Source organism: Bifidobacterium psychraerophilum (assembly GCF_000741705.1).
Taxonomy (GTDB): Bacteria; Actinomycetota; Actinomycetes; order Actinomycetales; family Bifidobacteriaceae; genus Bombiscardovia; species Bombiscardovia psychraerophila.
Map to the genome: position 1 here is coordinate 1 of NZ_JGZI01000008.1, position 115,343 is coordinate 115,343.

Consider the following 115,343-nt stretch of genomic DNA (forward strand, 5'->3'; position numbering starts at 1 on the left):
CAAGCTTTCCAACTCCCTCAGGAAGAAGTCCGCCGTGCTGAGCAGCGAATAAAGAATTTACCCCGATGGGGCCTGATATGCAAACCGAAGGGCGCGCTTGAGCTTGGAAACCTTGGTATTCCAAGCTTCCATCGGCGTGTCGGTTTTCATCAACAAAACTCGATAACACCAGATTAGCGCCCGTTCCCAAGGAAAAATGGATTATCGAATACCTTCATACGGCGTGTCGCGAGCCTGCCGGTACTTCGGCCGGGAAATACGGCGGTGTGGGATGGGTGTGAGGGGTATTTCGGAGACGGAGGATGAGGTGCGACAGGTGGGAGGGGTATGCGGCATCGGGACATTCCTCCGCGTCATGTGGAAGAGACGGTAGTGCGATCGCCGGGCTGGTGGTAATACGGCACTATGAGCAAGAAGATAGCGATACTCACCGGCGCAGGCATTTCGACTTCAGCGGGAATCCCGGATTTTCGCGGACCTGACGGTGTCTGGACCAAGCATCCGGAACAGATGAGCGTCTACGACATCGACGCCTTCATGAGCGATCAGGAGGAACGCGAGTACTCCTGGCGCTGGCAGAAGGAGTCACCGGTGTGGAACGCACAACCCGGTGTCGCGCATAAGGCCTTGGTCAAGCTGGAGCAGGCCGGTCTGCTCAGCTTGCTCGCGACGCAGAACTTCGATGCGCTGCACGAAAAGGCCGGCAATTCATCCGACGTGATCGTCAATCTTCATGGTTCCATCGGCACATCCCACTGCCTGCGATGTGGAGCGGAATACGACACCGCGGCGATTATGGGGCGTCTCGACGAAGAACCCGACCCGCATTGCCACCGCAGACTCCCCTATAAGTCGAATATGACCTGCGGCGGCATACTGAAAACGGATGTGGTGTATTTCGGCGAGGCCCTGCCTGAAGGCGCGATGGAGAAAAGCATGAGATTGGCCTCCTCCGCCGATGAGTTCTGGGTTATCGGCAGCACGCTGGAAGTCTATCCGGCCGCTTCGCTGGTACCGGTCGCCGCTCAGGCCGGCGTACCGATCACGATTATGAACATGGGACGCACCCAATACGATTCCCTGGCCAGGACTCTTATCACAGAACCGATCCAGGATGCCCTGCCACGCCTGGTGGAGAACACGATCGCATCAGCCTGAGCGGCCTGGGCGTCAGCTGCGGCTGGGCTGTCATGACGGCCGTATCCCTCGATATGACGCTGTCGTCATGACAGCCCGGTAGGTCATGGATCCCGGACCTATTGCCACAAGCGGGAATGCCTCCCACACCGGGTTTCCCCGATGCCGTCAACTACTAGTAGACCTGCTCCACACGGAAACCCTCGCCACGCAGGGTGTCAAGGACATGGGCGATGTGATCCGGCCCATTGGTCTCCACGGTGACCTCGAGGAGCACGCCGTTGCGGTAGTGCCCGGAGGCCTTGAACTGGTCGTGGTTGAGTTCGATCACGTTGGCTCGCAGATCCGCCAACAGCGTCGCTATTTTCGCTAGTTGACCCGGAACATCAGGTAATTCGACACCGAATTGCATGATGCGGCCACGCGAGATCATGCCGCGCTGGATGACGGCGCCGATGGTGACGGTATCTATATTGCCGCCCGAGACGATCGGCACGATCACATGGGGGCCCGTTTCCGATTGGAAGACCTTCGATTGGAGATCCAGCTGCGACAGCGCGGCAAGCGGCACGGCTCCGGCGGCTTCGACGACAAGCTTGTGCTTTTCCAGCATCAACAGGATCATTTCGGATATATCGCGCTCGGTCACCTGCACTATATCGTCGAGATCCTGCTGCAGCAGGGCGAAAGTGAGGTCACCGGGACGTTTGACGGCCACGCCTTCGGCGGCCGTGTTGACCTGAGCGGCCTCGACGACATGCCCTGCGGCGAATGACTCCCTCCAGGCGGGCGAGCCGACGGGAGTCGCACCTATGACATTGACCTCGGGCCGGAAGGTCTTGACGGCCAGCGCGATGCCAGCGGCAAGACCACCGCCACCCATGGGGACCACGATATCCGTCACGTCGGGTACATCCTGGAGTATCTCCATCGCAATGGTGCCTTGGCCGCACAGCACCTCGTAATCATCAAAGGGATGCACGAAGGTCATATGCCGTTCCTGGGCGAGTTGCTGCGCATAGGCGAAGCTTTCATCGAACACGTTGCCTTGGAGAACGACTTCGGCCCCGTACGCACGTGTGGCATCCACCTTGAGAGGAGGGGTGATCTGCGGCATGACGATGGTCGCCTGGGCTTCGCGTTCGCGTGCTGCGAAGGCGACGCCTTGGGCGTGGTTGCCTGCCGAGGCCGTGACGATGCCCCTGTCCAGATCGGCCTGCGACAGGGAGGCGATCTTGTTGTATGCGCCGCGTAGTTTGAATGATCCCGTCAGCTGAAGGTTCTCCGGTTTCAGCAGCACACGATGCCCGCTGCGTTCACTGAGGATGCCTGATTCCTCGATTCGGGTATGCCGCACGGTTCCGCGTAGTCGATCCGCGGCAGCCTGGAGTTCAGCTTTGTGGTCATATGAGAGATACTTCTGGACTTCATCGCTTTGCATGACATCATTATCACGCCCATGCATGACGAAGCGCCCCGCTGCGCCGTGCCATGTTCACCACGTGGACGTAGGAGCTTCGTTGTACGCCACATGAGTGCCGGTATTACCCGCAAGATAATCAAAAGTCAAGACCTGTTCATACAGCTGTCATTCTGTTAGATTGGGGGCGCCCACTGCCATATGCGGCAGCACTCTTGGGCCGAAGCATCCATGAACGAGGAGAATCCGATATGACTATGAACGCGCGTACACGACGGGGCTCAATCATGGGCAAGCGCCTGGCCGCCGCCGCGCTGGCCGGGATAAGCGTCATCGCCTTGACGGCGTGCTCCGGGGCGTCACAGTCCTCCGCTTCCACAGACGCTTCCTCCTCTTCGAACGGGGCCTTCCCGGTCAGCATCAGCCACGCATACGGCACCACGACGATAGAAAGCCAGCCAACACGTGTTTCCACCATCGGCTGGACGAACCAGGACGCGGTTATCGCCTTGGGTGTCGTTCCTGTCGATATGCCGAAAATAACGGATGGCGCGGCAGGGGACAGCGGCATACTCCCCTGGACCGAAGCCGCCTTGAAAAAACTCGGTGCGACCGGCGACAAGGCACCGAAGCTCCACGATGAAAGCGACGATATAGATACTGAGGCCATCGCGGCCACCAGCCCTGACGTCATCATCGGCGTGCAGTCGGGAATCAGCAAATCGCAATACCAGACCATGAGCAAGATCGCACCCACCATCGCATACCCGGGAGAGGCCTGGGCGGCGCAATGGCGTCAGGTGGTCGAGTTGAGCGCCAAGGCGCTGGGCAAGGAAAGCAAAGGCAAGCAGGTGATCGCCGATGATGAGGCAGCGATCAGCAAAGCCGTGGCGGCTCATCCCGATCTCAAGGGCAAGAACGCGTCGGTGATGTATTTCGACACCACCAAGCTCTCCACCATCAGCGTCTACACCACGGCGGATACCCGACCCGCCTTCCTTGAGGACCTTGGCCTGAGTACACCGAAATCGGTCGAGAAGATCTCGAAGTCCACGGATTCCTTCTACAAGGACATCGCGGCGGAGAATGTCGATCAGTTCGATGATGTGGACATCATCGTGACGTATGGAGATGACACCACACTCAGCACATTGCAGAAAGATCCTTTGATATCCCAGATCCCGGCAATCAAACGTGGATCCGTCGTGGTCATCGATCTCAATTCCAAGCTTGGCAGTGCCATCGCTCCTTCCGCCCTGTCAATTCCTTCAACGGTCGGCGACTACGCGGACAAGCTCGCCGAAGCAGCGGCCAAGGTCGACTGACCCCACACAACGCACCATGAGCGATTCCAAGACGTCACGACCACCCCGGCAATACAAGATCGACTAGCATGCACGCACACACATCGCGCTCAGGCACGAAGAATCCGAGAACCCGACTCGGCGTCATATGCTTCGTCGTCTCCTTGGTGCTGCTCGTGGTGCTGGCCCTTTGCTCGATCGCCATCGGGTCGCGTCCCGTCCCACTGTCCGAAGTGATCGCCGTACTCGGCGACCCCGGTGCCTCGGGAGTGGCCGCCGAAGCCGTCAGGCTGCGCATACCACGTATGGTGCTGGGCGTCCTTGCCGGGATGGCTCTTGCGAGCGCGGGCACATTGATGCAGGGCATGACGCGCAATCCTCTGGCGGACCCATCCATTCTCGGTCTTAACGGCGGTGCGGCATTCGCCATCGTTCTCTCCATGGCGACGGTGGGGTTGAGCGCACCGATCCAATACGTTTGGGTCGGCATGCTCGGCTCATGCATCGCCGCCCTCGGGGTCTGGGCTCTGGGCTCCCTCGGGGCGAAGGGTCCCTCCCCGTTGAAGATGACACTTGCCGGTGCGGTGGTCGCCGCAATGCTCTCATCGCTCACCTCGGCGGTGCTGCTCCCGAGAATCGACGTTATCTCCTCCTTCCGTTTCTGGCAGGTCGGTGGTCTTTCGGGCGCGCGATTCTCGTTGATCGTCCCACTGCTGCCGCTGTTCGTGATTGGAGAGGTGATGGCCGTGTGGTGCCTTCCCGGCCTGAATGCGCTTGCGATGGGTGACGATCTGGCACGTGGTCTGGGCAGCCGGGTCCGTCTGGTGCGGATGGGCGCATGGGGGGCATCCGTTATCCTCTCCGCAACCACCACGGCGCTTGCGGGCCCGATCGGATTCGTCGGTCTGGTGGTCCCCCACGCGGCGAGGTTGATCGTGGGATCGAACTATAAGCGCATATTCACCTTATCCCTGGTATTCGGCCCGATTCTTCTGCTCGCCTCGGATCTCATCGGACGTGTGCTCACACGCCCCACCGATGTGGAGGTCGGCATTGTCACCGCACTCATCGGGGCTCCCTGCTTCATCGTCCTGGCCCGTCGTCGGAATCTGCAACAGATATGAAGGGGGCTTCCGTATTGCCGGCATCGTATGAGCACCAAACGCCCTCGGCGCAATTCAGGACACGTCGTTTGCGGCGTAAGACCTTGGTCTGTTCAATACTCGTCGCGTTGGCGGCCGTGCTGCTCTACACCGATATCACCTTCGGGACGGTCATCTACAGCTTCAACGATCTCCTTCGCGTCGTTTCGGGCGAACAGATCCCCGGTATCTCCTTCGCGCTCGGGGAGCTGCGGATTCCGCGATCACTGACCGCGCTGGCCTGCGGTGCCGCCTTCGGCATCGCGGGTTCATGTTTCCAGCATCTGCTGCGTAATCCTCTGGCCAGCCCGGATATCATCGGCATCACCTCGGGTGCGAATGCCGCTGCGGTGTTCGGCATCGTCGTGCTTGGGGCATCCGGTCTGGAGCTCAGCGCCATTTCGGTTGCCGGTGGGCTGCTCACGACGGCGGTGATCGCAGCATTCACCTGGAAACGCGGCCTCTCCCTGGGACGGCTCATCCTGGTCGGCATCGCTTTCGGGGCCATGCTTGACGCAGCGAGTTCGTGGATACTGGTTCATGCGGATCAGTGGGATATCCAGTCGGCCTCACGATGGCTTACCGGCAGCCTTGCCGATACCCAATGGAGCGACGTCTTGCTTTCCGGCATCGCCTTGTCAATCGGATGCATAGCAATCGCCCCTCTTTCCAAAAGGCTGGATATGCTCCGTCTGGGCGACGAGATCGCGGCCAGTCTGGGCGTGCGGGTTGGCGCTTCGCAGATTGCGATCATATGCGTATCCGTGACGATGCTTTCGATAGCCACATCCGCGGTGGGCCCGATCGCCTTCGTGTCCTTCCTGTCCGGTCCGATCGCCCGCAGAATCAGTGGCTATGGATCTTCGGCACTTGCCGAATCCACACTGGTCGGTGCATGCCTGGTGCTGGGATCGGATATCATCGCCCAGCATCTGCTGACCGAACAGATGCCCGTCGGTGTGGTCACCAGCGTCATCGGCGGCCCTGTGCTGATGCTGCTGATGTACATCTCAACACGAAAGGGGCATCTGGAATGATGAAGACACAGGACAGCAAGGGCCCGGATTCCACTCCGGCTGCGACTGGGCGCCCCGGGCCGACGTCCTCGATCACACGGGACCCGCATCTTGAGACCACGGGCCTGAGTGTTGGCTACGGGGAGCATCTGGTCATCAACAATATCGACCTGGATATTCCAGTCGGCACCATCGGTGCCATAATCGGCCCGAACGGATGCGGCAAATCCACTTTCCTGCGCGCCCTGGCACGCTTGCTCAAACCGGTAAACGGTACCGTGCTGCTCAACGGCGCCGACATCGCGTCAATGCCCACCAAACGTGTCGCCACCCAAGTCGGGCTGCTGCCGCAGTCCTCCATCGCTCCCGAGGGCATCACGGTCAGCGATCTGGTGTCACGAGGACGGTACCCCTATCACCGCTTCGGCTCCGCATGGAATGCCGAGGACCAGACGGCGGTGGACCATGCCCTTCGGGCGACAGGCATGGAGGGCTTCGCCGACAGACCCGTGGATGAACTCTCGGGAGGGCAGCGGCAACGTGCATGGATCGCACTGACCTTGGCCCAGCAGACCGGCATTGTGCTCCTCGATGAGCCGACCACCTTTCTTGACGTGTCGTACCAGCTCGAGGTGCTCGATCTGCTCAGTGACCTGAACGCGACCGAGGGGACCACCATTGTGATGGTTCTTCATGATGTGAATCTGGCGGCCCGCTATGCGGATTGGATGCTCGCATTATGCGACGGCCATCAGGAGGCTTTGGGGACTCCCGACGAAATCCTCACCGAAGAACTGGTGCACCGGGTCTTCGGAGTGGAGGCGACGATCGTCGATGACCCCGCGAGCGGTATGCCGATGATGATCGCCGATCGTAGGCACTCCTTGCGTGCACGGCGCGCACTGCACGAAACAACAGTCGGCGGCAACTCCGGTGCCCGAACGGCGCCGAAGACGGAAAGGGATGCACACCATGAGCACAAGTGAGCGGCAAGGAGCACGGGAATCCGAGCACAGCGGCGAGCAGTACCCCGCATTTCGCCCATACCGGGTGCGGGTGCTGCGCACTACCCGAATCTCCCCTAGTTTCCAGCGCATCATATTCACCGGCGATGACCTGCGATACATCGGGACGGATGGATACGACCAGCGCATCAAGGTCCTGCTCCCGCTTGACGGGAACAGGTGGGGGGACCCGAAGCTCTTCGACGAGGAGTCCTTGTCACGGGGAGCATGGTGGGAACAGTGGCGCGCACTGGCACCGCAGGACCGCAATCCCATCCGGACATACACGATCCGTGCGGCGGACCCCGTGCAACGCAATCTGACCATTGATTTCGTACTGCATGACAATCCCGGCCCGGCAGGGGCGTTCGCCCAGCATGCCGTACCGGGTGATGAGGCGGTTATCGTGGGGCCGGACCGCCGTTCGAAGGATTCCGCCATCGGCATCGACTTTCATCCGGGATACACCCGCAACATGCTGCTGGTGGGTGATGAAACCGCGGTGCCTGCGATCGGCGCCATACTGGACGGTCTTGCCGCATCGGGCTGGGAGGGTGAGGGACTTGCGGTTCTGGAAGTACCCGATGCAGCGGATACAACCCTGGCACTCCCCCGGATACCCGGATTCGGCATCGACTGGGTCAGCCGGTCCTCGGCCGAGGACGGCCCTTCATCAGAGCATGGCGCGTCACTGATTGCGCGCGTGGAGCGCTATGCGGCGCAGCACGCCGATATGCTCATGGATGGCGGGTCTCATCCGCATGGAAGGTCGGGCTCGGAGTTCACCGATATCAATGTCGATAGGGATCTGCTCTGGGAGGTTCCCGAAGAGCAGAAACCTCGCGCCTTCTATGCCTGGATGGCCGGCGAGGCCGCGACGATGCGGGCCCTGCGCAGGATCCTCGTCCGCGACCACGGCGTCGACCGAAGCAACGTCGCTTTCATGGGGTATTGGCGTGCGGGCAAATCGGAGATGTGAAGCGCATCAGGGTTGGTAGACGAAAGCCTCCCAAGGGGACAGCCTCCCCGTGAACAAGGCGCTGAGCGTCTGTGATCTGGGATAGTTGCTGATCAGCACATTGTCCTCATCGATTGTCATGCCTGAATCCACCGGGAACGCGACCGGATCCAGACCGAGGGCGGCCGCCGCCTCAGGTGGTATTTGGGCGCTTCGCCCGGTGAGGTTCGCCACGACCACCACCTGCTGATGTTCGATGGTGTCCGACAGGTCGAAGCCCTCCAGGGAACGCACAAAGGCGTATACACGCTTGTCTTCGCCGTCGAGCAAGGACCATCTTCCGGCGGCGATCACCGGATTGCTGTGACGCAGGTGGATCAGCTCCCTATAGAAGGCCAGAACGGAGTTGGGGTCGTGTTCCTCATCCGAAGCATTGATCATCTCTTTGTTGGGATTCACAGGAAGCCACGGCTCGGTCGGAGAATCCGCATCGGTGAACCCGGCGAATGCACTCGAATCCCATTGCATCGGGGTCCTTGCGTTGTCACGGCTGCGCCGGCCCAACGCCTCAAGCATCTGGTCGTGGGTGGAGAGCTTCATCGCCAACACGCGCAGGCGATACAGATCGAGGGATTCAATGTCGCGGTATTGGTCAAGCGCCGTGAAACCGGCGTTCGTCATGCCGAGTTCCTCACCCTGATAGATGTATGGCGTGCCTCGGTGCATGTGCAACACCAGACCCAGGGCCTTGGCCGATAAGGTGCGCGACTCCTCGCTCGTCGTATCTCCCCAGCGTGAGACCACACGGGGTTGGTCATGATTATTGAAGAACAGGCTGGCCCAACCCGAGTCCTCCACGGCCTCCTGCTCGCTCGCCATGATTCGTTTCAGCGGCACGATGTCGAGGGGCAGAGGATTCCACTTGCTCCCACGCGCATCGAATTCAACATGATGGAACAGGAACAACATATCCAGCTCATGGTTCGACGGGTCGGTGATCTCCCTGTTGCGGTCGGGTGTGATGCCCGGCGCTTCGCCCACCGTGAGGAAACCCTCCCGGCCTTCGAAAACCGCATGCCTCATCTCCGAAAGGAATTCGTCCAGACGAGGCCCGTCCGCCATGACGATCTGGGCGTTGGCGTAACCGTCTTCACCCGGAACACCGTCGGGCAGGTCACCATCGGCCGTCAGCGGTTTTGAGATCAAGGTGATGACGTCCATGCGGAAACCGTCGATACCGCGGTCCATCCACCAGTTCATCATGTCGTACACCGCCTGCCTGACGGCCGGATTCTCCCAATTCAGATCAGGTTGCTTGGGTGAGAAGGAATGCAGGTAATACTCGCCGCGATCCGGTGAATACTCCCAGGCCGAGCCCCCGAAATCGGAGCCCCAGTTATTCGGCTCCGACCCCGGCGCCCCAGGTGTGTGCCCCTCCTTCGTGGGCCTCCACCAATACCAATCCGCGTATTGCGCGGATCCCTCACGGGAGGCCTCGAACCACGCGTGTTCGTCGGAGGTATGGTTGACCACCAGATCGATGATGATGCGCATGCCCCGCTCGTGCACGGCTGCGATCAGATCATCCATGTCATACAAGGTGCCGAACATCGGATCGATATCCTGATAATCCGAAATGTCATAGCCGTTGTCATCCTGGGGGGACTTGTAGACCGGGCTGAGCCAGATCACATCCACGCCAAGATTCGCCAGATAGTCCAAACGACTGATGATCCCCCGCAGATCGCCGATGCCGTCGTTGTTCGAATCCTGGAAACTGCGCGGGTAGATCTGATAGACCACCGCATTCGCCCACCAGGGATTCACCGTGGCACCGTTCGTACGGATCGAATCCGGCAAAAGCTCACGCTGCTGTACTGTCATGCCCTCTCATCTCACTCACACTTGACACTGCATTTGGGTATACGCCATGTGCTGTGCCTTCACCTACGGCAGTAGCGCAGTGTCTCCCTGCTGAGATGATAGGTCATTCACAACGGAAAAAACGACAATAGCCGCGGCCGCCGACCATGCCTGCGGATGACACGCCGCAGGATACGGTACCGGGGCTTCGGGGGCGGCGTCGCCGGAGTACAGCTCGGGCATCTGGTACCCGAAGGATGCAGCGGCTTCGATAAGCCCATTGGCGATTTCCTTCGCCTCGTTGACGAAACCTTCATGACTGAGGCCGAGCATCGCTATGGCGCTGTCATGGGCCCAGACCGAGCCGCAGTGGTAACTCAGCGGCCAGTATCCGCCCGAATCACGGCTCAGGGTACGAATGCCGTACCCTGAGTTCAGCTGGGGGGACATCAGTCGGTGTGCCACATCCCTGGCCCCATCCTCATCAAGAATGCCAGTTCCCAGGAGATGACCGATATTGCTGGTGACCGAATCCACCTGTCGTTTTTGTCCATCGAGCGCGATCACCGGATACCTGCCCATCTCATCATGGGCCCAGAAGCACTGGTTGAACCTGCTTTTCAGACCAGCGGCCCAGGTGCGCAAAGCCGGGGCGCCGGGACGACCGAAATCATCAAGAATACGTGCGCCCTCGATGGCCGCCTGATAGGCATAGGCCTGCACCTCGCACAGGGCTATCGGACCCTCCGCGATGCTGCCGTCGCGCCAACGCACGGAATCCCCGGAATCCTTCCAGCCCTGGTTGCTCAGACCGTGCCCTGATCGGTCAATGTATTCCAGGAACCCATCACCATCGGCATCCCCCCATTCGACGATCCATGCCAGGGCGCGTTCAAGATTGGGGATCAGCTCCTCGACCACCGAAGGCGATACCCCGCCCCGGGCAAGTTCACCGAGCAGGATCACCCATAGTGCCGTTGCGTCCACGGTCCCGTAATACAGGGGAGGCAGACGCATATGGCTTGATGAGAACACTCCTGAGGACTCCAAGGTCTCGGATCGCAGTTCGTGGGGAATCTTGCCGGGTTCCGCATTGGTGTGGGGATCGTGCGTGCTCGCCTGGAAGCGCGCCAGGATGCGCAAGGTGCCGATGGTGGGCTTGTCCGTAAGGGGGAGGAGGAAGCGTGCCGCCCACAGTGAGTCCCTGCCGAAGAGTGTGAAGAACCAGGGTGCGCCTGCCGCAAGGAATTCATCCTCTGGCATGCCGGGAACGGACATGCGCAAACCCGCCAGATCCTGCAAGGAGCGTTTCACCCATGCATCAAGCCGAGGATCACCCGAATCCAGGTGCACACCGCTCCACGGCGCCTCGCCCTTGGCCGCGACGACCACGTTCTGCGGGGCTTCGACGGAGCATACGAAACCAACATCACAGTTACCGTGCGCGGGCACAGTCATCTCCCATGCAAAGGAGCACCGCGTGCCATGCCGGGTGATTGCGGCACCGGCATGTGGCGTGACGACCGTGCGGCCTGATCTCGAGTGCGCCTCGACACCACTCCGCCCAAGGGATATCCGCAGCCCGCCCGGCCTGTTCTGCCCATCACCGGCGGCACCGCCCTTGATGCTTTGCATATCCGAGTCATCCAGATATACCGACATCTCGACGGTCATCCGTACGTCACGATCCAATCCGTTGACGACACATGCTTCAAGGGACAAGGAGTCGTGATCCACCACGCGCCGCTCGTTGACGCGGACCATCGGATCAACGGTTGCCCCGGTGATGTTCCTCGCGAGATACACATTCTCCGTGCGATCGGCACCCGAGCGTGTGGATCGCACCAACTCCGGTTCGACACCGTTGATTTTGAGTTGCAGCGCGGAGATCACACGGGTGTCTCCTACATAGAAACCACTCGCTCCGGAGCCGTCCACCCTGCCCCCGGCCGCCGACCAGAGTTGCGCCGGGGCCGAAACGATGACCTGCTGTTGATAAATCCATGGCTGACCCATCTGTTCGGAAGCCGGGATCGTAGTCGTCATATTCAATATATCCATCCTCTTGGGCGTTATTCCTTGACCGAGCCTTCGCTGGTGTTCATGATCCGTTTCTGGAAGGCGAAGAACAGCACGGCCACCGGAATGGTCATCACCGCGGCCGCGGCGAGTTTGATCGGGTATTGGCTGCCTGCGCTGAGCTGTCCGCTCGCCAGCGATGCGACACCCTTCGTCAGGGTGGTGAGAGCAGGCGATTGCGTGGAGACGATGAAGTGGGAGAGTTCGTTCCAGGATCCCTGAAAAGAGAGGATCGTGATGGTGACCAGCGCCGGACGGGCCATCGGCAGCACAATGGACCAGAAGATGCGGAAGGTACCGGCGCGGTCGATCATCGCCTGTTCCTCGACGCTGCGTGGTATCGATTCGAAGAAGTTCTTCATGATGAACACGCCACTCGCATCGATGAGCAATGGGAGAATCATGCCCAGATAGCTGTCATAGATACCAAGAGTCTTGATGATCAGGAACTTCGGGATCAACAGCACCACCATGGGCACGCTCATCACGGCCACCAGCAGCGTGAATATCAGGTTCCTTCCCGGGAACCTCAGTCTCGACAGTGCGTAGCCGGCCATCGAGTCGAAGAAGACGCGCCCCGCCGTGACCACAAGCGTGACGATCACGGAATTCTTGAACCAGACCGGGAAATCGGAGTTGAGGAACAGGCGCCGGTAAGCCGCCGTCGTCCAAACCTCGGGGATCAAGGACACGGGGTTCGCGGCGGCATCGGCATCGCTTTTGAACGAGGTGGCGATCTGTATGACAAAGGGCAGAATGTATATCAGCGCGATCACAGCGAGCGCCAGGTACAGCAGCACCCGCCCGTGAATCAGGGAATGCAGGGCCCTCCGGAATCTGCCCTCGTCCGTCTGGCGAAGGGTCACCGGCGTAAGGCTTGTATGTGTCTCAGACATGTTCGGCATCTCCTGTGCTTGTGCTGCGCGCCGACCCCTGGCCAGTGCCGAGTCCGGAAGCGGATTGCGCAGACGCCAAGGTCTCCGCTTTCATCGCCGCGTAGTAGGCGGTCTTACGCCGAGACATCTTCCTGTCCTTCATCAGCTGGCGCTGTATCCAGGTCATCACGATGATGATGACGAACAGCACGAAGGAGATCGCCGCACCTTGTCCCCATTCCTGATTGTCGAATGCGGCGCTGTAGGACAGGTAGGCGGGCGTGAGCGTGGTCTTGGAGGGCCCTCCTTTGGTACCTGTGTATATCTGGTCGAAGACCTGCCAGGTGCCTATGATGCCAAGCGTCACCACGGTAAAGATGGTCGGCTTCAACTGCGGGACGGTGATGTGCCATAGACGCTGCCAGGCGTTCGTACCATCCATGATGGCCGCCTCCTCCGTGCCCTCGCCGATGCTCTGCAATGCTGCGATGAACATCAGCATGAAGGTTCCAGAGGTCGTGAAGATCACCATCAGCATGATTGCGAACATCGCCACCGAAGGACCTGCAAGCCATTCCCACCAACTCAAGCCCAGCAGCCCGTGCTGCGTCAGCACGCTTGGGCCTTTACTGATTCCGATGCTTCCAAGAAGGATCTGTATCAAACCCCTGGGGTCGTTGAACCAGTTCGGACCGTTGATCCCGACCCATGACAGCATCGCGTTGATCGACCCGCTGGCGCCGAACAGGAACATCCAGAGCACCGTAATCGCCACCGAACTCGTCACCGAGGGGAAGTAGAAAGCGGTTCTGAAGAATCCCCTGGCTTTGAGGATTCTTCGGTTCAGCATCACCGCAAGCAGCAGGCTCAGCAGGGTCTGCAGAGGAACCACCAGCAGCGTGTACCACGCATTGTTTCTGATCGCCGTGCCGAAATCGCTCTGTGCCAGGCCCGGTTTGGTCAACACGGCGGCGTAGTTGCTGAAGCCCGCGAAATTGACATGTGATGAGAAGGGGCTCCCCCGCCCCGACCAATCCGAAAAACTCACCCACAACGCCATCGTGATCGGTATCACCAGAAACACACCAAGAATCACCAGCATCGGCATGCAGAACAGCCATCCGGAAAGCCGCTCGTTGCCGTGTTTGATTCTTGTTGCGCCGTGCGATTGCGTGCCTGTGACATCCATACCGCGTTCACTCCTACTCACACCGGCCCCCTTCCTCCGCCTGATCGGCGGCTGCGGCCACTGGCGCGCAAGGCGTCTGTGGCCGCAACCCAGTCGCGCGGATGGCTACTTGATGATGGCTTCCAGATTCGTCTGCGTCTTATCGAGAATCGTCTTGGGCTCGGTCGTCTTGAGTTGCGCGAGCTGGGAGTTGAAATCGGATACGACCGTGCTGGCACCCTTCGCTGTCGGCACACCGATTGCATACTTCAATCCGTCCATGAAGGGAGACAGTGCGGGGTAGTCATCCTTCCACTGCGTGGCGAGTGTCTTGTTGCCCGGCATGATGCCGAAGGCCTTCGCGAAGCCCATCACCACGTCGTTGCTCGCGAGATAGTTCACCAGGCTGACCGCACCCTGCTGATCGGCGCTGTCGGCTGCGATGCCCCAACCGTTGGTGAATTGCATCGTTCCTTTTCCTGCAGGCCCTTCAGGAAGGTCGATAACCTTGTATTTGAGATCGGGGTAGTCGGCGGAGAATGATCCTGAGATCCAGTTCCCCTCTATCGTCATGGCCGCCTTGCCGGTTCCGAGGGCCTCTCCGCCCCATCCGGCACCCAGATCTGATGCGTATGCGGCGCTTCCCGACGTCAGCAGTTTCTTCACCTCGGTCAGTCCCTTGACGCTCGCCGCGGAATTGGCGGTGGCTTTGTTCCCATCCTTGTTGACCAAACCACCGCCGGCTTGGGCCATGAATGCGCCCACCCGTGCATATTCGGGCGAGAAGCTGAGCCCTACATGTCCGGCCGATGTCAGTTTCGCGGTGACCGACTCCAAATCGGACCAGGTCTTGGGATAATCGGAGGCGCTCAGACCTGCTGCGGACCACATATCGGTGTTGATGACGAGTTGCAAGGTCGAGACGTCCTTCGGGATCGCATAGAGCTTCCCGTCATAGCTGAGACTCTGCAACAAGCTCTGGTAGTAATCGTCCTTATTCGATATCTGATCTCCGTAGGCGAGCAGAGACCCGTTGGCCGCATATCCCGCAAGCTGCTCAGGGGCCAGATAGAACACATCGGCCGGAGAACCCGACGCAAAACCCTGGGACAGCTGTTGATTGATGTCGCTGGCCACGGAGACCGTGGCCTTCCTGTTGTTCTTCTTCGCCCAGGCGGCCACAGCCGCCTTGACCGCCGTGGTCTCAGGATCTCCGGACGAGGCGATGAGCACGTTCAGTTCCTTTGACGAATCCGATGTCAGCGAGCCGGCACTGGCCGAATCCTCGCTGCTGAACCCTCCGCCACCGCACGCCGTCAGCACCATTGCCGCGACCGCGGTGATCGCGGTGGCCATTGCAGTTCTTCCCCTCATCATGAATCCCCCTCTAGTTGCATAGCAAACCTCATTGTTGGTTATTTATTTTAACGTTACAAAAAAACAGCAGACAGAACTAGCTGTCATCTTCGCTTTGCATTGGAATCGCCTTTTCACTCAAGTCTGTTCAACTCTGAACCACATCACGGTAGGAATTGTTACGTTCTAATCAGGACTATACTAAGATACCAATAGCGAAAGTGTCAAGCCGCCGACAGCCGAGCTTTCCACTTGACCACCGGGACGAAAGGCGAGGATGGCCAGCATTAAGGACGTCGCAAAGGATGCGGGCGTATCACCACAGACAGTCTCCAACTATTTCAACAGACCTTCGATCGTCACGGCCAGCACAAGGCTCAAGGTGGAGGAGTCGGTCAGCAGGCTCGGATACACACCCAATGCCTCGGCACGCAGGCTCAGAACGCAACGCAGCAACACCATAGCGATAGGCATAGCGCCTTCGGGGTATTCACAGATCTACGATCCGCTCCTTCATGCTTTGGTCAGCGAGGCCGACGCGCATGGCCTGCGCATCATGCTCTACAAAACGGATTCGAAATCGGAGGAGATTCAACAATTCGCCTCGCTCGTTGCCGGTGGCGACGTCGATTGCTTCATCCTTGCGGACACCGATCACCAGGATCCCCGTGTCTCGTGGCTGATCAAGCATCACCAGGCCTTCGTGCTGTTCGGACGTCCCTGGGGCCATACGAATCTGCACGACCAGGAAGTCGCCTGGGTCGACGTCGACGGCAAACAGGGAATGGCTGACATGACCCGTCATCTCATCGTGACAGGTCATCGCCGCATCGGTTTCCTCGGCTGGCCTGACCCGTCGGGAACCGGATCGGATCGGCGCGCCGGATGGGAGGAGGCCCTGGTCACAGCGAAATTGTGCTCCCAAGAGGAGACCGCCTCACTGCGCGAAGAGTCCGAAGACAATATCCGGGCCGGTCAGATCGCATGCACCCGTCTGCTTCGCAGACACCCCGATCTCGATGCGATCATCTGTGTCAGTGACACCTTGGCGACGGGCGCCCGCACATCGCTGCCGCATGACCATACCCTCGTCATCACAGGATTCGACAACACCTCGTCAGCGGAATCCCTCGGATTCCCCTCATTGGAGCAACCGACCCGGAACATCGCTCGCGAACTGGTGCGCATAGCCATCGAAAGAATCAAATATGCGGAAGACGGGCTGGCACCGGAGGACAAGCAGCATGTGCTGCTCGCCCCTACCGTGATCGCCCGATAGAAAGGGTTTTCCGCACCGCCGACCCCATCGCCTCTACTTGGACCTGTCCAGATCCGACACCTCTGATTCGGCATCCAGATAGGCGAGCAGACGATGCAAGGCAGCGGGATTCTGCAAGCGCGTGTGGGCCTTGGTCAATCCCGGGCCGATCTTGATCGTCCACGAATCCTCGGGCATGACCGCGAACATGGTCTCGTCGGTGGTGTCATCGCCGACGGCAAGCATGAAGTCGTAGGCGTCGCTCGTCACCAAAGGCCTGACCGCCTGGCCCTTGCTCGTGGAGACCGGGCAGATCTCCACGACCTTCGCGTTCTCCATAACCATCAGACCGAGCTTGCCGGTCACCATCCGCAGCTCCTCCAGCAAGGCGGACTTCTCCTCGGCGGCAGCATGCTGGTCGCTCAGACGATAATGCCAGGCGATCGCATCATCCTTATGCTCGATGAAGGATTTCGGCACCTGGGCCACGGCCTTCTCAAGAATCGGCTGTATGACCTGCTTCCATGCCGTCGCATCCGGAAGATTGGAGGCCCGCTGCCATCCGTGCTCCCAGGTTGCCGCGGCATCGACGCCCTCGGGGCTGGCACCGACCTGCGGGTATCTGTAGAACCAGACCCCGTGCTCCGCGATCAGCCCGACGGGCAGGTCCGAGAACCAGTCATTCATCGTTTCATGACTACGTCCGGAGACGATGACCAGATCCACACCCGGATGCGAAGCGATGTTGCGCAGCATCTCCTTCAGGGCACGCGTCGGCTTGGCATGCTCAGGGGTGCGTGCCAATGGAGTCAAGGTGCCGTCGTAATCGCACAGCACCAAACGGCGTCCTGCCTTGCCCCACTGCTCCATCAGCTCATTGCGCTGTTCCATCCGCAGACGCTTGTCCGAGGAGCTCACATCCGCAACCTGTTCCAAAGCGGAAACGAAACCGGCGCACCATGTGGCCGCCGTCCGCGACTTCAACCGTGCCTGCATCGCGATATTGCGTTTCGCGGACTCTTCTGAGCTGGTTTCCAAAGCGTCGTGAAGCGCCTCGCACACCGCTTCGGTGTCATAGGGGTTCACGATGAAGGCTTCCGAAAGCTCTGCGGCCGCGCCGCACATATCCGACAGCACCAAAGAGCCGTCACGACCATCATGACAGGCCAGATACTCTTTGGCCACGAGGTTCATACCGTCACGCAAAGGTGTCACCAAAGCCACATCACCTGCGGCATAGATGCCGCACACCGGCTTGATCGGAAGCGATCGCGTGATGTAATGGATCGGCGACCACGCCAGCAAGGAGTACTTTCCGTTGATCTGGCCGACCAGTTGGTCGACCTGCTCTTTCAGGCGCTTATAGGTGTCAACGTTCTCACGTGAAGGCGTCGCCAGCAGATAATACGTCACGTGGCCAGCCCACTCGGGGTATTTCTCAAGCATGCGCTGATACGCACGCAGGCGTTCCGGGATGCCCTTGGTGTAATCGAGCCTGTCTACGGAAACGATGACCTTGTTCGGCTTCGGCGAACCCTCGGCAGCCGATTTCGCCAGATGCAGCTCGGGAAGCTCCTCATGCGCATAATGGCTCCACCAGTTCCCCTCCTTGGCGGAGGCCTCCGCGGCTGCATTGCTCTCTGCAGTCAGGGAGCTCAGGTAACGGCTGTGCGGACGCTTGCCTGCGGCCTCCTCAATACCCCTGCGCATCATCCTGGCAAGATTCGAGCGCGAAGTACGGCGGTACAGGTTGTAATCGATGCCTATCGGGAAGGCGTCAACAGCCGCCTCATGACCGTCGGGCATCGTGAAGCGCCCTTCGTCATCACTGTGCTTATCCAGCAGCAGTTCGACGGAACCCTCGAAATTCTTCGCGTAATCCACCGTATGGAAACCCACGAGATCCGCACCCAGAATACCTTCGAGTATCTCCCTGCTCCAAGGCAGGGAACGGAAGATCTCGGGACTGGGGAAAGGCACGTGCAGGAACCAGCCGATCGAGGCTTCAGGGAAGCGTTCCCGAAGCATCTGAGGCAGCAGCATCAGGTGATAGTCCTGGATCCAGACCTTATCGCCCTTGCGTAGCAGAGGAACCAGCGTTTCGAGGAAATGCTCGTTGACCTCCTGATAGACCCGCCACGTTTCGGGATCGAAATTCGCCTCGTGCGCGAAGTCATGGAGCAACGGCCACATGGTGTCATTGGAGAAACCGGCATAATATCCGTCGACTTCCTCCTTGCTCAGGAAGATAGGTACGCAACGCCGCGATTCGTATTGTTCACGGATCAGATCTATTTCCTCATCCGAATACTGCCCGGGATCCACACCGCTCCACCCGACCCACACGCTGTCCTTATGGGTCTTGTGATAGGGGCCGATCGCCGTCGCCAAACCACCAACATTCTGCCGCAGGGAATACGATCCGTCGTCACTGACGTCAAGCGACATCGGCAATCTGTTCGATACGATTATCAGTCGTCCCACGTTCCCTCGTTTCTGCAAACAGGGCACCGCCCTGCATCATTTGGGCACTCTCTATCTACTCCAAGCTATAGCACACCCGCTTCACGGACAGACTACGGCAGCCTTCCAGCCGGATGCCCACAGAACGGCGTGCAGCCCTTGTCCGCCAAGGCAGGACAAGGGCTGCACGCCGAGTCTCGATTACGCGATTCGCGCAGGAAAGCCGACCCGGACTCCCCGGTATCGCCGGAGCTTCGGATGAGCGCATCACATGCACGACGACGCGAAGGAGCTCGGCGTTGGATCAGATCACAGCGTGTAGGCGAAGGCCTCCCAGGGGGAGAGCTTGCCTGTCAGCAACGAAGCCGCAGTGTCCTCATCCGGATAATTGCTGATGACCACCTTGCTGGGATCCACCGCCCCCAGCGTCGCGGTCATCATGCCGGCATGGTCGATGCCCAGGAGCTGCGCGGTCTGCTCGGGGATCCTCGCGTGATCGGAGGAGAGGTTGACGATAACCAGCAACCGCTCCTGCGTGGATTCGAGCTCACGGGTGAAGGCGTAGACCTGTCGGTCATCCTTATCAAGCAGGTGCCATGAGCCTGCGGCAACCACCGGGTTCTCGTGACGCAACGCGATCAGCTTGCGATAGAAGGCCAGGACGGAGTCCTGATCCCGTTTCTCCGCCGCGGCGTTAATGGTCGCGTGGTTCGGATTCACCGAGATCCAGGGTTCCTTCGGGGCATAGGACGCCGTGAATCCCGCGTATGTGCTCGAATCCCACTGCATCGGGGTGCGTGCGTTATCGCGGCTCATCACTGCCATACCGTGCAGCATCGAAGCGGCATCCTGCACCTTCGCCTCTTCCACACGCTGATGGTACATATTGATGGATTCGAGGTCGCGATACTGGTCGAGACTGGTGAATCCCGCATTGGTCATCCCCAGTTCCTCACCCTGATAGATATACGGGGTGCCACGATGCATATGCAGCAGCAGGCCGAGCGCCTTGGCGGACAGCGAGCGCAGCTCTTCACTCGAGGTGTCCCCCCAACGCGAAACGATGCGAGGCTGATCATGATTGTCGAAGTACAGGCTCGCCCATCCGGCGTCACGCACGGCCTCCTGCTCGCGGGACATGATGTCCTTCAGCTTGGGTGCCTCGAATGGCAGCACATTCCACTTCGTGCCCTCCTGGTCGATGCTCACGTGATCGAAGAGGAACAGCATGTCGAGCTCATGATTCGCCGGATCGGAAATAACACCCGTGCGCTCCGGTGACAACCCCGGTGCCTCTCCGACGGTGATCACACCTTCACGCCCTTCAAACACGGCTGCGCGCATTTCCTTGAGGAACTCCTCAAGCCTCGGGCCATCGGTGCAGAAGGGTCCCGGATTCGAGTACCCTTCCGGGCCTACCGGGGTATCCTCCAACAGGCAACCCGCCTCACCGGGCAGCAGACCATTCTCGTCCATGACCTTGGAAATCATCACAATGACATCCATGCGGAAACCATCGATGCCACGATCCATCCACCAGTTCATCATCGAGTACACGGCCTGGCGCAGTCCCTTGCTCTCCCAATTCAGTTCGGGCTGCTTCCTGGAGAAGTTGTGCATGAAGTACTCTCCGCGCTTGGGATCGTACTCCCAGGCGGAACCACCGAAGCAGGAGCCCCAACGGTTCGGCTCCGCGCCCGGGGTGCCCGGCTCGAACCCGGGACGTGCCGGACGCCACCAGTACCAGTCGGCGTGCTCATCCTCGGGATCCCGGGATGCTTGGAACCATGCGTGCTCGTCAGAGGTATGGTTCACGACAAGATCCATGACGACCTTGATGCCGCGCGCATGCGCTTGGGCCAGCAACTCGTCCATGTCCTCAAGCGTGCCGAACAGCGGATCGATGTCCTGGTAGTCGGAAATATCATAGCCATTGTCATCCTGCGGGGATTTGTATACAGGGCTCAACCAGATAACATCCACTCCGAGATCGGCCAGATAATCCAGGCGTGATGTGATGCCCTGAAGATCGCCGAAGCCGTCGCCGTTCGAATCCTGGAAGCTTCTTGGGTATATCTGATAGACCACCGCATTCGTCCACCAAGGATTCGGCGTCGCCCCGTTCGTGCGGATGGAGTCCGCGATTGGGACTCGTTGTTGTGTCGTCATTGCTTTGTTCCTCCTTGAGTTCCCACAAGTTTCCTGAACCCTGCCGTTCGCGCCTCACGCTCCGATCAGCACCGACGGGGCCGACCCAAACGATACAAGCGCTTGCTCCAATGCGACGCAAAAGCGATTCGACGCCGCTGTCGTGCACCCGCGAACCCCAAGGTCCTTCGATTTTCGTCTCCCAGTATGACAACGATTGAATAACTTGGGATGCCCCGGCGCGTCCATGCGCCGGGGCAAGTAAATGGCCCAGGAGCCTTCGGATACGAGAGCCGAATCGGCTACGTCCGTGCAACGAGCCCCATCATTGCCGATTGAAGTCGATGAAGAGCGGGGAACCATCGGATTCGACGGTGACCACCACATCGTTGCGTTCGAAAGTGCGATCAGTATTTCCTTGCGTGACACGACTGGTGAGCTGCGATGGGTCAAGATATGCGAATGTCCCCGGCTCCCTCAGTTCCACACAGACCCCTTGCTCGGTCCTCACCACATGCGTGACGAAGGCGGGCGATAGATACTTTTCCACCACCCCGATGGGAATGATCCCGCCATAGCGTGAGGCATCCTTCTGAGCGACGGACAGATACAACGACGCCTCACCATAATCCACAGCGACCGGCATCTGCTCTCCGGGCCCCAATCTCACCGCAGCGCGAGAATCCCAGGAGTACAACCACAAGGCCTCATCCTGGGCCCGAATGGCTGCAAGGCAAGGCTCACTCCCATGACCATGCTCTTGGGAGCCGTCCGCCAATCCGATAACCGCGTGAACACCGACCGAAGCCACGCTGCTGTTGATGATCAGCGCGCCCTGATGCCGTCTGGGATCGTCGATCAGATCACTCACATCAGGCACGCCGGCGGCGTCACACCGAGGAAGGAAGCCATCCTGCGCAAGCAGCGGGCGCAGTTCGTCAGGGCATGTGTGGCCCAGCGCATCGGAGCAATACAAGGGCCCGGCACTCATCATCCTGAGCAGGGCATGGGTACGCGCATGCGGATGCTCAGTCCAGAACATATCCCAATCGCAGTGGTACAACTCCCTCATCATGGCCGATACGTATACATTCTGCATCACATGCTCCGTCAGGGACGACACATCTCTCGGCAGAAAATCGTCACTGGTGCGAACAATGGGGGATGATGGCCGATGCCAATAATCCTCAGGGGCCATCCCCATGCAATTAATAAGGGCACCGTGAAAATGCATGGCCACTGCAGCGTCCAGACCCGTGTGACGACCTGTGGCCGTCGCACCGTAGCTCTCGAGGCTTCTGGACATTACGGACATGGAACTTTGGGAATCGACCTTAACGAAATCAACACCTGCGCCTCTCAGGTAACCGTCCCACGCGTGCCACCAGCCGAAGGACTGCTGTGGTTCACCGCCGGGAACCATGCAACCGTTGGGCATCCTCTGCAGGAAACCCTTTGCCTCCATGGCGATTCCTGACGCCGGGTCCACCCCGTTCCAATAGCCCTGGTAAGCCTGCCACACCCCGACATATTTCACGCCATACCGTTGTTTCAGGATGCGGACCGTGTGCCCGAGCCCCTCTGGGAAGCGCTCACGATCTGCGTGCCATCCCTGCAGCAGCTTCCTTTCACGGTCCACCTGAGACCAGCCGTCATCGATCAACACCCAGGAAAGGGGAATCCCTTGTCTCCTGAACTCATCCATTTTGAGCAGGATGTCCGATTCATTCACCTCCTGTCCCAATGAATCCCAGGTACACCAGCCAAGGCCTTCGCACTGCCGCGGGAAAGGGCGTTGATCGCGCAGCATGATGCCCTGCATCTGCGCACCTTGTTTCACGCATGCCTCAATGCACGCATAAGGTTCAGATGCACTTGCACAGACCAGCACCATGTCCGTCATGGCGGTATGTCCCGGCACGTTGGAGCACACCGATACACGAAACCCGTTTTCGGTACCGCTGATATCCGCCCGCAATGACTGCCCGCAGACTGCGAGCGCCGCATTCCACATATACCCTTCGCCGCAGCCATCAGGGTATCGTCCCGATGAGCGCCACAGCAGCAGCTGTGTCCGTTGCGGAATCTGCCGGTATGACTCCGCCCAGCATGGCCTCATCCACCATTCCTTATGCTGATACAGGCACAGCATCGACCCTTGTGGAGCCCGCACCGCCCCAAGCTCAATCGTGAGGCCACAATCAGCGTCAAAACTCGCTTCCTGCTGGAATCGTTCACCGTCGTATCCAGCCAAAGCAGCATCAATGCCGAACGACCAAACACCGTGAGAGTCCGCATGCTCATCGGAGGCGACGACCTGCAGGGATTCCACCGTCAGAGACCGTTCCTGAATCGCTGAAAGCCTCTCTCCTGACCACGCCGGGTTGTCGGCAGGCCTGACATGGGCGCTAAGGCTGCGTACTTCAACAGGGCAGGTGGGAATCGAACTCTTGTTGTTCATCTACGGCACTCCTCTTTCGGCATAGGACGACGATGTGCGTTGTTAACGACGGTATGGGCTTCGTGCGCTGCTTTCATGCAATCTCCGCTTAGCCCGCAAACGCTTCCCTCAGGTACCAGATCGTCGTGTCAGGCGCGACGGATTCAACGCTTGCGCCCGGCTCCCACCGGGCATCGGAGGAGATCAGAACCCGGGCGTCGCATGGCAAAGGGAGACTTATGGAATCACTAAAATTCACGATCACATACAAGCCGGATGGAAGCCGCCAGTGGAGCGCATGAAGGCTTCCCGCCGCGACTCCCCCCTCATCATGCCCGACGGGCTCAGGAGCGTCCAAGGGCTCGTATGCCAGCGTCGGGTTGTCCGTATTCCACAGAGCTCTGAGCCTCAACGCGACGCGATACATCTGCAAGGTTGATCCCGCTTCCGCGGACTCTCTTTCAACGCTGGACGCCGCAAAATATTCAGGTTGCGTCAACCACGAATGCCCGGAATCGCTGAAGCCGAAACTGCCTCCCGTGCTCCTCCACGGTATTGGGATACGGCAGCCGTCGCGCCCTTTGAAACGGTGCCCGCTTCGTTCCCAGTTCGGATCCTGTATTTCGTCAATGGTGAGTTCCAGATCTTCCGGAAGGCCGAGTTCCTCACCCTGATACAGGAATACCGTTCCCGGAAGCCCCAAAAGCATCAGTGTCGCCGCGCGGGCCCGCCGCAGGGCTTTGAGGCCGTCGATTCTTGGCTCAGTCCCGTTCGACGTAACCCACTGTTCCACATCGGCGTCGCAGGGCAGCCCCAATCGTGATGCATGCCGCGGCACGTCATGGTTCGAAAGCACCCAAGTCGGCGAAGAAGCTGATGCCGCCGCGTTCCGAAGGGTCCTGTCGATGATCCGCGCGTAAGCCTTTGCATCCCAGGGACATTTCAACAGGGAGAAATCAAACACAGCTCCAAGCTCGTCCTGCTGCGAGTATCGGTACACACGTGGGTTGAAAGGCGTCCAGGTCTCACCAATCGCATACTTTGGCGGGTCATAGGAATCGAACAACCGTCGCCACTCGCGATAAATCGCATGAACCTGATCCCGATCCCAGAGAGGATCCGAACCGTCATCGCTCTCCGGAGCCATCAACGACGGATCGATCCGGTCACGCAGAGGTTCGCGCAGATCCTTAGCCAAACCATGTGACACATCGATTCTGAAACCGTCGACTTCCCTGTCGCACCAGAACTTGAGGATTCTGAGAAAATCCGCCCGTACCTGCGGTGCGTCCCAATTCAGATCGGGCTGCTCCTTGGCGAAAAGGTGCAGATAGTACCACCCGTCGGAACAGGGCTCCCAAGCGCTCCCGCCAAAGTTGCTCAGCCAATTGGTGGGTGGCTCACAACCCTCCGGGCCCTTTCCCTTGGCAAATACATAACGTTCGCGTTCCGGCGATCCGGGGGCCGCCTCAAGAGCGCGCCTGAACCAGGGGTGCTGATTTGAGGTATGGTTCGGAACGATGTCGATAACAACTCTGATCCCTCTGTCATGGGCCTGCGTGAGGAGATCATCGAAATCCTCCAATGTCCCGAACCGGCCATCCACATCGCAGTAATCGGAAACATCGTAGCCACCGTCCGCCATTGGCGATGGATAGAACGGCGACAGCCATATGGCGTCCACACCAAGCTCAAGCAGGTAGTCAAGTTTGCCGATGACACCACGAAGATCACCTTCGCCATCACCATTCGCGTCTTTGAAGGAACGCGGATATATCTGATAGATGCATGCGCCTTTCCACCAGTCTTGAGCCGCGTGACCGGATCCCGCGACCTCCGGGAATCCCGCGGGCGCCCGCCGGTCCTGAGTATGTACAACAGTCATGATGTTATCCTTTGACGGAACCAGCCAGCATCGCACGGATGAAGTATCGCTGCAGGATGATGAACAGCAGCATCGTCGGAGCCATGATGAGCAACGCCCCGGCGTTGAGGAGGACCGTGTCCGTCTGGTATTGGCCTACGAAGGCCTGCAATGCTCCCGCCATCGTTCGTTTGTTTGGATCATTCACGAGTACAACCGCCAACAGGAACTGGTTCCAGGTCGCCAGAAAGGTGAGAATGCCTAGCGAAGACACAGCGGGCAGCGCCAGTGGAAGCTGAATGGACCGAAATGTCCGCACATGTCCGGCGCCATCTATGCTCGCAGCCTCAATCAGGTCTCTGGGCATCTGTTCAAAACACGACCTCATCCACACAATGCCGAACGGCAGATTCAGCCCGATGAGCGGCAACATCAAAGCGAGCCGGGTATTCAGCAGTCCCATACCGCTGATTTCGTAATACAACGGCGTCACGAGGGTTTCGAACGGGATCGTGAGCCCCACGATAAACAGCATGTAGAGCAGACGTCCGAAGGGAACCTTCAGTTGCGCGAAGGCATAACCTCCGAGAGCGGAAAAGAGTACCACGAGTGGCACCACGACGATGACCAGCAAAGTACTTGACCACAGCAGGGGAGTGATGTCCGCCATATTCCATGCGTCAACGAAGTTAGACCACTGCGGATGCGCGGTGAATTGGATGCCCTCCGGCATGGATCCCTGAGGCTGCAGCGCAGCGGACAGCATACTCAGGAAGGGCAGCACGGAGAAGATGATGGTGAGCGCCAGCACCACATTGCCGGCGGTACGAACCGATACTGATTGCTTCATGGCGATCAGCCCCTCTTTCCATTAACCAAACGCTGCAACGGTCCTACAACCAACAGCACCAGAATCATCAATGCGACCGCCAAAGCCGACGCGAGACCGACGCTCTGCTCGGTAAATGCAAGCCGGTATACCGCGACACCGGGGACCATGGTCGAACGCCCGGGCCCACCTTGCGTCGACATGTACACCACGTCGAAGCTCGCCAGAGCGGCGACGATGGTCATGGTCAGGCACACTCCGATCTGTCCTCGCAGACCTGGGATGGTGATCGAGAACAACTGCCTCCACCAGCCCGCCCCGTCCAGAGAGGCGGCCTCATACAAGGACTGATCAATCGAACCCATACCCGACAGCAGCAATACGATGCAGAAACCAAGCTGCAACCAGAAACCGATAACGCCGACTGCGGCCAACGCGGTGCTTTGATCTCCGAGCCATACATGGGCGAGATCTCCAAGACCGATCGCACGGAGCATCTGGTTTACAGTGCCTTTGTCCGCCAGCATCCACGTCCAGGCAACAGCAGCCGCGGCCCCCGGAATGACACGAGGCAGAAAGAGACATACCTGTGCAAACGTGCTGGCTGTTTTCGATTTGATCTCCTTGATCAAGGCGGCGATGACCAGACCCAAAGCAATAGGAATCACCGAGAAGAACAGGATAAGGATGAAGGAATGCAGAATGCTGCCATACAGATCAGGATCCGTGAATACTGTGACATAGTTTTGCAATCCGACAAAGGTGCTTGCATCAATGCCGTTCCACTCATACAGCGAGTACCAGATGGTCTGAATGATCGGCCACAGTTCGAATACGCCGTAGAACAGCAGCGCCGGCGTCAGAAACAGCAGACTGACCAGTGCCAGAGAAGCCCTTCCCCCGGCTTGTGTGCGATGCCGCTTTGATGTCGCCTTGGGGTTCAGCCTCCCGGCATCAACCTGTATATTGCTCATGTTCCTGTCTCTTTCGCTGACCGTGACTTGGATTCGCGTCCTGCATCTCACGGAGAGCTGCAGGACGCATGAACATCAATTGTTGAAGGTGAAGCTACTTGACTTCCTTCTCGTACTGGGCCTGTATGGCCTTGGCGAATGCCTCAGGCTTCATGCTGCCGTCGAGAAGCTGTTGGAAGTTCGGAATGATGGCGCTTGCCTGCATACCGGCCGTCGCATTATTGATGAAATCGGTGGTATTGCCTGATTTGACCAAATCCTGGTAAGCCGCCAGTATCTGTGTCAGCAGCGCGTTATCCGTGCTGGGCGCGGTTCCCGAACCGATTGGCGGATAGCCATGATCCACCGCGATCTGTCGCGCCTCGTCAGTGGTCAGGAAGTTCAGGAACGCGGCCGCCGCATTCTTATGCTTGGCATTGGCCGGTATTCCAAATGCCGAAACCGCATTGGCCGCCGCGGAAGCCTCGTCACCACTGGCATTGCCCGGATAAGCGAAGAACCCGACATCCGAACCCAAGGACTCGTTCAATGTCGCCGAATACCAGCTGCCTGAAGGGAAGAAGAGGCCATCACCCTTCGCGAAACGCGATACTGCGGTTGATCCATCCAACGCCAAGGCATCATCCGAGAAGTATCCCTTCTCCTGCCAACTCTGGATGGTCTGCGCCGCCTGCACCGCACCTGCTGTGTCGAATGTGGCGCCCTCCGCCTGGAGTATCCACTTCTGGACGCTGTCCCGGCCTTCGTTGTTGACCAACAATGACTGGTAGATGTACGATGTGCCACCTTCTTTTGCGGGCATCACCATTGGCAGCACACCAGCGCTTTTGGCCTTCGCCATATCCTTCTCAAGCTCGCTTACGGTCTTTGGCGCCTCGGTGATGCCGAGCTTCTTGGCGACTGCCGAGTTCCAATACATACCGGTCATCGAGATACCACTGGGTATTGCGTAGAGGCTACCGGAACCGATTTTGCCGGAATCGTCGACTCTGTACACTTCGGTCTGCGAATCAGGAAGGTTCCAGCCATACGCTTTGCTGTAGTCGTCGAGGTTGGTCAGATGCTTGCCACGCACTGCGGAGTTGATGTCGGTGATCCTGGCGATGTCAGGGGCATCAGCCGATGAGATGATCCTGGGCCCATTCTGCTGGGACACGTTATCGGGGTCATACGTCGCCTTGATGGTGATATTGGGATTCTTCTTCTCAAAAGCCGCGATCAGGGCGTCATCATACGTTTTCAGCCCGGCTCCGTCCCAAAGGGTCAACTCATATTTAGTATCTCCCAAATCGGTACTCACCGCTTCGGCACTTGAGGTGTTCTGACCCGACGACCCCGGACCGCAGGCGGCCAACGAAGCGACGCAGGCGACTCCGAGCATTGCGGCGGTTGCCTTCAAAACGCGTGACGACATATATGTTCCAATCTTCATTGATTTTCCTTCCTTGTGCTCCACTGGTAATCCTCATTAATAATCGCAGTGAAATACTAAGCGCTTATGTATCATAATAATCAAGAGTTGTTTGTTTTGTCAAAGCATCTTGTCGCTTCATTGATTATTGCTATAAAAATTTAATAAGCGCTTATTGTCTTACTTGATACGCTGATATGCGATCCGGCTGCCTCCGGCCCCTCGGAGAGCCAAGGAGGGCAGCTCGACGCAATTTCGAACCGTCACGGATACAATAGGAAACCATTCCCGCATGAATAGACCTCACCATAACGGGAATATGCACAGACATGATGCCGTCCGGCATCACACCACACTCGAAGGAGCCACAATGAAGAAGGCAACCGTCGAGGATGTAGCACGAGCGGCGGGGGTATCCACCTTCACCGTCTCGCGGGCATTACGGGATATGCAGCACGTCGCACCAGCCACCAAGGAAAAAGTGCTGAAAGCGGCCGAGGAACTTCAATACACCGCATCGAAGTCGGCGGCAGCTCTTGCCAGCGGGCAAACCAGCAGGATCGCGTTACTCTGTCGGGAGCGAATCGCGGGCTGGTTCATGGGCGAGCTCATGGACGGCCTGTACGACGTCCTCTCACCACTGAGTTACGACATCACCGTGTATCGGGCAGGAGATACCCGCCAGCGCAAACAGTTCTTCACGCGACTTCCCGCAAACAGCAATGCCGATGCAATCATCCTCACCGGCTTCTCAGTGACCGAACAGGAACAAAGCGCACTGACCGACATGGGCATGCCGATAGTACTGGTCAACTCCAAGGACACCGGTTTCTCACAGGGTTCGGTTGCAGTGGACGATGAGGATGGCGAGGCATCGGCAGTCCGATACCTGGCCGCTTTAGGGCACCACCGCTTCTGCTACGTAGGACGCGTCGATCCTCTCACCAGCAAAACCTGGGGCTTTGACGTCAGGATCCGCGGGTATCAGAATGTCATTGAAGATCTGGGCCTGATCGACTGCGGGGCATTCCATATCGACTCGGACACCCCACGAAGCTCACGGCAGGCAGTTGCGAGCATTCTGTCGCTCCCCCAACGGCCAACGGCAATATGCGTCTGGTCAGATTTTCACGCACTCAGCATCGTCCACGAACTCACCAAAGCGGGAATCAGAATTCCACAGGACATGTCCGTCATCGGCTTCGACGGCTCCGATATCTCCGCTGCCACAGGATTGTCGACCATCGCACAACCCGCACGCGACATAGGCAGAATCGCGGCCAAAAAAGCCCTGCATCTCATAGCAGGTGAAGACCTTGACGAAGCACACACCACAGTGCCGACGACACTCGAGCCCAGAGAAACCACCGGGCCGATCCGGAAAGCCTAACGATTCGACCGACCCCTGGCTGCCGGAAAGCCGATTCGCTGCCTTCGAGCAGCAAGCAAAAAGCCCCGCTCTATTACTGAGCGGGGCTCTGAACTGCGTTACATCACGATATCGAACTGCCTTCGTATCCTTTGCGGCTACCCACCCTATCTATGAGGAGGCGACCCTGGAGTCCTGAATACCGTATGACCTGGTTATTTGACGACGGGATCCTGCAATGTTGGGACGCTCGTTCGAGCGGACCCTGGAACATTTCCTCACGCCCCGTTGGGGGGCGCTCGGCGCCGTCAGCAAACAGCCCACAGGGCTGTTTACTACTTGACGGGATCCTGCAATATCGGACCGCTCTTCCGAGCGGACCTCACAACTCCTCGCGCCCCGTTGGGGGGCGCTCGGCGCCGTCAGCAAACAGCCCACAGGGCTGTTTGCTACTTGACGGCGCCCCTCATTACGCCGGAGATGACCCACTTCTGGGCGAAGATGTAGACGATGAGGATTGGGGCCATGGCCATCAGGTAGCTGGAGAAGGCCATCGGGTAATTCGTGGCGAACTGTGAGCTGAAGACATACTGCGCCAGCGGAATCGTCTGATTCGACTGATCGGTCAGGATGATCAAGGGCAGCAGGAAGTCGTTCCATGCCCATAGCGCGGTAAGAATGGCGATGGTCGCATTGATCGGGCCCATCAGCGGGAAGATGATCTTCCAGAAGATGCGCCAGGTACCGGCACCGTCGATTCGCGCCGCCTCTTCCAAGGAGACAGGAATCGATCGAATGAAGCCCGTTGCGATGAACAGATTCGTTCCAAGGCCGAGCACCATGTACAACAGCACCAGACCAAGCTGGTTGTCCAGATGCCAGCTGCCGAACTGCTTGGCGATCGGCAGCATGATGACCGGGAAGGGAACGAACATCGCGGCGATGAAGAAGTAGTACATGAAGCGGAAGAAGCGCTTATCCATGTTCCTGGCCACAGCATATGCCACGAAGGTGTTCGTCAGCAGGGTCAGCACCACGGCGGCAACGGTGATCAACGCCGAGTTGAGCGCCGCCTTCGGGTAGTCGACCTTATTCCAGGCGTCGGCGAAGTTATGCCATTCCCAGGTGGTCGGCAGACTGAAGGTGCCCGCCTCGGCGGGTGTCTTCAGTGCGGTGATGACCGTGAAGTACAAGGGGATGAGAATCGTCAGCGACAATACTGCGATGACTGCGGTCAGCCACCAGTTGATACGGCGGGAGTGGCCCTTCCTGATCTTCTTGGACCCGGAGTCGTGAGCGTTGGCCCTTTGCAAAGTTGCGGAACTCATTTCAGATCTTCTCCTTGTTCCCAAAGAACTTCAACTGGACAAACGCGATGATTGCCAAAACAATGAAGAACAACACGGCGTTTGCAGTCTGGTAGGCGTATTCGCCACCGGTCAGACCACCCGAATAGATCAGATACGTCACCGTTTCCGTCTTGGAATCAGGACCGCCGTTTGTCAAAGCGACAACCTGATCGAAGGTGCCGAGAGCATTCTTCATGCTCAGCACCAGATTGATGGTGAAGAAGGGCCCGATCAGCGGGAAGGTGATCTTGCTGAAGCGCTGCCATCCGTTCACGCCATCGATCGAAGCGGCCTCATAGATTTCGCCGTCGATGGTCTGAAGACCCGCGAGGTAAATCAATGTGGAGTACGCGATGCCCTGCCATACGGCAAGGAAGACGATGGGGACCCAGGCGTAGTGCTCGCTCGTCAGCAAGGATTCGGATAGCCAACCTATGTTCAGGGCACGTCCCAGGGCCGGTAACGGCGTCATGAAGATGTACTTGAAGACATAGCCGATGACCAGCACACCAAGGGTGTACGGAATGAAGTAGATGGCCCTGAAACCGTTCTTGAACATCAGGTTGCCGTTGAGCGCCACCGCAAGGAACATCGACAGCACGTTGATCAGAATCGTGATGGCGATAGCGATCAGGAAGGTGAACAGGTATGCGTGCCCGACGCGGTCATCCGAGAACAATGCGGCGTAGTTCTTGAAACCGATCCACTTGTAATCGCCGAAACCCTGCGAGTTCGTGAATGAATACGCGACACCCTGGATGAACGGCACATACAGGAACAGTCCGAATATCACGGCCGCCGGAACGACCATCCAGTAATAGGCTCGATCAACCTTGCGGTTGGAGAAGGCACTGCGCTTCTTGGGTCGTTTCACAGCTGCGACCTGCGCGGTTTGTACATGTGACATGATGATCTCTCTATCCTTCCTCGGCCTACTCGAAGGTCCTGGCTTGGATCTTGTCCCACTCGGTCTGCATCGACGAGGTGAAGTTCTCCACATTCCCGCTGGATACCATCGTCTGGAGGTAACCACCGATGTTGATGGATGACGGGATGTAATGATCGCAGAAGTCGGCGAGCCTGTTCTCCTTGAAGAACGGCAGAACGCCCTTCAGCGCATCGTCACCGACGGTGGTGTCCTTCAGCGGGGTGAATGCGGACTGTGCTTTCGCATACGCCTCAAGTTGCGGCTTGCTCATCAGGAATTTGATGAATTTCATCGCTTCCTCGGGATGCTTGGTATCGGCACCCATCGTGAGCATGACATCGTTGCCTGCGGTCAGGATCTGTTCATCGGCGTTGTCCGTGGCGGGCATCTGGGCGAAGCCGAGGTCCACCTTCGCGTTGACCAGCCTGATCTGCGGAATCGCGTAGGTGCCCAGAGGGATGATTGCGGCCTTGCCGTTGGCGAAGTCCTGCGTACCCTGCTGATAGGTCACACCCTGATCGGCCTGCGAGTACTTCATCAATTCGACGACCTTGTTGCCGGCATCGGTCCAGATATCCTTGAAGGTCGTCTCGCCCTTCTTCAAGGCCGTGTACTTGCTTTCCGGCACCAGGGTGCCGTTCAGAGAAGCCAAAGGAGCCTGAAGCGTCCAGGAGTCAGCCGTCGTGGCCTGAACCGGTGTGATGCCTGCCGCCTTGAATTTCTGGAGCATGGCGATGAATTCGGACCAGGTCTGAGGAGGGTTGTCCGGATCCACACCGGCCTGCCTCCACAGGGTCTTGTTGTAGATGTAACCGCTGGCATTGCCTGCGAAGGGCAGACCGTACAGCCTCTTCTTCGCGGTATCCGTCGTTTGCACGAGGTTCTTGGCAATGGTGACCATGCCTGGGTTCAGCGTCTTCACGATCGGGTCATCAGTGAAATCGTGGAACACACCCGAGGCGGCGAACATGCCGAAGCTGATATCACCATTGAAGGTGATGACATCCGGTATGCGGTTCTTCACCAGGCGTGTGCGCAGATCGGTCTGCGCGCTTGCCGAATTGTTGATGTTGATGCGGATGTTCGGATTCTCGGACTCGAACTCCTTGGCCATCGCCTTGAACTGATCCGCCGCTTCCGACTTGAACTGGAAGAAATCAAGTGTCACGACCTGTGCGGTCGTGGAGCTGCAGCCGCTGATCGCCACACCTATGGCAGCGGCCAAAAGAGCAGCGCAAGCGCGGCCCAAAACTGTTTTCATTCGTCCCGACCAACCAGAAAGCATTCCGCTCCCCTTAGGACGAAAAATGGAATCAGACTTCATTTCGACTCCTTATTGTCGTGGCTCGGCGCGTCATCGCGTACAGAGCTTTCCTTCATCCTGCATCATATCCAGCAGCAATTATCATTCCTATCTCTGGCGCGTCAGTTGTAGTTGACAACAAAATCGAGCTAATTTTATAAACTAGGAAAGAAAAAAACTCGATTCCGTCTCTCCACCCTGTGATAGACGTTGCGGCAGACGGAGACCAGAAGCTTGGAGGAAAGGCCCAATGACAACGTCTTCGGATCTGGACCCGCTCAACGGCATCCCGGTCGATTCATCTTCAAGCAAGCAGAAGGCTGAAAGCGCACCAATCCCGCAATGGTTCGACGCATCTCCGTACACCCATCAGGTCGCCGCCGACATCGTCCGTTACGGCCCGATCGCCCGTACGACACTCGCACAGATACTGAAGCTGTCCCAGGGTGCTTTGTCCCGTATCACCGGCGATCTGTTGCACCTCGGCGTGATCGAGGAGCTGCCTGATGCGCGCCTGGCCCAGGATGCGGGACGTCTGCCTTTCGGCTTCTCCCAGAAACAGAGCGAAAGCTCCGAGAAGCGCGGGCGCCCGTTGACCGCCTTGCGCATCAACAAGGACGAACGCTCATTCATCGGTATCAATGTGCGCGGCAACAGCGCCCTGGCGGTCGCCGTCAACGCCTTATGCGAGCCGCTCGGCGAACCGCACACCCTTGCCTTCACCTACCAGTCGCCCGAAGAGCTGGCCGTATCGCTTGCCAAGGTCGTCGCGGAGTGCGTCAAGGATGCGAAACGTGCCGCCTTGCCTGAACCGTCATTGCTGGGGCTGAGTCTGGGCGGGCATATCGTCGATAATGCGACGGTCACCGCGGCGCCATTCCTCCACTGGAACGGCAATGCGAATCTCGCTGAGCTGCTGACCCAGCGCTGTGGCATACCGACGCTGGTCTTCAACGATTTGGAATCGGCGCTGAGGCACGAATGCTGGTTCGGCGTGGGGGTTGGTGTCTCCCGCTTCGCCCTGATCACCATCGGGGCAGGAATCGGCTACTCCATCGCACAGGACGGGGAGCCTCTGAGCGGTTCGGAAACCAGCTACGGCACGGCGACCCATATCATCGTCGATCCGGAAGGTCCACGATGCTATCAGGGGCACATCGGATGCGCCGACAGTCTGACGAATGATTCCATCGCCGAACAATATTCGGAGATGATGTCGAAGACGTGCTCCTTCGAGGATTTCGTCACCGATGCGCGCAAAGGCCTGCGACAGGCGACCCAATTGCTCAATCGCACATGCTTCCGTCTGGGAGTGCTTATCGCCACCATCGCCAACGCCGCCATGCCGCAGAAGGTGCTGATCGGCGGGGAGTCCTCCTTCCTGGCCGAAATGAGCATGGAGTCCCTGCGCAAAGGCGTGGAAACCTACCGGCACAGCCAGGCCGCACCTGTGCCCATCGAAATCCTCGATGACACCTGGATCAATTGGGGCAGATCGGCGGCATCAAGCGCCATCGAACGATACATACTGGGCTGACGCCACCGGAGGCGCGGCGGCGCGGGAATTCCACGACCTCACTGAGGAACGGCAGAGGCGGACGCTGATATTCCAACGTCCGCCTCATCCTGTCTTTGACGATCGCCGCTCAGAGGATACTCATCGTATGAATATCATGATCCGCGATCCCACAGTCCTGTTATACGAGTTCCGCTTCGAACAGCACGGCCTGCGCGGGGTGGAGCGATGGCGTCCGCAGTCCTGACGACATCAGAAGCTCACCAGGGAGCACAACCCCATCGGCATTCCACCATGCCGAATCCGACTGGGCATTGCCTATCTGCGTGATGTCCTCACTGACGGACAATGGTTTCACGCGGTACAGTGCGTCGGCTTTCAGCCCCGGCAGACGTACCGGCGAGCTGGGATAAATCTTGGATGTCGTCAGTTGCGTGAAACGGTATACGCCGTGTGAACGGTCCTCACTCACCACCCCGTCCAGACGTATTCCGGGATCGCTGGAATCACCATGGACCGCGCTTCCGGTGGCGAAGATCCCTCTGCGCTCTTTGAATGCCTTGACCCATCCGGCGAGGGTCTGCAAGGCGTCCTGGGGTTCTTTCAACAGATTCCATTCAATGCCCATATGACCGAAGAACGCCGTGGCCATACGCAACTCCTGGCTGGTCGAACGTCTTGTCGAATGGGCCGGTGAGGCGCCCACATGCTCACCGATCATTTCCGGCGGCACCAGCAGCGATGTGTAGCGCTGGATATCGGCGCGTTCGACGGGATCGACGCAATCGGAAGCCCAGATGCGATCGGCGACCTCGAGGATGCCCAGATCCACACGCCCACCGCCCGAGCTGCAGGACTCGATTTCCAAGCCGCCATGTTTGCTTTTGAGATCCCTGAAGATACGGTATACGGCCTCGGTCTGCCGATGCACGCACGGACGTCCGCTTCTGAGGGACACCGCCTCGGTGACCAGACGGTTATGATCCCATTTGATGTAGTCGATGTTCAATCGCGTGACCAGACCATCCATCGCGGAGAACACATAGTCGTACGCATCGGGATTCGTCAGATCGAGCACCTGTTGACTGCGACCGGTCATCGGCAGTCTGTTCCTGGTCGGTCTCACGATCCAATCCGGATGGGCTCGCGCGATATCGGAATCCTGGTTCACCATCTCCGGCTCGAACCAGAGGCCGAACTCCATACCGAGCTCGTGCACATAATCCGCGAGCGCATCGAGGCTCTTAGGACCGGCAGGCCACACGGCGGGATCGATCTGCCAGTCTCCAAGACCGGCGGTGTCGTCGCGACGGTGCATGAACCATCCATCATCGACCACGAAACGTTCCACACCCGATTCCTTGGCCTTGTCGGCGAGCGCTTTGAGCGTGTCGAAGGAATGATCGAAGTACACGGCCTCCCATGTGTTCAGGATGACCGGGCGGGGGCGTTCGGCGAATTGCGGGTGCAAGGCACGCAGATACTCGTGGAATCGCGAGGCCACCTGGTTCAGCCCGATGCCATAGGAACCGTAGATCCAAGGAGTCGTATAGGTCTGGGACTCATCCAATTCGATTTCACCGCCGGCAAGGGTCTCCGCACCGCCGATCAGCCCCTGGGTGTAGCTCAGACGCTCCGCAGACAACAGTGAGTTGCCGCTCCAGGCGACGTGCACCGAGTAGACCTCACCCTGGGTGAAGCCGAATCCCGGAACACCTGCGGACAGCAGCAGCGAGGCGTCGAAATCGGGACGTCCGACCGTACTCGCCTTCTCAAGACGTCCGAGGTTGAAGGGTTGACGCTGCGGGGAGCGTTCACGCAGGTGATGCCCTGTTGTGGTCAGAATCTCGCTGTCGACCTCCGGCACCGGGAACGCAAGCTCGACCTTGTCGACCGCCAGGTCACCCTGGGCACCCTGCAGGTTGCTTACGACGGCCCTCTGGCGCACCAGTCCGGATGGGGTCAATGCGCACTGCCACTCGATACCCACATGCTGTTCCTCGTCAAGGGCTTGGACCGTCACCGTCTGTGCATCGGCTCCGAAGGAGACGTTGGCGACCACAAAGCTGCAGAACAACTCAATGCCCTTGCGCCTGACGACGAAACGCGAGACGCCGGACCAGGCCTCCGCCTGTGTAGGAAGCACACTGGGCCAGTTCGTGTCGTCAAGCGCACCAGACACCCGTTGGGGGCGCAATGCGTCATAGGCATTGGCCAGCTGCTCTGGATGACTCAGCGGCTTGCCCCAATAGACGATGCGTGGCATCTGGTCGTCCGCGACCACAAAGGCGAAACCGACCCCAGCCTGGGTCCGCTCCCCATAGAATGCCGCGACATGGGCGCCAAGAGAGGATTCTCCCTCGAAACGAGACCATACGGCCTTCTCAGATGTTTGTGTATAGCTCATGATGTTCCTCTTCAACCCTTTCGTCATCGAATCAGGATTCGTGTTATCCGATCGGCTGTGCAGCCCTCCGTCTAAGGAATTATCGTATGAAGACCGCGATTGCTTGTCTTGATTCTGCGTGTCATTCACGTATGGAAAGAAAAAACCCGACACTGTTCCACCGATAGCTGCGGAAGTGCCCAAAAGCGCATCCCGGAGCCTGCGATTCCGGCATCACACACCACCGGCACCGACCGGCCGGATAATTATCTTAATCCACGAAAGAAATTATTGAGTATATCCATGCAAGGTGTTTCCTGCACTCCCCCGATGACCTCCGGCATCGGGCCGGTATGGGGATCTCTCGGCAGATCCCAGACCGAGCCGCATGCACCCATCTTCGGATCCCAGGCCCCGAACACGATCCGGCCGATATGCGTCGCGAGCGCGGCCCCGGCGCACATCGGACAGGGTTCAAGAGTGACGACCAGAGTCATATCCGACAGATTCCAGCCCGAGTCCCTCCCCTGCCCGGCAGCCTGTCTGAGCGCAACGACCTCGGCGTGGGCCAGTGGGTCGCCCAATGCTTCCCTCTGATTGCGTCCGCTGCCGATGATCTCACCGCGGCCATCAAGTACAACCGCACCCACGGGGACATCCCCATCCTCCGCCGCCTGAGTGGCGAGATCCAATGCCGCGCACATGGCATCATCCCAAGGGGTGCCGTGTGCCCGGTCGCCTCGTGGCCCTATACCGTGCGACTGTGTATGCATACAGTCAATTAGTACCATCACATCTGGCGCAAGCCCCGGGTGAAAACGCCCGGGGTGCCCTGCGCCGACAGTCGAAGAGACCGGCCTGTCACCGGCTCGACTTCAGCATGGTGATGATGCCACGGCGGGCCCGGCGTCCCATCGCACGCAGACCTGACTTCGGACCATGCCCGTGCCTGGCGAGCCAGGCCCTGATGATCTTGTCTCCCTCACAGAAGAAGAGGACCGTGATGGACACCAGGAAGCACAGCAGCCATTGATCGGCCGACATCGGGGTCATGCCGAGGACCGATGCGACGGGAGCGATGTACATCGCGGCTATATGGATCAGCAAAGCCACAAGAGATGCGATGAGCAGGAATTTATTGCGCAGGGGGTTCAGCTGCACGATCAGCAGCGTTTCCGATCGCGCCGACATGGACATGAACAGATTGAACAGCACGAGCAACGTCAATGCCATGGTCCTGGCCTCTATCACCGCCGTACCGTTGTCGAGCAGCATGCGGAACATCACCAGAATGCACATGGCCATCCACAGACCGCACACGGCTGTTCTCGCCCACAAGGCGGCCGACAGCAGACCCTCTTTCTTCTCACGCGGTGGGCGCGTCAATTCATCGCCGCTGCCCGGCTCGAAGCCGAGTGCGATGTCCTGAACGCCGTTCGTGACGAAATTGATCCACAGCATCTGCAGAGGTAGGAACAGCAGCGGCATTTCGGCTATGACGTTCACGCCGACGGCGATCATCGCCGCCACCGCGGTGGACAGCAGGAAGAAGGCCGAGCCACGTATCGCTTTGAAGGTCACCCTGCCCTCGCGCACCGCGTCGGTGATGGTGACGAAGTTATCGTCGGTCAGGACGACGTCGCTGGCCTCACGTGCCACGTCGGTCCCCGATTTACCCATCGAGATGCCGACCGATGCCGCTTTGAGCGCGGGCGCATCGTTCACACCGTCACCGGTGACCGCAACGACCTCACCCTCATCCTGAAGCACCTCGACGATGCGAAGCTTGTCCTGGGGGGAGACGCGGGCGGCGATCGAGGTCTCCCGGAGCCTTGCCTTCAGAACCTCATCGCTCATATCAAGCATCTCACTGCCGGTAAGCGCGTCCTCGGTATGCCGCAGGCCCAGACGCTCGCCGATCGCCGCGGCTGTCAGCGGGTGGTCGCCGGTTATCATCTTGACTTCGATACCCGCGTCCGCGCAGCGTTTGATCGCTTCCTTCACTCCGGGACGGGGTGGGTCAAGCATGCCTTCGAGTCCGAGGAACTTCATGCCGTGGGGCTCACGATGCTCGGAAAGATCGACGTCCGCATCCAGATGCTTGCTGGCCACGCCGATGACGCGCAGGCCTTCCCTGCCCATGCTCTCGTATGTCTGGTGCAGGACCTGGGTGTCCATCCGGACCTCCTGGCCGTTGCCGTCATCCATCGTGGCGCTCATCGTGGCGATTTTGTCGGGCGCACCCTTCACATATTGGGTGTAGCTGCCATCGGGGTTGCGGCGGATGGTCATCGAATAGCGCAGATCGGGTTCATAGGGCGTCTCCACCTCGATCGGATACGCCAGTTCCGATGCGCTCACCGCTCCCGCCTCGTCGGCGATTCTCGCCATCGCCACATCCACGGCGTCACCGTTGTATGTCATCGTGCCGTCGTCTTCGGTGTTTCTGTATGCCTCATTGGTGAGGGCAGCGGCTTTGAGCAGTTGTTTCAGGCTCTCCGCCTGCCGGTCCTCAAGCCCGTCACGAGATTCGGCGTCGCACAGTGTGGGCTTGCCGTTGCCGACTGAGAACTGCTCCACCGTCATCCGGTTCTGCGTGAGCGTCCCCGTTTTGTCCGAACCGATCACAGTCGTCGATCCGAGTGTCTCGACTGCCGGCAAGGTGCGGACGATCGCATTGCGCTTCGCCATACGGGAGATGCCGAGTGCCATCGCGACCGTCAGCACGATCGGCAGGGCCTCGGGCATGGATGCCACCACCAGGGAAACCGAGGACAGGAATGCCCCGGTCGCATCCTTGTTGATGAACACGCCACCCATGAATACGAATACGGCAACGATCAGCACCGCGATGGAGATGCCGCGTTCCGTACGCTGCATGATCTGCTGCAGCGGGGTGTTCGCCTTGGCGGAGTTGACGAGGTCGTTGATCTCTCCAAGCTCGGTATCCGAACCGGTGGCCACGACCATGCCGCGGCCTCGTCCACTGGTCACCAGGGTTCCTGAGAATGCGACGCATTTGCGATCTCCCAGCGACGCATCCTCGTCAACGGCTTCGGTGTTCTTCTGCGCGTCAGTGCTTTCACCGGTCAGCATGGATTCGTTGATGCGCAAACGACTCGTTTCGATAAGCCTGAGATCGGCCGGAACACGATCCCCGCTCTCCAGCACCACGATGTCTCCCGGCACCAGATCGGCCGCCTCGATTCGCGTCATCGTCCCATCGCGCAGGACCCGCGAGGTCGGTGACGACAGCGATGCGAGCGCCTCGACGGCCTTATCGGCTTTGGACTCCTGGTAGTAGCCGATTATCGCGTTGAGCAGCAGCACAACAAAAATCGCGATCGCGTCGACGAAATGCTCCAATGCGATGGTGATGATGCCGCATCCAATGAGCACCGCAATAAGCGGACTCTTGAATTGGACGAGGAACATCTTCCACTTCGGCACCGGCGCTTCGGCCGAAAGGGCGTTCGCCCCGAACAGCGCCAGCCGTCGTTCCGCTTCCTTTGGGGACAGTCCTCGAGGCGCGGTCTCAAGCGCATCCAACGCCTGATTCACATCCGTCGAGTGCCATGACGTTTCTTCACGGGCAGGGACAACCGCGTCCGCCCGCTCCGTCGCGTCCTGTGGTGTATTCAATAGCTCGGTCATCACTGGGCCTTTCTCGTGAATGATTCAATCACCGGAGAGGTCGCTGCAAGTCCAGACCGGTTAGCGCGCGAACCCGGACAACCAGGTGGAAAACCTCGATGGCGCACATCAATCAGACCGTTAACAAAAACCTGACTCAACACTAACATGTTACTAACAACCGAATTTGTAATAATTGGAAACATTATGCTTCTGGCGGCATGGAGCAAGCTCATTGCATAACAATGGGAAGCTGGTGGTGTTTGCTTTCCTTGTCCTCGATAATGGAAAGGCAAGAGCGGCGACGACTTTCCCGAGCCCCGTCACAGACAACACACCAAGGGCAGAACCCGGACTGAGAGACCGATCAAGACCGATATGCGGTAACAAGGCATTCGTGCGTGGAAAGAGGGCAGCGTGGAGGTATTCACTCTTATACTGTGCATCGTCGCCGCCGTACTCATATCGTCATTCCTCAGCCGCTTCATACCGAAGATCTCAACCCCCCTGGTCCAGATACTGCTCGGCGTGCTCATCACGCAATTCCCTTTCTTCCCGCAGGTGCATCTGGATCCGGAACTCTTCATGGTGTTGTTCATCGCACCGCTGCTGTACCACGAGGCGCACAGCATCGATAAGTCCTCGCTGCTCAAGAATCTCGGTATCTCCCTCTCACTCGCGATCGGGCTGGCCACCGCGACGATGCTGGTCGTCGGCTATGCGCTCAACGCCGTCTGGGCGACCATACCGCTTGCGGCGGCTTTCGCCTTGGGCGCGGCACTCGGTCCCACCGACGCCGTCGCCGTTTCCTCGCTCGGCAAGGAGGCCAGCCTGAGCATAAGGCAGCGGGCCATACTCAAGGGTGAATCGCTGTTCAACGATGCCACCGGCGTCATAGGTTTTCAGTTCTCCATCCTGGCGGCGGTCACCGGATCATTCTCGGCACCCCAGGCGATCGGCACCTTCGCGTTCTCCTTCATCGGAGGCGTTCTGCTCGGCCTCGTTTCAGGCATGGTGCTCAACTGGCTCTTCGAGACAAGCCGTGAACTCGGCTGGGAGACCACGACGACCCGGATCCTGATGGAGATATTCTTCCCCTTCCTGCTGTATCTTGTCGCCGAGGACATCGCCCACATTTCAGGCATCCTGGCCGTCGTCACGGCAGGACTGCTGATCCGATTCGACCGCAGCGGCATCGGACCGAATGTCTCACGGACGAATATCGTCTCCTCAAGCGTGTGGACCGTACTGTCCTTCAGTCTGAACGGCGCGGTGTTCGTACTGCTCGGCATGCTGCTGCCCGAGGCGATGCAGACCAGTTGGTCCGACCACACCGTGAACAACTGGGCGCTCATCGGCATCATCGCTCTGGTCTCGGCGGTTGTGGTGCTCATACGATTCATCTGGGTATCCGGGATGCTGGCAATCGCCAAGGACGCGGTAACCCGCCAACGCCGTCCTATGACGGCTGAGCGCTGGCGTTCGGCTGCGGTCATGACCTTTGGGGGTCCCAAGGGGACCATCACGCTCTCCTTGGTATTGACGATCCCTTATGTGCTGGCGTCCGGCAAACCTTTCCCGATGCGCGATGAGCTGATATTCGTGGCTGCCGGGGTGATCATCGTGACCCTGGTCATGGCCAATTTCGCACTTCCGCTGCTCGCGCCGGTTAGCACTCACAGCATTCCGACCAGGCATTTCGAAACCGTCATCGACGTGCTTCGCAGAACCGTCGAGGAGCTTTCCTCACGCGTGACCGCCGAGAACCGCCGGGCCGTCCAGATCGTGCTGTCCTCATACAACCAGCGCATCGCCCGTTTGAAAGCCAGGATCGGGCAAAGGGATCCGAAGGAGTTCGAACGCCTGCAAATCGAAGCATTGACCTGGGAGCAGGACTTCATCGAGCAGCGCCTCGCAGGACTTGACGAGCGTAGCGATGCCGAACGCAGCGGCAACACCGACGGCATGGATGCCGACCCCGCGCAGCACAACACCACTCCCGATGAGCTTACCGCCTCACTTGATGAGGATGCCCGTCAGGAGTATGAACGCAGGGCCGCTTCACGCCTGCTCGACCAGATATCCCGCTCGCTCAGCCACATCGACGAATCCAGCGAAATGCGCTGGCGCCTACGCAATATCCGACGCCGTTCCCATGGTCTGGTGAAGCATCTGAGCAGTCGTATCAGGCACTCTTCCCCGCTGGTGAACGGAGACACGCTTTTCGCCGTCACCAGGACCCTGCAAAGCGATGTGAATCGCTACGTCATCGGGAAACTCTACGACGAACTCGGCTCCGACCGGTTCAACACCGAAGACGTGCTATCGCTGATCATCGAGCATCAGCGGGCGGAGAACGCCCTGCGTGCGCGCACGACGATGGGAGACACCACCAAGACCCTGGTGTCCGTTCAGGAGATCAAACGCGAGGGCTACGCCATTGAACTCAGCATCATCCAGGACATGCTTGAAGCCGGTGATATCTCACGGCCCGAGGCCCGACTGCTGCGCCGCAATGTGTACGTGATGCAGGTCGATGCCGATTCAGGCATCTGAGCGCGTCGAATCACGCCCCTGCGCAAGCCCTGTCGTATGGCCGCTCACATCATTCCGGAGGAAATATCATTCTGGATGAGCCACTGGCGGATATCGCTGAATTCCTCCAGGCTCACCGCATGATCCAAGCCGTGGTATTCATGGGAATTCAACCATGTGTGCTCCTCGAGCCATGCGGCGGTGGCATAGAGCTCGTACCTGGGAATCACATTATCGGCACTGCCGTATCCGTAGAACACCGGGATGTCCAAAGAAGCCAGCCGGGAATCCGCGGGCACCGCCTCCTTCACCAGACCGGGGGCCATGAATCCGGAAAGACTCACCGCGGCCCTGTACCGCTCAGGATGCAAGCGCAGGAGATGGATGGCAAGCACACCTCCCTGTGAGAATCCCAGCGGGACGATATCACGGTCTGCAGCGATGTGCTCGGAGACCCAGCGGTCGATGGCTTTGGCCGCCGCATAGGCGTCCCGGTCCAGATCCTCACCGGTGGGGACGCAATCGTGGAACCAGCTGTACCCTTTCGGGCCGCTGGCACCCGCATATGCGGCAGGCATGTCCAGCGGGGCACGCAGGGCTGCATAATCGTTGTAGGGAGCCACATAACGCATCAAATCAGCCAGATCCTGCTCATTCGATCCCCATCCATGAAGCAGGAGGAACATCGGGAGTCTGGTATTCGCCTGAGCCTGGCCTTTCGACAACAGCGCATGGGAGACCGACAGATCCTCGCCGAAACTCCCTGCAATGACTTCGGATCTACGTCCCGTCATGGTGTGCGGCTCGTGTTCTTCGCTCATACTGCAACACCATACCTTCCCACTGCGCGCATCACGTAGCATTCCCACGCCCTTCGGATGCAGACGGCCGTCTATTCGATCGTGCCCACCGTGCCACCCCACTTCTTCTGAAGGGCCTCGATCTGGGATGCCTGCGCCACGGCCATCCATTGCTTGCCGTTGAGTATGCGCCAATCCCCCTGGGTCTGCGAATTATCCTGGTATTGCTCAAGCAGGCTCGCTATCTTCTGTTCGGCTATGCCCCTGCCCAAGGATGCCGCGGAAGCGTTGCTGAAAACGATGAAGGCCATCCTCGGATTTTTACACACCTTGATGCTGCTCACACCGGGATATTCACTGACCCCGATTGCCGTCCAGCCATCCACGCAGGTACCGGCCGTCTGCTCCATGCCCTGCTCCATGCCGCTGACACTTGAGGACGGCGCCTCATCCCTGACTGTCTCCTGAATGATGCCGTTCGGAAAGAGATTCTGCACCACGAGGGTGCAGCCGATCAGCACCAGGGTGGCGAAGAAGCAGACGATGCTCCATGAACCGATCGAGTGGCTTCTGATCTCACGAGGCACCAGCAGACGCGCCGTGATTCCCAGAATCAGGGAGAGGATCGCAAACGCAGCCGCGGCGATACCGCTCCGTTCATCGGCGAAAACAGCCGTGAAGGCCGGCATCTTGGTAGGGGCGACCGCATATGCCAGCCACAGGCCAGCCGTGCCCACCGCAAGAAGCCCTAATACGACCGCCACCCTGCTCAGGGGCGTCGAGCTGCGCACCTGCGGTGCATGCCTGCCACCGCCACGATGATGCCCGGCCTCGCCGCCATCATCATTCCTTGGGTATCCGTACTCATCCAGAAAATCGAGATCGTCTGCCATGCGCCATCCCTCCGGTTCCCGTCCACTTCAGGGATTTCCCTACGGGACAGTCTACGCAATACCGGAAAGGAGCGTGCAATCGGCCGTCTGCCATTGACGCCGAAAAAGAGAAACCCGGCGGGGTTGGCCGCCGGGAGAGAAAGGAGAGAGAAGAAGGATTCAGTTATCGGGAACTGTTTGCATCCCCGATCATCAATCGATGCTGCATCTTGATGACAACATCAAGTAGACCATCGAAACCTTGACAGATATTTGGTGTTTTCTGAAAATATTCTGTGAACCTGAATCCCGCGGCGGCATCCACAGCGAAGATGGAGCCCATCGCCACCCTGCGGGATTCGCACCTCCGCACCGCGCCATCCTCAAGCGGTCGCAGGCCTCGCCCCTCTCCGATCGATATTCCCTGCACGGGGAAGGACCGCCGGTCTTACGGGGGTCGCTAGACTATGCTGAGAAAGCATTATTAAGGAGCGAATCATGCTGTTGAGCGACCGCGACATCATTGCCGCACAAACCCAGGGTGGAATATCCTTGACACCTTGGACACCCGAGATGGTCCAGCCCGCCAGCGTTGACGTGCGCCTGGATCGCTTCTTCCGCCTGTTCAACAATCATGAATACACCTACGTCGATCCCGCCGAGGATCAGGGCGCGCTCACCGAACAATTCGAGGTCGCGGCTGGAGAACCTTGGATCCTGCATCCAGGGGAGTTCGTTCTTGGCTCGACGTGGGAATACGTCAAACTCGATGGCTCGATAGCCGCCCGCCTTGAGGGGAAAAGCTCCCTGGGCCGACTTGGCATACTGACACATTCGACCGCAGGATTCATTGATCCCGGCTTTGAGGGGCATATCACGCTTGAGCTCTCCAATGTGAGCACGCTGCCCGTGAAGCTCTGGCCTGGCATGAAGATCGGACAGATGTGCTTCTTCGAGCTCTCCTCGCCCGCCGAGCATCCATACGGCAGCACCGGAACCGGTTCGCACTATCAGGGTCAGCGAGGACCGACGCCTTCGCGATCATTCGTCAACTTCTACCGTGCCGATGTCTCCGACACTGAGGTTCCCCAGTCCGAGGCCGAGGCGGAGTAGCTCTTGCCGGCCCGTATGCGGACGGAGTACGTAGCCGCCCGTTTCGCCAGCGGTCCCCAAACAAGATGCACGATATGGGGGTGGGCTGCCGATACATTCGGCAACCCACCCCCATATGCATTCATCCCGGGCTGCGCATCACACGGGCTTCATCGCATGATGCGCGGCGGCGGCGATCAGGCGCGTCTCTTTTCGATCGCCCTGAGTACCACCTTGCGTAATTCGGAAGCGACCAGCACGAAGGCGGCCAGTCCGATGCACTCGAACCACGCCAAGGCGCCCAATGGGGTTGTTCCGAATGCCGTGTTCAGGAATGGCACGTAGATAACCAACACCTGCAAGGCGATCGAGATGCCGATGGCCCCCCACAGCCACTTGTTGCTGAACAGTCCAACGAAGGCTGATTGCAGGGCGGAGCGGGACGCCACGGCGTTGAAGAGCTGTGCGAACACCAGAATGGTGAAGCCCATCGTACGTGCCTCGACCATCTGCTCCTCGTGTCCGAGCGCCGCAACGGAACGATCGGTGAACAAACCGCCACTCAGATGCATATCCATGCCGATCAGCGTCACGATGGCCATGATGATGCCGATGAAGATGATGTCGCCCCACATCGATTTGTCGATGACGCGATCGTTCAGCCTGCGCGGGCTCCGTCCCATCACATCATCCGTCTGCGGATCGATACCCATGGCCAACGCCGGAGCGGCATCGGTGAGCAGATTGATCCACAGCAGCTGGGTGGCGAGCAGCGGAAGCGTGACGCCTTGGGATTCGGGCTGCGTGATACCGAGGAAACCTGCAAGCATCACACCACCGAAGACGGTGAAGACCTCGCCCACATTCGAACTCAGCAGGTAGCGCAGGAACTTGCGGATGTTGTCGAAGATCACCCGGCCCTCACGCACCGCAGCGACGATGGTGGAGAAATTGTCGTCCGCGAGAATCATCTTCGCGGATTCCTTCGTCACCTCGGTACCGGTGATGCCCATGGCCACGCCGATATCGGAGGTTTTGACGGCGGGGGCGTCGTTCACGCCGTCACCCGTCATGGCCACGATGTTCTGCTGGCGTTGCAGGGAATCGACGATCTTGAGCTTGTGCTCGGGTGCCACACGGGCATATACCGAGATCTTGCTGGTCGTCTTGTCGAACTCCTCCTGGCTCATCGCATCCAGTTCTTCGCCTGTACGCGCCTCGTCACCGGGCTTGATGATGCCCAGATCACTGGCGATACGGGCCGCGGTCAGCGGGTGGTCGCCGGTGATCATCACCGTGCGGATACCCGCACGATGCGCCTCGGCGACGGAGTCACGAACCTCGGTACGTGGTGGATCGATGATGCCGACCATCCCGGTCCAGATCAGATCCTTCTCGATGACTTCGCTTTGCTCTGCGATGTCACGTACCTGCCCGGCCGCATTCGCCTGCACTCCGGGGACCTCGGACAGCGAGGGGGTGTTCAGAGGACGGTATGCCTGGCCGAGCGTTCTGTATGCCTGAGAGGACAGCTCCTCGACACTCTGCAGGATGGTCTGGCGGTCGCCTTCGGTAAGCGGGCGAACCTGGCCGTTGACACTGATCCGCGAGCAGTATCCCAGGAGCACATCGGGCGCGCCTTTGGCGAAAACGCTCAATCTGCGCGCATCGGAGCGGTCCTCGGCGATGATCGACATGCGCTTGCGTTCGGAGGTGAAGGGCAGCTCGGCGACCCGCTGGAAATTCTCGTAGGCCTTGTTGGCGCGAATCTTCCTCGCGGCAACCACCAAGGACACCTCGGTCGGGTCGCCCACGATCTCCCACTTGTCGCCGGCATCCGATTTACGCAACTCGCCGTCGTTCGCCAGGGAGCCCACCGCAAGAGTGAGCATGGCTTCGGCGCGTGCAGGGTTATCGCCCTGAAGATCGCCACCGTTGATGCCCGTCATCTGACCGACCGGTGCGTATCCCGTGCCGGTGATCTCCACCTGGCCACTCGGGGTCAGCACACGTTCGACCGTCATCTCGTTGCGGGTCAGCGTACCTGTCTTGTCGGAGCAGATCACCGAAGCGGATCCCAGTGTCTCGACGGAACTCAGCTTCTTGACGATTGCGTGATGTTGGGCCATACGCTGCACGCCGAGAGCCAAAACAACGGTGAGGATTGCGGCAAGGCCCTCGGGAACCGCGGCTACGGCGAGGGAGACGGCCAACAGCAGGGAATCGATCACGTCCTGCGTACTGTGGAAGCCTTCCATAACAGCGAGCGCCACCAGCACCAGCACGGCGATAATGCACACCGCGATGCCCAGCACCTTGGAGACATGGGCCATTTCCTTCTGCAGCGGCGTGGTATCGTCCTCGGTCTGGGAAAGCATATCCGCGATCTTGCCGACCTGTGTGTTCATACCGGTGCCGGTCACGATCACGCGGCCTGTTCCTTGCGTCACCGAAGTGCCGTTGAACACCATGTTGGCGCGATCGCCCAGGGCTTTCGCGCTGTCCAGCTTATCCGGGCGTTTGCCGACGGGCACCGACTCTCCGGTCAGCGAGGCCTCGGCTATACGCAGGCTCGCGGACGCGACCAGACGGCCATCGGCGGAAACGGTGTCGCCCTCGCCCAGGACCACCACATCACCGGGAACGACGTCGCTGGTGTTGATGCGCGTCACCCTGCCGTCGCGCAGCACCGATGTCTGCGGGGCTGTCATCTGCGCCAGAGCATCAACCGCCTTCTCGGCCTTGACCTCCTGAAGATACCCGAGCACCGCGTTAAGCACCAGAATGAGTACGATGACGATCGAATCGAAAGGCAGGGCCTCAGCACCCTCGGCCCCCGCTTGCGCGTGCGATCGCTCGATGAACCAGGCCACCAGTGAAATCAATGTGGCCGCAAGCAGCAGGTACACCAGGGGATCCTTGAACTGCTCAAGGAACTTCTTCCATTTTGGAACCGGTGGAGCGCTGGCCAATTCATTGGCTCCGAACTCCTCAAGGCGACGCTTCGCCTCATCACTACTCAAACCGGTTGCAATATCGACGTCCAATGCCTGGGCGACCTCTGTGGATTCAATCAGAGACGGGTCGCTATCTGTCGGCAGACCTCCTGAGCGTTGGACGATGTGATTACTGGAAGGTCCAGTCATTATCGAACTCCTAGATCAGCCGCGGAGTATTCAGTCTGGTTCGGCAACGGTAACAACGCTTGCCCAAACTGCGCGGTTGTGTGACCGACGCTTATGCATCGGTTCTTAGCACGTCTATTATTGCACACGGCGAATCGATGACATGGTTTCTCAGCGCAAGGAAAAGGTGGGTGTTCCTTGTCCGCGGATGCCGTGATCGGATGCCGCATGATAGACCGAGGAGAACATCGACGGCGAGGTCTGCTCCCGGAGTATCCCCGACTGATGAGAGAATGGTGGGTATGGCAATGAAAAAGGGCCCGACAAAAGGTTCGGGCGGTAAGCACCGCAGCAAGCTCCGCGGCAAAGGTCCGACGCCGAAGGCTGAGGATCGCGTATATCACAAGGCGTACAAGGCCAAGAAAACAGCCGAACGACGCAAGGCTTCCGATCCACGTCTGGCAGCCAGGCGGCGCGTGGCCAAGTTCTCCTCCGACTCCGATGATCTCGTCATCGGGCGCAACGCGGTTCTCGAGGCGTTGAGGGTAGGCGTCCCTTCGGTTCAGCTGTATCTGGCAACGCGCATCGAGCACGACGACCGTACGCGCGAGATCGTGAAGCTGGCGGGAGGCGCGGGTCTCCATCTGCTTGAAGCGGACCGGCTGGAGATGGATCGCATCGCACGCTCCGGGAACCATCAGGGCGTTGTGTTGAAAGTGCAGCCGTACCAGTATTCCTCGGTACAGACCCTGCTTGAACAGTCAGCCAAACGCGCCCGGGCGATGGAGGCGGCTTCACCGGCGGCACGTATCGCGGCGAAACCGCTGTTCATAGCGCTCGATGGGGTTACCGATCCACAGAACCTCGGTGCAGTCATCCGTTCGGCGGCGGCATTCGGAGCCTCCGGTGTGATCCTCCCCGAGCGTCGCAGCGCGTCGGTCACATCAACGGCGTGGAAGGTCTCCGCAGGAGCGGCTGCCCATATGCCGGTGGCACGGGTCGTGAATCTGACCAAGGCCCTTCAGGGGCTCAAGGAGAACGGGTATTACGTGGTCGGCCTCGACGGCGGCGGCGATGCGATGGTCGGGGAAACCGGTTTCGAGAAGGACGCGCTGGTCATCGTATTGGGTTCCGAAGGCAGCGGTCTGAGCCGTTTGGTGCGCGAGAACTGCGATGCCATCGCGGGGATCCCGATCACCAATATGGTCGAGTCGCTGAATGCTTCAGTGGCGGCCGGCATCAGCCTGTACGCCGTTGCCAATGCACGCCGTAAGGCCGCGGCGGAGCTGTAAACCCGTGGCTTCCTCCGGGGAGCCGGCACCGCAAGGGCTTGTGAGACACCGAAGATGACAGTCTCACGCGCCCTTGCGGGCGGCTTCGCGCTACATGACCTCGCGCTTGAAGGCCGCCATCCGGCTCAGGCCGTGGCTCCCGTCACGCGGCGATAACGAATCAGCTCGACCACACAGCGGCGTCCGGGTCGTCCTCGGGGTTGTAATAGGTGGCATCATCATCGACCACACCGGCATCGGCCTCGGAATTGATGTCCTCCATCGCCTGGGCATCCAGCTTGTACTGCGGCAGCACCTTTTCGATGTAGCTTTCCACGGCTTCGGCCATAGGGATGTCGTGTCCTGCCTTCTCCGCCAGATACCACCGGTGGGTCAGTATCTCGTGGAAGAACTGCGCCGGCTGGATCTGCGACCGGTATTCCTGGGGGATCATCCGGGCCGTCGGCTCGAACATCTCACGCATCCAGTCCGTGGCGACGATCTCCAGGTCCTCGCCCTGCCTCCACGTCGAAGCACGGTAGGCGTCAAGGTCATTGAGCAGGCGTCGCGCCTGGTTCTCCTGTACATCCAGACCCGTGAGCCTCAACAGCTTGCGTGAGGCGTATCCCGCATCCACAACGCGCGGCCGTACCAGAACCCGGTTGCCATCGGTGTCGGTTTTCATCTCGAGCTCATCCACATCGAAGCCGAGCTCGTTCAGTTTGTTGACACGCTGCTCGATCTTCCACATCTCATTGGGGCTGAAGCTGTCCACATCCGTGAGTGCGCTCCACAGTGAGTGGTAACGCTCCGCGAGTCTGTTGCCGACCTCGACCTCATCGACCTCGGCGGGAAGAAGATTGCCGGAGTTCAGATCCATCAGCTCACCGATGATATTGGTACGGGCGAGGTCGATATCATACTCACGCTGCCCGTTGGTCAGATTGGCGTGGAGGTCACCGGTCTCGGCATCGACCAGAAAGGCCGCGAATGAGTCGGCGTCCCTGAGGAACAGCACATTGGACAGTGACACATCACCCCAGTAGAAGCCCATCAGATGCAGCCGGACCATCAGCACGGCGAGTGCATCGATCAGCCGCTCAGCGGTGTCCGGACGGAGATTACGCGCGAACAGGGCACGGTAGGGCAGAGAGAACTTCAGATGACGCGTCACCAGGATGGCCTCCAAGGGCTCGCCGGCGGGGGAACGCCGACCGGTGACCACCGCAACGGGGGAGACCGTCGGAAGCTCCAGCTTCTGCAGACGCCTCAGCAGCTCGTATTCGCGCTCGGCGACCGACTGCGTGATCTCCTTCATCGCGTAGACCTCGTCGCCCACATGCACGAAACGCACGACGTGCCGGGAAATGCCACGGGGCAGGTTGGCCAGGAGCTCCGCGGGCCATTGCACCAGTGGTTTGTGCCAGGGGAGTGTGAACATGGCGGGATTGGAACTGGCCGCGGTAATACGCAAGGCCTGAGGGGTTGCCGAGGAATCCTCATCGCTCGCCTGCACAGAGGTTGCTTTCAACGCACGCGGATCCATTTGTGACAGTTTCACTTCATCCATAACCTCAAACCTATCCTGCTCAGTGGTCACCGATGTCTCCCATCAGCACGGCGCCGAAATGTCCTCGCTTTCCGAACATCATACATATGCACGCTTGACCGGAGAGGGCAAATGAAAACCCCCGTGATAAGCGGGGGTTCACGCCGGCCGGCGCAGAGAGGAAAAGAGCGCCGACCGTCTATTCGATCAGGGATCTCCACAACCCCTGATATCGAATTAGTTCAGACGCAGTTCGCTCGAAGGAGCGAAGAGGTGCATCTTGGCCGGATCGATGTGGATCTTCACCGTGTCGCCAACACCAGGCAACTCGCGAGGAGACACACGAACCGTGGTCATCTTGTTCTGATCCGACATCATCGTGGACTGCTCGGCGCTGCTGTCGTCCGTAAGGATGTGGCCGTAGATGTATCCATCCGAGCCGAGATCCTCGACGTTGACGACCTTCAGCGAGAAGGCGTCCGCATCCGTTGGGGTCGCGAGCGAGGCGTCCTCGGGACGGAATCCGAGAACGATCTTGCCGTTGTCCTCCGCGGTCAGCTTGTTCACCGCGTCAGCAGGAAGGCTGATGGTGTCGTCACCGATCTTGGCCTGTCCATTGACCACAGGATGAACGTTCAGGTTCATCGAGGGGGAGCCAATGAAGCCGGCCACGAAGACGTTTGCCGGGCGATCGTACAGCTCGGTCGGGCGACCGACCTGCTGCAGCAGACCAAGCTTGATGACGGCGATGCGATCGCCCATCGTCAGGGCCTCGGTCTGATCGTGGGTAACGTACAGGGTGGTGACACCCAGCTGACGCTGCAAGGCGGCGATCTGGGTACGCGTCTGGACACGAAGCTTTGCATCCAAGTTGGAAAGCGGCTCGTCCATGAGGAATACCTTCGGCTCACGAACGATTGCGCGACCCATCGCGACGCGCTGTCGCTGCCCACCAGACAGAGCCTTCGGCTTGCGATCAAGGTACTCGGCCAAATCCAGAATCTCGGCCGCCTTCTCGACGCGCTTGCGAATCTCGTCCTTCGGGGTGCCGGCAATCTTGAGCGCGAAGCCCATGTTGTCCGCAACCGTCATATGTGGGTACAGTGCGTAGTTCTGGAAGACCATTGCGATGTCGCGGTCCTTGGGCTGCATCGTGGTGACGTCCTTGCCACCGATGAGGATACGGCCCTTGTTCACCTCTTCGAGGCCTGCAAGCATGCGAAGCGTGGTTGACTTTCCGCAGCCAGAGGGTCCGACGAGGACAAGGAACTCGCCATCTTTGATTTCCAGATTGAGATCATCCACCGAAGGCTTATCGTTGCCCGGGTAGATACGTGTAACATGCTCGAATACCACTTCAGCCATGTTGTTCATCCTTTCATCGGCAGGTACGTGCCGAACGATCCGTAGTGAAGGGTTTCACTGTTTGACGTCGAGACGGTTTCGACAACTATGAGGATTCCGCGCAACATCATTTGGTTATTGGTGGTTCGCCGAAGAAAACTCTCCCTTGAGCCACGGCCAACTATACACTACGTGTATTGCGGCGGCGCGGCGCACGGTGAATCCTTGGGCGCACAGGCTCCGGAGGCTGCGGCGGCGCACGGTGCTATCAAGGGCCGGAACATGCCGGAAACCCCGCTGTGTGAGTCTGGATCACGCAAAGGTTTCGCATCCCGGAAGATTCCTTCCATATTGAGGGGCACAATAGACCTTATGAGCGATGTGAGCGTATTGAATCTGTCTCCGGGGCAACAGGTCGGCGGCTATACGCTTGTGGCCCGCCTGGGGGGCGGTGCCATGGGCTCGGTCTGGCGCGTGCAGGACGACGGCGGTCAGGAGTATGCGATGAAGATACTCCGCGACTCCTTAAGCGACCAGGAGGGCGATTCGGATGCCGACGACCCCACCAGCCCGCAGATACGGGAAAGGGTCAACGCACGCGAGCGCCTGCGCAGGGAGGCGCTGGCACTGCGAAAGATCGACCATCCGGGCGTATGCAACATCGTTGATATGGAACTCGACGACGCCCTGGCCTTCATCGTCACCGAACTGATCGAGGGGAAGACCCTTCGCGACGATGTGGCCAGCAATGGCAGATATGTCGGTGATGATCTTGAACGCCTGTCCCGCAAGCTCATTGATGCCGTGCGTGCGGTGCATGCGGCCGGCATCGTGCACAGGGACATCAAACCCACCAACGTCATGATCGCCTCGCGTGGTCCCGTGCTGGTCGATTTCGGAATCGCCATGGGCGCGGGGGAAAGCCATGTGACCCGCACCGGACTGGTTATGGGCACCCCGGGCTTCATAGCCCCCGAGATCATTGATGGCGAGGAATCCGATGATGATGCCGACTGGTGGAGCACCGCGGCGGTTCTGGGATTCGCCGCCACCGGCAAGGCGGTTTTCGGCACGAAACCGATGATGGCCGTCCTTGAACGAGCCGCTTCGGGGAATGCCGATCTCAGTGGTCTGCCGACCGGCACCCTCGCCGCATTCCGCAAAGCCCTGAACCCGAAGCGCAGCGAACGGTGCTCACCCGATGAGCTGCTGCATGCCATCGCTCTTGACGCGATGATTCCGGAACTCTGGCTGCCCCAGGCGACAGCCATGTCTCCGGGAGGAAAACCGCTGGAGGGTACGTCAGCGCAGGAAGATCCCCAGATCGCACAGGCTCAGCCCTCTTCGGAGGTGGTGCGCCCTTTTGGCAACGCCTCTTCAGGCACTGAAACGATGCCTGCTTTGACGGGCAACACAGCACTTCTGCATCTGGGAGCCGACGACGGGGAAGACGGCACGCAGGTGATGCGACCCGATGCCGATCCGAGCAATCCGCGCAGCCTTTGGCGTGATGCCGCCGACATCGGCACGGGGGACGATGAAGCCGAGGAGACCCGGATATTCGACCCTCCAACCACGGCGATCGACGAGGTCATGCCCGACCAGACGGCGTTGCTCCGGGCCGTGCAGGTGGAGGACCGGCCTCAGGCTCCGGAAACCATCGTCTACCCGGTGCCTGAGGCGGCCCCGCAGAGTCTGGCGCCACCACAGCCGTATCCCGGAGAGCCCGAACCACCGCAAGCACGTTCGCTCGGCGAGGTGCTATCCACTTACCGTGCCCAAGGAGGTGTCGTTATCTTCGGGATCGCGGCACTGCTGGCGGTGATCGCCATGTCGCTGCCCACCGTGAGCGCCATCATCGCCGGCATGACCCTGTGGGCTCTGTTCACCCAGGGTCTGGTGGCCGAATCCCGTCTGAATCGGCAGTCCCGTCGCGACGGGGCATACAAGAGGTCCGATGGTGCGCTGAGCCTGACCGCACTGCCTTGGTATCTGGTCAAAAGCCTGCTGCTGGTGCTGCCCCGGCTGCTGATCTCCCTACTGCTGGTGGTCATCATCGCGACGTGCGTGGCGATTCTGTGGGACCTGCCGGATATGACCGGATCATTCGCCGCATTCGGCATACAGATTCATATACCACTGATCGGCGGTGTTCCCTTCGGCATATCCGGCATCACCTTGGGTGTGGCTCTGGTGGCCGGCTGGCTGGTCTGCGCGGTCGGACCGGCCTCGCAGACACTGCGGGTCGGAGCAGGAAGACTCTTGAACTCCTACCAAGACGTTTTCAATGCCGACGGCGAGGATCAGCAAAGCCGCGAGTCCCGGAACAGGCGACGCCTCACGCTCGCGATTATCTGGGGTGCCATGCTGGTGGCGGCTTTGGTCGTCGCGGCAAGCAAACAGTCAATAGATTGGGCGCCGGTCCCACTGCTGGAACAATAGCTGCGAGCTGAGAGGATTCCCTAGCAGCCCATGATATGGATACACTTACATTTGTGCCGGATTCTTCGAAAGGACCGTTAATGTCTCAGAACGCGAAAAAGGGCCCAAGCCAGCAGGAAAGCGGCAAACGGTCCGCCCGCGAACGGCGTAAGGCCGCGGAACTCGCTGAACAGCAAGCTCAACAGGCGAGACTTGCCAAAGAACACAAGCAACAGACGCTCATCGGTCTCATCGTGGTCATCGTGGTGGTGGCCCTGGTCGCCGTCGCGGGATTCGCCATCTGGCGCGCTACGCGACCGGTCAGCACCGCGGATGCCGAGAAGGCGTACGAGACCGTGCAATCAGTCAAAACCAAGCCCGCGGATGCCAACAGTAAGGGCGGCTTCCTGATCTCCAAGGACGGTCTGAACAAGAAGATCGCCGATGTGCCCACCGTCGAGGAATACATGGACTTCCTCTGCCCGGGATGCGGTTCCTTCAACCGCTCCGTGGACGAGTCCCTGCAGAAGATGGTCGCGGCCGGGCAGATCAACCTCGTGGTGTACCCCAACGCCTTCCTCGACAGCCTCTCCACCGACGAATACTCGACCAGGGCCGCAAGCGCCGCTGCGTACATCGCGCAGAACGATCCCGACCATCTGCTTGCATTCATCGCGGACATGTTCGCCGAGGATTTCCAGCCAAGCGAATCAAACTACAAGGCCGTCAGCGATGAACAGATCCAACAGGTGGCGATAAAGGCCGGCGTCAGTGAATCCGTTGCCAAGAAATCCACGGATGGCACGTACAAGACCTGGATCTCCAAGGTCTCGGCATACTCCCCCCTGCGCCAGGAACTCTGGAATGTTTCGGGCAGCAACAAGGGACAGATGACCACGCCTACGGTGCGCATCAACGACAATTATTGGGATATGAACAGCGTCAGTTCCTCCGGTCTTGACACCGCCTCGGCGCTGCTCAAGGCTTTGGGAATCTCATCATCGGATGTCGGTCAGGAAGGCGTCCTTCCTTCGATCGGTGCATCCGGCAAGCCGGTATCCCTGAGCTGACCGTCCTTCGCCGACCGTCGCGAACACCTGTTTCGACCCGCGCAAGCCGCTATTCACCGCTTCGGCTGCGCGGGTCGAAGCATTCAATGGGTACTGCTATGCTTATCACTTGTCCGTTCAGCGAGTGCGCATGACGCCGATGAATGGGACAGGCCTCCTTAGCTCAGCTGGCCAGAGCAGCCGCCTTGTAAGCGGCAGGTCGTCAGTTCGACTCTGACAGGAGGCTCCTTTACTGTTCAGGGCTTTCTTCCCCCTCATATTCACTGAATTCCATCACGTTGCTGATGCCCCCTCCTCATCCGGATTCCATATCCCGACCCCTGATCGGCCGCATATCGCGATACGGAACACACACTGTTGGATTTTATACAGTATGTGCAGTATGATGGTAGATGGTTGCTGGGGAACATCACCATCTGTTTCTTGAGTAAGCAAACGGAAGCCCTTCCCCCAAACAATGGCTTCCGTAGGGATGAACCGAGCTTCCCCCAACCTGCTTGGTTCATCCTCTGGGGGGCGGGAGCATCCCCTTCAATCCCGCCCCCCCTTTTTTTCTTTACCGGGAACGCGCTCCACTTCGGTGCGCTGACAGTGGCACGGCACGTTCATCATCATGCTCCGGGGCTGTCGGGTCCAATTGTGGAAGTTTCTTCGCCTATACTCGCAGAACGTTCCGTCGAGGGCCGTGAACAGCTACAATCGCAACAGTTAGGGTGCACCGGGTAGATCACACCGGGGCATGAGGGAGGAGCTGGGCGAATGGCTAAACGCTGGACACCTGATCGTTTTGTCACACGACGACGCGTCAGGGTCGTGGCATGCGCAGCCATCGTCGCCCTGTCGTCCATGCTGTCCTTCGGCATCGCAGCCCGCAAGGCGGTTGCTCTGACCGTGAACGGCGAGACCAGAACCGTGCAGACCTATGCGATGAGCGTTGACCGTCTGTTGGAACAGCAGGGTGTGGATGTCAAAACCCACGATTTCGTTGATTCCTCCTCGGGCGACATGCTGACGAACCACGCAGTGGTGACGGTTCGCAGCGCCTATCAGACCACGATCAATATCGACGGCACCGAGGTCCCGTTCTGGACGGTTGCGACCAGCGCGGAGCAGCTGCTTGGTTTCTTCGAACAAAACGAACACGCGGCCGCAAAGGTCACCGTCGATATCAAGAATGTATACAACCAGCTGACCGGTGGCATGGTGATCAACCGTTCAGGGCCGGTCACGGTGATTGCCGACGGCAAGTCTTCGGTTGCGCCTGATGGCAAGCTTCCTGCGGCATCCATACTCGACTCCAAAGGTATTGTGCTTGGCAAAAAGGATCGTGTGAGCATCGAGACCGATGGTGGTGCGACGGTGCTTCGGGTGAAGCGCGTCACGGAGAGCCAGACCACCAAAACCGTGGCCACGGCGCATGGCACGCAGACGGTTGTGGACGAATCCCTCGCCCCCGGGGCCACTGTTATCCGGCAGGAGGGCCGGGACGGGGAGGACAGGCAGACCTACAACACCACCTTCGTCGATGGTGTGGCGGAAAGCTCCACCCTCATCAAATCGGAAACGGTCAGCGTCCCATTGGACACGATCGTGGCTGTTGGCCCTGCCGAGACCTCATCAAGCCCATCCGATGAGGACAGCAGTTCGCAATCCTCATCGCCTTCGCAGAGCGAAAGCCCGTCATCTTCGAGTTCATCCGCCACACCAAGCGCAACTTCGAGCTCCGCAAGTCCATCCGCGACTCCCAGCAAAACGGCTTCTTCAAGCACCGCCACCAGCACGCCCGCACCGACCAGGACACCGAGCAAAACCGCGACGAGCACGCCAAGCAAAAGCCAAAGCAGCTCCAGCAGCGGTTCCTCCTCCGGTTCTTCCGGTTCCTCCTCCGGCCGCTTGTGGCATCCGACCGTCGCCCAGGCTCAGACCTATGCCGCTGGTGCCGCCGCGCAGCGTGGTTGGACCGGATCGCAGTGGACGGATCTGGTCTGGATCTGGAACAAGGAATCCGGATGGAGTTGGAGTGCCGATAACCCCAGCTCGGATGCTTACGGCATCCCACAGGCCCTGCCGGGTTCGAAGATGGGAAGCGGCTGGCAGGATGACGGCGCTGTGCAGATAGATTGGGGACTCGGCTATATAGCATCGCGCTATGGCAGTCCAAGCCAGGCCAAGGTCTGGTGGTTGAAATACAAGTGGTACTGATCGGGAGCCAATGACCCAACTAGATTCATCGACGACCCTGCTGGGCGCTTCGGATATTCGTCGTATCGCCGCGGAGGCAGGTATCAGCCCCACGAAAAAACTCGGGCAGAATTTTGTGATCGATCCGGGAACCGTCCGTCGCATCGTCCGTGAAGCGGGCATAGAGGCGGACGATCTGGTGCTCGAAGTGGGCCCTGGCCTCGGTTCCTTGACGCTGGGCATACTTGAATGCGATGCGGAACTGACCGCCGTCGAAATCGATCGATCCCTCGCCCGACGTCTGCCGCAGACCGTGGCCGCATACAGCGAGACCGGCGCTTCTCGGATACACATCATCAATCAGGATGCGCTTGCCATCAAGCCGGCGGACCTTCCCGACGAGTATTCCGAACGCGATTTCACACTGGTGGCGAATCTCCCGTATAACGTCGCCACACCCATCCTGCTGACCCTTCTGCAGCGCTTCAGCCATCTCGACCGCTTCCTCGTGATGGTTCAGAAGGAGGTCGCCGACCGACTGGTGGCTGCTCCCGGAAGCAAGATCTACGGCGCCCCCAGCGCCAAGATAGCCTGGTACGGCAAAGCGGCACCCGCGGGGCATATTGGACGCAACGTCTTCTGGCCGGCCCCCAATGTGGATTCCGCACTGGTCTCCTTTGAACGTCGACACCGTGAGGATCGCATAAGCGATCACAGGGATTCGGTCTTCGCACTCGTCGATGCGGCTTTCCAACAGCGCAGGAAGACGCTTCACGCCGCCTTGCGAGGGCGAATCGGTGACTATGCGTATCAGATATCCGGCATCGACCCCACACGAAGGGGCGAAACCCTCACCATAGAGGAATTCCTGATGCTGGAGCAGGCCGCACGTCAGGAACAGGCGTGAGTCCAAACAGGCAACAGACTCGACCATCCATGCCCGACCCCACTGCCGGGTTCCCGGCCTCGACCACCACGTCCTTGCCCGATGCGGCGAGCGTACGGATCGATTGCCCCGCAAAAACCAATATGATGCTGCGGGTCGGACGGGAACGCACGGAGGCGGGCAACAGACACCGTCTGGAAACGCTGTACTGCGGCATCGGAGTCTACGACACCGTCACACTCCGGCCACGCAGACCCGGCAGCGGGTACACACTGACGCTGGAAGGTGAGCATCTCGGTGATCTGGCAGAGGCGGGAAGAGGCGCCGGCCCCGGCGGTGCCAAGCCGACGGTGGACCCTGCCCACGCCATTGAGAACCATGCCGTTCGGGCTCTGCTCGCCATGTCCGATGCATATGCGATCCCACCCGACATCGCGATAACCATATCGAAAGGCATTCCCGTCGGGGCCGGCCTGGGGGGTGGATCGGCGGATGCCGCCGGAACCTTGCTCGGCTTGAAACATATGTGGGGTCTGGCAGGTCCGACCTCCATCCTCGAGCCCATAGCGTCCCAACTCGGAGCGGATATGCCCTTCTGCCTGCACGGAGGTCTTGCCATCGGAACCGGCTTCGGGCAACGGCTGCGAATCGTGGAGGAATCGTCTGAGCTCGGGAACAAACTGAGAGCCGAAGGCTTTCTTGGTGAGACACTGGTAGGTGCTTACAGGACGCAACTGTCCACTGCTGAGGTTTATGGGGTGTTCGATCGCTTGGGTTCAGATCCCGGTGACGTCAACGATCTGCAGCGGGCGGCGTTGCAATTGCATCCGCGCTCGGGCGCGGCCATCGCTCTTGCGCTGTCGGCGGGTGCCACGCATGCCTTTGTCTCGGGTTCCGGCCCTTCCGTAATCGCCTGCGTGAAGGATGGGGATGTCTCTGCCGCCGTACAGGAGGCATGGCATCGGCATGGTGCCGTGGACCGGAGCATCCGGGCGCTGAGCCCGGTGGGACCGGTGCTCCGGGCAGCCGGGGCGATTGCGAATGCCAGCGTCAGACAGTGAGGATAAGGTGTATTCAGAAAGATTGCGGAAGGTTGGAGTATGACGAGTCCTGAGCCGTTCGACGAACGTGAGGCGCGCAGACAGTTTGTACGCAGGCGTCAGAAGCTGGTATTCACCATCGCCGTAGCGGCGCTGGTCATAGCCGTGGCGTTCAGCGCGCTCCTGATTTTGGGTGCGCTCGGGAAGACCTCGCAGAAAACGGCCGCCCAGCTGCCGAACTATGGCGTCGAAGTGCCGTGCGCCCCGGCGAATTCCACCTATTCCAACCACCCGGACGTTGCGGTCCGTGTGCTGAACGGAACCGATAAGTCCGGACTGGGCACCGCGGTGATGGAGGCGCTGAGCAATCGCGGATTCAGCATGAAGGGCAGCGGCGATTATCCCAGCACGGTTGAGGTGCAACGCACCGAGATCCTCTTCGGGAAAAACAACATCGCCAAGGCGTACACCGTGGCCGCGCAGTTCAACGACGCGATCATGAGGATGGACGACCGCAGCGACCAGCTTGTGGATGTCGTCATCGGCTCCACATTCAATAATCTCAACACCGAGAAATCGATCACACCGGCAGGCAAGGCCATAACCTCGATCGAGGGCTGCAAGTCGGATGTCAGCACGATCAAGAACCTGCCCAAGGCCCCTCAACACGACGCGGTCTGATCTCCCCAAACACGGATGTGGACGTGGGAGTGAATAAGCGAGCAGACAGCGTGATGCCCCGAAGCTAAGACTCAGTTCGGGGCATCACCTATATCCCGGCCCGCATCCATCCCGGTCCAGAATGCGGGGGAACCGCCTTATCGCTGCTCAGACCACCATCTGATGAGCTCGCTCCTGGCCTCATCCTCTTCGACCGGACCGTTGTCGAGACGGAATTCCAGCATATGCTTGTACGCCTTGCCAACCAGGGGTCCCGCCTCGATGCCAAGTATTTCCATGATCTGCGTGCCGTCCAGATCAGGACGGATCGCGTCGAAATCCTCTTTCTTCTTCAATTCATCGACGCGGGCCTCCATCTCATCCATTGCATGGGAGAACACATAGGCCTTGTGTTTGTTCTGCGTGGTGGCATCGGCGCGGGTCAGACGATTCAACCTCTCATACAGGCTGCCGGCATCCTTCACGTATCTCCGCACCGCGGCATCGGTCCAGGGCTCGTCCACGTATCCGTGGAAACGCAGATGCAGGGCGACCAGATCGCTTACATCCTCTGTGAGCCTGTGATCGAAGCGAAGCGCCTTGAGCCGTTTACGTGTCATTTTGGCCCCGACGATATCGTGGTGGTGGAAGCTCACCTTCCCGCCGCTTTCGAAGCGTCGGGTTTTGGGCTTGCCGATGTCATGGACCAAGGCCGCCAGACGCAGGGTGAGATCAGGGGCCGGAACCGGACCATCGGGCCCCGTCTCCAGCGCCATAGCCCGATCCAACACAATCAGGGAATGTTCGAAGACATCCTTATGGCGGTGATGCTCGTCGATTTCCAACTGCAAAGCCGGGATCTCGGGGAAGACCACATCAGCGATTCCGGAATCCACCAAGGCCTCCACACCCTCATGCGGGTGTTCGGAAAGCAGGAGCTTGACCAGCTCATCACGTACCCGCTCGGCGGACACGATGGCGATCCGATCGGTCATTTCCGTTATGGCGGCGGCCGTGTCAGGAGTGATCGTGAACCCAAGTTGGGCGACGAAACGAACGGCCCTCATCATGCGCAAAGGATCATCGTCGAAGGATTGAAAAGGATTGACCGGCGTGCGCAGCACGCCCTTCGCCAGATCGGCGGCTCCTGAAAAAGGATCCACGAATTCAAGCTCGGGCACCCTCAACGCCATCGCGTTGATCGTGAAATCCCTTCTGGACAGGTCGCCCTGCAGACTCGATCCGTAATTGACATCGGGTTTGCGCGAATCAGGTGTGTAGCTGTCACTCCGGTACGTCGTCACCTCGACTTTGACTTCGGTGCCGTCGGCTCTGCGGCGCACAGCACCCAAGGTGCCGAATTTGCGTCCCATATCCCAGAATCCCTGGCCCCATTGCCTCAGGATCGGTTCAAACTCCTCGGGACGCGCCGATGTGCAGAAATCCAGATCGTGTGATGGTCTGTGGAGCAACAGGTCACGGACGGGACCTCCCACCAGCGAGAGTTCATAATGACGCTCTGCGAACAGATGCCCTAATTCAATGGCCTCAGGCCAGACTTCAAAATCCACGTACACCCTTTCAAGGAAGTCTCACATGCGCCTACAAGCATACCGTTACCCCACCTGCACAATAACTTACGTAAAGTGGAGACATGATTACGCCCGGAGATCTCGCGCGCATGCTCGCCCATGCCGCCGATGCTGCGGACAGACATGCCTATGCGGAGTCAGATGACGAGGGGCTTCGTTTCACATCGGAATCGGATTCCCAGGACTTCATCGTCGGTGAGGATGCCGATGACTCCAAGCCCACGCCGGCGATGATGCCTGCACGCAGAATCAATTTCCGGCCCTCCACCTTCGCATCTCTGGATGCGCAGGAGCTTCCGGTCGTCAGGGAGTACTCCGCCGGTGGTCTGATCTTCGACGATGCCGGTCGTGTGGCGATCATCGCACGTCATTCCCGTTCCGGACACCTGGAGTGGTGCCTGCCGAAGGGGCATATCGAGAAAGGCGAGACCCCGGAGGAGACGGCGGTCAGAGAGGTACGTGAGGAAACGGGGATACTCGGCGAAGTCGTGGATTCCATCGCAACGATAGACTATTGGTTCACAGGCACCACGCAGCGCGTGCACAAACTGGTTCATCATTTTGTGCTGCGTCAAGTGGGCGGACACCTCACGGTGGAAGGAGACCCCGACCATGAGGCCGAAGATGCGATCTGGGTCAATTTTGATGACCTGGACAGTGTGCTGAGCTATCCTAATGAGCGCAAGATAGCATGGCTATACGCCAGGAAACTCAAGAAGCAGGTATGATTCGCAACCACCGGACCGGGCTGGATTCCGCCCGAAACAGCGCTGCTCGGCGTATGCACGCCCAGCGCTTCCTCAGTCATATCATCTTGCTGCTGTTGGCTCTGGCCATTACGGTTTCACCGCATGTCTCTACCGCCAAAGCGGCGGAAGGCGACGATTCCTCAAGCACGTCGTGCTCCACAACGGATATCAGCATCTGTCTGCTCTCCACCACTCCGGTGGTGACGAACGCATCGGGTTACTCGGCTGAGGTCTCGATTACGAACAACACCGATGAAACGTTGGAAAGCGGCACTTTCGTCACCTCCACCAATGCCCTGTACCCCTTCACATCACGGGTCGATATGCAAGGTTGGGCAGAGGGCGGCACCCATATCCCCACGCCGAACAAGCTCAACAGCAGCTCGGTCGCAGCGTTGGAACCGGGTGCGACGACGAGGGTCTCGATTCATCTGCCCGCCGATAACGATGTGCTCAAATCGATCAGCAACTGGGGCCCGAAGCCGCTGCTGTTCAGCTTCACATCCGGCAACACCGCACCGGTCCGTCTGCATTCCTTCCTCACACGTTCCACCGACGGTCTTTCAACCGCCCAGACGCCGGCCCTGTCCATAACCGCCGTGCTCCCACTGACCACCACTTCGTGGAGCGCCGATCAGGACGCCCTGAAGAATCTGGTGACCAAGGACGCCACCACCTCGACGGATGCGACGGCATCACCCGCAGCGGACACCGAACAACGGTCAGCACCCGCTACCTCTGTGCTCAAACTGAGCAAAGAGGCCACGCAGAGGCAACAGCAGCAACTGCAACTGCTCGACAAACATCCGGAACTGCAATCCATAGCGGATCCCGATTATCTTTCCAGCTTCGCGATACCGCCTCAGACCACCGCGATTATGCAACCCTCGGATTTCGACATCACCGCATATGCGCAGGGGGATGCCGAAGCATACGAAAAGGCCGGTATCAGCACCAGCCAGTGGAACAGTGCCGCCGGGCTCGCGGCCCTGCGTTCCGCAACGGGGGACGAGCAGTCAACGGCCTCCTCCTATGCATGGCAAGGCCAGGGTACATGGACCCTCTCCGCGCTGCAGAGCGCCAAACAGGCGGGGTATTCCACCGTCATCGCCGACAGCGAGTATGAAGCCAACAACTCCTCGGTCGCGCATACCGGCAAATATGTGGTCACCACGAAAGAGGGCGCGGTTACCGTGCTGGCCGCCCAGCGCGAACTCAGCCGCCTCGCCCAAGGCAAATCCACAAGCAACGACGCGGACGGCGAAAGCACCGACGCGGGCCGTCTCGCACGCTTCATGGCGCAAAGCGCGCTGTACCAAATGGAACAGCCGTATGCCAACAGGGTTCTCATGGTGGCCTTCTCGGGGTCGCAGGACATCCAGTATGCGGATGAGCTGATGTCGGCCATGGAACATGCGTCATGGTTGAAGCTGACGGACATGAAGACACTCGATGCCGCATCCGCCTATCAGGAGGGCTCCGAAGCGGCCCAATCGGTACCGACATCCTCGGGAATCACCTCGCACAAACTCTCGCAGATCAGCAGCTATCTGGACACTCTGGCAAGCAACCAGAACGATATCGACCGCTTTGGTTCCGCCATTCTGATACAGAAAAAAACAGGCGCGGATGACGGGACGGACTCCTCCGCGGCGTCGGACACCCAGGCGTTGGCGCGAGGGCAGGCCTCCCAATCGGTCGATCAGCAGCGCAACGATGCAGCCAGCTGGCTGAGCGAACTCAAGTTGACGCAGGCCGATCTGGCCTTGCACACCTTCGCCGGCAACGGCATGCAAGGGGGCCTGGTGAAGGCCTCCTCATCCTTGTCCGAGCAGCTGCTCGGCGGCGTTACCATCACCCCCTCCGAATCGATTTCGGTGGTCAGTGAAACCGCCAGCATGCCGGTGACGATCAGTAACGACCATCCCTTCCCGGTCAAGGTCAGCGTCAGCTCGCAGACAGATTCCACGATCATTGCCACATCGCGCCTGGTGGAAACCACGATTCCCGCGAATTCGGAGGTGCAGGTCACCTTCACCATACGTGTCGCCACATCCGGTAAGGCGACGGCACGTCTCAACCTCCTCGACCGCAATGGCGCCACCTTCGGCTCCGCGCAATCGACGACCATCACCAGCAGTCTGCAATTGAGCGATATGAGTGGCCTTCTTATTCTCGGTGCCGCCATCCTCTTCGGGGCTCTTGGACTTTGGCGACAATTCAACCGCAAAAAGGATCCAGACGAATGAACTCTGTCGGACGTAACTCCGTCATCATGGCCTCCGGCACCGCCGCTTCGCGAATAACCGGGCAGATACGCACCATCCTGCTCGCCGCCGCACTGGGTACCACAGGCACAGCGATCAACGCCTACCAGACCGGGGCCATGATCCCGCAAGTGATGTTCACCCTGATTTCCGGTGGGGTGTTCAATGCCGTCCTGGTGCCCCAGATCGTACGTACCCTGAAGTCGAAGCACGCCGAGGATCACCTCAACAAACTCATCACCTCGAGCGTCGTGCTGCTGCTGCTGATCACCTTCATCCTGATGATGGGGACCTCGGTGCTCACCTCGATCTATCTGGATGCCCGATGGACCGGCCAGCAGAGAGCCTTGGTCAATGCCTTCACCCTATGGTGCATGCCGCAGATATTCTTCTATGGCCTGTACACCATACTCGGTCAGATACTGGCCGCGAAGGGCAAGTTCGCCACATACGCGTGGAGTTCGGTCGGAGCCAACATCATCAGTTGTGCGGGCTTCATCGTCTTCATCGTGCTTTTCGGCAATGCACAGCGTCAGCCTCTTGAGTTCTGGACGCCTCTTACCATCGCACTGACCGCCGGTACCTGGACCGTAGGTGTCGCATTCCAGGCGATCATCCTGTTCTTCCCCCTGATGCGCACCGGCTTCCGCTTTCACTGGCGCTGGGGGATCCGCGGCATAGGGTTGCGCTCGATGGGACCGGTGGCTGCTTGGAGCATCGGTGTCGTCGTCGTCAATCAGCTGGCCAATGTCGTCAATGCCCGCATCACCAACGGCGCACCTCTGGCGGGGAACGACACCTTCGGCATAGCCGGCAACGGTTCGTACCAGAATGCCTTTGCCATCTACATTCTGCCGTACTCACTGATCGCGGTCTCCGTCACCACAGCGATGTTCCCCAGGCTCTCCAAGGCCATCGCCGATCACCACATCCATCTCGCCCGGCTCGGGCTGAGCCAGGCCTTACGCAATGTCGGCCTGCTGATGGCCTTCTTCTCCGTGGCGATGATCGTGATGCCGGTACCCATCACGAGGGCGCTGCTGCCCTCGGTGAACGTTCACGAGGCGGTGCTGATATCCCAGCCCCTTGTGGGACTGTCCTTCGGACTTGTGATCTCCGGGGCCTTCCTGCTGGTGCAACGCACCTTCTATGCCCTTGAAGATGGTTTGCATCCCTTTATCTTCGCCGCGATGACCAATATCCTGCAGGTCGGCATCGTGCTCGCGGCGACGAAGCTGCTTCCCCCGTCGGAATGGACGGGTTGGGTCGGTTTTTCGATGACCCTGGGCAACATCATCTCCTTCCCGGTTCTGGTGTGGATGTTGCGCAAGAAGCTCGGCGGGACGATGGACGGCCGCAGGATCGGGACCACATACATCAAAATCCTCATTGCCTCCATCTGTGCGCTGCTCGGCGGCCGGCTGCTGTCAACGCCCGTCATCGGGCTTATAGGGGCATCCCTGCAAAGTGGCCATGAACAGATGAGCTGGATGCAGGCCATCGTGGCCTGCATCGTGCTGTCCGTCATCATCGCCGTGATCTATTGCGGTCTGCTGTATCTGATGAAAACCGAGGAACTGCTCAGCGCATTCAGAGCTGCGATGGCTCGACTGACGAGAGTATCCAAAGGCCTTTCGGGGCACGCTTCGACGGGCGACTCCGAGCAGGTTCCCGAACAGTCCGCACCAGAAACCCCAATAGCACCAAGTTTTCCCCCGAACGTTGTGAAAACACCGAGAACGACTACCTCTTCAGGTGCCAAGACGGGTAGACTGGCAACACAACAAGGGTTCACAGCGAAGGCTTTTGATCGTGAAAGTAGCAAACACAGCATGACACCGCAACTCGGAGACACCATCATCAACCGTTATTCACTGGTGGCTTCGTTACGCAATGAAGCAGGGTTGCAGGCCTGGCGTGCCCATGATTCGGTGCTGGCACGCGAATGCCAGTTGTTCTTCGTCACCGACGGTGCCGTCGCCTCGCAGTGCAGCACACTGGCCTCGGGCATTGCATTGTCCCGTAACCGGCACTTCACACCCATCTATCATTTCAGTGAGTCATCCGGCGTCGCGCTGATCATCACGGCTCTGGATGCGGGCATATCCCTGTCCGACTATCTTGCCGGCCCGACGGTCGGCACGTTGAGCAACGAGGCGATGCGCACCATCGTGGGCGAGATCGCCGAGGCTCTGCTGACCCTGAAAAACGCCGATCTGACGAATCCTTCGATCTGCACCGACACCATACGTCTATCCTCCACAGGTGTGACCGTTGCCGATGCCCCCGTCAGCACCATGCTGATCAACCCCCTTGGCACCGGCAACAGCCGTGCGGTCAGCGAGGAGATGGTCACCAAACAGCTTTCGGCGGTACTCTACGCCATGCTCACACGCACACCCGATGTCAAAGGCATGGACTTTGACGAGCAGACCCTGCCCCCTGATGTCCCGGAAGAGTTCAGGATCATCTGCACACGGGCCCTGGGCTTGGCCAGTGCCGACGGCTCACCGTCGGTGCCACTCAGAACATTGGCCGAATTCGAAGCTCTGTTGGGCGTCTGGACACCTCCTGAGGAACTCTCGGATGCCGATATCTCCTGGCCGGATCATGAGGGTGCCTGTTCCATCGAGAAGGTCGACATCCGCCCCACGGACAGCCATGCGGTACGGGATGTGCCCGCTTCCTTCGCTTCCGAAGCGAAGAAGACCGAGGCCGCCGAACCTCAATGGGCGACCAACCAGTTGCTCTTCCCTGAAAGCAATGAAGTGCAAATCGTCCGTCCCACCGCGAAGGACGGCGATCTGTTCGCAGCGTTCGAGGATTTCCCATACATCAATCCCGTCGGCTCCAGCTATCCGGAGAACGAGACCAGCGCAATCGATGTCAGTCGTCTGCGCGCAGCCAAAGCGGTCGATTCCGGGGAGCTTTCCACGAACACAGGGGAGATGCCCGCCACGACCGCGGCAGTGCCTGTGGCGGCTCTCAATGAGCGGATAGCCAAGGAGAAGCAGGAGGAGGCGGAAGAGCAGCAGGAGGCCCTGAATCAGGAGATGACCGCCACGATGCAGCCTCTTCCTCCCAGTTTCACTCCCAAGCCACGTCCGCATCAGGCCACCTCGGATGCTTATCGAAACAACGAATCGCTGTATGACGACGAGGACGAGGAGAACGAGGAGAAGAGCGGCAAGCTGTTCGGCCTCTTCACCGGGCGTTCGCTGGCGATACTGATCGGTGTCGTCCTGCTTGTGGCAGCGATGGCCTGGGCCGTCAATGGTCTGCTTGGAGCGGCCACAGGATCCTCGACCTCCGATACCAGCAAAAGCGCATGGCCTGAAATGACCAATGTGCCCTTCCCCGGCTCCACCAGTGCCGATGCCTCGGCATCCTCCTCGGCGGCCAGTTCATCGTCGCATTCCGCAACGAGCTCGAGCACGAAGGCGAGCGGCGCAAAGGTCACGCACGCCGACAAAAACGCCAGTGCGGCTCCCAGCCCATCACCGACACCAACCGCCACACAGAACACGACCGCCTTCGCCACCGGAACACAGACATTCCTGAATCAGCCTGCCGGTCTCCAGGGACGCGGCTGGTACGTCCACCTCACGGAGCCTCAGCAGGTCACCAGACTGGTGATTTCGATCCGTCAGTCCGGCGGCCAGGGCCAGATATATGCCAACTCGACTGCAAGCTCGCCGAACCAGGGCGATCCCGTGGCACAATTCGCCTTCGATGCCAGCGGCACCACAACCGTGACGCTCAGCAAACCCGTGTCGACGCAGGATCTGGTGGTATGGGTGCCGTTGGACACCACCCCTTCCGGTGGGCTGTACTTCAACTCGGTTCAGGTCTTCTGATCACCACCCCGGAGGATCCCATGCCCGCCCCCTGAAGGGCCGTATGGGGTCCCAAGCGCGGGATCCTCCACTGACGTGCATACGCGTCGCAATCCCCGGTGAAGTGTACCGAAGTCGTGACGCCTTCGGACTTGTGCGACTACAGTCGCACTCTTTGTAATACAGTGTGCGGTAACGTGCGTGCGAAGATCGACTCCGCCCGCGCACCTCACGCCTGAATCATCTCCGCAGAAAGGCAATGATTATGTCGGAAAAACCGAATACCGCATCCAAGGTCATCAAGAACGACCCGTGGTTCGGCAGCTACGCAAGCCGCGCCGAATCCATGCGAGCTTCGGAGATCCGAGCACTTTTTGCAGTGGCGAACCGGCCTGAGGTCGTCTCCCTTGCGGGCGGCATGCCATACCTTGAGCGCATGCCTTTCGGCGAGCTTTCCGAACTTATCGCCAAGATGATGGTGGACAAAGGTGATGTGGCCTGGCAGTACGGCTCCGCCCAGGGCGATCAGCATCTCCGCGAAGATGTGCTGCAGATCATGGAGCTTGAGAACATCAAGGATGTGCAACCCGATGATGTCGTGATCGTCAATGGCTCCCAGTCAGGCCTTGACCTTATTACCCGCATCATGTGCAACCCCGGTGACGTGGTATTGGCCGAGGCTCCGAATTATGTGGGTGCGCTTGGCGTGTTCCAATCATTCCAGGTCGATGTGGTGAATGTGCTGCTCGACAAGGACGGATTGATTCCCGAAGCCTTCGAACAGGCGATCATCGAACAGCACAAGCTCGGCAAACAGGTCAAATTCCTGTATACGGTGCCGAACTTCCATAATCCTGCCGGTGCGACGATGAGCGAGGAACGCCGCCCGAAAATCCTGGAGATCGCACAGCGCTACCATGTGCTGATAGTCGAGGACAATCCTTACGGATTGCTGAGTTTCAAAGGAAAGACATACCCCGCGCTGCGCTCTCTCGATGCTGAGAACGTCGTGTACCTGAGCAGCTTCTCCAAGATCATCGCTCCCGGTATGCGCGTGGCTTGGATGGTGGCGCCTCCCGGGATCCGTCATAAGCTTGTGCTTGCCAATGAATCAGCCATATTGTGTCCTTCCAATATGAGCCAGATGACCGTGACCACGTATCTCGATAATTTTGATTGGAAGTCCCAGATCAACGATTATCGCGGTATGTACAAGGAACGATGCGACACCATGGATGCCGCCCTGCGCGAATATCTACCCTATTGCTCCTGGCATAAACCGGAGGGGGGCTTCTACATATGGTTGCAGATTCCAGATGGTCTCGACTCCAGAGCCATGCTGCCCCGTGCAATCACGGCAAAGGTCGCCTACGTGGCAGGCACGGCCTTCTATAACAACGGCCAGGGCACCGATCATATGCGTCTGTCCTTCTGCTATCCGACACCGGAACGCATTCATGAGGGCATCCGGAGACTGTCGACGGTGATCGATGCGGAGAGGGAGACGGCCGAACTCTTCGGCACCACGGGCAGACCAGATCCGGATCCCACCGACGTAGAATATCCGGATCCTTCGGCGAACTAAGCACGAAGCCAAAGGCGCGAAGGGGACGATACACATGGCAAACAGCAAGCACACAGGAAGGGCAACAATCATGGCAGATCAGCGTGCAGATGCTGCGGCATCATCAGGCGCAGTTACGGACACTGGCGCCACGGAGACCGAACACTCACGGTCCCATGCGGAACACAGCGTTCCCGACTTGAAGCCCAGGGAGCACACGAAGATATTGGTGGTATGCGGCGGCCTCAGCCACGAACGCGATATCTCACTCAGCTCGGGGCACCGCGTGGAGGGATTCCTCGAAGATGCGGGGTGGAATGTTGATGTTCACGACATGGACAGCGACCTGCTTGATTACCTGTCATCGGAGGATACCCGTCCTGATCTCGTCTGGCCTCTGTTGCATGGAGCGAACGGCGAAGATGGTTCCATCCGTGATGTCCTGGAGATGGCGGGACTCCCATATGTCGGTTCCCGCGCCAAGGCCTCCCGAACGGCATGGAGCAAACCAATCGCGAAGAATGTTGTTCGCAAGGCCGGGATCAGCACCCCGCACTCGGTCACACTCCCCGAGTCCATGTTCCGTGAACTCGGCGCGGGTAAGGTCATCGACCTGCTGGTGAGTTCCTTGGGACTCCCCTTATTCGTCAAGCCCACGATGGGGGGTTCGGCGCTTGGATGCTCTTTGGTCACCTCAGCCGATCAGCTGCCTCAGGCCATGGTGAGCTGCTTTGCATATGGCAGCGTCGCACTGGTGGAACAGGCCGTCGAGGGGACAGAGGTCTCCGTATCCGTATTGGACATCGACGGTGAGCCGACCATACTGCCCCCTCTCGAAATCGAAACACCGAACGGAACATACGACTACGAGGCCAGATACACCCCAGGACCCACCGAATTCTATGTTCCTGCACGCCTTGACCCGAAGGTGCTGCGCAAGGTACAGGACGCCGCCCTCACCGCGCACCGTTCTCTGGGCCTACGTGATATCTCGCGCTCTGATTTCATCGTCGATCATGACGGTCAGCCGCAATTCCTGGAATCGAACGTCACACCCGGTATGACGGATACCTCCCTGCTGCCGCAATCAGCGGTTGCAGCCGGTCTGAGTCTCGCGACCCTGTATTCCTCGCTGGCCGAATCCGTACTGGCCCAGCACCGCGCGGATGGTCCAAGGCGCTGACACCACCGCTTCACCTCTCGGAAGGCATGCCGACCGGGCCGTTTCATCCTCATGGTGATGAAACGGCCCGGTCGCTGTCTCATCACCATGAGGTACGCCTCGCTGTCCCCTGTTGTTTATTGCTCAGTGCTTAACCCGGACGTAAGTCAGCGAAGTTGGATATGGTGAGTTCATGACTCAAGATGTTCGGGATGCAATCATTATCGGTTCAGGCCCCGCAGGATACACTGCGGCCATCTACCTTGGCAGGGCAGGATACAGGCCTCTGATTATCGCGGGGGCGCTCACGCCCGGCGGCCAGCTGGTCAATACCACCGAGGTTGAGAACTTCCCGGGCTTCCCGGAGGGCATCCTAGGGCCCGATCTGATGGAGAACATGCGTGCGCAGGCCGAAAAGTTCGGTGCGGAAATCGAATATGACGATGTGACATCCGTCGATTTTTCACAGCCTGTAAAAAGTGTGGTGACGGATTCGGGCACCACCTACCAGGCTCACTCCGTAGTGATAACCACCGGCTCCGAATACCGTAAACTCGGTGTTCCGGGAGAACAGGAATATTCAGGCCGTGGTGTCTCCTACTGCGCGACATGCGATGGTTTCTTCTTCAAGAACAAGCCGATCGTGGTTATCGGCGGCGGCGACTCGGCCATGGAGGAGGCGGATTTCCTCTCGAGGTATGGCTCCTCGGTGACCCTGATTCATCGCCGTGATCAATTCAGGGCTTCAAAGATCATGGTGGACAGGGTTGAGGCGAACCCGAATATTTCCTTGAGACTCAACTCCGTGGTGACCGCGGTTCGAGGCGACAGCGGTGGCGCCACCAGCATCGAGCTCGAAGATACGGTGACCGGTGAACGCACCGCCATCGAAGCCAATGGGGTCTTCGTAGCGATCGGATACACCCCGCAGACCTCGTTCCTGGGACAGTCCGTGAAACTGGACCAGGACGGCTACATCTTGACATCCCCTGATGCGACCAGTACTTCCGTCCCCGGCGTTTTCGCAGCCGGTGATGCCGTCGATCGTGTATACAGGCAGGCGATCTCCGCGGCAGGATCCGGGTGCAAGGCGGCCCTCGATGCCCAGGCCTTTCTTGGTGCCCTGCAGAGCGAAGAGCAGCTCCAGGCAAGCGCTTCGTAAACCTGCTGGCACGCCTCGCACGTGCCGGCAGCTTCATATATAAGGTCTACAGCACACCCATCAGAGATGCTGATCACTCGGTACCTGTTCAGATAGGCCCATATTCACTTGCCGCCGCATCTTCCAGGTATAGGGTGCTGCCATCACGTCGAGACCCTGGTAGCTGCCTGTCATGATGCTTATGCCACACCGCAGCGGCTGGACTTGGTCTTCAGACCCGATCGGTCTAGACCGGGTCTCGATCTAGACCCAGTCAATCTAGACCCAGTCGGTCTGCGTTCCCTCAGCAGTCTGCTCACTATGCAAGAGCAAATCCACGATTCGAGTCATGTCCTCAGGAGAAGAGAAGGTTATTTCAATCTTTCCCTGCTTTTCGCTGCCTTTGATGTTGACCTTTGTTTCAAAACGATTCTCCAGATTTTTCATCACCGGCGAGTCAGCCCACACACTGGCGGTCTTATGCTGTTTGTGCTTGCTCTTACCTATATCACGGGTTTTAAGAGCCACGATTTCCTCAGTCGATCGCACCGATAGACCCTCGGAAATGATCCGATTCGCGACGATATCCATCTCTTCAGGTGTCTGAAGGCCCAATAATGCCCTCGCGTGGCCGGCGGATAAGACTCCAGAAGCAACCTTTTTCTGCACATTCGCCGGAAGTTGCAGTAAACGCAGCATATTGGCAATCTGAGGCCTTGATTTGGAAACCGACTGAGAAAGCTCGGACTGAGTCAGACCGAACTCGTCGATCATCTGCTGGTACGCTGCAGCTTCTTCGAGCGGATTGAGGGCCACTCGGTGGAGGTTCTCCAACAAAGCATCGCGGAGCATATCATTGTCGGCTGTTGTCCTCACTATGGCGGGAATATCCGAAATACCGGCAAGCTGCGAAGCCCTCCATCTCCGCTCACCCATGATGAGTTCGTATTCAACTTCATCCGCGGGCTGCACTTTTTTCCGTACCACAATGGGTTGCAGCACCCCGACTTCGGCTATAGACCGGGATAACTCAAGCAACTCCTCCTCATCGAAGACAGAACGTGGCTGCTGCGCATTCGGGGCGATGCTTTCAACTTTGAGCTCGGCAAGATAGCCTCCGGAAACCGGCATCAGTGTCGGCTGAGCCCCGTCCGAGCCGTCACTTTCCTGCACTATTGTCGCATTCGATTGCTGTGTCGGCTCACTAGCCTCGGAAGCCGACTTTTGGGGTGACTGCTCTTCCTTTTTCCCGCTCCCGTCGCTTGATATTTCACGTGAAACACCAAAAAACAAATCAGATGGACTTGATAACTCTTCAAAACCGGGCATCATCCCACGTTTTGAAGCGTTACTCTTCTTCCCATGCGAAGGAGCTGTCGTATCATCATGCAGCTCGGATGGGACATGCTCATGCGATCTGGTTCCTGATGATTGTTTCTTACGTGTCTGAGGTGCTTTTCGCGCAGAAGCCTTTGCTGATGACGCATCGCTCTTTCCGGCTTGTTTCGATTGCCGAGAGCGTACGGTCTTCGTTGATGTTTCACGTGAAACATCCTGCTTATTAGCGGCCTCAGCTGCATGCTTTTCGCTACTTGCTTCGTCATTATCCTGATGACCATCTTCAGCAGGGACACCTTGGGAGACATTGCTTGAAGAGGCGTCGGCTATCGCAGAATTGTTTGCCGCTTCAATGTCATGTTGCTCCTCTTGTTCGTCTTCTTCACCTGGGAGTAGTGGAAACAAGGCTCCGAGTCCTTTACCAAGACGTGAACGTGTAGCCATATCAGTCCTCATTCCCCTCATGTTCCATGTCAGCTCTACTGCTCCCTTGTTCTTTCAAGGATTTACCCCGTTCAGCAAACTCCAACGCTGCTTCTAGGTACGAAATCGATCCGGCTCCCCGGGGATCATATGAAATGATGCTCTTGCCGAAGCTCGGGGCTTCAGAGATCTTGACAGCCCGTGGTATTGTCGCATTCAAAACGATATTCGGATAGTGCTTTTGGATTTCTTCAAACACCTCACGGCTGAGCAGTGTTCTTCTATCAAACATCGTGACCAACATCGTAGAAACGACAAGTTTCCGATTGAAGTTCTTCTGAACCAGACCAATGGTGTGCAGAAGTTGCCCCAATCCTTCCAAAGCATAGTATTCTGCTTGAATCGGTATCAGCACCTCTTTGGCCGCGCATAATGAATTCAATACCAACAGCCCCAAGCTTGGCGGGCAATCGATGAAGACATAGTCGAATTCCGACGAATGCTCATTGATATAAGCATCCACCTTGTGCTTCAACACATAGTGCCGTTCGTGTACATCAGCAAGTTCAAGTTCCGCGCCACTGAGATCTATGGAGGCAGGAAGCACTTTCAGAGAATCGAAATCAGGGCACTGCTGTATCGCCTGTGAGATTTCGAGCCTGGATTCGATGACATCGTAAACCGAGGGATCACCCGATCCGTGTCTGATTCCCAAAGCAGTAGAAGCATTGCCTTGTGGATCCATATCAATAACAAGAACCTTGGCATGCTTCGAAGCCAGAGCTGATGCCAGATTCACTGTTGTTGTGGTTTTCCCGACACCGCCCTTCTGATTGGCGACAGCTATGATCCTGGTTTCAAGCGGTGTTGGAAATATTGCCGATTCCACTATCCGATATCGTTGGTTCTGATCAACAATTTCAGCTCCCATGGAACTCTGCTGAGATGTACCGAAGATACGCTTCAATACGTCAGAAGCTGACTCCATTGATCCCTCCTCACATTACTTACATCGATCTGCGAACCCCACCCAATTCCGGCTGGTCCGTCGGGACTTCCGACCCAAACAACAATTCACGGTTCATACCGTGAAGCACTTACATCACGACAATACCCCACCTTCGTCTCCACCATCGGTGGACCCTTCATTGTGGATAACTGTGGATAACAACCACGTTCAAGTCCTTATTCGTCTTATCTCGAATACTTCAAGAACTCAATCCTATCAAGGCTTTTCTACCGAGCAAGCTACAACACACTCACGCGAATATGCGGTTATCCAGAATGTGCACAAGTCACGAAAAATGTGTATAACTCGATTCTCAACTCACTCATTGATGCCCACCCCACCGACGCCTATCGTGCACATCCACGCACCCGATATCGACATCAGTGCTGCTTGCGTCTGTGCTGCTTCCATTCGCAACTCCCCTATGTTCGCCATCAGCTCCGTGAGAGAACGATACAACTGCGGTCTCGCCAGCGTCCTCTGAAATCACCACAGGATGGGATGGTGCTCCACATTATCTAAGGCCGCCAAGAGATTCAACACCCTCCCGCAGAAATCTCCACTTCATTGATGAGCGGTGCACAAATAACCAGAGCGAGCAGCTCACACCCACAGCGAAGCAATGTGCAATGACCATCCCGAAGCTTCACGCTAAACTCTCTACAATGCGGTACTTTCTGCAACGCAGCACTTTCCACAACGCAGTGCTTTCTACAACGTCCGCCTTCCACAACGCTGCTCCCCCCACAACGCAGTGCCTTCCACAACGTGCGCCTTCCGCATGGCTCTCGACATTCTCTCATGAAGAGCATCGTCAGGAATAGTTACCAAGATGCGTACACGCTTGGGTAACAACAAGTTCATCAACCCAGGTTTCATCAACACAGGTTTCTTCAACACAGGTTTCATAAACTCAGGTTCGAAAACACACTTGCGTAAACACAGATGGGTAAACAGTGGAGCGTAAACAGTAGCGCGTAAACATTGACGCGTAAACATTGACGCTTAAACATGGGGTTAATAGAAACAGATGAGTAGAAACGGTATGTACAACACAGCTGCGTATCCCACAACAGTTCATGGATGTCAGGATCCCTGGACATATCTCTCCTTATGGGTGTCCAGTCGTCAATCCATTCGGGTCGATCTACATGGGTTTAACTACCGGCGTTAACTACCGGGGTTTACCTACCAAGTGTATAAACAGTGTCGATCTACACAGGGTTGATCTACACAGGGTTCATCTACCTGGCCTTATCTACGCAGTGTCCATCCACACTGGTCCGTCCACACTGGTCCGTCCACACAGTTCTTTGAACAGTTTGATTCGCAACGAGTAATCTCAGCAAGTGACTTCACGCGAACGAGAGGCACAACATGCGATCAGAAGCGTGATGAGATGGCACACTAAGAACTCTGGTTAATGTAAAACACCACCACATCCCTGTATCAGGAGATAGCTCAATGCGACCCGTACGGCTGCTGCAATCAGGCAGCGTGGTCATTATCGGGAACGATGCGCTGCACGCAAGCCTTTCACAGCAACCTTTCACCGCAGGTCACACACTCAAGTCACTCATTGCACACTGTTACGACTTATCAAGCCCTGCATATTCTCCAGCACTTTTTACAGTGCCTGTAGAGCAACACCGAACATTCAGACGCCTGCTGTTCACAGCTGACTCTTCAGAACGATGCCTTCAAGCAGTGATACCTGAATTGTTTCACGTGAAACACCATACTGAATGTTTCACGTGAAACAATCTACTTACGTTTCTCAACCACAACAACATGAGTGGGTTCAAGACCATCGCCAACCGGAGCTTCGAATACCTGCGAGTTGATTCCGTGGGACTTCGCGATGACTTGTTTTGCCTTCTCCAACTCCTGAGGAGCTGACTTGCCTTTCAGTGCCACCAATCTTCCACCAGGAAGGATCAGGGGAAGCGCCATCGGTGCCAACTTCCTCATCGGGGCAACTGCCCGGCATGTGAGCACTTGATATTGAGTATGTCGTGCTGCACTGGCATGACGCTGTTTATCGGAAGCTTTGTGACCAGGTCGTTGCCCTGTAGGTTGGTCAACCAGATCTTCAGCACGTGAACGCAATATAGTGACATTGTCCAACTTCAAGTCGTCGATTACCTCTGACAACCACTGAACTCTGCGTTCCATAGGTTCAATCAATGTTATATGCGCTTCATGGAGGCAGGAAGCGATGATTATGCCGGGGAAGCCTCCACCTGAGCCAAGATCCGCTACGCTATCCTGTGCACCTTCATTGAGGGCCTCTTCTATGAAGGGGAGGATCGCCGCCGAATTGAGGATGTGCCGCTCCCATAGGATTTCCTGGTCCCTCGGACCTATGATCCCTTTCAGCACACCTTCGCGTAGCAGTTTATCGTGGAAGATGCTGAGGCGCGGATATGCATCTCCCAGCAGTTGCCGTGGAAGATCGCTACCATCCAGGCGATCCGAAAGCGCTTCTTCGGCAGATCCTATTGTTCCAGTGACATCCGCCGACGCCACCATGCCCGACAGGATTGCTTTGGATTCATCCTTCATGGAAGACCCAGGTCCCTCTGCTGCGGAAGAGGTCATTCGTCACACTCCTCGGCATCAAGCTCCGGTATTCGATCGCAATAGTCAGCTTGCTTTTGAATCACTCAGTCTTCGCCTTCGCTTCCGGCTTCGAAGCCTTGCGGATCATCCTCATCCGAGAGCTCGGACGTCGCTGATTTCATATACACCGTCACATAGCGTTTTGGTTCCTCGCCATGCGACCGCGATTTGAAGCCCTCTTCCCTGACGACGTCATGGACGACTTTCCTCTCAAATGAGTTCATCGGCTCAAGATCAACGGCTTCGCCGGACTCGCGTACATCGTCGATCGCATCCAGCGCGATATCGCTCAAATGCTTCCGTTTCCTCTTCAGAAAACCATCGACATCCAGAATCAGATGAGAGCGCTCACCGGTCTTCTGCTGGACCGCAAGCCTGGTGAGTTGCTGCAGGGCATCCACGACTTCACCGTTTTTACCGATCAGGTTCTTGATCTGGTCGTTCTCTTCTGCGACAATCTGTATCACTGGCCGGTTGTTCCTGATGCCCATCTCGATATCGCCGTCATAATCCGCTACATCAAGAAGACCTTCAAGATAATCGGCCGCAATGTCAGCTTCTTCATTGAGCTGTTCAACAGTGCGTGAATCCTCTTGCGACATATTCGCTCCTTACTCGGGTACTGGTCTTAAGTGTAAGCCCTGAATCCGCTGTTCCGACTCAAACCATCAAGCCTGGTGGAATATGGCATGCAGGTGCTCCACCGAGAAGAGCCTGCCACCGTCCATCAGGATCATATTCAATTATTCGTCCGCATCCTCAGTCCAGGGAACGCCAAGAACCGGATCAGCCACTGCAAGGTGGATCGAATGGCAATCCACCTCTCAGTGCTTCTTCTTGTTCTTCTTCTTGCTTGGCTGGAAACGCTGATGCGTTCCCTGCTGCGACTTCTGCTCCTGCTCGGCCTTGGCCACAACCAGAGCCTCTTCCTCAAGCGACATCTCGCCGGCCTTTGAGCGACGCTCGTTCTCACGAGAATGATCGCGCAGTTCCTTCTCCTCTGCTGCAGGAGACCCTGGCGTCGGCATTTGCCTGACCTGCCACAAGGTCTGGCCAAGATTCCATGTGTTGTTGGTCAACCAGTAAATCAGTACGGCGAATGGGAAGGCGATACCGGAGAAGATGTACATGACCGGGAAGATATAGGCCATCATCTTCTGCATACGATATTGTGTACCCTCCATCGAGGCCCGCGGTGTGTTCTTTCTGGTGTTATGGAACTGCGAATAGAACATCGTCAGACACATCAGAGCTATGAAGATGATGATGACGATCTTTCCGGGTCCTTCGGTCGTCGTCAGATTGTCCGAGATGTTCACACCGAAGATTCTGGTCTGTTCGAACTCCTTTGCCACGCTCTGGGTAAAGGCGCCAAGCGGCTCCCTTTTACCCCGCGCGATGAAGGGGACGGCGGAAAGCACATAGAACATCGTCATGAAGACCGGGCTCTGGATCAGCATGGGGAGGCAGGATCCGGCAGGATTCGCGTGGTTGTCCTGATACAGCTTCATGGTCTCCCGGCTTGCCGCCTCTTTGCTCGCCGGATCCTTTTTGCCTTTGTACTTGTTCTGTATCTTCTTGAGCTGTGGCTGCAGGGACTGCAATCTACGCATCGAGCGCATCTGCTTGATGAATAGCGGCAGGATGCACAGACGGACCAGAACGACCAGCATCACGACCGATATCGCCCAGGCGACACCTGGGCCGCTGGGGAAGCCAATCAGCGTAAGGAATTTGTGGCACCACACCATGACATAGGTGACAACCCATTCGACAGGTCTGAGGATCCTATAGAAAAATCCGAAAATACCTGTGTCAAAGGTAAACGTATCTGTGACCATCGTCAGGCCATCTCCTTCTCTGGTGCCGACGACGTAAGCCGTGGCTCTTCATGGGCCTTAGACCATCTGAATCGGTAGAACAACGAAAAACGTTGGGGGACATCGTCGATGCCGCCATCACTCCATGGCCTGCACCGCAACAGCCGCAGCACGGCAAGGCTCAAGCCTCTGATCGCACCGAAGCGTTCGACCGCCTCCTGTGCGTACTCCGAGCATGTGGGTAGGTACTTGCATCGTGGTGGGAATAGCGGTGAGACGGCTCTGCGGTACCAGGCTATTGAGACCAGGATGCCCTGTTTGACTGGATTTCTCACGACTGCCGCCCCCGCTGAGTGCAATCGTCATCTGCCCCTGAATGCCGCTTCTCGGCATGCGAACGATTGTCGATGTCCGCAAACAGCTCACCCACCTGTTTGCGCAGACCTTCGAATGGTGCGCGACTGGCATGGGGCCTGGCCCTCATAACGATGTCGCAGCACTGGGGAAGCAGGTCTTCCTGCTCGTTGGCAAGCTGTCGGAAGCGCCGCTTGACGTGGTTCCTCACCACGGCGTTGCCAACCGACTTGGATACGGCAAGCCCAAGCCTGCGTTGGCTTTTCCCTGTGTAATTCTCATCCTTGTCCTGCGTGCGGGCATAGTAATGCACAACAAGGTCCCTACTGACGACCTTGTTCCTGTGCTTCAAGACGGCCACGAAATCACTATGGCTTCTGAGCCGTTCCACGCTTCGCCGGACAGGATTCTTGGTGTCAGGCTGAAAGTGACTTGCGTCCCTTGTTGCGGCGACGGTTGATCACAGCGCGGCCGGAACGTGTGCGCATGCGCAGGCGGAATCCATGCTTCATGTGACGACGGCGGTTGTTCGGCTGGAATGTTCTCTTCATAATTAATGCTCCCGGTTTTTAGCCATACGAAATCACGGCTCGTGATGAGTCAGGCTATACTACGGTACACATCGGGAGTCATCCAGTCAAAACGAAATCGTAAGGAAATGCGTCCGTTATGTGAAAGTGAAGGGATGACGGTGCTCCAAAACGCTGCTATGTCGGTGTATATAGGGGTCAAAGTTATCCACAAATAACACCCATGTTATTCACATTCCAGTCTCCACAACACGCGATGCTGTGGATAACTTAACGGATACGGTGTAAACATGACCTACTGTTACTGCTTGAGGGTGCAAGAGATATCAGAAGGGGAAAGCAGACATGACACAGAATCCGCTCGATGCCACAGCCGAGGCTGCGAGAATATGGGATTCCGTGCTCGATCTGCTGAAACAAAGCAGTTCCCTGACCCCAAGGGATAAGGGATGGTTGGAGGATATAACCCCGGAGGCCGTGTTCGGCACGACCATCGTGTTGTGCGTCAGTAATACGGCGGCTCAGGAAGCCATTCAAAGCAACCTCAACAGGCCATTGCTCCAGGCGTTGAAACTGGTGACCGGCACCGACATGTTCCCCGCCGTCAAAATCGTTCGCCCCACCGTGGTGGAGGCAACCCTGCCGGCGGAGGAGGTCCTTTCGCCGACGACTGCGTCCAAGACACCCGTCGCATCCACGAATACGCCCTTCGGCGGTCAATCGGGTGGGGAGGCGGCCAGGGAATCCACCAGGGACAAGGCTCCGACCCTCGCCGATCTCTCCGACCAGGCCTACCCGCAGCCTCTTCCGATAGATATGCCCTATGAAGAGGCCAATCCGAAACCCTTCTCTCCCGCGACTGCCGCATCGCCCCAGACGCAGGGCTTCAGCCAGACACAAGGCTTCAACATCCCCCAGTTCCAGATGGTTCAGCAGAAGGTCGACAGGGACCCTCAGACCCATCTGAACAGAAACGCCACCTTCGACAAATTCGTTCCGGGCGACTCCAATCGCTTTGCCAGAACGGTTGCCCTGGCCGTCGCGGAAGGTTCCGGCAGGGACTTCAACCCTCTCTGTATCTATGGCAGCTCCGGATTGGGCAAAACGCATCTGCTGAATGCGATCGGCAATTACGCCTTGGTCAAAGACCCTTCGTTGAAAGTCAAATACGTCAATTCGGAGGAATTCACCAACGAATTCATCGACGCCTTGCAGAACTCCACACAGGGAACGGGTCAGATCGCCGAATTCAACCGTCGATACAGGGCCGTCGATGTGCTGCTGATCGATGACATCCAGTTCCTCGGTGGCAAGGAGGCCACACTCGATCAGTTCTTCCACACCTTCAATGCATTGCATGATGCCAATAAACGCATCGTGATCGCATCCGATGTGGCACCGAAGAATCTCAAAGGTTTCGAACAGCGACTCATCTCACGCTTCGATTCCGGGCTGACCGTGGACGTCAAGCCCCCGGACAGGGAGACCCGTGTTGCCATTCTGCGCATGATGGCCTCGATGAACGGTGTGAACATACCCAATGACGTACTGGATCTGATCGCGGAGCGCTTCACGGAGAACATACGTGAGCTGGAAGGGGCACTCACCCGCGTCACGGCGGTCGCAAGCCTGAATAACCAGCAGGTGACCTGCGCCCTGGCGGAACAGACCTTGCAGGATTTCTTCACCAGCGATGTGGAGATCCGACCGACAGATATCATCACCCAGGTGGCGAAGTATTTCCACCTCACCTTCGATGACATCGTGGGCCGGACCCGTACGAAGAACATCGCCCTGGCCCGCCAGACGGCCATGTATCTGGCGAGAGAGATGACCAGCATGTCGCTGGTCGATATCGGCGAGGTCTTCGGCGGACGCGACCACACGACGGTGATGCACGCCTATACCCGTATCTCCGGGGAGATGCAGGAACGGCGTGAAATCTACAACTACGTGATGGAGCTCACGGTGAGGTTGAAGCAGCATACAGGGGAGTAGAGCGGGCGGCAACACGCCCGTATGTGGATAAAAATCGCCTAAGTTATCCACAGTCTTATACACAGATGTGGGTAAAGTCGGGGAATAACTCACCAAATACGGTGGATTACTGGTGGACTGAAAGTGAATTTTTCACTTTTCAATGTGGATATCTCAGACGCTTTCTCTTTTCTGTGGATAAGTCGGGTTGTTTTCCACATAATCGCTACTAGTTATCCACAAGTGTTGCTTGTCTCGCAAGCTTGTCCCCATAAGGCTGAGAGAAGTTATCCACACTATCCACAGGCCTTATGAATATGATTACTTACCCACTTACACCAATTCACACCGCTCACAACAAGCCATCAGCAATGTGCTCCCATAACACATCCATTTAGCTAGAATGGTTTGAGCATTAACGACGACGAAAGCGCATCATGAAAGTTGAAATCAATTCCACGGCTCTTGCCGATGCAGTGGCCTGGGCTACCCGAGTGATCCCAGCCCGTCCTGCAACACCGATTCTGTCCGGCATCAGGCTGGAGGCCATCGACGGCACGCTCCAGCTTTCCGCCTTCGATTACGAGGTTTCGGCACGACATCACATCGAAGCAGGCATCGACGAATCAGGTTCCGCCCTCGTCCTTGGCAAACTGCTCGCCGACATCACGAAATCCCTGCCTTCGGAGAAGACGTATCTGTCCACTGATGATTCGAAGATGACGATCACTTCAGGAAAATCAACCTTCTCGCTTCAACTGATGCCCGAAGCCGAATACCCGGATCTCCCGGTGGTGCCGGCACCACTTGGCCAGGTGGATGCGCAGACCTTCTCCCAAGCGATCTCCCAGGCGACGGTGGCCGTATCCCGTGAGGAGAACCGACCGGTTCTCACCGGAGTCAAAATCGATTTCTCGGGCAGCCGCGTGGTCATGACGGCGACGGACCGTTTCCGTCTTTCCCGTTCGAGTTTTTCCTGGACACCCCAGCAGGCGGATGTCTCGACGATCACCCTCGTTCGTGGATCGCTGTTGCGGGATACGGCTCGCGCCGTGGACGAGCATCAAAACGTCATCATCGATTTCTCCCCTGATACACCGACGCTGCTCGGTTTCGAGAATGCAGGGCGCGTATCGACCTCGCAGCTCATCGACGGTGAGTTTCCCTCGGTGGATCGCCTGTTCTCGGACGAGTATCCAATCCACGCGATCATCTCCAAGCAGGATCTCATCGATGCGATCAAGCGTGTATCGCTCGTCACGGAGCGCAACGCGCCCATCCGCATGGTGTTCTCCGGCCAGGAGCTCGCGCTGTCCGCCGGTGCGGCAGACGAATCCCAGGCCTCGGAAACACTGGACATCGATATGGATGGCGAAGACATCACAGTGGCATTCAACCCCGGATATCTGATCGAGGGCCTGAGCGCCATAACCGAGCCCTTTGTGCGCATGAAAATGACAACGGCCGTCAAAGCCGTCGAATTCAACGGGCAGCAGGAGGCCGATTCGGAGGAATCATTGGATTACCGGTATCTGCTCGTCCCGATGCGTTTCACCGCATGATGCATTGAGGCACTGACTGCAATACCGAATCGTTTGGGGAACGAATCTTGTATATCTCACGTCTGGTTTTGGATCACTACCGATCCTGGGATAGCTGCATCCTTGATCTGGAACCCGGCGTCAATATCCTGCAGGGGAGGAACGGCCTCGGGAAAACGAATCTGGTCGAAGCCGTGGAGGTGCTGTCCACCGGATCAAGCTACAGGGTTTCGTCCTCGGCCCCTTTGGTGCATGTCGGTGATGCATCGGCAACGATCCGCGCGAATGTTCATGCCGGGCAAGGGCAGCAGCTTCTTGAACTGACGATTCCGCTGCGCGGAGCCAACCGTGCACGCATCGATTCCGGTCCCTCGCTCTATGCCCGTGACATCATCGGCAAGGTGAGCTGTGTCCTGTTCTCACCGGAGGATCAACGTCTGGTTTCCGGGGACCCGAATCAGCGACGGACCTTCATCGATCAGTCCTGCATCCAGCTGCAGCCTTCGTATTACGAACTCTTGCAGAAATCCCGTCACATAGGCAAACAGCGCGTCGCATTGCTTAAACAGCTGTCCCAACGACCGGAAGCGATCCAGCAGTCCGCAGCCCTGAGCGGCCTGGAGATATGGACGGGCCAGTTCATCGAGGTGGGCGTTGCACTGACCAAGGCGAGATCGGCTCTGGTAGCTGCCTTGAATGAGGAGTTTTCCAAGACATACTCGCAACTGGCCGGTGATGGGAACCAGGCCAGTCTGGTCTATCAACCCTCATTCGAGGAGGTGCTGTCCGGTGAGAGCCCGGAAGCGGCGATCAGTGAGCACTACCAGCGCTTGTACGCGGGTGAGGTCGCGCGTGGGCAGAATCTGATAGGTCCTCACCGTGATGATCTCGTATTCATGCTCAATGGCATGAACGCCAAGGAGTACGCCTCCAATGGTGAGATGTGGACGCTCGCCCTGGCCCTGAAGCTGGCCTTGTTCTCATTGCTGAGGGAGGAGCTGGATATCGAGCCCATCGTGATCCTCGATGATGTGTTCGCCCAGCTCGATGAGTCCAGAAGGGCGCAGATCCTGGATTTCGCATCGAAACAGGAGCAGGTGTTGGTAACGGTCGCCGCACAGGGGGATATACCCGAATCCGCGGTCGCAAGGCGTATCGATGTGCAGAGCCTGGTTGATGTCCAACATGAGGATCCGCTCCAGGCGTATATGCATCCCGCATCCGAAGGCATCGCTGAACAATGAGCATCCCCATCGACCAACGCCTTCAATTGGACGTGCGGAAACTGCCTGCACGTACATTCGAACGCTTCACCAAGCGTTCGCTGTCGTTGCGGCTGCTCCGCGAACGTTCTGAAAGAGCCTGGTTCAATTTCGGCAAACCGGGGCGTGATCCGAATTCCCTGGCTGGTGTGGTCACGGGTATCGTGCAGCAGGAGGATTGGACGCCTCATCTGAAGATCGCCCAGTTGCGCAATCACTGGGACAGCATAGTCGGGACGGCGATAGCCCAGCACTCCTCCGTGGTGGGCTATGAGCATGGCGAATTGACCATCAGAACCGAATCCACCGTATGGGCGACGCAACTGACGTATCTGGTGCCGCAACTGAAAAACACCATTTCCCAGCGCCTGGGAGACCTACCCGTGGAACGCATAACGGTGACCGGTCCGCACTCCCAATCCTTCCGGAACAAGCGCTTCGGATCCCATAGCTGAAAAAGCCGTGATAGGCACTTCTCATGCCCCGATAGTCCCTATCCGGTGGTAACCTAGCCCTATAGGGTTTGGAGCCCAGAAGGGCTCATTTTTTGCGTTTTAGAGTGCATCGACCGTTTGTGGAACGTTGATAGAACGTTCACAGACGCAGGAAGGAACATCTGTGGCAGAACTCAGTTCAGATTCGCCTAACAATTCCGAGGAAGACAAGGGCGTTATCGATGCCAGTGGGGTGGATGAGGCCCAACTTGAAGATTCGCTGTCGCCGGAGCATTACGATGCCAGCGACCTGAGGGTGCTCGAGGGACTCGAGGCGGTTCGCATCAGGCCAGGTATGTACATCGGGTCCACGGGTCCACGCGGATTGCATCATCTGGTCTACGAAATCGTCGACAACTCGGTGGATGAGGCCCTCGCCGGATATGCAAGTCACATCGAGGTGACGATCATGGCGGACAATGCGATCCGGGTCGTCGATGATGGTCGAGGCATCCCCGTCGATGACGTTCCCGGAGAAGGTGTCAGCGGCGTCGAGGTTGTGATGACCAAGCTCCATGCCGGCGGAAAATTCGGCGGAGGCGGCTACGCGGTGTCAGGCGGTCTTCACGGAGTCGGTATTTCAGTGGTGAATGCCCTGTCCACTCGGGTGGACATCGAAGTGCGCAGGCAGGATTATCACTGGACGCAGAGCTTCGTCAGTCAGCGAGCCGAAGCACCGTTGAAACAGGGCGCGGCGATGGGTGAGGACGAGCATACGGGTACTTCGGTGACCTTCTGGGCCGATCCCGCGATTTTCGAAACCACGAAATATGATTTCGAAACCCTTCGCAGCCGCTTCCAACAGATGGCCTTCCTGAACAAGGGTCTGAAGATATCCCTTACGGATCTGCGTCATGTCGATTCAGCAGGGGACGAGGTCACCGGGGACGGCGACAACGTCACCGAGGAACTGCACCAGACGGTGACATACCAATATGCGAACGGCATCAAGGACTACGTCGCATACCTGGTGAAGTCGAGGAAGGCGAATCCGGTGGAGCCCGATGTCATCGACATCGAATCCGAGGATATCGATCTCGGTATTTCCGCCGAGATATCGATGCAATGGACGACTGCCTACTCGGAATCCGTCCACACCTTCGCCAACACGATTTCCACAACCGAGGGCGGAACCCACGAAGAGGGTTTCCGCGCAGCTCTGACCACGATGGTGAATCGTTATGCCCGCGAGAAGAACATCCTCAAGGAGAAGGACGAGAACCTTTCAGGTGACGACGTTCGTGAAGGCTTGACCGCCGTGGTTTCGGTCAAGCTCACCAATCCGCAGTTCGAAGGGCAGACCAAGACCAAGCTCGGCAATTCGGAGGCGAAGACATTCGTTCAGCGGGTGATGAACGACAAGCTCAAGGATTGGTTCGACTCCCACCCGAGCGATGCGAAGATGATCATCCAGAAGTCCATCGAGGCCTCACGCGCACGTATCGCCGCCAAAAAGGCCAGGGAGAATACGCGACGCAAGTCCATATTCGAAACGGCGGGCATGCCGGACAAGCTCAAGGACTGCCAGTCGAACGACCCACGAGAGTCGGAACTCTTCATCGTGGAGGGTGACTCCGCAGGTGGTTCGGCCATCCAGGGCCGCGATCCGCTGACGCAGGCGATCCTTCCGCTGCGCGGCAAGATCCTCAACACCGAGCGTGCGAGCATCGACCGCATGATGAAGTCGGATACCATCGAATCCCTGATCACCGCCGTCGGCGGAGGATACGGCGAGGATTTCGATCTCGATAAGGTGCGTTACCACAAAGTCATCATCATGGCTGATGCCGATGTTGATGGCGCGCATATCGCGACGTTGAACCTGACGCTGTTCTTCCGCTACATGAGGCCGATGGTTACCGCCGGATATGTGTATGTGGCCATGCCTCCCCTGTACCGTCTGAAGTGGACCAAAGGGGCGCATGACTTCGTCTACACCGATGCCGAGCGTGACCGCGTGCTGGCGCAAGGCAAATCCTCCGGAAGGCAGCTGCCCAAGGGTGAAGGCATCCAGCGGTACAAGGGCCTTGGAGAGATGAGCTATCAGGAGCTGTGGGAGACGACGATGGATCCGGAGCACCGCATCCTCAAGAAGATACACATCGAAGACGCCGCCCAGGCTGATGAGACCTTCACGATGCTGATGGGTGAGGACGTCGAGCCCCGTCGTCTGTTCATCCAGCGCAACGCGCACGACGCGCGTTTCATCGACGCCTGAGCCGGCGCTGCCAATGACGCTCCCGTATTGCGGATGCGTCGTATGAGACATCGAAACGAAGAGAAGTTGAGGAATTACAGTGGCAGATGATACCCATTCACAGAATCCCGATGAGGGGCAGCCGCGTGAGCCTGATGGCTCGCTTGAACCATTGAGTCCGCAGGAGCTCGACAATACGGATTACGGCCTGCTGAGCGGTGAGAGAATCCAATCGATGGATTTGCAGCAGGAGATGCGTGAATCATATCTGGCCTATGCGCTCTCGGTGATTGTGGAGCGTGCCTTGCCTGATGTGCGTGATGGCATGAAGCCGGTGCACCGTCGTGTGATCTACGCGATGTACGACGGAGGATACCGTCCCGATCGTGGATACAACAAGTGCTCGCGTGTGGTCGGCGATGTGATGGGAAAGTACCATCCTCATGGCGATTCGGCGATCTACGACACCTTGGTGCGTATGGCGCAGTCCTGGTCGATGCGGTATATGCTCGTCGACGGGCAGGGCAATTTCGGATCCCCCGGCGATGATCCCGCTGCCGCCATGCGTTATACCGAGTGCCGCATGGCCTCCTTGGCAATGGAGATGGTTCGCGACATCGATAAGGACACCGTCGATTTCGCTCCCAATTACGATGGCAAGACGCAGGAGCCCACAGTGCTCCCCGCCCGCTTCCCGAATCTGCTTGTCAACGGATCGGCCGGCATCGCGGTCGGTATGGCGACCAACATCCCCCCGCACAACATGCGTGAGGTCGCCGAAGGCGTCCATTGGGCGCTTGATCATCCCCAGGCATCGCGCGAAGAGCTGCTCGAAGCATTGCTCGGCATCATCAAGGGTCCTGATTTCCCCACCGGTGCGACGATCCTCGGCCATAAGGGTATCGAACAGGCGTATCGAACAGGTCGCGGCCTGATCACGATGCGTGCTGTGGTCAATACAGAGGAGATCAAGGGGCGTATGTGCCTGGTGGTGACCGAACTGCCATATCAGGTGAACCCCGATCGTCTGGCCTCCTCGATTCGCGAGGGTGTGAGAGACGGCAAGATCCAGGGCATCGCGGATATGCGCGATGAGACCTCGGGACGCACGGGACAGCGCCTCGTCCTGGTGCTCAAGCGTGATGCGGTGCCCAAGGTCGTGCTCAACAACCTGTACAAGCATTCGCAACTGCAGCAGACCTTCGGTGCGAACATGCTGGCCCTGGTGGATGGCGTACCCCGCACGCTTTCGCTCGATGCATTCCTCCGGCACTGGGTGGCGCATCAGTTGGACGTCGTGGAACGGCGCACCAGGTATCTCAAGCGGGAGGCCGAGGAACGCGACCATATCCTTCAGGGCTATCTGAAGGCTTTGGACATGATCGACGAAGTCATCGCGCTTATTCGCAGGTCCCCAGACGTCGAGTCGGCCCGTAGCGGCCTGATGGGTCTTCTGGATGTGGATACCGTGCAGGCCGACGCCATTCTGGCCATGCAGCTGCGTCGTCTTGCGGCTTTGGAGCGGCAGAAGATCATCGACGAGCATGAGGAACTCATGCGTCGCATCGCCGATTATGATGATATTCTTTCCAAACCCGATCGCCAGCGTGTCATAGTCGGTGATGAGCTGGATGAAATCGTCGCGAAGTACAGCGATGACCGCCGTACCAAGATCCTGCCGTACTCCGGAGAAATGAACGTCGAGGATCTCATCGCCGAAGAGCATGTGGTCGTCACCGTCACGCATTCGGGCTTCATCAAGAGGACCAAGGCCGACGAATACCGTGCACAGCACCGCGGAGGCAAGGGCATCAAGGGGGCGAAGCTGCGTGAGGATGATGTGGTCGATCACTTCTTCCTGACCAGCACGCATAACTGGTTGCTGTTCTTCACCAACAAGGGGCGGGTCTACCGGATCAAGGCCTATGAGATTCCGGAAGGTTCGCGTGATTCGAAGGGCCAGCATGTCGCCAACCTGCTGCAGTTCGGACCTGAGGAAAAGATCCAGCAGGTGCTCTCGATCCACGATTATGACGAAGCGCAGTACCTGGTGCTTGCCACCCGTACGGGCAAGGTCAAGAAGACCCGCTTGAACGAATACGATTCCCCGCGACAAGGCGGCCTCATCGCCGTGCGTCTGATGGATCTCGAGGATTCACCCGACGGCGTGCAGGATGAGCTGGTGGGCGCTGCGTTGTGCAATGCCCAGGATGACATCATTCTCGTCTCCCGGCTCGGCATGAGCGTCAAATTCCCTGCGCAGGACGACACGCTTCGTCCTATGGGGCGCCAGACGGCCGGCGTGCAGGGGATGCGTTTCCGTGAAGGCGATTCACTGCTGAGCATGGATGTGGTTCCTGAGGAGTCGGACGAGGATCTCTTCGTCGTGACGAACGAAGGCTACGCGAAGCGAACCGCATTGGCGGAATACCGCTTGCAGGGGCGTAACGGCTACGGTGTGAAGGCGATTCAGCTGGTCGAAGGACGTGGATCCCTTGTCGGTGCACTGGTGGTCGGTGAGGAGGACCAGGTCCTCGCCATCATGAAGTCCGGCAAGGTCATTCGTTCCAATGTGAATGAGGTCAAGCGCACAGGCCGAACGACCCAGGGCGTCACACTCGCCAAGCCCGATAAGGGTGATGAGATCCTCTCGATCGCACGCAACGAGGAGAGTGAGGACGATCCTCAGGAGAACGATGGGCAGCCGGTGACGGAGGGAACAAGTACGGAATCTGCTGAGATTGTGCAAAAGGCGGCCGAATAGACCGTCAGGTCAGCCAAGACTGATAGCCTCGCAACAGACGCCAAAGGCAAATCGAACAAGGAGAAGCGATGAGCCAGAATACAGGTGAGCCGATCGACTCACATGAGGGGAACGACGAGCACCAGGAGCAACCAGGACGCACCGCTCGCTCCTTCTCATCGAAACCGTTGATCAGTACCGAAGCAGCCAAGGAGCATGAGGCTGAATCAGGTGGCAGCAAGCCCATCCAGATGGGGTCCTTCAAACAGAGCCCGTCATTGTCGGCCAACAAAAGGCCCTCGGTTCCCAGAGCCAGGCGTATGCGCCTGTCTTTGACCAGGATCGATCCATGGTCGATTACCAAGGTCTCGTTCCTTCTGGCGATTGCCGGTGCCATCATCCAGATCGTCGCCGTGGCCCTGATCTGGCTCTTGCTCAATTCCATCGGACTCTTCGACAATGTGACCCAGCTTATTTCCAAAACGGGTTTGGATGCCGGAGGATTCGATCTGAGCAGCGTGCTGAGCCTGAGCACCGTGCTGAGTGCCGTCACGATCTTCTCCATATTCGAGGTTGTTCTGGTGGTGGTGCTGGCTACCATCGTGGCCTTCCTGTACAACATCGTCAGTGCTCTCGTCGGTGGCGTTCATGTGACGCTGGGTGACGACTGAGATTTATTGCAGCTTTCATGAGACGCAGGCACACCGCATTCACGGCGGTGTGCCTGCGTTGTTATATGCACAGCCGATCGGGAATCCTGCAGTGCAGTGCCGGGATGCCATCATGTGATGGTCTGTGCATAGGATGATATGAGGGAACGACCGAGGAGGGCGGGCGATGATCAGGACCGGGACAGCGGATCAGGGGGATGATTCCGTCAGGATACCCGGGCGGGATGGATGGCATCCTGATACCGTCATACCGGGCTATGAATGCAAGACGGTGGCACTGGCGAGCCGGATCGAAAACGACGCCATTGCGACCTTCGTCCGCAAACAGGTCATCGAGCCGATTCGGGACGACAAGGCTCCGGGCCGCTGGATGCATCGCCTACGATCGGCGATTTCGGGCAAAGACTCAGGACAACAGGAGCAGGCGCCAGCTCCACGGGCGATCATGTATGTGCACGGGTGGAACGATTATTTTTACCGCACCCATGTCGCCGAGTTCTGGGAGAGCCTGGGCGTCCGTTTCTATGCCGTCGATCTGCGTCGTTACGGGCGCAGCCTCCGCCCGGATGAGACGCCCGGATATATCGAGGACCTGCACGAATACAGTGTCGAACTCAATGCTCTGCGTGATGAGATCGTCGATGATCTGGGTGATCGGGTTCAGATCATGCTCGTGGCGCACTCCCAGGGCGGGCTTATCTCGTCATTGTGGATGAATGCCGAACACCCCGATCATGTGACGGCCCTGGCATTGAATTCTCCGTGGCTTGAGCTGCAGGGCAACCGCATGCTGCGCATCGTCTCCACTCCCGTGCTGAAAGGGCTGCTGCTCAGAGGAGGGCGGTCGGTGCTGCCGATTCCCGATCCCGGTTTCTATCAGAAGACCATATTGCACGCCCTCGGCGGCGAATGGGAATACGATGCCTACCCCTTCGAAGGCGAACAGCAATTCGTGCCGCGGGCAGGCTGGCTGGAGGCGATATACCGTGCACAGTCGGAGATCTCCGGAGGTCTGGATATCTCGGTGCCGGTTCTGGTCAGTACGTCGGATCGTTCGATGATGCAGCTGACCTGGGATGAGAAGATGCGCGAGGCGGACACGGTCCTTGACGTGGTCGCGATACGCGAAGCCGCCATCAGGCTGGGGGATTTGGTCACGCTGGCCAGGATCAAGCATGGGATCCATGATCTTTCGATGTCTTTCGCGAAGCCGAGACGTGAATACTTCTCCATGATCGCCAAATGGGCTGCCGATAATGCATGGAATCGCGAGTTCGACGATGCGGGGCTTCATGATGCCCTCGATGCCGTCAGCGACGCGGGGGTTCCCTGGACGGCTTCGGATTCCGGACCTGCGGCTGCACAAGTCCTTCGCCAGGACGATGGTGCCGATGAAGAGTCCGGAATAGTCTGAAAACCATGCTTGGATTCCTTGGATATTTCAGTGTGTCATTCATCACCGCGGTGGCTGTATGGCCTTTCGCGTCATTGCTACTGACGGTTCCCATACTCGCGCTGATCTATCACCGGTACCATGCCTTGCATTTCACCTCGGCATTCTCAGCGTATCTGGTGGTGTTGTACCTTCTGGCTCTGGTCTGCTTCACCCTGTGGCCTATGCCCGACAATCCCGCCGCATTCTGTGCGAGCCACCATCTGCATGCACAACTGAATCCCTTGGAATTCCTCAATGACCTCTCCTATGGCGGGCTGTCGGCTGTGCTGCAGATTGTGATGAACGTGCTGTTCTTCGTCCCTTTGGGCTTCATCATGTCGCGGGTATTCCGTTGGAGCTTCATCGTGGTGCTGCCGATGAGCTTCGCCTGCTCCCTGCTGATCGAAAGCGCGCAGCTTACCGGGGTATTCGGGTTCTTCCCCTGCTCGTATCGATTATTCGATGTGGACGATCTGCTGTGGAATACCTTGGGTGGCGTCATCGGTTTTCTGATTGCCCTGGCTTTTGCCAAATGGGTTCCCATGCGCTCAAGGGCCTCCGACGCTGTGGTGACCCAACCCGGATTCATTCATCGTCTGGTGGCTTTGGCGATCGACGTGGTGTGCATCTACGGTGTCTCCTTCACCCTTGGTCTGGGATTCGTCGTTCTGGTGGTGAAGGCGGGAACATACGAGTTGAACGGCACATACGCATTCGCCGGAATGACGGTGACCTCACAGTGTCTGCGGATGACGGTGCTCGCTATCACCGGTCTGGCGTTTCTGCTCTTTGAACTGGTGCTCCCGGTACTGAGCCGGGGGCAGACCCTAGGTGGACGATTCACGCATATGACGGTGGAGGGGAAGCCGCGTAGCGGGAAAAGGCGTGCGGCTTTTTACGCCGGGCGCACCATTACGCTCGCCGCCGTGATCGGCCCGTGGGGAGTTCCGATGCTCTCACTCGGCCTGATATTGATACTGCTGGTATTTTGGCTGGTGAAACGCCAGATGATCTACGATCTCATCTGATCGAATGATCAGCGGCATTGCCACCGGGATCGTCCACCTATGGCATGTGACGCCAACGCGGGCTCCCACATTGGCGTCACATGGCTTTTCCGCACGTCCTGTTCGGTGAACGATCCCTGCGGCAACGATCAGCGACCCTCTTAACGGGCGCTTTCCTCCGTGATGATGGCCTTGAGCACATCCAGGGCTTCATTGAGCTCTTCGTCGCTGATAACCAGCGGGGGCAGGAGTCTGATGACATTGCCGTTGATACCGCACGTCAGGATGATCAGTCCGGCCTGCATGGCCTTCTTGACGATCGCGGCGACAAGAGGCTTGTTGGGTTCCATGCTGCCTGGCTTGACGAATTCGATGGCCTGCATGGCACCCAGACCACGGACCTCGGCGACCGTATCCAAGGTTTCGACGAGAGGCCGCAATGATGAGTCGACCAGCTCGGCAATATGCCTCGAGCGTGCATTGAGATCCTTGCTCTCCATCATCGAGATGGCCGCAAGTGCCGCGGCGCAGGAGACGGGGTTCCCGCCATAGGTGCCGCCGATGCCTCCGGGCTGAACGCTGTCCATGATTTCAGCGCGTCCTGTGACCGCCGAGATGGGCATGCCGCCGCCCAAGGCCTTCGCTGTGGTGATGAGGTCAGGGACCACACCGAAATGATCCGATGCGAACCATTCGCCGGTACGGCAGAATCCCGACTGGATCTCATCGGATACGTAGAGCACCCCGTGCTCGTGGGCCCATTCGGACAGCGTTTTGAGGAAGCCTTCGGCCGGAACGACGAAGCCACCCTCTCCTTGCAGCGGTTCGGCGATGATCGCGGCGACGTTGTCATGGCCGACGAGCAACTCGATTTTCTCGATGCTGGCTTTTGCTGCTGCCACACCGTCCGCTCCGAAGGCATCGCGAAGTGGATATGAATATGGGACCGGGTAGATGTCGGGCGCGAAGGCGCCGAAACCCTGCTTGTACGGGGAGGATTTGGTGGTCATCGCCATGGTGAGATTGGTTCTGCCGTGGAAGGCGTTCTCCATCACGATCACCGCGGAGCGACCGGTGTATTTGCGGGCGATCTTCACCGCGTTCTCCACCGCTTCGGCCCCGGAATTCAGCAGCACGCTTTTCTTGGGGAAATCCCCGGGAGTGTGCTCCGCGAGCTTCTCGCACACATCGATGTAGCTCTCATACGGGGTTGTCGCAAAATTGGTGTGCGTCAGTTTGGCAACGGCACCCTGAACGGCCTCGACGACCTCGGGCGCTGCATTGCCCACTCCTGTTACGGCGATGCCCGCGGCGAGATCGATGAAACGGTTGCCGTCAACATCGGTGATGGTCGAACCGGAGGCTCTTTCGGCGAAGATGGGCATATGGGCCCCGACGCCCGCGCTCACATACTGGTGATGTCTGGCGGTCAGCGCCTGCGATTTGGGTCCCGGGATCTCGGTGAGGAGCTTGCGGGCCTTCTGGGGAACATCTGATGCTGCTTGGATGGTATCTGCTGACATGATTGTTGTTCTTTCTTTTCAATGATCGTTGGATGCTGTGGAGATGATTGATGGTGTTGCGTATGCCGGGCGAGGGTTTCCCGCTATTCGAAGGAGGTCGCCACCGCGCTGATGTCGTCGTGGGCATGGCCCTTGTCGTCCGATTGGGCATACAGGTCCATGACCAGTGAGAGCAGATCGCTGCGGAAACCGACCGACTCCATCACTGATTTCATCAGACCGAGGTCCTTCTCCAGTGCCGAGACCTCGAATTGAGGGCTGTAGTCCTCGCTGATGGCCTTGCCTCCCTTGATGTGTGCATATGGGGAATCCGATGTTCCACCGGCGATCACGTCGAGGAAGAGCTGGGGGTTGACGTGCTGACGCTCCAGCACCTTCACGGATTGGCAGGCCGCCGCGGTGATGCAACCCAACCAAAGATTGCAGGCCAGCTTCACCGCGGTTCCGTCACCGACCTGGGCACCGCAGTGGACGAGTTTCTTCGAGATGGCATCCAGGAAGGGTTTGGCTTTGCCGAACAAGGCCTCATCACCGCCCCCGATCAGAATGAGCTGTGAGGAATTCGCCTGGTCTTTGCTGCCCATCATCATCGTTTCGATGAGATGCAGATCGTGCGCCTCGGCGAATTCCCGCGCCTGCCTCGCGCCTTCGGTGCCTATGGTCGACATCTGCACCCATACGGCGTCGGCCGGTGCGTGCTGGTATGCCTTCTGCAGCACATCGAGGACGCTTCCGGCATCGAACACCACGATGGCGATGATGTCGGCCTGTGACACGGCGGTAGCGAGGTCGGATTCCGCATGGAGGGAATCGCCTTCGAGTGCTTGTGCGCGTTCAATCGTGCGGTTCCATGCGCTTACCGAGAAGCCCTTGGATGCGGCCACTGTCGCGATGCCGCTTCCCATGATGCCGGTACCTAATACGGTGATGTTCATTGCTTTCCTTCCAAACGATTGCTGACCGGTGCCCGATGGGTATCGACCGGGCACCGGATGTATGGACCTGTCCTTCAGTCCGCTTCGTATTCAGGTGGATTGTGTTTGAATCCTTTGGTGAGCACGGCGAGGATGACGATACCGATGGCAAGCCATGACAGGCCGAGGACGAGCGCCTGCTTGTCGAGATTGATCAGGAGATACGCACAGAAGATGGCCCCGAGTACCGGGAAGGCGATGTTGCGCAACCAGCCGCCGCTCATCAGGGTGTTTCTGGTCTCCGGCTTCGCCTTGACATACGATGCGATAACGCTGACATTGACCAATGTGAATGCGGTGAAGGCTCCGAAGTTGACGAAGGATGTTGAAGTGGCGACGTCAAGAAACATCGAGATCAATCCGACGATACCCACGAGCAGGATGCTGAGGACCGGTGTGTTGAATTTGGCGCTGAGGCGTCCGAAGATCCTCTTCGGCAGAACGCCGTCGCGGCCCATGACGTAGAGCAGGCGCGAGGCGCTGGCCTGTGTGGCGATACCCGACGTGAACTGGCCGAAGCACAGACCGGCGATGAAGATCGCGGTGAAGAGGTTGCCGCCGATCTCCCCGGCGATCTCGAAGGCCGCCGAGGAGGTGTTGTCGAAAACGCCGCCCGGATGTACCAGCTGGGTGGTGTAGGCCACGATGATGAAGATCAATCCGCCCACGGCTGCAACAAGCATGATGGCCTTCGGCATGGTCTTGCGCGGGTCCTTGGTCTCTTCGGACAATGTGGTGACGGCATCGAATCCGAGGAATGAATACGCCGCAATGGCTGCGCCGGCAACCACTCCGGAAACACCTGAACCCGAACCGATGAAGGGCTGTGTGCTGAAGGCCGAAGCGACGCCACCACCCATGATGACCGTGCGCAAGGAGAGCACGACGAATATGCCGATCACCAGGGCCTGGAAGCTCATCAGTGCGAAATTGACCTTATCGGCCACGTTGAGACCGAAGATGTTCAGCGCCGTGGTGATGATGACGAAGCCCAGAATCCATACCCAGATGGGTACTCCCGGGAATTCGGCGTTGAGATACGACGCTCCGATGAGCCAGACGACCATGGGGAGAAACAGGTAGTCGAGCAGCACCGCCCATCCCACGAGGAAGCCCAGTTTCGGGTTGATCGATTTGCCGATGTAGGTATAGGCGGAACCGGATTGGGGATAGAGCACCGACATGCGGCCATAGCTGCCCGCGGTGAACAGCATGGCGACCAGTGCGACCGTGTACGACATCGCGGTGGCGCCGTGGGAGAGTTCGGCGATGACCCCGAAGGTGCCAAGGACGATGATCGGCGTCATATACGCCAATCCGAACATCATGACGGAGCGTAGTCCCATGGTGCGTTTCAGTCTGGGTTCCGCCGTGTGCTCTGACGTGACGGCATGCGCATCGGTTGCTGCTGGTTCTGCGGTCATCTCGATGCTCCTTTCTATACTGCGGGTGGGTTCGATGGAGTGTGGTTAATGTTGTTGCGGCTGCCAGCGCAGAGGCTTGATATGCCCTTCATAGAGCGGCAGCGGTATCTCGGGATCATCAGGTCTGAACTGTTCCCAAAGCCGGTTGCTCCCTGCGGTGCCGATGCGTCGTACGCGACTGACCGCATCAAGATCGATGGTGTCGATGAGGAGTTCCTCATCGCTGCCTTCGCTGTCGTGCAGAATCTCCCCCTCCGGGTCGACGAGCAGGGATTGGCCTACGCCCTGAGGTGCGGCTGCGTTCACACTGGCGACGAAGACCTGGTTCGTGATGGCCGTGGCCCGGGCGAGCACAAGCTCCTGCCTGCGATCCGGGGTTGTGGTGCGTACCAGATTGACGATGATGTCGGCACCGAGCCAGGCGACCTGCCGTGATAGTTCAGGAAACCATGCGTCGTAGCAGACCGTCAGTCCAAGGCGTCCTTTCCCCGGGATGTCAATCACGGTGAAGGAGTCGCCAGGTGTGTACCGCTCATATGGCCGCCAAGGGCAAATTTTGCGGTAGCTTCCGCTGAGTTCACCCGAGGGGGAGAACACGGCGGCCGTGTTGTAGATCCCACCCTCGGGATTGCGTTCGCAGAATGTTCCCGGGATGAGCCATATGCCGAGTTCCTTTGCCAGTTCCGCGCATCGTGCCGGCAGGGAATCCGCTATGAACTCCGTCTCGCCGCCATTGGATTGCGGAATATCGACAGCGGCATCGAGTTGTGCCTGATTGGCCTCATCCTCGCCGGCTGTCCCGGTACCGAAGAGATGCATTTCCGGGAAGGCCAGAAGATCGATCTTCTTCCCATCTCGGGCCGATGCCTCGCATATGGATCTCACGCTCTGGCAGAAATGATCGAATGCCGAGGGATCGGAAAGCTCTAGTTGCGCGTATTGCGCCAAGGCGATGGTCAAGGTGCGTGCGTTCGTTGTCTCGCGTGCTGCCATCTCATATCCTTTGCCGTGAAGTGTTGAAATCGTCCCAGAAGCTTCGATCTGAAGCGTTGCTCTAAACGTAGAAGTACCCGAATGCAAGATATATGGCCTATTTGGATAAAATATGGCTAATATATGTCCGTATAGTCCATGTTTCATCCTTGCGGTGGCATGCATCCCGTGATGTGGTGCCAAGCCCTGCGTCCTGGGATGTGATTCACATGGTCGAATCTTTGGGGGACATATGACGATTTCCTTACGGGGTCTGCTGGGCCAATCCGATCTTCATCTGGAGGTCGTCGTCGCAGGGCATCCCGAATCCGTTGATGCGCCGATATCATGGGTCCACTCCACCGAGCTCGCCGACCCGACCCCGTATCTTGAAGGCGGAGAGCTGATCCTGCTCACGGGGTTGGCCATGAAGGGGAATGAGGCCGATGAGGATCAGCGCCAATACGCCAGAAGATTGGTGAAGGCGGGCGTCCGGGGGATCGGCTTCGGTGTGGGGGTCAGACACCGCGAAATTCCCGCATGGCTCATCGAGCAATGTGAGCGCTACGGACTGCCGCTGTTCGCCGTGCCGGCGCCCACGCCATTCATAGCCATCACCAAAGCGGTGTCCAGAAAGCTCACGGATGAAAGACAGCGCGGTTTCACGCGCTCGTATCATGACCAGCGGCAGCTGATGCGTTCCGTGCACACCCTGTATCCGGTCAGTTCGATCGTTTCCAAACTGGCCGAAATCGTCGGCGGATGGGCGGCGCTGATCAATCCGGCAGGAACGGTGATCGAATCCTCGCATCGTTTTCTTCCCGTTGAGATCAGCGCCCTCGGCGATGCCCTGACCTTCAGCGTCCTGGGCGAGGCCAAATTCATGAATGTCAAAGGATATGACGTCGCCGTATTCCATGTCGCATCACCGGCGGGTGATACCTTGGGATATCTTGTCGCCGGGAGGAAAGGGTCCACCGGTTCCCTGAACCACACCCCCGTCGCGGCGGCGGTATCCCTGCTGTCACTGGCGATCAGCCGTTCGACCGACGCGAACAGGGTGCTCTCGCGCTTGAGGGCTTCGATGGTCCGCAGATGTCTTGAGGGCCGTGCGAATTCAGTGCGCCCATATGCCCACGATCTCTGGGACGGGATGCCTGCCGAGCCCCTGTGCGCGATGCGTCTGGTCGGGGATATGAATGCCTTGGAGGCAGCGCAACGGCTCGTTGAGCCTTTCCGAAAATCACTGGTCAAGAACCTCAATCCAGTGGTATTCGGCATGGTCGAGGACGATCTGTGGGTTATCGTCTCGCAATCGAATGCGACGGAATGGGTGAATCAGCTCAGCAGGGACAGTGGTGTCGTGCTTGGTGTCTCTTCCGGATCGACCTGGTATGACATGGCGCGGGCCAGACACGAAGCGTACCAGGCCGCGGCGGAGGCGAAGACGACAGGTGCGGCGAGCATGCAGTACGGGCAGGGCAGTGGTGCGGGGGCTCTGGAAAACATGCTTGAGCCCTCCCTGCTCCGAGCGTTCGCGGACCTCAAACTCGCACCCCTTCGAAATGTGGTCTTCAATCTGTCGACCGGGCCGCATGCGAACCGCGAAGCGGGTGATGGCGCGGATACGTTGAGCGTGGGGGCGATCGATGTATTGCGTGCATGGATCGAGGCGCGTGGAACGATGGAGGAAGCCGCCAGGAAACTCGAGATTCACAGACATACGATGAGCAAATACATGACCAGGATCGCCAGGTTGCTCGCGGTCGATCTGCAGGATCCCGGCACTGTGGCCGAGTTATGGTTCGCATGCAGGTACGCCAGACCGGATGAGGCGTAGGCCCCGCCGGTCGCCCATGTGTAACATGGCGGTGATAAGCAAGGGATAGCATGCCAAGACATACGATTATCGAAGCAAAATATAGATTTTCATACGATATACAACAAATATTCCGAATTGCACTCAGATAAGGGGATCACTGATGTCTCAGTATGCAGTCACCAATCCAGCGACCAACCTCGTTGAGGAAACTTTTGAATCATGCACGGATCAGGATATCGAGAATGCACTTGATGCCGCTGCCCAAGCCTATGCGCAGTGGGGACGTCGGACATCCAAAAGCGAACGTGCGGATCTGCTGGCGAAGGTCGCGGACATCTACATGGATCGTCAGGAGGAACTGGCCACGATTATCAACCACGAGATGGGCAAAAGCATGGAGGAATCCCGTGGCGAGGTCGAATTCGCCAGCGAGATCTATCGCTACTATGCCCGCAATGGCGTCGCCTTCCTTGAGGACGAGCCTATAGATCGGGTTTCGGAGGGCTCCGCCGTGCTGCGCAAAATGCCGATCGGCGTACTGATGGGGGTCATGCCCTGGAATTACCCCTATTACCAGGTGGCGCGCTTTGCCGGGCCGAATCTGATGTTGGGGAACACGATACTGCTGAAACATGCTTCGATGTGCCCCAAGTCGGCGAAGGTCATGGGGGAGATATTCCTTGAGGCCGGCTTCCCGGTCGGGGCCTACACGAATGTCTTCGCCAGTTTCGAGCAGGTCAACACGATCATTGCGGACCCGCGTGTCCGAGGCGTCTCATTGACCGGCTCCGAGCGGGCCGGCGTGAAGATAGCGCAGGAGGCCGGTGCGAATCTGAAGAAGGTGGTGTGCGAACTCGGGGGCAACGACCCCTTCATCGTCCTGGGTGCGGAGGATCTCGACGATGTCGTCGAGGCCGCCGTCGTCGGCCGCTTCGAAAATGTGGGTCAGGTATGCAATGGGGCCAAGCGATTCATCATCCTTGACTCCCTGTATCAGGAATTCCTCGGCAAATTCAAGGATGCCGCCAGCAAGGTGACGCTGGCCCCCATGTGCTCCCTTGCCGCCGCCGAGCATCTCAGCGCACAGGTGCACCATGCCTTGGACGAAGGGGCGAAGCTCGAACTCGGCAGTGCCGAGAATGACGGCGCATACTTCCAGCCGACGATTCTGACGGACATCCCTCAGGGGGCATCCGTCCGGTATGAGGAATTCTTCGGGCCGGTGGCGCAGTTCTACTCGGTGGCTTCGGAGCAGGAGGCTGTCGAGCTTGCCAACGACACCCCTTACGGGCTTGGTTCCTATGTGTTCAGCGCCGATCGCGAGCAGGCCTTGCGGGTGGCTGATGCATTGGAGGCCGGTATGACCTACATCAATGAAGCGGGTGCTGATTCCGCGGAGCTGCCCTTCGGAGGGGTCAAGAATTCAGGTTTCGGACGTGAGATGGGATCGCTGGGAATCACGGAATTCGTCAATATGAAGCTGGTGACCAGCCGGGAGGACCGTGCCTTCTGATCGGGGCCGGTCTGGGGTCTGCCGAGGCGTGCCCGGATTTACCACACGCCCCAGTCGTAGCGCTGCATCTCCAGGCGCATGTAGGTGAAGAGTTCGGTTCTGGCGATGCCGTCGATTTTACGGATGTGCCTGTTCACCACTTCGAGCATGCTTTCGTCATCCTCGCTGAACAGCTCGGCGAGGATGTCATACCGTCCCGTCGTGATGACGATGTAGTCGATCTGGCGGATATCCCGTAGCTGTCTGGCCACATATTCGATGTCCCCATTAACGGTGATGCCGACCATGGCCTGTCTTTTGTACCCCAGTTCCAGGGGGTTCGTGACGGCGACGATCTGCATCAGGCCTTCATCGATCATCTTCTGGACACGAAGCCTGACGGCCGCCTCCGAAAGGCCAACCGCCTTACCGATGGAGACATACGAACGTCGTCCATCCTCCTGCAGTTGAACCATGATCTTCTTATTGATTGCATCGAGCTGTGGGCGCTCGCCTCGTGATTCCATAGCGCATATCGTACCAATCTGAAGCGGTCGGAAGGGTTTCCACACGCCAGTACGGGCATGATTGCCGGGAAATCCGATGGTTGCGAGATCGGATACTCCGAATACGGATTCTTCCCCATCGCTATATACATTATGGAAACCTTCAATTAATCTCATTTACACGCATGAAATCAAAAGAAATTTAGTATATGACCACTAATTAAGTCATAAATATTTAAAAAGGCTTTCTAAACAGCAAGTCCAAAAGGGGGGTGGATATGCCTAATGCTGAAGTACTGACCATCAATGCAGCGGACAAGACTTTCACCACACGTTCAGGCGAAAGCATTCACGCCATCGACAATGTGAGCATCGAGATACAGCCCGGTGAATTCTTCATACTGCTCGGTCCTTCGGGCTGTGGGAAGACCACCCTGCTTCGTGCGCTCGCGGGTCTTGAGGAACTCGACAGCGGGGAGATATACCTGGGCGATCAGCGCCTGGACGTGCTCCCACCTCACCGGAGGCCGGTGAACACGGTGTTTCAGAGCTACGCCTTGTTCCCGCACCTGAGCGTCGAGGAGAATGTCGCCTTCGGGCTGCAAATGGACAAATTGTCGAAACGGGAAACGGCGGACAGGGTCCACGAGATGCTTGATCTGGTTCATCTCTCGCAGAAGGCCAGCAGCCGGCCCTCGGAGCTCTCCGGCGGTCAGCAGCAACGCATCGCCCTGGCCCGGGCACTCGCGAAAAGCCCCAAGGTGTTGCTGCTTGACGAATCGCTTTCGGCCCTGGACTTCAAACTCAGGCGCGAGATGCAGGATGAGCTCAAGAGTATTCAGCGGCATACCGGCATCACTTTCATATTCGTGACCCACGATCAGGAGGAAGCCTTGTCGATGGGGGATCGCATCGCGGTGTTCAGCCAGGGCAAACCTTCCCAGATCGGTACGGCACAGGATATCTATGATGCCCCGAAGACCCGCTTCGTAGCCGATTTCATCGGTGACATCAACTTTTTCGAGGGCACGCTCGCGCAGGATGGCGTGGTGGAAAGCAACAATGCGCGCCTGAAGCTCAGTGAGGATGCCGCATCCGTGGGTGTCGGCAGTGCGGTCACAGTTGCGGTGCGGCCGGAGAATATGCGTCTGGAAGAGCCACGCGAAGGCCTGCTGCAAGGCACGTTGACGTCAAAGGTGTATATGGGGACCGACATCAGGTGCCACGTGCGGCTCGCCTCCGGGGGGCACGTGCTGCTCCGCGTCCCACCGGCCCTGCAATACGGCCGCTTCACCGAGGGATCCCAGGTGTCGATAGCCGTGGATCCCAAACACACCCGGATCGTGGAAGGCTAGCCTATGGCTGCACCAACTGCGCGGCCCCTCAAGCGAAGGGGCGGAAAAGCGAAAGCCGGCGTCGCGAAACCGGGACGGATCTCGGGCATCTTCGCATTCCCGGCCTTGCTGGTCTCCCTGGTCTTCACCCTCGGTCCCATTGCGGTCATCGCCGCGTTCTCCTTCATGACCCAGCCCGAAAAAGGCGGAGGCGTGGTGTTCGCCTTCTCCACCGCCGGGTGGAAGCAGTTCCTCTTCTCCGAGGACTTCTTCGGCAATGTGAGTTTCGATTCCCGATACCTGCAGGTGTTCGGTACCGGACTGTGGCAGGCTCTGCTGACGACGGTGGTGTGCATCGCGCTGGCATTCCCGATCGCGGTGTGGATGGCGATGAAAAGCGAGAAAACGCAGCGCGCCCTCCTGCTGTTCATCATGATTCCCTTCTGGACCAACCTGCTGGTGCGGACCTATGCCTGGATTCTGATGTTCAACGAGAACGGTTCGGTCAATACCGTGCTTGAGGCGATAGGAATCGGCAAGAAGACACTGCTCTACACGCCCTTCGCCTCAGCCGTGGGTCTGATCTACACCTTCCTTCCCTATGCCATACTCCCCTTGTATTCGGCGGTCGCCGGATTCGATTTCCGTTTGGTGGAGGCCGCCTACGATCTGGGTGCGACCAAAGGAGTGGTGATTCGCAGGATTCTGTGGCCATCGGTCAGTGGTGGGGTGCTCTCCGCAATCGCGCTTCTCTTCGTGCCGGCCTTTGGATCCTATATCCAACCGGTGCTGCTCGGTGGTGGAAAGGTGCTGATGCCGGGCAACCTCATCGCTTCGCAGTATGCCGAGGCGCGTAACTGGCCCTTCGGCTCGGTGCTCTCGCTGATCGTGCTGTTGCTCACCCTGCTGGGGGCGGGGCTGGTGACGGTATGGGCGAAGCGGTCAAGCCAGAAAGTGAGTCTATCCATATGAGTGAAAACGCAAGGAATATGGTGAGGGACACCGCTACGGCACATTCGTCACGAAAGGCCTCCCCACGGCGGTCTGCCACGGCTGTCCCCGCAGGAACGCGTCCTGCCCAAACAGCGCCGAAGCAACCGTGGTTCAGGCGTGATCCACTCAAACGATTCCCGGGATTTGGTTTCATCAGCGTCATGGTGATGGCTTTCCTCTATCTGCCGATGCTGATCGTCGTTGTCTATTCCTTCAATGGCGGCAATCAGGCGTTGCTGTGGAAAGGCTTTTCGCTGCGCTGGTACGCCCAGGTCTTCACCAGTGAGGCGATTATCGATGCCACGCTGGTCTCGCTTAAAGTCGCTGTCATCGCGACGGTCGTCTCAACGGTGCTCGCACTGGCCTTCGTCCTCTCCGCGGAGAAACTTTCCCGTGCTGGCAATACGATGGCCTCCCTGCTCCTGGACGCCCCGATCGTGATCCCTGAAATCGTGATGGGCGTTGCGACGCTCTCCTTCATCCGGCTCCTGGGCATGAGTCCGGGCTTCTGGCCGCTGGTGTTCGCACATGTGACATTCTGCATTCCTTTCGTGCTGATGCCGCTGCGCGCCAGACTGCAGAATCTCGACCCGGCCATTACCGAGGCCGCCGCCGATCTTGGCGCATCCAACGCCACCATCATCGCCAGGATTCAGCTGCCCTTGCTGATGCCGGGGATCCTCTCCGGCGCATTGATGGCATTCGTGACATCCCTGGACGATTTCATGATCTCGAATTTCCTCACATCGGCAGGATCAACGACCTTGCCGATCTACATCTTCGGACTGATACGAAAAGGAATCAACCCTTCACTCAATGTTGTGGCGACACTGCTGCTGATGCTGGCGATCGTGATCGCGGTCGGTACGTCACTGATGCAACGCAAGGAGGACGCATGAAGAACAATGCCCGTGGACGATTACATCAAGCGCTGGCACGAGGCGGGGGTATGGCGGCGGTCATCGCGCTCGCACTGCCGCTGGCGGCATGCTCGGGGGGTGTGGGGGCGGTGGATGAGGCCTCAACCTCCTCCGCTTCGGGAAAGTACGTGGAGGCGAGCAGCGGAGAAGTGCACCTGTATACATGGTCGGACTACTTCCCCGACTCCCTGGCCAAGAAGTTCAAGGAGGATACGGGGATCAGCCTTTCCATCGACTACTTCGACTCGAACGAAACCCTGCAAGGCAAGTTGCAGGCGACCGGAGGGGCCGGGTATGACGTGGTGGTGCCATCCGATTACATGGTGCAGATGCTTGCCGATGAACATCTGCTGCTGAATTTCGATGCAACCTCACTGCCTAATTTCAAGAACATCGAAACCAGCTTCAGAAAACCATATTATGACAAGAAGAACGCCTATTCGGTCCCCTATATGTATGGAACGACCGGTTTCGCCTACGATTCGAGCAAAATAGATGCCGCCGATGCGCCGACCTCGTGGAAGGATTTCTTCAATCCTCCGTCCTCGGCCGGGCCGATCCAGCTGCTTGCCGATCAGACCGATGTGATCAACGCCGCTTTGCGTTCCATAGGTGCCGAACCCTGCACCAGCGACCCCTCCGAGCTGCAGGCCGTGCAGGATCTGCTCACCTCATTCAAAAGCAAGGTCGGGGTCATCAGCTCGGATAACATCGTCGATCGCCTGAGCGCCGGCGAAGAGGCAATGGGCATGATCTGGAATGGCGATGCCCACCGGGTCAAAGAGAATCTGTCAAGCATGGTGTACGTGTATCCGGAGGAGGGCCTCACCCGTTTCGAAGACAATCTGGTGATTCCCTCGGGTGCCAAGAACGTCGATCAGGCGAAAACCTTCATCAACTGGATGCTTGAACCTGAGCATATGGCCGAAGCCTCGAATTACACGGGCTTCAACTCGGGAATCACCGGCGTGGACGAGTTGCTGAGCGATTCGATGAAAAACGATCCGGCGATCGTGCCTCCCTCCGATTACGACAAGGCGGAGGTGGTCCAGACCTGTTCCAATGACGTGGTCAATAAATACACCAAGATCTGGGAGAGCTTCAAAAGCTGACCCGATGTGATTGCCGCTGCCGCAGGCCGGACAGCAGCATATAAAACCAACAGACGCAGGCCGGTCACTATGGAGAACAATAATGACGACGACTTTCCCGACCGCAACGATCAATGCACACCCGGTCACGCTGGATTCCTCACGCATCAAAGAGCTGATCGGCAGGGAGGAGAGCAGACTGGATGCGCGCACCACCGCATCGAAAGCCATGTATGAGCAGGCGCACCATCATCTTTCCGGTGGTGTGGCATCAAGCTATCAGCTCAGGGACCCCTGGCCCATCTATCTGGAAGGTGGTTCAGGATCCAGGGTCTGGGATGTGGATGGCACCGAATACTACGATTTCCACAACGGATTCGGCTCGATGGTGCAAGGCCACGCCCATCCTCTGATCGGCAAGGCCATAGCCGAGCGCTTCCCGAAGGGTACGCATTTCGCAGCCCCCACCGAAGACGCGATCGTCGTGGGTGATGAGTTGGCTCGGCGCTGGGGACTGCCGAAATGGCGATACACCAACTCGGGCTCGGAAGCGACGATGGATGCGATCCGCATAGCCCGCGCGTATACGGGACGCGACACGGTCATGAAGATATTCGGCTCCTATCACGGTCACCATGACACGGTGATGGTCTCCATCGGCTTCCAGGACTATGACGACATCGGTCCGGCCGACAACCTCACCTCCATACCGTATGGAGCCGGTGTTCCCCAGGCGACGGTGGATATGACAGTGGCGGTGCCCTTCAACGATGCGGCTGCGATGGAACGCAGGATCCAGCGGCTCCAGACGGAAAACAGGCTGCCCGCATGCGTCATCATGGAAGCGGCGATGATGAATCTGGGCGTGGTGTTGCCGGAGCCGGGATATCTGGAAGCGGTTCGTGAGATAACGGCGCGGTATGGCATCGTATTGATTTTCGACGAGGTCAAAACAGGCCTGACCATAGCCGCAGGCGGCGCCCGTGAACGTTTCGACGTGCTGCCGGACATGGTGACGATGTCCAAAGCCCTCGGCGCGGGACTGCCGATGGGGGCCATAGGAGGCACCGAGGAGGTGATGAGCGTTGTGGAGGATCACTCCGTCTATCAGGTCGGAACCTACAATGGCAATCCCCTGTGCGTTGCCGCCGCGCGCGCCAACCTGCTGGATGTACTGACCCCTGATGCCTACGCCCATCTCGATCATCTCAACGCCCGGATCATCGAGGGCTGCGATGATGTGATCCGCCGGTACAACCTTCCCGGATACACCGTGGGTATCGGCTCAAAGGGATGCGTGACCTTCTCCGAGTACAAGGTGGTCGATTATCTGACATACCGCCAGAACCAGCGTGAGGACCTTGCCGACCTGGCCTGGTTGTTCAACATGAACAGGGGCGTGTACATGACTCCCGGACGCGAGGAGGAATGGACGCTGAGCATCATCCACGATGATGCCGCGATCGATGCCTATGTCGAATGCTTCGACGAGATGGCACACGAACTCACCAAGGACTGAAGGCCATTGGGCGCACACCGTCGTGAGCGCGTCAGGACCGCTGGGCCGTGCGGGCCGGCGTAGTCGAGGGATCTGTGTTCCGATAGGATCCGGCCCTCGACTACGCCCGGGATGACAGCTAAGCTATGAGGGCTTGGGGCAGAGGTGTAATACGATGGGTCAGGCCGGAACGTGCCGGTCTGGGAAGAAATGGGAGTGGAACGATGCAGGCCGTCAGTCTGTATGCCAGAATCTTTGAGATTCCGGGAGCGAAATCATTTTCCGCAGCGGCAGCTTTGGCGAGGTTGCCGATATCGATGATTCCACTCGGTACGGTGCTTGCGATCAATGGCATTTATGGGGATTGGACCAGCTCGGGCATCGTCAGCGCACTCAATGTGATTGGCATTGCAGCAGGAACGCCGATGTTTGCTCGGCTGTTTGACCGCTACGGGCAGCGTTCGGTCGGCAGGATCGCCTTGGTGCTCTCAATCAGCAGCATGCTGGTGTTCGCCGGAGCTGTGCTGTTGACCGCTCCGTTGTGGCTGCTGTTTTTCCTTGCTTTTGTGATGGGAGCGACACAGTTCTCCTTCGGCGCCTTGGTGCGGACACGTTGGTCGTGGGTGCTGGAGCGTTCCGGCCATGGTGAATTGCTGACAACCGCCTACGCCTTTGAATCCGCGGTCGATGAACTGATTTTCATCATCGGTCCGATCTTCGCCACCGTCCTCGCGACATCCGTGCATCCTGTTTCACAGTTGTTTGTCCCCGCACTGGCATTGCTGGTGGGTGGATTCGCTTTCTTCGCCCTGGTTTCCACCCAGCCCGGCATCGCGCGCATCCAGAACGCGGAATTGGACACCTCCCTCGGCCACGGCGATGCAAGGGGCGGGGAGGGAATCTCGCCGGATGCTCCGGATCCGCAAACGCAGGAGATCCCTGGAGCCCCCGGCCGTCCCGGAGGTGGGCGGAAGCGAATCGCGGCCGCCATCGGCAGGGTCCTTCCGGTGTTTCCGGGCATCGTCGCGGTGATGTTCAGTTACATGCTGTTGAATCTCGCGTTCAATGGCTATGACGTCAGTATCGTCGCCCTCACCAAGGCCCAAGGCAAAGCCGGACTGGTGGGTGTGATGGTTGCCGTATTCGCCGCGGGATCGATGGTTGGGGGGCTGCTGTATGGGTCTCGTAATTGGAAGGGAACTCTGTGGGCCAGGTACGGCATATTGCTGTTCATGCTCACGCTGGGCTATTTCTCCTTCCATCTGACACTGGCCAATCTTCTGGTGCTTGGTGCCTTGCAGTTTGTGGCCGGACTGTTTATCGCGCCAACGATCGCGACATGCAATATGATCGTGCAGCGCGGAGTCCCACCGCGTCATCTCACCGAGGGGCTTTCATGGCTGAATGCGCTGGGCGCGCTGGGGGCATCGCTTGGTTCGGCGATCACGGGCGTGGTGCTCGATTCCTATGGGCCTGAAAGCGGATTCGCGGTGCCGTGGATCGGTACGCTGATAGCCTGTGGCATCGTCGTATTGCATATCGCGATTGCCAGGCGCAGAAGCCTGCGGGAGCGGTGATGCCGCTGCCGCAGGGTGTTCAGACCGCTGCGGTGGACGCCACGGTGATGAAGGCCGCCACGGCATGGCAGGCATAACCGATGATGGTGCCTGCGTGGAAGACCTCGTGGTATTCGAACCATCCCGGCAGGGGATTGGGTTTGCGTATGGCGAAACACACGGCTCCCGCAATATAGGCGGCGCCGCCTGCGGCGAGGAGAACCGTCACGGCATGCCCGTGATTCGGAGCATTCCATAGCAGCGGGAACAGGACGACCGCGGCAAGTCCGAGAATCACATATATCGTGGTGAAAAGCCAATCGTGGTTGTCATGCCAGATCGCGTGGCAGATGGAACCGAGCAATGCGGCGGACCATACGATGATGAGGTACGGCCACCGCAACGGGGTCTGCAGTGCGAGGAGAAACACCGTATTGGTGCCTGCGATGATCAGAAAGATATTGGCGTAGTCGATTTGGCACAGGATGATGTTCATCCGTCGTCCCCAGTGCCCTACGTGGAGCAGCGCGCTATTGCCGAATAGCAGGACGGTGCTGACCGCATATACGGCGGCACCGGCTTTCATCGGGCCCCAGGGGGCGATGCAGATCAGCACTATCGAGGTGATGATGCTGATCGGGAATGCGATGAGGTGGAGGATGCCACGCAGCCGTGGTTTGCGGATGAGATCCGAGACCTGCTGAGTCGCGGGAGCTTGTGCTTGTGGCCTTTTTTGGCCGGATTCGAGCGACCCAGCCGCTTTGGCCGGTGCGATCTGTACGGGAACTGCCCGCGATGCAGTGCTCATGACTACCACCCTACGCTTTGGTGATGTAACGATACGATGACTTGCTGCTGGTGAATATACAAATTAGCACCGGGAAATCAACGATTCTTGAGAGCGTAATGAGCGTGCGGTGGGAAGGCGGTGGGAATGTGATAGGAACGCCGGAGGCCCAGCCCGGCATGCATGTGAGCGTGTTCGGGATGGGCACATCGGGAGGATGGTCGTCTACAGCACGTCCGCACGGGGTCCGGTCATCGGCCTCGGGGTCCGGGGCCTTCTGCGCAAACGGATTTCCGAAAGCACGATCGCTAAGAAGATCAGGGCGAAACCCACGAAGCTCGTTGCGGTGACCTGCTCATGCACCAGCAGGACGGAGAAGAGCAGGCCGAAGAGACTTTCCGTGCACAGGATGAGGGAACCTTGTGCCGCCGGTACTTTGGAGAACGCGAGATTCTGGAAATTCTGCGCGATCAACGTCGAGGCGATGATCAGATAGGCGAGCGAGGCGATGGTGGTCCATGTGAAATCGCCCGCTCCGGGCAGGGGATCGGTGATGAGGGCGCCTGAGGTGAAGAGCATGGCGGCCGTGAGAAATTCGATCAGGGTAAGCATCAGCATGTCGAATTTTTTGGCGAACATGCCTGAAAGCACAAGATTCCCGGCGAAAAGCACCGCACCGATCAGACTCAGCACATCACCCTGGCCCAGGCTCAGGCCCTCGCCGAGTTTGGGTATGGCGATGAAGCCCACGCCGAACAGACAGATCAGTGCCGCGAGTATATGTCGGGCGGCCGGTCTCTGCCGGGTGACGATCCACACGAGGAACGGTACGAATACGCAATACGTCGCCGTAAGGAAGGCGTTGCGACCGGGCTCGGTGACTTCCAGGCCTCGCATCTGGAACATGAATGCGGCCCAGTAGGAGACGCCCAACAGCACGCCCGGGACGATCAGATGTGGAAGATGTGTTCTGCGTATTCTCCGCCAGAGCAGTGCGACCATGATCAAGGTGCTGAGGCAAAGACGACAGGACATCATCCACTGCACCGAAAGCGATTCAAGTGCGATTTTGGAAAAGGTGTAGCCGCCTCCCCAAGCGGCCGCCGCTATGACAAGCATCCCCCTGGCGGTCCATGGTGAAAGGCGCATCAATTCAGGTTCTGCGGTCCCCACGGTTATGAGTCTAAGCTGCCCGGAGCCCATGCCACGCCGAGACGAAGGGATGATCGGGGGAGGCTCTGTGAAGCCCCGTGCCGCAACCTCGTCCGGGCTGGGCTATGCTGTCGGGCGAATTGTGTGGGGCATCCCCATGTGTGTGACGATGGGCGCATGGGATCAGCGATTATGGACACGTCTATCGACGTATCGGGAATACCAATGGACACTTCGAAACCGGTGCTGGTGACGGGAGCCAACGGCTATGTGGCGAGTTGGGTCGTCAAAGGCCTGCTGGATGCGGGTGTGAGTGTGCACGCCGCAGTGCGCAATCCCGGGGACCGCAACAAAGTGGGTCACCTGCTGGATATCGCCAAGGGGGCACCCGGACGCCTTGAGCTGTTCGCGGCCGATCTGCTGGATTCCGGTTCCTATGCCGCGGCGATGGAGGGATGCTCGATCGTGTTCCACATGGCATCGCCATTTGTGCGCGATGTCTCCGATCCCATGCGTGATCTGGTGGAGCCCGCGCTTGAGGGGACGCGTAATGTGCTCGGTACCGTATGCGATGTCCCCGATGTGCGCAGGGTGGTGCTCACGAGTTCGGTGGCCGCGATTTATGGCGATGCCGTGGATGTGGAGCAGCGGCCGGGCGGCATCATCACCGAGGAGCAGTGGAATGACACTTCCTCCACCGATCGCGAGCCTTACTCCTATTCTAAAACGCTCGCTGAACGCGAGGCCTGGCATATGGTGCAGTCGCAGGATCGCTGGAAGCTGGTGACCATCAACCCGGCGTTGGTGATCGGCCCTGCGCTGAATCCCCATCCGACGAGCGATAGTTTCACGATCGTCCGGCAGATGATCGGGGGCACCGGCCGCATGGGCCTGCCTCGGATCGGCGTGACGGTCGCGGATGTTCGGGACGTCGCGAAGGCCCATATCGCAGCGGCCTATCTGCCTGGGGCGAGCGGACGTCACATCATCGCGGCCGAGGATACGGATACACTCGCGCTCGCGCAAAGCCTGAGACCACGCTTCGGCAGCAGCCTGCCTTTGCCGGGTCGCGCCCTTCCGAAGGCCCTGGTTTTGGCCGTGGCGCCGATGATAGGCCTCAGTCGGGCGTATGTTCGGCGCAATGTCGGCCATGTGATTCGGGCGAATGCGGGCAAAAGCCGTCGCGAACTGCATATCTCCTACCGGCCGGTACAGGAATCGATGGAGGATATGGTGGAAGGCCTGTTGCGCAGCAGATAGCGAGGCATATCGGAAGACCGCGCTTGCACCGGGTCGGGCATGGAGCGCATATCGTCAACCGCGGCCGCCTCCGTGAAGGTGATCCACCGCCCCGCGTTACAGGAAGGCCTTCACAAGCTCCTTGTCGTCAGGATTGGCGTTTACGGCCGAGGACGAGATGCTCCGAAGGATGTCGGCGAGGGTGACATGCCTCATTTCGTTTTCGGCCGCTTCCTGAAGGCGTGCGTATTGCTTCTCAAGCGCCTGCTGAATGTTCGCTCCGATGA

At 58.5% G+C, this 115,343-nt stretch carries 82 protein-coding genes, 1 tRNA gene and 1 pseudogene (1 of these 84 running past the window's edge); 43 read left to right on the plus strand and 41 right to left on the minus strand.

Annotation, left to right across the window (positions count from 1 at the left end):
* Nucleotides 1-405: 405 nt before the first annotated feature.
* Nucleotides 406-1,158, plus strand: coding sequence for an SIR2 family NAD-dependent protein deacylase (locus BPSY_RS02480; protein WP_033496917.1), 753 nt, complete (start codon nt 406-408; stop codon nt 1,156-1,158).
* A 154-nt stretch (nt 1,159-1,312) separates the two neighbouring features.
* Here BPSY_RS02480 and ilvA read toward each other — a convergent pair whose 3' ends face one another.
* Nucleotides 1,313-2,578, minus strand: a complete 1,266-nt coding sequence (gene ilvA / locus BPSY_RS02485; protein WP_033497013.1) for a threonine ammonia-lyase — start codon at nt 2,576-2,578, stop codon at nt 1,313-1,315.
* A gap of 230 nt (nt 2,579-2,808) precedes the next feature.
* Here ilvA and BPSY_RS02490 point away from each other — a divergent pair, with 230 nt between their 5' ends.
* The 5 genes from BPSY_RS02490 (at nt 2,809) to BPSY_RS02510 (ending at nt 8,002) form a co-directional block, all read left to right on the plus strand.
* The gene (locus BPSY_RS02490) at nt 2,809-3,882 is read left to right on the plus strand and encodes an iron-siderophore ABC transporter substrate-binding protein (RefSeq protein ID WP_081884142.1); all 1,074 of its coding nucleotides are present in this window, start codon (nt 2,809-2,811) and stop codon (nt 3,880-3,882) included.
* 68 nt (nt 3,883-3,950) lie between these two features.
* Nucleotides 3,951-4,985, plus strand: a complete 1,035-nt coding sequence (locus BPSY_RS02495; RefSeq protein WP_051921526.1) for a FecCD family ABC transporter permease — start codon at nt 3,951-3,953, stop codon at nt 4,983-4,985.
* Nucleotides 4,982-6,040 carry a FecCD family ABC transporter permease gene (locus BPSY_RS02500; protein WP_033496916.1) on the plus strand — a complete coding sequence of 353 codons (1,059 nt, stop codon included), beginning with the start codon at nt 4,982-4,984 and terminating at the stop codon, nt 6,038-6,040. The genes BPSY_RS02495 and BPSY_RS02500 overlap by 4 nt, the downstream gene beginning before the upstream one ends.
* Entirely contained in the window at nt 6,037-7,005 is a 969-nt protein-coding gene (locus tag BPSY_RS02505; RefSeq protein WP_238556783.1) for an ABC transporter ATP-binding protein, read from the plus strand. The genes BPSY_RS02500 and BPSY_RS02505 overlap by 4 nt, the downstream gene beginning before the upstream one ends.
* Entirely contained in the window at nt 6,992-8,002 is a 1,011-nt protein-coding gene (locus BPSY_RS02510) for a siderophore-interacting protein (protein WP_051921527.1), read from the plus strand. Before BPSY_RS02505 ends, BPSY_RS02510 begins: the two co-directional genes overlap by 14 nt.
* A 6-nt stretch (nt 8,003-8,008) precedes the next feature.
* Here BPSY_RS02510 and BPSY_RS02515 read toward each other — a convergent pair whose 3' ends face one another.
* The 5 genes from BPSY_RS02515 to BPSY_RS02535 all read right to left on the minus strand — a co-directional run bounded on the left by BPSY_RS02515 (nt 8,009) and on the right by BPSY_RS02535 (nt 15,343).
* Nucleotides 8,009-9,865 (minus strand): glycoside hydrolase family 13 protein, encoded by a 1,857-nt coding sequence (locus tag BPSY_RS02515; protein WP_033496915.1) that lies wholly within the window; start codon nt 9,863-9,865, stop codon nt 8,009-8,011.
* Nucleotides 9,866-9,928: 63 nt separating this feature from the next.
* Nucleotides 9,929-11,890: a glycogen debranching N-terminal domain-containing protein gene (locus tag BPSY_RS02520; RefSeq protein WP_238556784.1), complete on the minus strand. Its 1,962-nt coding sequence runs from the start codon at nt 11,888-11,890 to the stop codon at nt 9,929-9,931.
* 26 nt (nt 11,891-11,916) lie between these two features.
* Entirely contained in the window at nt 11,917-12,819 is a 903-nt protein-coding gene (locus tag BPSY_RS02525) for a carbohydrate ABC transporter permease (RefSeq protein WP_033497001.1), read from the minus strand.
* Nucleotides 12,812-14,008, minus strand: coding sequence for a carbohydrate ABC transporter permease (locus BPSY_RS02530; protein WP_238556785.1), 1,197 nt, complete (start codon nt 14,006-14,008; stop codon nt 12,812-12,814). Before BPSY_RS02530 ends, BPSY_RS02525 begins: the two co-directional genes overlap by 8 nt.
* An 84-nt stretch (nt 14,009-14,092) precedes the next feature.
* The gene (locus tag BPSY_RS02535) at nt 14,093-15,343 is read right to left on the minus strand and encodes a sugar ABC transporter substrate-binding protein (RefSeq protein WP_033496913.1); all 1,251 of its coding nucleotides are present in this window, start codon (nt 15,341-15,343) and stop codon (nt 14,093-14,095) included.
* Between the two features lie 256 nt (nt 15,344-15,599).
* Here BPSY_RS02535 and BPSY_RS02540 point away from each other — a divergent pair, with 256 nt between their 5' ends.
* Complete coding sequence (locus BPSY_RS02540) at nt 15,600-16,601, plus strand: LacI family DNA-binding transcriptional regulator (RefSeq protein ID WP_033496912.1); 1,002 nt, start codon at nt 15,600-15,602, stop codon at nt 16,599-16,601.
* Nucleotides 16,602-16,634: 33 nt separating this feature from the next.
* Here the strand turns inward: BPSY_RS02540 and otsB are convergent, their stop codons facing one another.
* The 7 genes from otsB to BPSY_RS02580 all read right to left on the minus strand — a co-directional run bounded on the left by otsB (nt 16,635) and on the right by BPSY_RS02580 (nt 28,730).
* A complete protein-coding gene (otsB, locus tag BPSY_RS02545; protein WP_152596820.1) occupies nt 16,635-19,064 on the minus strand; it encodes a trehalose-phosphatase in 2,430 nt (809 codons plus the stop codon).
* 288 nt (nt 19,065-19,352) lie between these two features.
* Nucleotides 19,353-21,212: a glycoside hydrolase family 13 protein gene (locus BPSY_RS02550; RefSeq protein ID WP_033496911.1), complete on the minus strand. Its 1,860-nt coding sequence runs from the start codon at nt 21,210-21,212 to the stop codon at nt 19,353-19,355.
* 304 nt (nt 21,213-21,516) lie between these two features.
* Complete coding sequence (locus BPSY_RS02555) at nt 21,517-23,652, minus strand: Sip1-related alpha-galactosidase (protein WP_081884144.1); 2,136 nt, start codon at nt 23,650-23,652, stop codon at nt 21,517-21,519.
* Between the two features lie 88 nt (nt 23,653-23,740).
* On the minus strand, nt 23,741-25,516 hold the full coding sequence (locus BPSY_RS02565; RefSeq protein ID WP_081884145.1) for a glycoside hydrolase family 13 protein: 1,776 nt from the start codon (nt 25,514-25,516) through the stop codon (nt 23,741-23,743).
* 4 nt (nt 25,517-25,520) lie between these two features.
* Nucleotides 25,521-26,345 (minus strand): carbohydrate ABC transporter permease, encoded by an 825-nt coding sequence (locus tag BPSY_RS02570; protein ID WP_033496909.1) that lies wholly within the window; start codon nt 26,343-26,345, stop codon nt 25,521-25,523.
* A gap of 5 nt (nt 26,346-26,350) precedes the next feature.
* Entirely contained in the window at nt 26,351-27,298 is a 948-nt protein-coding gene (locus BPSY_RS02575; RefSeq protein ID WP_081884147.1) for a carbohydrate ABC transporter permease, read from the minus strand.
* A 94-nt stretch (nt 27,299-27,392) separates the two neighbouring features.
* On the minus strand, nt 27,393-28,730 hold the full coding sequence (locus tag BPSY_RS02580) for an ABC transporter substrate-binding protein (protein WP_033496908.1): 1,338 nt from the start codon (nt 28,728-28,730) through the stop codon (nt 27,393-27,395).
* Between the two features lie 349 nt (nt 28,731-29,079).
* Here BPSY_RS02580 and BPSY_RS02585 point away from each other — a divergent pair, with 349 nt between their 5' ends.
* Nucleotides 29,080-30,099, plus strand: a complete 1,020-nt coding sequence (locus tag BPSY_RS02585) for a LacI family DNA-binding transcriptional regulator (protein WP_033496991.1) — start codon at nt 29,080-29,082, stop codon at nt 30,097-30,099.
* A 428-nt stretch (nt 30,100-30,527) separates the two neighbouring features.
* Here BPSY_RS02585 and BPSY_RS02590 read toward each other — a convergent pair whose 3' ends face one another.
* From BPSY_RS02590 to BPSY_RS02600, 3 genes are read right to left on the minus strand one after another with little or no spacing between them, the layout of a single operon-like run.
* The gene (locus tag BPSY_RS02590; protein ID WP_033496907.1) at nt 30,528-31,406 is read right to left on the minus strand and encodes a carbohydrate ABC transporter permease; all 879 of its coding nucleotides are present in this window, start codon (nt 31,404-31,406) and stop codon (nt 30,528-30,530) included.
* Between the two features lies 1 nt (nt 31,407).
* Nucleotides 31,408-32,334 (minus strand): carbohydrate ABC transporter permease, encoded by a 927-nt coding sequence (locus tag BPSY_RS02595; RefSeq protein WP_033496906.1) that lies wholly within the window; start codon nt 32,332-32,334, stop codon nt 31,408-31,410.
* A gap of 25 nt (nt 32,335-32,359) precedes the next feature.
* A complete protein-coding gene (locus BPSY_RS02600) occupies nt 32,360-33,640 on the minus strand; it encodes an ABC transporter substrate-binding protein (protein ID WP_033496905.1) in 1,281 nt (426 codons plus the stop codon).
* A 268-nt stretch (nt 33,641-33,908) separates the two neighbouring features.
* Between BPSY_RS02600 and BPSY_RS02605 the strand changes: the two genes are divergently transcribed.
* Entirely contained in the window at nt 33,909-35,195 is a 1,287-nt protein-coding gene (locus BPSY_RS02605) for an ROK family protein (protein WP_081884149.1), read from the plus strand.
* A 160-nt stretch (nt 35,196-35,355) separates the two neighbouring features.
* Here the strand turns inward: BPSY_RS02605 and BPSY_RS02610 are convergent, their stop codons facing one another.
* The 3 genes from BPSY_RS02610 to BPSY_RS02620 all read right to left on the minus strand — a co-directional run bounded on the left by BPSY_RS02610 (nt 35,356) and on the right by BPSY_RS02620 (nt 41,214).
* Complete coding sequence (locus tag BPSY_RS02610; protein ID WP_033496987.1) at nt 35,356-37,581, minus strand: alpha-galactosidase; 2,226 nt, start codon at nt 37,579-37,581, stop codon at nt 35,356-35,358.
* A gap of 245 nt (nt 37,582-37,826) precedes the next feature.
* Nucleotides 37,827-38,333 carry a nucleoside deaminase gene (locus BPSY_RS02615; protein ID WP_051921533.1) on the minus strand — a complete coding sequence of 169 codons (507 nt, stop codon included), beginning with the start codon at nt 38,331-38,333 and terminating at the stop codon, nt 37,827-37,829.
* A gap of 88 nt (nt 38,334-38,421) precedes the next feature.
* The gene (locus tag BPSY_RS02620; RefSeq protein ID WP_081884151.1) at nt 38,422-41,214 is read right to left on the minus strand and encodes a cation-translocating P-type ATPase; all 2,793 of its coding nucleotides are present in this window, start codon (nt 41,212-41,214) and stop codon (nt 38,422-38,424) included.
* Between the two features lie 396 nt (nt 41,215-41,610).
* On the opposite strand from BPSY_RS02620, the gene BPSY_RS02625 reads away from it, so the two are divergent.
* Nucleotides 41,611-43,749, plus strand: coding sequence for a cation:proton antiporter (locus BPSY_RS02625; RefSeq protein ID WP_033496903.1), 2,139 nt, complete (start codon nt 41,611-41,613; stop codon nt 43,747-43,749).
* 44 nt (nt 43,750-43,793) lie between these two features.
* Here the strand turns inward: BPSY_RS02625 and BPSY_RS02630 are convergent, their stop codons facing one another.
* Together BPSY_RS02630 and BPSY_RS02635 are read right to left on the minus strand one after the other, a co-directional pair.
* Complete coding sequence (locus BPSY_RS02630) at nt 43,794-44,549, minus strand: alpha/beta hydrolase (protein ID WP_033496902.1); 756 nt, start codon at nt 44,547-44,549, stop codon at nt 43,794-43,796.
* 71 nt (nt 44,550-44,620) lie between these two features.
* Entirely contained in the window at nt 44,621-45,421 is an 801-nt protein-coding gene (locus BPSY_RS02635) for a CvpA family protein (RefSeq protein ID WP_033496901.1), read from the minus strand.
* Between the two features lie 477 nt (nt 45,422-45,898).
* Here BPSY_RS02635 and dcd point away from each other — a divergent pair, with 477 nt between their 5' ends.
* Nucleotides 45,899-46,513: a dCTP deaminase gene (gene dcd / locus BPSY_RS02640; protein WP_051921535.1), complete on the plus strand. Its 615-nt coding sequence runs from the start codon at nt 45,899-45,901 to the stop codon at nt 46,511-46,513.
* Nucleotides 46,514-46,689: 176 nt separating this feature from the next.
* Here dcd and BPSY_RS02645 read toward each other — a convergent pair.
* A pseudogene (locus BPSY_RS02645) lies at nt 46,690-49,587 on the minus strand (cation-translocating P-type ATPase); the annotation flags it as partial.
* Between the two features lie 332 nt (nt 49,588-49,919).
* Here BPSY_RS02645 and rlmB point away from each other — a divergent pair.
* Complete coding sequence (gene rlmB, locus BPSY_RS02650; RefSeq protein WP_033496899.1) at nt 49,920-50,909, plus strand: 23S rRNA (guanosine(2251)-2'-O)-methyltransferase RlmB; 990 nt, start codon at nt 49,920-49,922, stop codon at nt 50,907-50,909.
* Between the two features lie 160 nt (nt 50,910-51,069).
* On the opposite strand, the gene BPSY_RS02655 is transcribed toward rlmB, so the two are convergent.
* Both BPSY_RS02655 and BPSY_RS02660 read right to left on the minus strand, forming a co-directional pair.
* A complete protein-coding gene (locus tag BPSY_RS02655; protein WP_415451870.1) occupies nt 51,070-52,434 on the minus strand; it encodes a DUF4032 domain-containing protein in 1,365 nt (454 codons plus the stop codon).
* A 240-nt stretch (nt 52,435-52,674) separates the two neighbouring features.
* Nucleotides 52,675-53,802 (minus strand): ABC transporter ATP-binding protein, encoded by a 1,128-nt coding sequence (locus BPSY_RS02660; protein WP_033496981.1) that lies wholly within the window; start codon nt 53,800-53,802, stop codon nt 52,675-52,677.
* A gap of 342 nt (nt 53,803-54,144) precedes the next feature.
* On the opposite strand from BPSY_RS02660, the gene BPSY_RS02665 reads away from it, so the two are divergent.
* The 7 genes from BPSY_RS02665 to BPSY_RS02695 all read left to right on the plus strand — a co-directional run bounded on the left by BPSY_RS02665 (nt 54,145) and on the right by BPSY_RS02695 (nt 62,060).
* Nucleotides 54,145-56,223 (plus strand): protein kinase domain-containing protein, encoded by a 2,079-nt coding sequence (locus tag BPSY_RS02665; protein WP_100841117.1) that lies wholly within the window; start codon nt 54,145-54,147, stop codon nt 56,221-56,223.
* Between the two features lie 80 nt (nt 56,224-56,303).
* Nucleotides 56,304-57,272, plus strand: coding sequence for a DsbA family protein (locus BPSY_RS02670; protein WP_033496897.1), 969 nt, complete (start codon nt 56,304-56,306; stop codon nt 57,270-57,272).
* A 152-nt stretch (nt 57,273-57,424) separates the two neighbouring features.
* Nucleotides 57,425-57,498 (plus strand) — tRNA-Thr (locus BPSY_RS02675).
* A 533-nt stretch (nt 57,499-58,031) separates the two neighbouring features.
* Nucleotides 58,032-59,474 (plus strand): aggregation-promoting factor C-terminal-like domain-containing protein, encoded by a 1,443-nt coding sequence (locus tag BPSY_RS02680; RefSeq protein WP_033496896.1) that lies wholly within the window; start codon nt 58,032-58,034, stop codon nt 59,472-59,474.
* Between the two features lie 10 nt (nt 59,475-59,484).
* Nucleotides 59,485-60,360, plus strand: coding sequence for a 16S rRNA (adenine(1518)-N(6)/adenine(1519)-N(6))-dimethyltransferase RsmA (gene rsmA, locus BPSY_RS02685; protein WP_033496895.1), 876 nt, complete (start codon nt 59,485-59,487; stop codon nt 60,358-60,360).
* A 29-nt stretch (nt 60,361-60,389) separates the two neighbouring features.
* The gene (locus BPSY_RS02690; RefSeq protein ID WP_051921538.1) at nt 60,390-61,400 is read left to right on the plus strand and encodes a 4-(cytidine 5'-diphospho)-2-C-methyl-D-erythritol kinase; all 1,011 of its coding nucleotides are present in this window, start codon (nt 60,390-60,392) and stop codon (nt 61,398-61,400) included.
* A gap of 39 nt (nt 61,401-61,439) precedes the next feature.
* Nucleotides 61,440-62,060, plus strand: a complete 621-nt coding sequence (locus BPSY_RS02695) for a LytR C-terminal domain-containing protein (protein ID WP_033496894.1) — start codon at nt 61,440-61,442, stop codon at nt 62,058-62,060.
* A gap of 137 nt (nt 62,061-62,197) precedes the next feature.
* Here the strand turns inward: BPSY_RS02695 and BPSY_RS02700 are convergent, their stop codons facing one another.
* The gene (locus BPSY_RS02700; protein ID WP_033496893.1) at nt 62,198-63,610 is read right to left on the minus strand and encodes a CCA tRNA nucleotidyltransferase; all 1,413 of its coding nucleotides are present in this window, start codon (nt 63,608-63,610) and stop codon (nt 62,198-62,200) included.
* A gap of 83 nt (nt 63,611-63,693) precedes the next feature.
* Here BPSY_RS02700 and BPSY_RS02705 point away from each other — a divergent pair, with 83 nt between their 5' ends.
* The 6 genes from BPSY_RS02705 to trxB all read left to right on the plus strand — a co-directional run bounded on the left by BPSY_RS02705 (nt 63,694) and on the right by trxB (nt 74,371).
* Complete coding sequence (locus BPSY_RS02705) at nt 63,694-64,359, plus strand: NUDIX hydrolase (protein ID WP_033496892.1); 666 nt, start codon at nt 63,694-63,696, stop codon at nt 64,357-64,359.
* Nucleotides 64,356-66,629, plus strand: a complete 2,274-nt coding sequence (locus BPSY_RS02710; RefSeq protein WP_051921540.1) for a DUF6049 family protein — start codon at nt 64,356-64,358, stop codon at nt 66,627-66,629. The genes BPSY_RS02705 and BPSY_RS02710 overlap by 4 nt, the downstream gene beginning before the upstream one ends.
* Entirely contained in the window at nt 66,626-70,504 is a 3,879-nt protein-coding gene (locus BPSY_RS02715; RefSeq protein ID WP_033496890.1) for a murein biosynthesis integral membrane protein MurJ, read from the plus strand. The genes BPSY_RS02710 and BPSY_RS02715 overlap by 4 nt, the downstream gene beginning before the upstream one ends.
* Before the next feature lie 244 nt (nt 70,505-70,748).
* On the plus strand, nt 70,749-72,068 hold the full coding sequence (locus BPSY_RS02720; protein WP_033496889.1) for an aminotransferase-like domain-containing protein: 1,320 nt from the start codon (nt 70,749-70,751) through the stop codon (nt 72,066-72,068).
* Nucleotides 72,069-72,138: 70 nt separating this feature from the next.
* Nucleotides 72,139-73,230, plus strand: a complete 1,092-nt coding sequence (locus BPSY_RS02725; protein ID WP_162832160.1) for a D-alanine--D-alanine ligase family protein — start codon at nt 72,139-72,141, stop codon at nt 73,228-73,230.
* A gap of 172 nt (nt 73,231-73,402) precedes the next feature.
* On the plus strand, nt 73,403-74,371 hold the full coding sequence (gene trxB / locus BPSY_RS02730) for a thioredoxin-disulfide reductase (RefSeq protein WP_033496888.1): 969 nt from the start codon (nt 73,403-73,405) through the stop codon (nt 74,369-74,371).
* A gap of 258 nt (nt 74,372-74,629) precedes the next feature.
* Here trxB and BPSY_RS02735 read toward each other — a convergent pair whose 3' ends face one another.
* The 8 genes from BPSY_RS02735 to rpmH all read right to left on the minus strand — a co-directional run bounded on the left by BPSY_RS02735 (nt 74,630) and on the right by rpmH (nt 82,467).
* Nucleotides 74,630-76,132 (minus strand): ParB/RepB/Spo0J family partition protein, encoded by a 1,503-nt coding sequence (locus tag BPSY_RS02735; RefSeq protein WP_033496887.1) that lies wholly within the window; start codon nt 76,130-76,132, stop codon nt 74,630-74,632.
* Between the two features lies 1 nt (nt 76,133).
* A complete protein-coding gene (locus BPSY_RS02740; protein ID WP_033496886.1) occupies nt 76,134-77,099 on the minus strand; it encodes a ParA family protein in 966 nt (321 codons plus the stop codon).
* A gap of 1,785 nt (nt 77,100-78,884) precedes the next feature.
* The gene (gene rsmG, locus BPSY_RS02745) at nt 78,885-79,652 is read right to left on the minus strand and encodes a 16S rRNA (guanine(527)-N(7))-methyltransferase RsmG (protein WP_051921658.1); all 768 of its coding nucleotides are present in this window, start codon (nt 79,650-79,652) and stop codon (nt 78,885-78,887) included.
* 134 nt (nt 79,653-79,786) lie between these two features.
* Nucleotides 79,787-80,344, minus strand: coding sequence for a Jag family protein (locus BPSY_RS02750; RefSeq protein WP_033496885.1), 558 nt, complete (start codon nt 80,342-80,344; stop codon nt 79,787-79,789).
* Between the two features lie 222 nt (nt 80,345-80,566).
* Nucleotides 80,567-81,583 (minus strand): membrane protein insertase YidC, encoded by a 1,017-nt coding sequence (yidC, locus tag BPSY_RS02755; RefSeq protein WP_033496884.1) that lies wholly within the window; start codon nt 81,581-81,583, stop codon nt 80,567-80,569.
* A 2-nt stretch (nt 81,584-81,585) separates the two neighbouring features.
* Nucleotides 81,586-81,873, minus strand: a complete 288-nt coding sequence (gene yidD / locus BPSY_RS11330; protein ID WP_204367928.1) for a membrane protein insertion efficiency factor YidD — start codon at nt 81,871-81,873, stop codon at nt 81,586-81,588.
* Between the two features lie 20 nt (nt 81,874-81,893).
* A complete protein-coding gene (rnpA, locus tag BPSY_RS02760; protein ID WP_051921542.1) occupies nt 81,894-82,307 on the minus strand; it encodes a ribonuclease P protein component in 414 nt (137 codons plus the stop codon).
* Nucleotides 82,308-82,332: 25 nt separating this feature from the next.
* Nucleotides 82,333-82,467, minus strand: coding sequence for a 50S ribosomal protein L34 (gene rpmH / locus BPSY_RS02765; protein ID WP_033496883.1), 135 nt, complete (start codon nt 82,465-82,467; stop codon nt 82,333-82,335).
* Between the two features lie 324 nt (nt 82,468-82,791).
* Between rpmH and dnaA the strand changes: the two genes are divergently transcribed.
* The 9 genes from dnaA to BPSY_RS02810 all read left to right on the plus strand — a co-directional run bounded on the left by dnaA (nt 82,792) and on the right by BPSY_RS02810 (nt 95,794).
* Nucleotides 82,792-84,444 (plus strand): chromosomal replication initiator protein DnaA, encoded by a 1,653-nt coding sequence (dnaA, locus tag BPSY_RS02770; protein WP_033496882.1) that lies wholly within the window; start codon nt 82,792-82,794, stop codon nt 84,442-84,444.
* Nucleotides 84,445-84,860: 416 nt separating this feature from the next.
* Nucleotides 84,861-85,985 (plus strand): DNA polymerase III subunit beta, encoded by a 1,125-nt coding sequence (dnaN, locus tag BPSY_RS02775; RefSeq protein WP_033496881.1) that lies wholly within the window; start codon nt 84,861-84,863, stop codon nt 85,983-85,985.
* 47 nt (nt 85,986-86,032) lie between these two features.
* A complete protein-coding gene (recF, locus tag BPSY_RS02780) occupies nt 86,033-87,208 on the plus strand; it encodes a DNA replication/repair protein RecF (RefSeq protein ID WP_033496880.1) in 1,176 nt (391 codons plus the stop codon).
* Entirely contained in the window at nt 87,205-87,681 is a 477-nt protein-coding gene (locus BPSY_RS02785) for a DciA family protein (RefSeq protein WP_033496879.1), read from the plus strand. Before recF ends, BPSY_RS02785 begins: the two co-directional genes overlap by 4 nt.
* A gap of 217 nt (nt 87,682-87,898) precedes the next feature.
* Entirely contained in the window at nt 87,899-89,938 is a 2,040-nt protein-coding gene (gene gyrB / locus BPSY_RS02790; protein ID WP_238556794.1) for a DNA topoisomerase (ATP-hydrolyzing) subunit B, read from the plus strand.
* Nucleotides 89,939-90,017: 79 nt separating this feature from the next.
* Entirely contained in the window at nt 90,018-92,681 is a 2,664-nt protein-coding gene (gene gyrA / locus BPSY_RS02795; RefSeq protein WP_033496877.1) for a DNA gyrase subunit A, read from the plus strand.
* Nucleotides 92,682-92,749: 68 nt separating this feature from the next.
* Nucleotides 92,750-93,331: a DUF3566 domain-containing protein gene (locus BPSY_RS02800; RefSeq protein ID WP_051921544.1), complete on the plus strand. Its 582-nt coding sequence runs from the start codon at nt 92,750-92,752 to the stop codon at nt 93,329-93,331.
* Nucleotides 93,332-93,497: 166 nt separating this feature from the next.
* Entirely contained in the window at nt 93,498-94,745 is a 1,248-nt protein-coding gene (locus tag BPSY_RS02805; RefSeq protein ID WP_081884158.1) for an alpha/beta hydrolase, read from the plus strand.
* A gap of 5 nt (nt 94,746-94,750) precedes the next feature.
* Nucleotides 94,751-95,794, plus strand: a complete 1,044-nt coding sequence (locus BPSY_RS02810; protein ID WP_033496876.1) for a VanZ family protein — start codon at nt 94,751-94,753, stop codon at nt 95,792-95,794.
* Nucleotides 95,795-95,934: 140 nt separating this feature from the next.
* Here the strand turns inward: BPSY_RS02810 and gabT are convergent, their stop codons facing one another.
* The 4 genes from gabT to BPSY_RS02830 all read right to left on the minus strand — a co-directional run bounded on the left by gabT (nt 95,935) and on the right by BPSY_RS02830 (nt 100,687).
* Nucleotides 95,935-97,296, minus strand: a complete 1,362-nt coding sequence (gene gabT, locus BPSY_RS02815; RefSeq protein WP_033496875.1) for a 4-aminobutyrate--2-oxoglutarate transaminase — start codon at nt 97,294-97,296, stop codon at nt 95,935-95,937.
* An 83-nt stretch (nt 97,297-97,379) separates the two neighbouring features.
* On the minus strand, nt 97,380-98,285 hold the full coding sequence (locus BPSY_RS02820) for an NAD(P)-dependent oxidoreductase (RefSeq protein WP_338010509.1): 906 nt from the start codon (nt 98,283-98,285) through the stop codon (nt 97,380-97,382).
* A gap of 20 nt (nt 98,286-98,305) precedes the next feature.
* On the minus strand, nt 98,306-99,694 hold the full coding sequence (locus tag BPSY_RS02825) for an APC family permease (RefSeq protein WP_081884159.1): 1,389 nt from the start codon (nt 99,692-99,694) through the stop codon (nt 98,306-98,308).
* Nucleotides 99,695-99,739: 45 nt separating this feature from the next.
* The gene (locus BPSY_RS02830; RefSeq protein ID WP_033496873.1) at nt 99,740-100,687 is read right to left on the minus strand and encodes a carbon-nitrogen hydrolase family protein; all 948 of its coding nucleotides are present in this window, start codon (nt 100,685-100,687) and stop codon (nt 99,740-99,742) included.
* Between the two features lie 232 nt (nt 100,688-100,919).
* On the opposite strand from BPSY_RS02830, the gene BPSY_RS02835 reads away from it, so the two are divergent.
* Nucleotides 100,920-102,506 (plus strand): PucR family transcriptional regulator, encoded by a 1,587-nt coding sequence (locus BPSY_RS02835; RefSeq protein ID WP_033496872.1) that lies wholly within the window; start codon nt 100,920-100,922, stop codon nt 102,504-102,506.
* Between the two features lie 142 nt (nt 102,507-102,648).
* The gene (locus BPSY_RS02840; RefSeq protein WP_033496871.1) at nt 102,649-104,001 is read left to right on the plus strand and encodes an NAD-dependent succinate-semialdehyde dehydrogenase; all 1,353 of its coding nucleotides are present in this window, start codon (nt 102,649-102,651) and stop codon (nt 103,999-104,001) included.
* Nucleotides 104,002-104,039: 38 nt separating this feature from the next.
* Here BPSY_RS02840 and BPSY_RS02845 read toward each other — a convergent pair whose 3' ends face one another.
* Nucleotides 104,040-104,507: an Lrp/AsnC family transcriptional regulator gene (locus tag BPSY_RS02845; RefSeq protein WP_033496870.1), complete on the minus strand. Its 468-nt coding sequence runs from the start codon at nt 104,505-104,507 to the stop codon at nt 104,040-104,042.
* A gap of 257 nt (nt 104,508-104,764) precedes the next feature.
* On the opposite strand from BPSY_RS02845, the gene BPSY_RS02850 reads away from it, so the two are divergent.
* The 6 genes from BPSY_RS02850 to BPSY_RS02875 all read left to right on the plus strand — a co-directional run bounded on the left by BPSY_RS02850 (nt 104,765) and on the right by BPSY_RS02875 (nt 111,899).
* Entirely contained in the window at nt 104,765-105,841 is a 1,077-nt protein-coding gene (locus tag BPSY_RS02850; protein WP_051921545.1) for an ABC transporter ATP-binding protein, read from the plus strand.
* A 3-nt stretch (nt 105,842-105,844) separates the two neighbouring features.
* Entirely contained in the window at nt 105,845-106,792 is a 948-nt protein-coding gene (locus BPSY_RS02855) for an ABC transporter permease (RefSeq protein WP_051921547.1), read from the plus strand.
* 182 nt (nt 106,793-106,974) lie between these two features.
* Entirely contained in the window at nt 106,975-107,712 is a 738-nt protein-coding gene (locus BPSY_RS02860) for an ABC transporter permease (RefSeq protein ID WP_051921550.1), read from the plus strand.
* Nucleotides 107,709-108,845: an extracellular solute-binding protein gene (locus BPSY_RS02865; RefSeq protein ID WP_051921552.1), complete on the plus strand. Its 1,137-nt coding sequence runs from the start codon at nt 107,709-107,711 to the stop codon at nt 108,843-108,845. The genes BPSY_RS02860 and BPSY_RS02865 overlap by 4 nt, the downstream gene beginning before the upstream one ends.
* A gap of 82 nt (nt 108,846-108,927) precedes the next feature.
* Nucleotides 108,928-110,343 carry an aspartate aminotransferase family protein gene (locus BPSY_RS02870; RefSeq protein WP_051921554.1) on the plus strand — a complete coding sequence of 472 codons (1,416 nt, stop codon included), beginning with the start codon at nt 108,928-108,930 and terminating at the stop codon, nt 110,341-110,343.
* 203 nt (nt 110,344-110,546) lie between these two features.
* Complete coding sequence (locus BPSY_RS02875; protein WP_033496869.1) at nt 110,547-111,899, plus strand: MFS transporter; 1,353 nt, start codon at nt 110,547-110,549, stop codon at nt 111,897-111,899.
* Between the two features lie 19 nt (nt 111,900-111,918).
* On the opposite strand, the gene trhA is transcribed toward BPSY_RS02875, so the two are convergent.
* Both trhA and BPSY_RS02885 read right to left on the minus strand, forming a co-directional pair.
* Nucleotides 111,919-112,686 carry a PAQR family membrane homeostasis protein TrhA gene (gene trhA / locus BPSY_RS02880; protein ID WP_081884163.1) on the minus strand — a complete coding sequence of 256 codons (768 nt, stop codon included), beginning with the start codon at nt 112,684-112,686 and terminating at the stop codon, nt 111,919-111,921.
* Nucleotides 112,687-112,890: 204 nt separating this feature from the next.
* On the minus strand, nt 112,891-113,784 hold the full coding sequence (locus BPSY_RS02885; protein WP_051921556.1) for a DMT family transporter: 894 nt from the start codon (nt 113,782-113,784) through the stop codon (nt 112,891-112,893).
* 258 nt (nt 113,785-114,042) lie between these two features.
* Between BPSY_RS02885 and BPSY_RS02890 the strand changes: the two genes are divergently transcribed.
* The gene (locus BPSY_RS02890) at nt 114,043-115,077 is read left to right on the plus strand and encodes an NAD-dependent epimerase/dehydratase family protein (RefSeq protein ID WP_202961766.1); all 1,035 of its coding nucleotides are present in this window, start codon (nt 114,043-114,045) and stop codon (nt 115,075-115,077) included.
* Nucleotides 115,078-115,173: 96 nt separating this feature from the next.
* Here BPSY_RS02890 and BPSY_RS02895 read toward each other — a convergent pair whose 3' ends face one another.
* Nucleotides 115,174-115,343: the 3' end of an Rrf2 family transcriptional regulator gene (locus tag BPSY_RS02895; RefSeq protein WP_033496867.1), read on the minus strand. It continues 298 nt past the right edge of the window; 170 of the gene's 468 nt are visible here — the last part of the coding sequence; its start codon lies beyond the right edge, outside the window — the gene reads right to left on this strand; its stop codon occupies nt 115,174-115,176.

Excerpts from the sequence above, each read along its gene's own strand:
- BPSY_RS02480 (WP_033496917.1), top strand. The coding sequence starts at position 406 with ATGAGCAAGAAGATAGCGATACTCACCGGCGCAGGCATTTCGACTTCA.
- ilvA (WP_033497013.1), bottom strand. The coding sequence starts at position 2,578 with ATGCAAAGCGATGAAGTCCAGAAGTATCTCTCATATGACCACAAAGCT.
- BPSY_RS02490 (WP_081884142.1), top strand. The coding sequence starts at position 2,809 with ATGACTATGAACGCGCGTACACGACGGGGCTCAATCATGGGCAAGCGC.
- BPSY_RS02495 (WP_051921526.1), top strand. The coding sequence starts at position 3,951 with ATGCACGCACACACATCGCGCTCAGGCACGAAGAATCCGAGAACCCGA.
- BPSY_RS02500 (WP_033496916.1), top strand. The coding sequence starts at position 4,982 with ATGAAGGGGGCTTCCGTATTGCCGGCATCGTATGAGCACCAAACGCCC.
- BPSY_RS02505 (WP_238556783.1), top strand. The coding sequence starts at position 6,037 with ATGATGAAGACACAGGACAGCAAGGGCCCGGATTCCACTCCGGCTGCG.
- BPSY_RS02510 (WP_051921527.1), top strand. The coding sequence starts at position 6,992 with ATGAGCACAAGTGAGCGGCAAGGAGCACGGGAATCCGAGCACAGCGGC.
- BPSY_RS02515 (WP_033496915.1), bottom strand. The coding sequence starts at position 9,865 with ATGACAGTACAGCAGCGTGAGCTTTTGCCGGATTCGATCCGTACGAAC.
- BPSY_RS02520 (WP_238556784.1), bottom strand. The coding sequence starts at position 11,890 with ATGACGACTACGATCCCGGCTTCCGAACAGATGGGTCAGCCATGGATT.
- BPSY_RS02525 (WP_033497001.1), bottom strand. The coding sequence starts at position 12,819 with ATGTCTGAGACACATACAAGCCTTACGCCGGTGACCCTTCGCCAGACG.
- BPSY_RS02535 (WP_033496913.1), bottom strand. The coding sequence starts at position 15,343 with ATGATGAGGGGAAGAACTGCAATGGCCACCGCGATCACCGCGGTCGCG.
- BPSY_RS02540 (WP_033496912.1), top strand. The coding sequence starts at position 15,600 with ATGGCCAGCATTAAGGACGTCGCAAAGGATGCGGGCGTATCACCACAG.
- BPSY_RS02550 (WP_033496911.1), bottom strand. The coding sequence starts at position 21,212 with ATGACGACACAACAACGAGTCCCAATCGCGGACTCCATCCGCACGAAC.
- BPSY_RS02555 (WP_081884144.1), bottom strand. The coding sequence starts at position 23,652 with ATGAACAACAAGAGTTCGATTCCCACCTGCCCTGTTGAAGTACGCAGC.
- BPSY_RS02565 (WP_081884145.1), bottom strand. The coding sequence starts at position 25,516 with ATGACTGTTGTACATACTCAGGACCGGCGGGCGCCCGCGGGATTCCCG.
- BPSY_RS02570 (WP_033496909.1), bottom strand. The coding sequence starts at position 26,345 with ATGAAGCAATCAGTATCGGTTCGTACCGCCGGCAATGTGGTGCTGGCG.
- BPSY_RS02575 (WP_081884147.1), bottom strand. The coding sequence starts at position 27,298 with ATGAGCAATATACAGGTTGATGCCGGGAGGCTGAACCCCAAGGCGACA.
- BPSY_RS02580 (WP_033496908.1), bottom strand. The coding sequence starts at position 28,730 with ATGAAGATTGGAACATATATGTCGTCACGCGTTTTGAAGGCAACCGCC.
- BPSY_RS02585 (WP_033496991.1), top strand. The coding sequence starts at position 29,080 with ATGAAGAAGGCAACCGTCGAGGATGTAGCACGAGCGGCGGGGGTATCC.
- BPSY_RS02590 (WP_033496907.1), bottom strand. The coding sequence starts at position 31,406 with ATGAGTTCCGCAACTTTGCAAAGGGCCAACGCTCACGACTCCGGGTCC.
- BPSY_RS02595 (WP_033496906.1), bottom strand. The coding sequence starts at position 32,334 with ATGTCACATGTACAAACCGCGCAGGTCGCAGCTGTGAAACGACCCAAG.
- BPSY_RS02600 (WP_033496905.1), bottom strand. The coding sequence starts at position 33,640 with ATGCTTTCTGGTTGGTCGGGACGAATGAAAACAGTTTTGGGCCGCGCT.
- BPSY_RS02605 (WP_081884149.1), top strand. The coding sequence starts at position 33,909 with ATGACAACGTCTTCGGATCTGGACCCGCTCAACGGCATCCCGGTCGAT.
- BPSY_RS02610 (WP_033496987.1), bottom strand. The coding sequence starts at position 37,581 with ATGAGCTATACACAAACATCTGAGAAGGCCGTATGGTCTCGTTTCGAG.
- BPSY_RS02615 (WP_051921533.1), bottom strand. The coding sequence starts at position 38,333 with ATGCATACACAGTCGCACGGTATAGGGCCACGAGGCGACCGGGCACAC.
- BPSY_RS02620 (WP_081884151.1), bottom strand. The coding sequence starts at position 41,214 with ATGACCGAGCTATTGAATACACCACAGGACGCGACGGAGCGGGCGGAC.
- BPSY_RS02630 (WP_033496902.1), bottom strand. The coding sequence starts at position 44,549 with ATGAGCGAAGAACACGAGCCGCACACCATGACGGGACGTAGATCCGAA.
- BPSY_RS02635 (WP_033496901.1), bottom strand. The coding sequence starts at position 45,421 with ATGGCAGACGATCTCGATTTTCTGGATGAGTACGGATACCCAAGGAAT.
- dcd (WP_051921535.1), top strand. The coding sequence starts at position 45,899 with ATGCTGTTGAGCGACCGCGACATCATTGCCGCACAAACCCAGGGTGGA.
- rlmB (WP_033496899.1), top strand. The coding sequence starts at position 49,920 with ATGGCAATGAAAAAGGGCCCGACAAAAGGTTCGGGCGGTAAGCACCGC.
- BPSY_RS02655 (WP_415451870.1), bottom strand. The coding sequence starts at position 52,434 with ATGGATCCGCGTGCGTTGAAAGCAACCTCTGTGCAGGCGAGCGATGAG.
- BPSY_RS02660 (WP_033496981.1), bottom strand. The coding sequence starts at position 53,802 with ATGGCTGAAGTGGTATTCGAGCATGTTACACGTATCTACCCGGGCAAC.
- BPSY_RS02670 (WP_033496897.1), top strand. The coding sequence starts at position 56,304 with ATGTCTCAGAACGCGAAAAAGGGCCCAAGCCAGCAGGAAAGCGGCAAA.
- BPSY_RS02680 (WP_033496896.1), top strand. The coding sequence starts at position 58,032 with ATGGCTAAACGCTGGACACCTGATCGTTTTGTCACACGACGACGCGTC.
- rsmA (WP_033496895.1), top strand. The coding sequence starts at position 59,485 with ATGACCCAACTAGATTCATCGACGACCCTGCTGGGCGCTTCGGATATT.
- BPSY_RS02690 (WP_051921538.1), top strand. The coding sequence starts at position 60,390 with ATGCCCGACCCCACTGCCGGGTTCCCGGCCTCGACCACCACGTCCTTG.
- BPSY_RS02695 (WP_033496894.1), top strand. The coding sequence starts at position 61,440 with ATGACGAGTCCTGAGCCGTTCGACGAACGTGAGGCGCGCAGACAGTTT.
- BPSY_RS02705 (WP_033496892.1), top strand. The coding sequence starts at position 63,694 with ATGATTACGCCCGGAGATCTCGCGCGCATGCTCGCCCATGCCGCCGAT.
- BPSY_RS02710 (WP_051921540.1), top strand. The coding sequence starts at position 64,356 with ATGATTCGCAACCACCGGACCGGGCTGGATTCCGCCCGAAACAGCGCT.
- BPSY_RS02715 (WP_033496890.1), top strand. The coding sequence starts at position 66,626 with ATGAACTCTGTCGGACGTAACTCCGTCATCATGGCCTCCGGCACCGCC.
- BPSY_RS02720 (WP_033496889.1), top strand. The coding sequence starts at position 70,749 with ATGTCGGAAAAACCGAATACCGCATCCAAGGTCATCAAGAACGACCCG.
- BPSY_RS02725 (WP_162832160.1), top strand. The coding sequence starts at position 72,139 with ATGGCAGATCAGCGTGCAGATGCTGCGGCATCATCAGGCGCAGTTACG.
- trxB (WP_033496888.1), top strand. The coding sequence starts at position 73,403 with ATGACTCAAGATGTTCGGGATGCAATCATTATCGGTTCAGGCCCCGCA.
- BPSY_RS02735 (WP_033496887.1), bottom strand. The coding sequence starts at position 76,132 with ATGGCTACACGTTCACGTCTTGGTAAAGGACTCGGAGCCTTGTTTCCA.
- BPSY_RS02740 (WP_033496886.1), bottom strand. The coding sequence starts at position 77,099 with ATGGAGTCAGCTTCTGACGTATTGAAGCGTATCTTCGGTACATCTCAG.
- rsmG (WP_051921658.1), bottom strand. The coding sequence starts at position 79,652 with ATGGTGGCGTCGGCGGATGTCACTGGAACAATAGGATCTGCCGAAGAA.
- BPSY_RS02750 (WP_033496885.1), bottom strand. The coding sequence starts at position 80,344 with ATGTCGCAAGAGGATTCACGCACTGTTGAACAGCTCAATGAAGAAGCT.
- yidC (WP_033496884.1), bottom strand. The coding sequence starts at position 81,583 with ATGGTCACAGATACGTTTACCTTTGACACAGGTATTTTCGGATTTTTC.
- rpmH (WP_033496883.1), bottom strand. The coding sequence starts at position 82,467 with ATGAAGAGAACATTCCAGCCGAACAACCGCCGTCGTCACATGAAGCAT.
- dnaA (WP_033496882.1), top strand. The coding sequence starts at position 82,792 with ATGACACAGAATCCGCTCGATGCCACAGCCGAGGCTGCGAGAATATGG.
- dnaN (WP_033496881.1), top strand. The coding sequence starts at position 84,861 with ATGAAAGTTGAAATCAATTCCACGGCTCTTGCCGATGCAGTGGCCTGG.
- BPSY_RS02785 (WP_033496879.1), top strand. The coding sequence starts at position 87,205 with ATGAGCATCCCCATCGACCAACGCCTTCAATTGGACGTGCGGAAACTG.
- BPSY_RS02800 (WP_051921544.1), top strand. The coding sequence starts at position 92,750 with ATGAGCCAGAATACAGGTGAGCCGATCGACTCACATGAGGGGAACGAC.
- BPSY_RS02805 (WP_081884158.1), top strand. The coding sequence starts at position 93,498 with ATGATCAGGACCGGGACAGCGGATCAGGGGGATGATTCCGTCAGGATA.
- BPSY_RS02810 (WP_033496876.1), top strand. The coding sequence starts at position 94,751 with ATGCTTGGATTCCTTGGATATTTCAGTGTGTCATTCATCACCGCGGTG.
- gabT (WP_033496875.1), bottom strand. The coding sequence starts at position 97,296 with ATGTCAGCAGATACCATCCAAGCAGCATCAGATGTTCCCCAGAAGGCC.
- BPSY_RS02825 (WP_081884159.1), bottom strand. The coding sequence starts at position 99,694 with ATGACCGCAGAACCAGCAGCAACCGATGCGCATGCCGTCACGTCAGAG.
- BPSY_RS02830 (WP_033496873.1), bottom strand. The coding sequence starts at position 100,687 with ATGGCAGCACGCGAGACAACGAACGCACGCACCTTGACCATCGCCTTG.
- BPSY_RS02835 (WP_033496872.1), top strand. The coding sequence starts at position 100,920 with ATGACGATTTCCTTACGGGGTCTGCTGGGCCAATCCGATCTTCATCTG.
- BPSY_RS02840 (WP_033496871.1), top strand. The coding sequence starts at position 102,649 with ATGTCTCAGTATGCAGTCACCAATCCAGCGACCAACCTCGTTGAGGAA.
- BPSY_RS02845 (WP_033496870.1), bottom strand. The coding sequence starts at position 104,507 with ATGGAATCACGAGGCGAGCGCCCACAGCTCGATGCAATCAATAAGAAG.
- BPSY_RS02850 (WP_051921545.1), top strand. The coding sequence starts at position 104,765 with ATGCCTAATGCTGAAGTACTGACCATCAATGCAGCGGACAAGACTTTC.
- BPSY_RS02855 (WP_051921547.1), top strand. The coding sequence starts at position 105,845 with ATGGCTGCACCAACTGCGCGGCCCCTCAAGCGAAGGGGCGGAAAAGCG.
- BPSY_RS02860 (WP_051921550.1), top strand. The coding sequence starts at position 106,975 with ATGGTGATGGCTTTCCTCTATCTGCCGATGCTGATCGTCGTTGTCTAT.
- BPSY_RS02865 (WP_051921552.1), top strand. The coding sequence starts at position 107,709 with ATGAAGAACAATGCCCGTGGACGATTACATCAAGCGCTGGCACGAGGC.
- BPSY_RS02870 (WP_051921554.1), top strand. The coding sequence starts at position 108,928 with ATGACGACGACTTTCCCGACCGCAACGATCAATGCACACCCGGTCACG.
- BPSY_RS02875 (WP_033496869.1), top strand. The coding sequence starts at position 110,547 with ATGCAGGCCGTCAGTCTGTATGCCAGAATCTTTGAGATTCCGGGAGCG.
- trhA (WP_081884163.1), bottom strand. The coding sequence starts at position 112,686 with ATGAGCACTGCATCGCGGGCAGTTCCCGTACAGATCGCACCGGCCAAA.
- BPSY_RS02885 (WP_051921556.1), bottom strand. The coding sequence starts at position 113,784 with ATGCTTGTCATAGCGGCGGCCGCTTGGGGAGGCGGCTACACCTTTTCC.
- BPSY_RS02890 (WP_202961766.1), top strand. The coding sequence starts at position 114,043 with ATGGACACTTCGAAACCGGTGCTGGTGACGGGAGCCAACGGCTATGTG.